The following is a 115,343-nucleotide window of genomic DNA, read 5'->3' as shown; positions in this document are numbered from 1 at the left end:
TCTTTTTCCGCTTAGGAATAATGCCGCTAAACAAATCCTGGAAATTTATCCCCATTTCTTCAATTCCGTAATTCGAAAATACTTCCAACACCGGCATAGAGTTGTCCTCAATTTCTATTTCTATCATTTCATTATCTATTTTCCCTGACTTAATATCTTCAAGCAGTACCTTACGCTTTTCTTTAGCCATCCTAAGCTTTCCTTCGTATTCATCATCGCTTTCTTCAATCCTCGATACATTCCCAAAAATTACTTCAAAAGGATTTTTAAAACCGGCGCTCCTTACTGGATCCGGCTGCAGTATTTCCGCAATCCTAAGCTCTGCCAGTTCCCTCGCCCTGTCTTTTACCTGCTCCATCTTCTCAACCTTGACCATTCTTATAGAAGTTTCCACTAAATCCCTTACCATTGAATCCACGTCTCGCCCGACATAGCCGACCTCAGTAAATTTAGTAGCCTCAACCTTTACGAAAGGAGCGTTTACAAGCTTTGCAAGCCTTCTTGCAATTTCCGTTTTGCCGACTCCAGTAGGTCCAATCATCAATATATTTTTAGGCATTATCTCATCTTGAAGCTCCTTAGGCAGCTTTTGCCTCCTATACCTATTTCGAAGCGCAATGGCCACGCACCGTTTGGCTTCCTGCTGGCCAACTATGTATTTGTCCAGTTCTTCAACGATCTTTCTTGGGGTTAAGTCTTCCAAAATCCTTTCCCTCCTTAGAGAACCTCCACTGATATGTAATCGTTCGTGTAAACGCATATATCCGCTGCTATTTTTAGTGCTTCTTGGACAATTTTTTCAGGAGGTAAATCCGTATATTGCGAAAGCGCTCTAGCAGCGGCAAGGGCATAAGGCCCTCCCGATCCTATTGCTGCTATACCGTCGTCAGGTTCTACCACTTCTCCGCTGCCTGATATGATGAAAATGTGCTCCTTGTCGGCCGCTATTAGTAAAGCCTCCAATTTCCTGAGCATTCTGTCGGTGCGCCATTCTTTCGCTAACTCCACGGCAGCCCTTACGAGATTGCCATGAAATTCCTCAAGTTTTGACTCAAATTTCTCAAAAAGGGTTACCGCATCAGCCACTGAACCAGCAAAGCCCGCAAGCACTTGGCCATTATATATTTTCCTAACTTTTTTAGCATGATGTTTCATTATAGTGTTTTGCCCAAAAGTAACTTGCCCGTCTCCTGCCATTGCAGCACCCTTTTGATTTACTAAGGCTACTATTGTAGTTGCTGAAAACATCAGCTATCCTCCTTTTTTTTTGCGCGGGGAAAAACCTTATCGTATATTTCCTTTAGTCTTTCTTTTGTCAGATGAGTATAAAGCTGTGTTGTGGATAAGCTCACATGCCCCAATAGCTCCTGCACAGTTTTAAGATCTGCTCCATTGTTCAACATGTGAGTAGCAAATGTATGCCTAAAAGTGTGAGGGCTAATATTTTTTTTCATAGACAATTCCTTTACATATTTATCTATAATTCTCCTCACGCTTCTATCCGTTAACTTAGTCCCGTTTTTATTAAGAAAAAGATATTCGCAGCTTAAATTTTTTACAAGGTAAGGCCTGCTTTTTTTTAAATATTCTTCCAGACTTTTCGCTGCCTTCGTCCCGAAAAACACTATTCTCTCACGGGAACCTTTGCCGTATACAATTATGAAATTGGCACCCATATTTACATCTCTCAACTTTATCGATACGAGCTCACTTACCCTCACACCGGTGGCATATAAAAGCTCCATGATAGCTCTATCGCGTATCCCCAGCACATCCTTGTTCGGAGCTGAAAGCAGCGCTTCTATTTCTGCGGGATATAAAAACAGCGGCAATTTCTTGGGGAGCTTCATTCCTTGCACCATTTTGGTAGGATCTTCCGATATTATTCCTTCTTTAGTGAGATATTTAAAAAAGCTTCTTAAAGCTGAAAGTTTTCTGGTTATGCTTTTTTTTGCAACCCCTTTTTCCTTTAAATAGGCCAGAAAACCTCTTATATCCAGGTGAGTTATATTCTTCAAACTCTTTGTTTCGGACATTTTATTCTGTTCCAAATATTCTATAAACTGTCCCAAGTCATTGGCATAGGCTTTCAGGGTATTCTCCGATTGGTTCTTGGCTGCTTTTATGTAATTTAAAAAACTGTCTACCACCTCGTATTCCATGGCCTATCAACCTCGCAGCGAACAACTAATATACTACCACAACCTTTGATTTTATGCAAGATTAAATTCTAAATTATTTTTAAATTATATGTTAAATTTTTTTGAAATTATGACCATAGTTAAATTTTTAATTTATTAGCTTCTATAAACTTCCTTAGCAACTCTATGGAACGCTCCGCTAAAAGCTGATTTCTCTCCTTTTTTGACTTTATTCTCCAGTCAAGCGGAGGGAGCAAACCGAAATTAGCTTTCATCGGCTGAAAATTTCTGGGATCGGCAGTAGCAACATAATTACAAAGCGACCCTATCACAGTCTCCAAAGGAAAAGAAATGGGACCTTCACCTTTAATACGCCGAACCATGTTAATTCCTGCTACTATTCCGGATGCCGCCGATTCTATATACCCTTCCACTCCGGTTATTTGCCCTGCAAAAAATAGCCCCTGAGCCGACTTTACTTCAAGCCAGGGATGTAAGAATTTAGGGCTCATTATAAACGTATTCCTGTGAACAAAACCGTAGCGCACGAACTCGGGGTCTTTTAAGCCCGGAATTTTACTAAAAACCCGTTTTTGTTCCGGCCATTTTAGGCTCGTCTGAAAACCCACCATGTTGAATAGAGTGCCTTCTTTATTTTCCTTTCTGAGTTGAACTACAGCGAAAGGTTGCTTGCCGGTTCTCGGGTCTATTATTCCTACCGGCTTTAACGGTCCGAAAAGAAGCGTCTTGGGGCCTCTTTTTGCCATCACTTCGATGGGCATACATCCTTCGAAAAATACCGGCTTTTCAAATTCTTTAAGGGGATGGACTTCGGCACTTATCAGTTCGTTGTAAAACTCCATATACTCCTCTTCTGTCATCGGCAAATTCACATAATCTTCGTCACCCTTGTTATACCTCGAACCCCAGAAAGCAACATTCCAATCTATGGAATCCCTAGTAATGATAGGAGCAGCAGCATCGTAAAAGTATAGGTATTCTTTCCCCAAAAATTCGCTTATAGCTTTAGATAATGCCTCTGAAGTTAGAGGACCAGTCGCTATAATGGCAGGAGGCTCGGGTATATCAACCACTTCTTCCCTCTTTATCTCAATTAGGGGGTGTTCTTCAATTGCAGCAGTTACAGCCGAGGAAAACTTTTCCCGGTCCACTGCGAGAGCCGCACCGGCCGGAACGCTGTTTTCCTCGGCTTTTTCTATGATCAAAGAGCCCAAAAGCCGCATTTCTTCTTTTAAAAGCCCCGCAGCATTGGTAAGCTCGTTAGATCTAAGAGAATTGCTGCATACAAGCTCGGCCAGTTTGTCGGTATGGTGGGCCGGAGTAGTCTTTAACGGCCTCATCTCGTAAAGTTCTACCTTAAATCCCATATTTGCGATATGCCATGCCGCTTCGCATCCAGCCAACCCGCCACCAATGACCTTTATCTTTTCCATCTTTCATCCCTCCGATTTTTTATAGCCACATTCGGGATTAATACATACTGCGACCTTTTCGTTTCTCACAGTCTTTTCCACCATCAAGCTGCCGCAACGGGGACAAGGGATTTCGCTGGGTGGGTCCCACAATACAAAATCGCAGTCGGGATAGTTACTGCATCCGTAGAATTTCCGTCCTTTTTTTGATTTTCTAACTACTATATCGCCGCCGCACTTGGGACATTTGACGCCAAGTTGCTCTATTAGCGGCTTTGTGTTGCGGCATTCCGGGAAGCCAGAACACGCCATAAATTCGCCGTACTTTCCGCGTTTTATCACCATATTTCTGCCGCATATCTCACACTTTTCATCAGTAACTTCATCTTCAATTTTTACTTCCTCGATTTTTTCTTCGGCTATCCTCAGCTTTTCCTTGAAAGGACGGTAAAATTCCTCTACGATTCGCTGCCAGTTTTCCTCTCCTGATTCTACTTTATCCAACTGACTTTCCATTTCCGCAGTAAAATCAAGATCCACTATATCACTAAAGTATTCCTTTAATATTTCCGTCACTATTTGTCCTAATTCCGTCGGCTTAAACCTTCCCTTTTCCTTTTTTACGTAACCTCTTTTTTGAATGGTATCTATGATAGGCGCGTAGGTGCTCGGACGGCCTATACCCCTTTCCTCCAACGCTTTTACCAGCATGGCTTCAGTATACCTGGGCGGCGGCTGGGTAAAATGCTGTTCGGGTTTGATTTGCAAAAGCACAAGAGTCTGCCCTGCAGTAAGTTCGGGCAGCAAACCTTCTTCCCTTTCCGTTTCTTCGTCGGCTCCTTCTGTATAAACGGCCATGAAACCAGAAAATTTAAGGGTTGAACCTGAAGCCTTAAAAATATACTCCCCCGCTTTTATTTCCGCCGAAACAGTATCGTACACCGCCGGCGCCATCTGGCTTGCTATAAACCTTTCCCATATCAATTTATAGAGTTTGTACTGGTCAGCAGTCAGTGAGTTTTTAATAGATTCGGGATGCCGGAAAACGGAAGTGGGTCTTATTGCTTCATGTGCATCTTGAATATTCTTTTTGCTTTTTTGAGCCAACGAACCGCTTCCTATATATTCTGTTCCATAATTTTTCAATATATACTCTCTAGCCTCTTTTTGAGCTTGTTCCGATATTCTTGTCGAATCGGTCCTTATATACGTTACAAGGCCGACAGTGCCCTCTCCCTCGATATCAAGTCCCTCATAAAGCTGCTGGGCTACCATCATCGTCTTCTTTGCGGTAAAGCCCAGTTTCCTTGCAGCTTCTTGCTGCATGGTGCTCGTCGTAAAAGGCGGTGACGGATTTCGGCGACGCTCGCCTTTTTTGACCTCTACTACCGTAAAGATTTCTTTTTGCAAATCGGCTACGATTTTTTCCACCGCATTACGGTCTTTCAGATTTAGTTTTTCGTCGCCCCTGGAATGAAGCTTGGCAAGGAAAACATTACCACCATTCTGACATGCAAGTTCCGCCTCAATTGTCCAGTATTCTTCAGGGACAAATTCATCTATCTCTTTTTCCCTGTCGCATATCATCCTCACGGCCGCCGATTGGACCCTGCCGGCACTCAATCCCCCCTTGACCTTGCGCCACAAAATCGGGCTAATTTTGTAGCCTACCAGTCGGTCCAAAATTCTTCTCGCCTGCTGGGCATCTACCAGATTCATATCTATCTTTCGAGGGTGGCGCAAGGATTCGGAAACAGCATTTTTTGTTATTTCATGGAATTCCACTCTGCACGGGGATTCAAGGGGAAGCTCCAAAAGATGCGCAAGATGCCACGATATAGCCTCGCCCTCTCTATCAGGATCGGTAGCAAGCAAGACATTTTTTACTTTAGCAGCTTCTTTTTTCAGGTTTTCTATCAAGGGCCCTTTCCCTCGGATGGTTATATATCTTGGCATAAAGCCATTTTCAATATCAATGCCGAGCTGGCTTTTCGGCAGGTCCCTGACATGACCCATAGAGGCTACTACTTTGTATTCCTTTCCCAAAAAACGGCTGATAGTCTTTGCTTTGGCCGGAGATTCAACGATTATTAGCGACTTTGCCATTATGATCACCTCAAATTTTCATTACATATCCTCCAGGCAATAATGTTATCATATTTTTCAGTTGAAGCCGGGTTATTACGGCGTTTATTTCCCCAGGAGGTTTATTCGTCTTTTGCACGATAAATTCTATATTCACGGGAGTATAATCTATCACCTCTAATACTTCCGATTCCTCTAACGTAAGGTCGAGCTCTTTTATTTCCGCGGAATCATTCTTCCTAAAATTCAGTTCTTCCAATATATCGTTTGCACATTCCACTAATTTCGCTCCCTGCTTTATAAGCTTGTGAGTTCCGCGGCTGTAAGGGCTGAATACACTACCGGGCACCGCAAATACGTCCCTGCCCTGCTCTAAAGCAAAATCGGCAGTAATAAGCGAACCGCTTTTTTCAGCCGCTTCTACTACCAACGTCCCCCTCGTCATACCGCTTATAATTCTATTTCTAGCAGGAAAATTGGATGGCAATGGTTTCGAATTGGCAGGAAAGCTGGTAATGACACACCCATATTTAATTATCTTTTTCATAAGTTCGTGGTTTTCCGGGGGATAAACAACGTCTATACCGCATCCCAGAACGGCCGTGGTGGGACCGCCGGCTTTTAGAGCGCCTTTATGTGCAAAAGAATCGATGCCCCGGGCCATCCCGCTTACGACGTTTATATTGAATTCTGCAAGTTCTCCGGCTATTTGCTCCGCTACTTTTTGCCCGTAAGATGTGGGTTTTCGCGTTCCCACTATTGCAATAGATTCCATATTCAACGCAGATGCTTCTCCCAGAACGTAAAGTACCACGGGCGGATCATAAATTTCCGCCAAAAGCCGGGGATACTCTTCGTCTTCGATGGTTATTATTTTAGCTCCAAGTTTTTTTATCCTTTCTATCTCATCAAAAGGATTAACTTTTTTTCTGAATTCTAATATTGTATCGCATATTTGTGGAGTAATGCCAGGAGCATCCATCAATCTTTCTCTCGTCGCGTTCATAAAATCCGAATAGGTGTTAAAGCAATTTAATAATCCCCTTATCCTCACTGGCCCGAGGTAGGGGATCATATTTAGAGCCACCAACAACTCAAGCTCTGCCATTGCCATCCCTCAGTATATTAGTATTCTATACCAGCTTGCGCAGATATACCTTTTTTGTAATGGTGCTTTATTTCTTTTACTTCGCTCACCATATCAGCTTTTTCCATTAATTTTTCCGTAGCATAACGACCCGTCAGTACCAGCGTGGTCCTCTCGGGTTTTAAATCTATTAAATTTAGAACCTCTTCTTCGGGTATCAGGCCGTAATCTACGGCCACGTTTATTTCATCAAGTATGACAAGGTCATACTCTCCGCTGGAAATTATATTCCTGGCCAACTCAATACCTTCTCTTGCAATTTTCAAATCTTCTGGAGCGGGGTTTCCTTTTTTAACGAAGCAATCTCTCCCCTTTTGAACCAGTTGGAGATTGGGTAAATACTTTGCAGCCTGTACTTCACCGTAATCAGGACTCCCTTTCATGAACTGAATCATATATACTTTTTCACCGTGTCCGATTGCCCTCAAAGCCAACCCAAAAGCTGCAGTAGTTTTGCCCTTGCCATTTCCTGTATAAACCAAAACCAGTCCCTTTTTGGAATTCACAAATATCACTCCTTTAACAAAAAATGATAACATATATTCCCTTTTTGGTCAAAGATTGTTGTGGCAAAATATTGCTTGTCACAAAATGGTATTTTTTGCTATGTCCCGGGAAATTTTTTACTCATACCTTTAAATATTGGAAGTATTTATCCAGGTTCCTAAATTGCAGGGCCTCGGCCAGGTGAATTTCTTTGATGTTTTCCGACTGATCTAAATCCGCTATTGTCCTCGCCAACTTCAGAATTTTATTGTAAGCCCTTGCACTTAACTTTAACTTTTCGAAAGCCTCCTTCATTAAAAGTTTTTCACCCTTGCTCAGCTTGCAGTATTTATTTACCATAGCCGGGGTAAGCTGGGAATTATAAAAAATGTTTTGCCCCTTATAACGCATAAGCTGCATGCTTCTTGCCACTTCAACCCTTTTTCTTATTGTGGCCGAATCCGTAGAACTCGTTTTTTCCAAATCGGAAAACGCAACGGGTAAAACACCTACCTGCATATCTATCCTATCAAGTAGCGGCCCTGAGATTTTGCTCAAATAACTATGCACTTTGTGTGGCGGGCAGGAACATTCGTGGAAAGGGTCCTGAAAATATCCGCACGGACATGGATTCATAGCCGCAACAAGCATGAAACTTGCAGGATAGGTAACCGTCGCGTTCATTCTCGAAATGGTTATCTTGCCTTCTTCCAGCGGTTCGCGAAGCAGTTCCAAAATTTCCTTCGAGAATTCCGGCAACTCGTCTAAAAATAAAACACCATGGTGTGCAAGACTTACCTCGCCAGGCCTTGGTATTCGACCACCGCCCACCAACCCCACCGGGGTAATACTGTGGTGGGGTGCCCTGAACGGCCTAGTCTTTATCAAAGAAGATTTGCCCACCAAAAGCCCGGCAATACTGTAAATTTTTGTTAATTCTAAGGATTCTTCAAAAGTCATGGAAGGTAAAATCGTGGGAATACGCTTTGCTATCATCGTCTTGCCCGAACCGGGAGGTCCAACCATTATGAGATTGTGATGGCCGGCTGCCGCTATCTCCAAAGCTCTTTTTATAACCTCCTGCCCCTTTACCTCCGAAAAGTCTCCTTCGAAATCTACGCTAAACGCATCCTGGACTTTAGACGCTATCTCATCCGGTTTAAATCCACCTTTAAAATATTCCACTGCTTCCTTTAAACTTTTTACACCTATTACCTCTATACCTTTAATTACAGCAGCCTCCTCGGCGTTTTCCAATGGAACAACTATCCCTTTTAAAGCTTTCTGCTTTACCTCTATCGCCATAGGTAAAATTCCATTTATCGGCCTTACCCTTCCATCGAGAGATAGTTCCCCAACAATCGCGTACCCTTCTAGCGCACTTGCCGGAACTTGTTCGGTAGCAGCTAAGATACCCAAGGCAATCGGAAGGTCGAAGTGAGGGCCTTCTTTTTTTATGTCAGCCGGTGCAAGATTCAGCGTAATCCTTTTTATGGGAAAATCAAAATCCTGATTTTTTATAGCCGCTCTCACCCGCTCCCGCGACTCCCTGACCGCCGTGTCCGGAAGTCCTACAATATCGAATGCAGGAAGGCCGTTAGAAATATATACCTCCACATCGACTATGAAGCTTTCGATACCGTATATGGCGCAACTTTTTAATGAAGCTAGCATTTTTTCCTCCTGTTTTTCTTCATAAACAATATAAGCAAACTATTTTCTAAAATTCTCCACAATTATGGATTTTCCTCCTTGAAAAAGTAAAAAAGAAAACTATACAAATCCCATCAAAAATGGCATCACAATTATGCTAAAAATCTCTCATTTTGTAACAAGAAAAAAGCGTAAAAAAATTTGTTGTAGAAGGTAAATAAAAAGCGTCGAAACTGCAAGGTCCGCCGATAAAAAATATTGTCCGGCAAAATTTTTGCCGGATACAGTTAAAATAAAGCCAAAATCCTGTACACTCTTAACAGCTTCTTGGGAAATTATCTCTGATATCGCATCGAGTTTCATCCCGCCAGGATCGTAACCACCATTATCGGTTTTTTAAACTGTTCGAGCAGTATTAACTCTAGTTTATACCTTTCCTCCCACCCATTGAGTACTTTTGCCCATATCATTTGTTCAACATTTTCTCCTTAATTTTGTCGGGATCTATTGATAATTGAGCAACACCAGATTCAATAGCAGCTTTTGCCACACAAGACGCAACATGTGCCCCAACCCTATTATCAAAAGCCTTTGGCAAAATGTAGTCATAGTCAAGATTCTCTTCTGCAAGAGCCGCTATTGCTTTAGCCGCTGCTACTTTCATCTCCTCATTTATTTTATTTGCCCGTACTTCTAGTGCTCCTCTAAAAATCCCTGGAAATGCCAGCACATTGTTCACCTGGTTGGGAAAATCGGATCTACCGGTACCTACCACCTTAGCCCCACCAGCTTTTGCCTCTTCAGGCCATATTTCAGGGACAGGATTAGCTAGGGCAAGAACAATAGCATTTTTGCTCATAGAAGCAACCATTTCTTTGTTCAAAACTCCCGGTCCAGAAACACCGATAAATATATCCGCACCTTTAATTGCATCTGCGAGAGTTCCTTTTACTAAATCTTTATTCGTATATTCCGCAATCTCCTCTTTACTCCAATCATTTCCTTCTCTACCTTTATAGATGGTACCCTTTCTATCGCATAAAATTATGTTGCCTATTCCCGCACTCAAGAGAAGCTTTGCAGTGGCAATTCCAGCAGCACCAGCACCATTTATAATGGCAGTTACATTTTCAATTTGCTTGTCCACTAATTTTAGAGCATTCATTATTGCCGCAAGTACTACAACTGCAGTACCATGCTGGTCGTCATGGAACACTGGTATATCAAGCTCTTTTATTAATCTCTTTTCTACTTCAAAACACCTTGGAGCCGCTATATCCTCCAGGTTTATACCACCAAAAATTGGCGATATATTCTTGACGGTTTTAACTATTTCATCAACGTCCTGAGTATTAAGGCAGATCGGAAATGCATCCACACCACCAAAAATCTTAAACAACACACACTTACCTTCCATAACAGGAGCTCCGGCCAAACCACCAATATTCCCAAGACCCAATACGGCAGATCCGTCGGTGACAACAGCCACCATGTGTCCCTTTACTGTATACTCATATGCCAGTTCCGGATTTGCCATTATTTCCTTACATGGTTCTGCAACACCCGGTGTATAACTAAGGCTTAAATCGGTAGAATTATTAACAACTACCTTACTTATTACTTCTAACTTCCCTTTATTTTCTCTATGAAGCTTTAAAGCTTCTTCTCTTATGTCCATATTTTGTACCTCCTTATAATTTTCCAATTACACTTATCATAAATCCTCCAATTATGAGCATTATAGCTCCACCTATTCTTGAAGATATCTGGGCAAAAGGCATGAGTTCCATCCGCTTGCAGGCTGACAAAACTGCTACATCTCCCGTACCACCCATATTTGCCATACAAAGTCCAGCCGTTATCGAGGCCTCGATGGGATAAAATCCTACCCATTTTCCTACAATCCAAGAGCCCAAAATTGCTCCTATTACAGTGGCGCTTACGAGTAATAAATACTGCCAAGATACAGCTTTGACAACATCGGAAAGATTAGTATAGCTTATTCCTATTCCTACAAGTAAGGCTCCTGTCCAATAATTCATCACGAATTGGTACCACTGACTTGCCGCTTGTTCGAATTTGTCCGGTAATATTCCGAGAGCTTTTACCACAGCTACTGAAATAATCATCCACGCAAAAGAATGTACTGATGGAATAAATTTTCCTATTATATTTCCGAGAACGTAGAAGGTACATGCCATAAGCATACCCATACCCATCATCGTAAGATTAAGGTCATATTTTTTACCAGTTGTAAGGTCAATCTCTTGCGAAACAATTATTTTGCCATTTCCAGTAAACTGTGGTTTAACCTTGCCAATCTTGTCAAGTAACCCTGCTGCAATAATGGCCAGAGCATTACCGAGGGCTACAGCAGGAACCATAATAGATAATATAGAAGTAGGGTCTTGTTTTAATACTCCTCCGTAGATCTTTGACATAGGAACAGCACCTGCACCCATTCCACCACCCATCATTGGGATACCAATATAAAGTAGAGCTTGTTTCCATCCATATCCTGTAAGAGCTCCCACTATTGATACAAAGCCAAGCGATACAATTATTGCTCCAAAAAGAGCAGGAAAATATCTTGCTCCAGCATTTACCAATAATTTCCTATCCATTCCCAATATACTACCTGTTATTAATGCTGCGATATAGAAATCTAAGAAGTTACTTACTTTCATAAAGTTGTCAACGGTTTTAATGGTTGATTCTGGTAGCATTTTAAACATCACAAGAGCAGCGGTACCAAAAATAATAACAATTGGTCCTCCTCCTAAAAAATCTTTAACCACTGGGAGACGATTTCCTATCTCTCCTAATATGGCCCCAATTACTATCATAAAAGCAAAGGCACCTATCATATTGGACGGCAATAAATTTAAATAAACACTAGCAAAAATTATGAGTGCAAGGATTGCGAAAAAAGATATCGGGAATCCTGCAATCTTAAAAACATCTTCTTTTGTACCTTTAACCATAAAACTCCTCCCCCTTTTTTTCTTCTAAAAAGAATTTAACACCTTTATTTTAAAGGGGGAAGTTTTTTAAACTATTTAAACCAATTATGAAATTTATTAAAGTTAAAGTATTAGAGTATACGATAATACAAAGTAATGGGTCTTCCTGTTCCTCCGTACTGCACCTCGCTTTTTACCATTCCTTGTTCATCCATGTAGTCGAGATACTTCTTCACCGTTACCCGCGAAATATTTAAATTTTTGGCAATTTCTTCGGAAGAAACAGGTCTATCATAGGCCTTTAAAGCCGCAAGGATCTTTTCCATAGTTCTTCTATCGAAACCCTTTTTTTCGCTATATTGTACACTTTTAGAAATAATAATTGAGTCGATATCTTCTTGAGTAAGAAAACTTTCGTTTTTAACCTTTTTATACCTTTGAAGATAATTCGATAAAGCAATTTTAAGTCTTAAGAATTCAAAAGGCTTTATTAAATAATCTACAATACCGTATCTTAAAGCTTCCTCAATATCTTGGCCTTGATTATCGGCAGTAACCATAATTATATCTGTCTTATATCCAAATTCCCGAATCTGTTTTAACAACTCAATACCATTTTCCCCAGGCATATAAACATCGAGTAGTATTAAGTTTACTTTGGTGTTCTTTAAAAATTTTTTTGCCTCATCGGCATTTTTGGCTATACCAACAACATTAAATCCTTCAACCATATTTACATACTTTTTATTCACAACCGCCACCATTGGATCATCTTCTACAATCAATACGTTAATCACACTATAACCCCCTTTGGAACTTTAACGATAAAAATTGTCCCATTAGAATTCCCGGTTTTTACTTCTACATTTCCTCCTCTTTTTTTAATTGTTTGCTTTACAATAAAAAGCCCTATACCTTTTCCTGATTTTTTTGTAGTAAAACCTTTATCAAATATATGGGGAAGGATTTGTTCCTCTATACCTGGTCCATTGTCGTATACTTTTATAAATACGTAGTCTAATCTTTCTTTAATATATACGCTAATGATTTTGTCTTTCTTAGAAGATACAGATAGGGCTTCTATAGCATTTTCAATAAGATTTCCTAAAATCGTTACCAAATCTCCTGATGATACGGAGCCATGTTCTTCGTACAATTCGCTGTCTTCATCCAAATACAATTTAATACCCATTTCCGCAGCATGACTATATTTACCTAAAAGCAATGCTGCAACTCTCTTATCTTTTATACTTTTCGTAACCAGCCCAGCAAAAGTTTGCTGAGCCCCCAGTTCATTGTAAATAAATTTCAATGCTTCATCGTACTGTTTTAGATTTATTAAACCCGCAATTACGTGCATATGATTCATAAATTCATGAGCCTGGGCTCTAAGAGTATCTACTATCTGCCTGTAGCCTGTAAGTTGTTCCCCGAGGTAAGCAAGATCGGTTTTAAGTCTAAAACTAGCAATTGCCCCTTCTATTTGACCATTTATAACAATAGGCACTCTATTTGTTATAATCGATATTCCATTAATTATCTGCTCATCATCATACTCAGGGACACCTGTATTTAACACAACTTTTAACCTAGAATTAGGTATAATTTTTTCAACTTCTTCCCCAATTACCTTCCTTCCTTCTTCTACTCCGATGATCTTTTTAGCGGTATTATTTATTAACGTTACTGTACCTTTTTTATCCACCGCAATTATACCTTCCACAACTGCATCTAAAATTGAGTTCCGCTCTTGAAGCACTTTTGCAATTTGGTATGGCTCCAATCCAAATATCTCATTTTTTATATTCTTAGAAAGAAAATAAGATCCTATTGCTCCAATGGTCATAGCTATTATCATAACAAGTATTATGCTCCTTATTATTCTCTTTTGAACCTTGTTTATATCACGAGTTAGTATACCTACTGCAACTGCTCCTATCTGTTTGTTGCCATCCATTATCGGAGTAAAAGCCCTCAACGATGGTCCCAAGGTTCCTACGGCTTTTGAGATATAAGTTTCTCCCTTAAGTACCCTTTCTTCATCCCCTCCGACAAATTTCTTCCCAATATTATTAGGATTGGGATGAGAATATCTTTCTCTGTTCATATTGATTATTGTAATGTATTCTATATTATTTGAATTTTTTCTAATCCGTTCAGCATAGGGCTGTAAAACTTCCTCCGGATGAGGAAGGTAAAAAGCAGAAATAACAACTGGATCCGTAGCTACAGCACGTGCAATATTCATTACGTTATTAGCCATTTGGTTTTCTATAGAAACACTTATAATTTTAACGGCAAAAAGTGTTGATATAGTAAGGCACACAATGATAATTAAAAATGTCAATAACATAAGTTTTGTCTGTAAATTAAATCTTTTCATTTAAGTATTTACCTCCTGATTAATAGGTTTAGTTATATCGAAAGTAATGAGCCACTTCCATCCGCAGCTTTTCATAGATGGAAAGATAAACTCATCAGGGATGAAAAATGGCTCAATTTAATATTAGCATCGATTCTAAAAATCAGCTTATTTTTGTAACTAAGATTTCGAAACCTTTCCCAATGAACTTACATATTTTCATATCCCATAAAAGGAATACCTGGTATCACTTGCTTCAAAAAAAGTCAAGGCTTCCAGGAATGACCGCCAGGTTCAAGGCCTATTATTACCTTTGCATCTCAAACATCCTTACGAAGAGTATTAACGAGAAAAAAGTTTTTATGTGAATTTCCTCAATTTATGATAAAATTATTTCGCCGCTTTAATTATTTTATTATATAAAAGGGGTGTACACTCCATGGATATGGAAAGGAAACTTTCTCTTGAATTTGCAAGAGTAACCGAAGCTGCAGCAGTCGCCGCTGCAAGGTGGATGGGCAGGGGAAACAAAAACAAAGCCGACGAAGCGGCCACCGAGGCTATGCGCGCGGTATTCGACACCATAGATATAAGAGGCGAAGTGGTAATCGGCGAGGGCGAGATGGATGAGGCTCCTATGCTCTACATCGGTGAAAAACTGGGAACGGGTTACGGACCGGTATTAGACATAGCAGTAGACCCTTTGGAAGGAACGAATTTGGTAGCCAAAGGATTGAACGGCGCCATTGCTGTGGTAGCCGCAGCACCAAAGGGCTGTCTCTTAAACGCCCCGGACATTTATATGGAAAAAATCGCGGTAGGGCCTGCCGCAGCCGGGAAAATTCACCTAGATGCGCCCGTAAAGGATAATCTAACAATTGTAGCCGAAAGCCTTAAAAAATCTATATCGGACCTGACCGTGGTAATTCTTGACAGACCAAGGCACGAACAACTCATAAAAGAAGTGAGGGAAGCCGGCGCGAGGATCATGCTGATTTCCGACGGAGACGTCTCTCCCGCCATAGCCTGTGCTTTTGAGAGTTCCGGAGTCGACATGATGATAGGAATAGGCGGGGCTCCAGAAGGAGTTTTGGCTGCTGCTGCGTTGAAATGCCTGGGCGGCGAGTTGGTAGGGAGGTTAAAGCCCGAAAACGAAGAACAAATAGAAAGATGTAAAAAAATGGGGCTTTCCGATCCGTTCAAGATTCTAAAAATGGATGATTTAGTAAAGGGTGACGATATATTTTTTGCAGCAACCGGTATTACCAACAGCAATTTGTTAAAAGGGGTGCACTTTACTTCTAAAGGAGCAGCAACTCATACACTAGTAGTGAGAGGTAAGACTGGAACCATTAGATTTATCGAGGCAATTCATCGCTTTGATAAAAAACCAGCGTATAATTTGCAAGGATTGAAAATCTGATGTGTCGCGTCAACAAAAAACCTCCCGAGTAAAAAGGCAGTGTAAATATTTTTGTGTAAAGTGTCTTCCTTCTATGTTAGTGAATAACTATATTTTAAGATTTAAAGCTTACTTTGTCAAATTTTTTAAAATAAAATTCCAAGATAAAATATTACACCAACATGCGTTTGGGTGAGCCTCTCTGCCTCCACTTACCCTTAACCCCTTGATGAATCCCAAAGGCCCTGCAGTCTGGCTGTCAAGGGCGTGCGCAGCACGGGCTTTAGCCTTTACCCTTGACTGCCAGGGCAAAGGGCCTTATCATATCTATTGGGGTTAAGGGAAGTACTATATACGCCCTTCGAACATTATTTGCAATTGTCCTAATATCATGCCCCAATCTCTGTAGCGCATCGTCCACTTGGCGGTAATCTTTAGTGTAGCAAGATATATGCTTTTTAAAAGAGCTTGGTCGCTGGGAAATACTGTCCTTGACTTGTTAAGCCTCCTATCCCGTCTCTTCGTTTGGAGCAGTATATATTCGTTTTAAATCCTTTGCAAATTCCTTACGATCCTTATCTGACACATATTTCAGCTCTGTTTTCAAGGTCATTTAACACGCCCAGCCAAAATTTTGAGCTCAGGCAGTATTTTATCTGTAATCTTGCTTACCATCTCTGCTGATACTTCAAACCCGTAATGATAGACATCCCTCGTGCATACATCGCTATTATTTTATTTTCTATATCAGATATATCTCTTTTATACTTAGGAACTACTTTTGGTTCAAATTCTCCGTTGCGATCCCTTGGAACATCTATTTCTACAGGTCCAACACTTGATTTCAATATTTTGGATGTGTGGCCATTACGGTAATTCGTTTTTGTTTCTTCAGTAGTTTCGTACTTTTCATACCCAAGATGCTCATCCAGCTCTGCTTCCAACATATTTTGTATTGTGTCTCCCAACAGATCTTTCAATACTTCCTGTAAATCCTTGGCTGAAGTAATGTTGTACTCCGAAATGAGTTTATTGATTAGCTCTTTCTTTTCCGGTGTTATTATTCTTTTTCTTGCCATAAAAATTCACTCCTTCTATATTTCTATATTCTAACATAGAAGGAGCTTTTATTTTACACAAAATATTTTACAACCTCGTTATTTATTGTTAATCTGTCAAATAATTTTCTACTTTATATTGTTCGTAAAGCCCTTGCATCCACGCATCGTACTGTTCCTGAACCTTTTGGTTTAAAAGGATCTCCTTTATCTTTTCCCTGCTTTCATCAAAATTGGCTTGTTTCGCTTCTTTTATTTCTTCGACCTTTATGATATGATAACCATACTGCGTCTTCACAGGAGAACTGAATTCACCCTCTTTAAGCGAAAATGCCACATCTTCAAATTCTTTTACCATTTCGCCCCTTTTAAAAAACCCCAGGTCCCCACCTTGATTTTTTGTCGTTTCATCTTCCGAGTATTCACTTGCTAGTTTAGAAAAATCTTCTCCAACTTTCAATCTTTTATAGATTTCATTGGCAGTCTTTTCATCATCTACTAATATATGCCTTGCTCTTATTTCTTTTTCCTGCGAAAAGTAGTCTTTATTTTGTTCAAAATAATCCTTTAACTCTTCTTCTGAAATCTTAATTTTTGGTTCAAGAAGTTTTTTTACTTTTATTTGCATCGCTATATCTTTTTTAAAATCTTGCAGTGAATAACCACTCACTTGTAAATTCTTTATAAATGCTTCCTTACCACCGTAGTATTTATAGACTTTCTCAAGTTCTCTTTCTATCTCTTCGTCTAAGACTTTTATATTCTCCTTCTTTGCTTCTAAATCTATGATTTTTTGTGCTATTAAATATTCAAGCGCTTGCTTTCCTATTGATTTTACCATTACATCATAGAGTTGATCCTTGCTTATCCTTTCATCACCAACTTTCGCCACGATTTCCTTTCCAGAACTGCTATTACTGCATCCTACAGACGAAAATAATAAAAGAATCGCCATAATTATTAAAGTAATCGGCTTTATTTTTATCATGATCAAATCACTCCTTATATTTTTTCTACCAAAATCATTAAAATCGGCATCATCACGATGCTAAACAATGTGGTATAAGATATTACACTCACCGCAAATTCATAATCTGCTCCGTAAACCCTAGCAAGAATAGAAGTATTTACCATTACAGGCATAGCAGACATAATTATAAAGACATTTCTCATCAATTTGGGAATTTTTATTAAAATACTTAACAAAACTACTAAAAAGGGCGCAAAGAAAAATCTGCCTAAAAAAACTAGTAAAGCCTCACTATTAAACTCAAACTTTTCCCTTCCCATAAGATGCATTACTGTGCCAACATAAAATAGAGAAAGCGGAGTAGTTAAGTCTCCTATCATTTTAAAACTTTTAAAGACAAAGTTTGGTGGACTCACCTCAAAGATTACTAAAATCAATCCGAATATAAAACCCAAAATTGGGGGGTTTAATATCCTCTTCAAAGTGGTCAAACTAAAAAAAGATTCTCCTCCTTCCTTAGAAACGTCTTTTGCTATTCCATAAGCTCCAAGAGTCCACCATAAAAAAGTACTTGGAATATAATAAATAAGAGAGTAAGGTATCGCCTCCTCACCAAACAAAGCTTGCGACAAAGGAAGACCGACAAAAATTGAATTAGAAAACGTAAACGTAGCAGCAAATACACCTCTTTTGCTCCTTTCCACTTTAAACAGCACTGCTAATATATAAGCTATAAAATACAACAGAAGAATTGAAAAAAAAGGTATCATTAATCCCCTCGCATAATTTAGAAGCTCTTCTTTTGTTAAAGTAGAAATTATATTTACCACGAGATTTAGCGGAAAGGACACATAAAGCACTATCTTAACAAACAAATCCGCCGCCCTTTCATCAAACCATCTTATTTTTGCAAGATAATATCCCACTGCTATAATCAAAAATACAACTAAAACTCCCTGCAACGAAGAAAAAAAGGTTTGCATCCTGACCTCCTCGATTTGCGTCATGTATTTTAGGTTTTTATTAACTCAATTAAACAATCGCCTTTTTTTATATTAACATGAAACACAAAAAAATGCAGCATTTAATAAAAAAACCGTTTTCAGGGTTTAAAATCCCCAAAACGGCCTAAAATTTATTATTTTTTCTTCTTTGCAACCTGCTCTATCCCCAGTTTTTTTGCAGAGTGGTCGCGGCCTAAATAGTAATTAAGCCAAGATGATGTCTGGAATAGATCCCAGTTGGACGGCGGTATTATGTCTCCATCAAGCTCTTTTTCCTTTCCATAACGCTTCAGACGCGCATAAGCGCGCACATAAGAACATTTTTTCTCGTTTGGATAAACCTCGCACCATCCCATGTAGCTTCCGCCGCACGCACCATTTCTCTGATTTTTCGGGCACTGGGACATGGGGCAAACGTACGCAAGATCCATCAAGGCGCAGTCACCGCAATCGTGGCAATCATACAAGCAAACTTTAGTCAGGTGCTCGAAGGTGTGGTACGGCCTTTCTAAGCTGGTCCCATCGATCCTTTTGGCTATTCCTCTCATCAGCCCCCATAGAGGTGCCCCCGGTTCCAACATTAACTTGTGGGTCAGAACCGATAAGGGATATACAAATTCTACTTTGGCATCCAGCGGCCTATTTTTTCGGCTAACAGGCTCGGGCCTGTTTAGACCGGTTTTTTCGTCCTTTTCGTAATAGTAAAACCCGCCCGGTATCGGGAAGTCAAACTCGTGTATAATGTCCATCCAATTTTTGCTCAATTCTTCTCCTTTTTCGATAATATATTCCACATCTTCGTATTTTACGTTGTGTCCACCAATATGGACGCCGTCGTAACCCATACCTTTCATAAAGGCATACATTTTTGCAGCCCTGTCCAGTCGGGCCTGCCGTCCTTTATCAGAGGACTGAGCTTCTTCTTCGAGTTTGGCCAGCAACTTATCGGTAACCACACAGCCCGGAATCTTATTTTTGTTCATTATTCTGGCCGTAGCAAGGGGTAAAACGTAAATATTTCCTACAACTGGAATATCCCAGCCCTGCTGGCGTATAAACTGAATTACTTCGTGAAATTTTCTTGCATCATACCCTAGCTGGGTAACAATAAACTGCGCTCCGGCCCTCACCTTCTTTTTCAATTTGAAATACTGAACCACTTGCTCCGCTTCGGTGGCCTTGAAGGGAGACACTACCGCTCCCGCAAAGAAATCGCTGGGTTGATGCTTAACTGTTCCTTTAATTCCTTTATATTCAAGTCCCCGGTTCATCTGCGAAATTAGGTCGAGAACGTGAATCGGGTCCAAGTCAAAGACAGGTCTTGGCCTCCCTGCATAACCCGATACCGGATAATCGCCTGTCATGACGAGTAGATTTCTGACGCCCGCCCTGTCCAATGCATAAAGTTGACTTTCTATCTGACTGCGGTTTCGGTCTTTGCACGTAAAATGTACCAGCGGCTCTATACCCTTTTTAAGCACCTCTACTGCCAGATAGTCAGGCAGCATGGCTGGATTGCCGCCCGGATTATCGGTCAACGTTAAGGCATGGACCTTGCCCCCTTTTGCCGCAGCTTCCGCAGCCTCAAGAGCCTCTTCGATGGACTTTTCCCGCGCTCCTCTCCCGGGTACCAATTCCCATGTCACAGAAAATAAGTTCTTGCTAAGAAGCGACTTTTTGAAGCAATTCTCCATTTGATTCACTCCTTCTTAAACCTCATATTACAATAAAAGATGTGAATAATTGTATATAACTGTCTAATTTTATTATATCAATGTTTGTTATATTCTACAATAAGCAATATTTCATAAGTATTCTAATGATTTTAATCAAGAAAGAACTTTTTAAAAGGCATTTATTATATGTGTAAGCTCCTTTAAAGTTCCATTGGCCATTTTAATTTCTATAACATCAAACCTCAAATTATATACAAACTCATCATATTCATTTAAAAAATTTAGTGATACCAATCTTATTTTCCTTTGTTTTCTAATATCAACGGCTTCCATGCCCCTTCCGAAAGCATCGGACGTCCTAGTTTTGACTTCGATAAAAACCAGTGTATTATTTTCTTTTGCTATTATGTCTATTTCCCCGTATCTTGACCGGTAATTGACCTTTACGATTTCGTAGTTATTTGCCTTTAAATAATCAAGTGCATATTTTTCCCCCATATCACCCAGCTTTTTACGTTCCAATGAAATCCCAACCTTTTACGGAAAAACTCCTTCTGTGTACCGGGGATAGCCCGTATTTTTTAATAGATTCGACGTGTTTTTTGGTGCAGTACCCTTTGTTGTTCCAAAAATCATAGTAGGGATATAATTTATGGTAATCCTTCATTATTTTATCCCTTTCCACCTTTGCCACAATTGAAGCTGCAGCTATCGAAGCACACAGCCTATCTCCGTGCACCACTTTTTCTTGCGGTGGCTCTATCTCTGGAATTACAAGCGCATCCACTAGTACAAAATCGGGCCTAACAGGAAGACCCTCCACCGCATTTTTCATAGCAAGCAAAGTCGCGTTTAAAATGTTGTGCCGGTCTATGTATTTTTCGTCCACCACTGAGTAGTTAACCGCCACCGCCTTTTGCTTTATCTCCTCGTAGACTTTTTCCCGCTTGCCTTCTGAAAGGAGCTTCGAATCTTTAAGGTGCATTATAAAAACGTTTAGAGGGAGAATGACGGCGGCAGCCACCACGGGTCCGGCCAAAGGGCCCCTTCCGGCTTCATCAACCCCTGCGATGTAGTTATAGCCTTTTTCAGCAAGCATCCTCTCTCGAGCAAAAAGTTTGTATATTCTCTCTTTTTCTACATTCAAGTTAAATTTCATTTAAATTATATCCCCCTTTTGCATTCTTTCATTTTCAATAATCAGGTCTTCGTCTCCAGCCGGCTTTTCCAGAGAAATCCTTCCCAGTTTCCCATCCTGGAATTCTTTTAAAAGAGTCTTTGCCGCCCTCAGAGTGTCGGGCCTGCCTCCGGAAATTATAAATCCTCTGCTTTTTGCAATTTGCTCTAAAATAGCAACAGGACTTTGCGGCGTTTCTATTTTATAGCGGGCCGCCAGTCTTTCGGGATGCTTTTTTACCAAAAACTCAATTAATTTAAGACTTATTCTTTCCACATCCAACAGTTCTTCCTTAATACACCCTAAAAAAGCAAGTTTCAGTCCTACCGATTCTTGTTCTATCTTAGGCCACAAAATCCCCGGCGTATCTAAAAGCTCGAGTTTATCTGTCGCCTTGAGCCACATTTTCCCCCGGGTTATCCCGGGCTTATTTCCTGTCTTAGCTGCCTTTTTCCCGACTATTTGGTTGATGAACGAAGACTTGCCGACATTCGGCACTCCAACTACCATACCCCGTAAAGGTCTTTTTACCTCTTTTGAAAAATCATGAATCATTTCATCCAAGTCTTTGAAACCCACTTTGTTCCGGGAGTTTACGCTAACCGAAACCAGGCCTTTCTCAGCAAAGTAAATTCCCCACAAATCTGTGATTTTTTCTTCAGCCAAATCTGCCTTGTTCATTATCAAAATCAACTTTTTTGAGCCTATCAGTTCGAAAATATCTGGTATATGGGTGCTTTTAGGTGCCCTTGCATCTACAATCTCCAGCACCACATCTACCAACTTCAAATTTTCCTTAATCATCCGCCGCGTTTTCGCCATGTGACCTGGATACCAATTGATTTGCACCAAATCACCTTCCCCGCAAAATTAATAAAAGGGACTGGTTTCTCAGTCCCTCTCCTTGATTCTTGCCGCTTTTCCTCTCAAATTCCTCAAATAATAAAGTTTTGCCCTTCTTACTTTTCCCCTTTGTACTACCTCAATCTTATCTATCCGTGGCGAATGGAGCGGAAATATTCTCTCTACGCCTACCCCATAGGAAACTTTCCTTACAGTAAAGGTTTCCCTCAATCCTCCGCCTTTCCGTGCAATGACCACGCCTTCAAAAACCTGAATTCTCTCCCTGTTTCCTTCTACTACTTTGGTGTATACCTTCACGGTATCGCCCGGTCTGAATTCAGGTATGTCCTTTCTCATCTGCTCTTCTTCTACTGCCCGAAGCAAGTCCGACATGTTCTCCCTCCTTTCTTACATATTGCCAGACCTAATTATAGCACAACCCATTAATCTTGACAACCAAATCCCATTTCTTCAAGCAAACTCTTATCCTCTTGTGTAAGTTTCAATTTCTTAAATAGGTCTGGTCTTTTTTCCAAAGTTCTCCTCAATGCTTCCTTTCGCCTAAACCTTTCTATCTCTCGGTGGTTCCCCGAAAGTAAAACTTCTGGAACCTTAAGTCCCCTGTAAACCTCAGGCCTGGTGTATTGCGGGTACTCCAGAAGACCGCTGCTGAAAGATTCTTCTTTCAACGATTCATTACTTCCTAGTACCCCCGGGATCAATCTAGACGTCGCATCCACTATTGCAAGCGCCGGAATTTCCCCGCCGGTCAAAACAAAATCCCCCAGCGATATTTCGTCGGTTATTATCGTCTTTACCCTTTCATCTACTCCTTCGTAATGGCCACATATTAGTATTATGTGCTCCTGCTTGGCCAGTTCTCTTGCCATATCCTGGTTGAAAACGGAACCTTGAGGTGAAAGAAGTATAACCTTTCTTTTTTCAGCGTCAACGGTGCAGGATGCATATTCCACTGCTTCAAAGATTGGTTCCGGCTTCATGACCATTCCCGCACCCCCGCCGTAAGGGTAGTCGTCAACTTTCCTGTGCTTATCTTTCGAAAAATCTCTTATATTCAGGAGTTCTATCCGGACGAGTCCCTTTTCCTTGGCTCTTTTCAATATGCTAACGTCCATAGGCCCCGAAAAAAATTCCGGGAATAGGGTCAATATATGAAATACCAGCACTAAAGCATTCCCTCCATGAGTTTGACTGTCATCTGCCCATTTTCAACGTCTATACTTTTTACAACTTCCTTTATGGCGGGTATCAATAATTCTCTGCCGCTTTGTAGTTCCACCACATAAACGTCGTTGGCGCCGGTTTTCATTACATTTTTAATACGCCCAAGCAGAGTTCCGTCTTTCTCATTATATACCTCCATACCTATTATGTCGCAAATAAAATAATGTCCTTTTGGCAACTTTACCGCGTCTTTTCGATGGACCATGATGTATCTATTCTTGAAACTTTCAGCGGAATCCACTGTATCAATTCCATGCAATTTTAAGACTACAAACCTCTTTTTTAAAAAAATCACTGATTCAATGTCGTATGCTTTTAAAGCACCGTCTTCTTCAACGAAAATCGACTTTAACTTTTGATACCGGCTTATATCGTCGGTCAAAGGTTCGACTTTTACTTGGCCTTTAATTCCCCAAGGGCAAAGTACCTTCCCTATAGTTATATATTCTCTCAAGGGGAAAGCCTCCTATCCTCGAATAAAAGGGTTAGGCAAAACCCTAACCCCTATAGAATCTCTACGATTACCCTTTTTCCTTCTTTAGCAGCAGCAGCTTTGACTACGGTTCTGATGGCTTTTGCTATCCTGCCCTGCTTCCCGATGATTTTGCCCATGTCATCGGGGTGCACCTTTAATTCAATTATTACTGACTGTTCACCTTCCACTCTGTTTACAGTCACTTCTTCAGGGTGGTCAACCAATGCCTTTGCGATGTATTCCACTAACTCGGTCAAGGTTTATTCCTCCTTCACTTTAAGAATTTTTTCCGGTATTTGTCTTCTGAGATTTATATTTTTCAAGCAGGCCTGTAGTCTTGAATAATTGCTTTACGCTCTCGGTCGGTTGGGCACCCTTCCTCATCCAATCCAGAGCTTTTTCTTCATTGATTTTTATTTCGGCAGGATCGGTGAGGGGGTTGTAATAACCGATTTCCTCTATAAACCTTCCATCTCGCGGGCTTCTGCTATCCGCCACGACGATCCGGTAAAAGGGCCTTTTCTTTGCCCCCATGCGCTTCAATCTTATTCTTACCGCCATCTGCACATCACCTCCTTCTGTTAGTTAAAAGAAAGGCAATTTAAATCTGCCTTTTTTTCTTCCTTTTTCTAGGTCACTCAGTTGTTTCATGAGTTTTCTAGTCTGCTCGAATTGCTTCAAAAGCCTGTTTACATCTTGAACGGAAGTTCCACTGCCCATGGCAATTCTCCTGCGTCTGCTGCCGTTTATGATGCTGGGATTACGGCGTTCTTCTTTAGTCATGGAGTTGATAATGGCTTCTATGTGCACCAGTTCTTTTTCATTGAATTCTACGCCATGTAATTTTTGAGGAGAAAACCCTGGAATCATGCTAATTATCTGGTCAAGAGAACCCATTTTTCTTACCTGTTTTATCTGTTCAAGAAAATCCTCTAATGTAAATTCTTCCTTCCTAATCTTTTCTTCAAGTTGCCTAGCTTTTTCTTGGTCTATCGCCGCGGTGGCCTTCTCTATCAAACTAAGCACATCGCCCATTCCTAATATCCTAGAAGCCATCCTGTCCGGATAAAATGGCTCCAGGTCGGTAAGTTTTTCACCTACGCCTATAAATTTTATCGGACAACCCGTTACCGCCTTTATCGAGAGCGCCGCCCCTCCCCTCGTATCACCGTCGAGCTTGGTCAAAATCAAGCCTGTCAGATGCAACCTGCTATGAAAGGTCTCGGCCACGTTGACCGCATCCTGCCCAGTCATGCTGTCAACCACCAGCAAAATCTCGTTGGGCGTTACAGCTTCTTTTATCCGCTCCAGCTCCTCCATCAATTCGTCGTCTATGTGGAGACGGCCAGCCGTATCTATTATGACAACGTCGTTGCCTTGGCGATGAGCATGTTCTAAAGCTGCTTTGGAAATAGCCACCGGCTCCTGTTCTCCAGCTGTAAAAACCGGCAACCCAATTTTTTCTCCTACCACTTGAAGCTGTTTTATGGCAGCCGGCCGGTATATATCTGCGGCTACTAAAAGCGGCCTTTTGCCCACTTTGGAAAGATAAAGCCCCAGTTTTCCGCAAGTGGTAGTTTTCCCCGACCCCTGAAGACCTACCATCATAAAAACGCTTACCTTGGACTGCGAAAAATCCAATTTGGTATCTTTAGGCCCCATTAATTTTACAAGTTCGTCGTGGACTATTTTTATTACCTGTTGAGCAGGGGTCAGGCTCTCCATCACTTCCTGGCCTACAGCCCGTTCGGTGACTTTTTGCACAAAGTCCTTTACTACCTTGTAGTTCACATCGGCTTCTAAGAGGGCCAACCTAATTTCTCTCATTGCCTGCTTTACATCGGCTTCCGACAATTTGCCCTTCCCTCTCAGCCTTTTGAAAACCGCTTCTAGTTTCTGAGTTAAGGCCTCAAAAGCCAAATTATTCACACCCTTCTTTAATTAGCGTCGCGAGTTCATTATAAATTTTTTCCAATTTCGCCTTTCCGTCTCCTATAACAAAGGGTCTTAGTTCTTTTAGAGATTTCAGTATTCTCTCTATATCCTTCGTCATGCTTATAAACCTTTCTACCATGCCCAATTTTTTTTCATACTCTTCCAGTAAAGCGGTTGAACGATTCACTACATCGAACACGTTCTGGCGGGTAACACCGTAATTTTCCGCTATCTCGCTCAAAGACCAGTCATTGAAAAAATGAAGTTCAAAAAACTCCCTTTGCTTCTCGGTTAAAAAAGTCCCGTAAAAATCATATAAGAGACTTATTCTTATCAAGTCCGGCATTTTTTCACCTGTAAAGGTATAAAACTTTACATACCTAATTTTATACAATTCGCTAATTCCCGTCAACAGAAATTTTAAAGTATCGCATCCACAAAGGCCTGCGGGTCAAATTCTTCCAAATCATCTATCCCTTCTCCCACACCGACAAAAAGTACTGGCAGATTCAATTCCGAAGCTATGGCAACGGCTACTCCACCCTTTGCAGTTCCGTCTAGTTTTGTTAGCACAATCCCCGATAAATTGACGGCTTCTTTGAAAATCTTAGCTTGAGTAATGGCATTTTGCCCAGTAGTTGCATCTAATACCAGCAGACTAACTATTCTTGCTTCAGGATATTCCTTTTCGCTGACTCTGTAGAGCTTTTTCAACTCCTCCATCAAATTTTTCTTCGTATGGAGCCTGCCAGCCGTATCGCAGATTATTATATCAGCCCGTCTGGCTTTCCCGGCTTTAATGGCATCAAACAGCACAGCCGCCGGGTCGGATCCTTCTCGATGTTTAACAACATCCACGCCAGCTCTCTGTCCCCAAATAGAAAGCTGTTCAGCAGCAGCAGCCCTAAAAGTGTCGGATGCCGCAAGAATTATCTTTTTGCCCTGAACCTTGAATTTATAGGCCAGCTTCCCTATAGTAGTGGTTTTTCCCACCCCATTAACCCCTACCACGAGGATTATTGTCGGAGGAATTATTTCTAATTTTGCCTCCGGAAATACCTTTATTATTTCTTCTTTTAATGCCTTTTTCAATTCCTCCGGCAAACGTATCTTTTCCGTCTTTACTTTCTCCTTAAGATTCGATAAAAGCTTTTCCGAAGCGCTTACGCCGATGTCGGCGCTGATTAATACCTCTTCAAGTTCTTCTAGCGTATCTTCATCAATTTTTGCAGACAATTTTATAATACCTTCTATCCTTTCCGCCAATTGGTTCCTGGTTTTTACAAGGCTTTGCTTCAATCGTTCAAAAAATCCCATTGCCCTACCCCTTTCTATTCTTCTTCCAATTTAACGGCAATCAATTTAGATACCGCCGTTTCTTCCATGGTTATACCGTAAAGAGCATCAGCCACTTCCATCGTGCCTTTCCTGTGGGTGATTATTATCACCTGGGTATGTTCGGATATCTTTTTCAAATAACGGGTAAATCGATCTATGTTGGCATCGTCTAAGGCTGCCTCTATCTCATCCAAAATACAAAAGGGCGTTGATTTGATATTCAATATAGAAAAAAGCAGTGCTATTGCCGCAAGAGCCCTTTCTCCTCCAGAAAGTAGCGACAGATTTTGCAGTTTTTTCCCGGGCGGCTGGACTGCTATTTCAATACCTGCCTCAAGAGGTTTCGATTCATCCGTCAAAATTAATTCCGCCTTGCCACCCCCGAAAAGCTCGGCAAAGACCTTTTGAAATTCCTCCTTTATCTTTTTGAAGGCTTCCAAAAACATCTCTTCCATAGTTTTTGTCAAATCATCGATAAGATCGTCGAGTTTCCTCTTGGCATCCAAAAGATCATCCCTTTGGACTTTCATAAAGTCGTATCTTGATTTCAAATTTTCGTAATCCTCGATAGCACTCATGTTTACCGCGCCGAGCCTTTCAATTTTATTTTTAATTGAAAAAAGCTCCTCCTTTATTCTTTCGCCATCTGAAGTATTTTGTCTTAAATCCATTGCACTTTTTAAAGAAAGAGAATATCTTTCCTCGAGAGTCTTTACTATATGCTCTACCTCAACCTTTAGCGAAGCCTGCTTTACTTTTGCTTCGCTCAAGGAAACCTCCCTTCTTCTTTCCTCCCTCTCAATATCGGCCAGATTTTTCGCCAAAGCATCTATTTCGTCTTCAAGTTTTGTCTTGTCGTACTCGAGGTTTTCAATGACTTTCTTTAAATCGTCCTGTTCTTGCAATAAGCCTTTTAAACAAATTTCTATTTTGTTTATCTTGCTTGAAGTAGAGGCGATTTCTTGCTCTAGCTTGCCCATAATATTTACTAGTTCATTTTGCTGTTTTTCCCATTCGCTTACATTCTGCTCTAAATTTTGAATCTGATACTTTAAACTCAATTCTTCTTGCTTTAATCCATTCAAAAGTATCCTCAAGTCCTTTACTTCCTTTTCGATAGCCTCCATTGACTTTAACCTTTCCTCTATTTCTCGTTTTAAATTCTCGAGTTTGCGCTCCCGTTCCCTGCTTTCTTCCTCGATAGAATTTCTATCCCTTTCCACTTTATCGATTTCTTGTTCTATCTCTCTTAATTCTTCCTCTATTTGTCTTTTTTCGAGATTTAAAATTTTTTCCCTTTCCTGCCGCTCTCGTAAAAGTCCTTTTTTCCCCGCTATTTCCCTTTCTTGCGCTGCTAGATCAGCATTGCAGGAACTTAGGATTTTTCCTAATTCATCGACGGATTTTTGAGTGTCTCGGATTCCTTCTTCTAATCCAGCAATTTTGTTTTTTAACTCATAAATTTTCGCTTCTTCTTTAATAATTTTCTCCTTAATCTCTTCAAATTCCCTTTTTTTGGTCAAGATAAAACTTGCTTTCTTTATGCTTCCCCCCGTTATTGAACCTCCAGGATTTATTATCTCTCCTTCTAAAGTTACTACTTTAAGGCCAAAATCGGTTTTTTTCGCAATCTCAAGAGCTTTATCCACATCCTCAGCTACTATTACCCTGCCCAACAGATGAATTAAGACCGGCTTGAACTTTTCGTCATAATTTATTAATTCACAGGCTACGCCTAAACAGCCGGTATGATCAAGAATCCACTTTTCATGAGGGGCCAAGATCCTCAGGCGCACTGATGAAAGGGGGAGAAATGTGACACGGCCAAGGTTATACTTTTTTAAGTACTCAATAGCCCTTTTTGCGATTTTTTCGTTTTCACATACCACATTTTGTATTGCTCCTCCTAACGCTGATTCGATAGCAGTTTCAAACCTTTCACTCACTTTTATTATTTCTGCCACAGTACCGTAAATGCCCTCTATGTAAGTCCTCCCAGATCTTAGATGGGAGAGAAGATTTTTTACACCTTGTTGGTAACCTTCATAGTTTTGATTTACTTCTTTCAATATTTTATACTGAGATTTTAATTCGTTATAAGATATAATTTTTTGTTGCAACAACCTGCTGTTCTCATGGTATTCGAAGGTATTTTTTTTCAAATTTCTTTTTTCCAATTCGATTTTTTCGTTGATTTTCTCTATTTTTCTCCTGATATCGGACAGCTTTTTTTCCTCATTCTCCAGTTCCCGCAATGTAAGAGAATTGGCCTCTTTTATGCCTTTCAAATCCTGGTCAATCTGAGTCAAACGCTTCTTAAGATTGCTTTTCATCGCACTTAACCTTACAATGGTATTTTTTGTCTTCGAAGCGGAATTCAGAAAGTCTATCATATCACCTTTTATGTTTTCCATTTCCTGCTGCCTTTCTTTTATACCGCTTTTCAACCTTGCCAACTCTTCTTCCTTTTTTCGCAATTGAATATTATTTTTGTTAATCTCTTTTACCTTTTGCTCTAGTTTTTCTAAATTATCACAGAACTGCTTTTTTGCACCATCCAATTTGGTTTTCAATATATCAAGCTTCTGAGCGGTAACGTCCAATTCTTCTTCCAGCTTTAGCAATCTTTCTTCCTGCCACTTTTTTTCTTTTTCCAGTTCTATTTTCTTTGTCCTTTTATCATAAAACTCTGCTTTAAGTTTTTCGTATTCTCCTTTTATTTTTTGAAGTTCTTCCTTGACTCTAACCATCCTATTTTCTATATATGCTCTTTTATTTTTTATTTCTGACAAGGCAGTTTCCTCTTTTGTTAGCGCTTCCTCTATTTTTATCAATTTTTGACTTATTTTTTCATATTCTATAAGGAGCAAATTAACCTCCAATAACTTTTGCCTTTCCGTCAATTTCTTATATTCCAACGCCTTCATCCTCTGAACATACAACGCATCCACCTGTACTTTTATTTCCGACAAAATGTCGTCTACCCTGGCCAAATTCGCCATTGTTTCTTCGAGCTTTTTTTCCGCCTCTTTTTTCCTTACTTTATGTTTCATAATGCCTGCTGTTTCCTCGAAAATCAGCCTTCTTTCTTCAGGTCTTGCCGTCAAAAATTCATCTACTTCTCCCTGGCTTATTATCGAATAACCGTCTTTCCCTATACCGGTATCCATGAAAAGCTCCTGTATGTCCTTTAACCTGCAAGGAACTTTGTTTAAATAAAATTCGCTTTCTCCCGAACGGAACGTCCTTCGGGTTATGCAAACCTCTGAATATTCCAGGGGAAGAAGATAATCCGAGTTGTCCAGGACTACAGAGACCTCTGCCATACCCATGGGTTTTCTTTTCTGGCTGCCTGCAAAAATGACATCTTCCAATTTTGACCCTCTTAAAGTTTTAATGCTTTGTTCACCCAAAACCCATCTTACAGCATCGGTAATGTTGCTTTTTCCACTGCCATTCGGCCCGATTATGGCGTTGATTCCTGGCTCAAATTCTATTTCCGTCCTGTCCGCAAAAGATTTAAAACCGTGAATTTCAATTTTCTTCAGGTACAAAAAAGGCAAACCTCCTTCTTTCTCTTAGGTTGACCTTTTTACCCTTTTGATTTTACCATACAAACAGGCAAATAAAAATACCTGTCTTAGAAAAGACAGGTATTTCATTCCATCATAACTTCACAATCTTAGCGGGGTTCTACTATAAATTTAATTGCTGTTCTTTCTTCACCATCAATTTCAATCTCTGCAAAAGCAGGCACAGTAACCAAGTCGATACCATTGGGAGCCACAAAACCTCTGGTAATTGCAATTGCCTTTACAGCTTGGTTTACGGCTCCAGCTCCCACCGCCTGAAGCTCAGCTACTCCCTTCTCCCTCAGGACAGCTGCCAGAGCACCAGCAACGGCCTTGGGTTTTGATTGAGCTGATACTTTTAGTACTTCCATTCTACATATACCCCCTTAATTTTTTTTATTTAATATATTCTATAAGTTACACAAAATTCCTTCTAAGATTACAATATCATTTTATTATATTTCTGTTTTTTAAGAATCGTATCGCCGCTTTTGCTGCATCCTGTTCTGCTTCCTTCTTGCTTTTGCCGCATCCTTTTCCCAACACGTTATCCTTCCAGGTAACTTCTACAAAGAAGGTCTTGTCGTGATCTGGTCCTTCCTCTTTTACTACATTATAAGTTATTTTGTCGGGCGATATCCTCTGCAGCATCTCCTGGAGAAAGGTCTTATAATCGTTTGACAATTTACCCGCCTCAGCCTTTGCCACGACGCTTTTAAATTTGTCTTTAATGAAGTTCGAAACAACCTCCATGCCCCTATCAAGGTACATAGCACCTACAAGTGCCTCAAAGGCATCGGCGAGGAGCGATTCTTTTTTTCTGCCCCCGGTAACCTCTTCACCTTTCCCTATTATCAGGTAATCCCCCAAATTCAGCTCGCGTGAAAGCGCTGCCAAGCTCTCTTCACAAACGAGGAGCGCTCGAAATTTCGTCAATTCTCCTTCAGTGTAGTTCGGGTATTCCTTATAAATCCATTCGCTTATTATTAATTCTAACACTGCATCTCCTAAAAATTCAAGTCTTTGGTTATGCACATTATGAGGCAAACCCCTCTCGTAAGCATAAGATGGATGAATCAAAGCTTGGTTTAATATATTCACATTCTCAAAATTTACCCCAAGGATTTCCTCTAGTTTTCTTAATTGTTCTTTCCTTTTTTCATCAATAACCATCATAAAACCTCTTTACAAAAGCTAATCCTGCACTTTTCCTATTAGTATAGTGGCGTTGTGGCCTCCAAATCCCATCGAATTTGAAAGGGCGTAATTTACTTTTCTCTTCATCGAAATATTAGGTACATAGTTCAAATCGCAATCCGGATCTGGTATCTCATAATTTATGGTCGGATGGACTTCGTCAGAATAAACTGTCAACACTGTAGCTATCGCTTCTACGGCTCCAGCAGCTCCCAACAAGTGTCCCGTCATGGATTTTGTAGAGCTAATCAAGAGTTTGTATGCATGTTCCCCGAAGACGCTCTTTATAGCCAGAGTTTCGAATTTGTCATTGAGAGGGGTCGAAGTGCCGTGAGCGTTAATATAATCTACTTCTTCAGGTTTAATCCCGGCGTCTTCTATAGCAGCCAGCATTGCCCTCTTCGTTCCTTCTCCTTCTGGTGCCGGCTGTGTAAGGTGATATGCATCGGCGGTAGCTCCATAGCCCAATATTTCCGCGTAAATAAGGGCACCCCGTTTTTTTGCATGTTCCAATGTTTCCAACACCAATACCCCAGCGCCCTCACCCATTACAAATCCATCCCTTTCTCTATCAAAGGGCCTGCTTGCCTTTGCTGGTTCCTCATTTCTGGTAGAAAGTGCTTTCATTGCAGAAAACCCTGCAAGGGCAAGCGGTGTTACGGGCGCTTCGGCTCCCCCTGCTAGTATAACGTCCGCTTCGCCGTTTTGAAGCATCCTGAACGCTTGGCCAATAGCGGTGGTACCTGAGGCGCAGGCAGTAGTCACAGTAAAATTTGGTCCTTTAAGGTTAAAAAACATTGAAATCTGTCCCGATGCCATATTGGAAATTAGCATAGGTATGAAAAAGGGGCTCACGCGCTTGTTGCCTTTATCCAGCAAAACTCTGTGCTGTTCTTCCCAGGTCTCTATGCCCCCTATGCCGCACCCCATTACCACTCCCATCCTCGTGGTATCGAGCGCTTCGATGTCCAGTCTTGCATCATCTATTGCCATTTTTGCAGCCCCTATGGAAAATTGAGTAAACCTATCAAGCCTTTTTAATTCTTTTTTTTCGATAAATTCTTCCGGGTTATAATCTTTTACTTCCCCAGCAATCCTCGTAGGAAAATCATCGCACTCGAAACGCGTAATATAATCAATGCCTGATTTTCCTTCCAAAAGGGAATTCCAAAACTTATCCTTTCCAGTGCCGACAGGAGAAATGACCCCTAAACCTGTAACAACCACTCTTCGTTTTTCCATTATTATTCTCCTCCAAACCTTGCTGTATTCAAAGTAAGTCCCGCGACGGTATCACGGGACTTACGAATAGACTTTATGAGATACGGTTTTTTATGTAATCAACAGCATCTTGAACGGTTTTTATCTTTTCGGCGTCTTCATCGGGAATTTCTAGGTCAAATTCTTCTTCAAACGCCATGATCAATTCCACGATGTCCAAGGAGTCCGCGCCCAGGTCATCGATAAATGAAGCCTCGGGAACCACTTCATCCTCATCGATGCCCAATTGGTCAGCAATAATCTTCTTTATTTTCTCTAGCACTTCCATCGATTCACCCCCTTCCTATGGAGTGAAATTGTCCTTTCCACCTTACATTAGTGTATTCCTTATTCTAAAATATTATAAAGTGAGACCACCGTCAATAGCGATAATCTGACCTGTTATATAATTTGACTCTTCCGAAGCCAAGAAAACCACCAAATTTGCCACGTCATCAGGCTCGCCCAACCTTCTTAGAGGGATTTTCTCGATAATTGAGGTTTCTTGATTTTTCTCTATTATTTCGGCGGTCATGTCGGTCCTTATAAAGCCAGGTGCTATGGCGTTTACTGTAATCCCCCTGTTGCCCAGCTCTTTTGCTAGCGATTTCGTAAATCCTATTACTCCAGCCTTTGCAGCGGCGTAATTAGCCTGCCCCGGGTTGCCGTAAAGGCCAACCACCGAAGAAATGTTGATTATCCTTCCCCAGCGCTGCTTTACCATATACTTAACCGCATTTTTGGTGGTGTTGAACATGCCTTTCAGGTTGGTGTTTATCACATCGTCCCAGTCTTTTTCGCTCATCCGAAGTATAAGTCCATCCCTTGTTATGCCTGCGTTGTTTACCAATATATCTATCCTGCCAAATTTCTCGTAAATTTCCTCTACCATTCTTGAAGCCTCTTCATAATCTGCTACATCAGCCATAAAGGCTAAGGCTTCGCCATTTAGGCTCTCTATCTCCGACACCACTTTTTTTGCAAGCTCTTCATTTGACTTATAATTTATCACCACTTTTGCGCCAAGCCTAGCTAGTTTAATACTTATGCTTCTCCCTATCCCCCTAGAACCTCCGGTTACCAAACAAACCTTGCCTGACAAATCCATTACCTATTCCCCCTAAAATAGTTCATCACGTTGGCTAGGGACTCAGAATCCTCTACATTTAAGGTAGTAAGGCTTCGGTCGATTTTCTTCACCAAGCCAGAAAGCGCTCTCCCCGGCCCTAATTCCACGAAGGTGTCTACTCCCAATTCTTTCATCTTAATGACACTGTCTTCCCACAGCACCGGCGAGCTGACCTGTTTTATCAAAAGCTCCCTGATAGCCGCCGGGTCCTTTACTATCTCTGCCGTCACGTTAGAAATGACCGGAATTTTGGCCGGCTTTATATTTGTTTTCTCCAGCTCTTTTCCCAGTTTCTCTCCGGCAGGTTTAAGCAGGCTGCAGTGAAAAGGCGCACTGACCGGAAGCATAACCGCCTTTTTAGCCCCTTTTTCTCTTGCTATCTTTAATGCTTTTTCCACGGCCTTTACATGACCCGATACTACAGTCTGGTCGGGGCTGTTGAAATTGGCCGCCTCTACCACTCCTTCATCGGAAGCAAGCTTGCAAACTTCCAGAACCACCCGCCTTTCGAGGCCGATTATAGCCGCCATAGTTCCCTCTCCTAACGGCACAGCTTCCTGCATGTAAATCCCGCGTTTTCTCACTACTCTCACGGCATCCTCAAAGTCCAGAGACTCTGCAGCCACCAGTGCGGAATATTCTCCAAGGCTCAAACCCGCCACCACATCAGGCACTATACCTTCTTCTTTTAATAGAAAATAACATGCCAGGCTATGGGTCAATATGGCCGGTTGAGTATTAGCGGTCTCCTTTAACTTTTCCTCGGGTCCGTAAAAGCATATATCGGAAATTCTATAGCCCAAAGCTTCATCTGCCTTTTTGAAGACATTTTTGGCTCTTTCGAAGTTTTTTACAAGATCCATTCCCATACCTACGTACTGAGCGCCCTGTCCCGCAAACAAGAAAGCCACTTTTCCCATAGATCAATACCTCCACTTTGATACCATATCATCCAGCAGCTTTTTAGCGCCTTCTATGATTTCCTCTATTATTTCCTTCACAGGCTTTATATCGTTTATTAAACCGGCGATTTGTCCTGCCATTAAAGAACCGTATTCCGCATCGCCTTCAACAGCAGCTTTCAGCCTTCCAGTTCCCAATGCTTCGTATTCTTCTTTTTCCGCACCTTTCTTTTCAAGGAGTTCGAACTCCCTCGCCAGCTTGTTTTTCAGCACCCTGACAGGGTGTCCCGTGGGTCTTCCTGTAACTACCGTGCTCCTGTCAGTGGCCCTCAAAACTGCGTTTTTGTAATTTTCGTGGATAGTGCATTCTGCCGAACACAGGAATCTTGTTCCCATCTGTACACCCTTTGCCCCCAGGGCCAAAGCAGCCAGGAACCCCCTGGCATCGGCTATACCTCCGGCTGCTATCACCGGTATCTTTACGGCATCAACTACCTGCGGGACCAGCGCCATAGTAGTTATCTCCCCTATATGGCCACCGCACTCCATCCCCTCAGCTATAACCGCGTCTACGCCCGTTTTCTCGAGTCTTTGGGCCAGCGCCACCGATGCCACCACCGGGATTACTTTCACCCCTGCTTCTTTCAAACGGGGTATGTATTTCCCCGGATTCCCTGCTCCTGTGGTAATTACGGGCACCTTTTCTTCGATTATAACCTCCATTACTTCGTCCACGAAAGGAGACATGAAATACACGTTTACTCCAAAGGGTTTGTCGGTGAGGTTTCTCACCTTTTTTATTTCATGCCTTACTATTTCGGGCGAAGCGTTCCCAGCTCCTATAATGCCCAGTCCTCCCGCATTTGAAGTAGCCGCCGCCAATTCTGCAGTTGCAACCCAGGCCATCCCACCTTGGATTATGGGATATTTAATTCCGAGCAAATCGCATATCTCCGTGTGGAACATCTTACTCCCCCTAATCTTCCAATTTAAACTAAGCATTTTACAAACTCCATTCTATTAGGTTCGCTCCCCATGTAAGGCCAGCTCCAAAACCGACCAGCACCACCTTATCTCCTTTTTTAATTTTTCTCGCTTTATAGGCCTCATAAAGGGCTACCGGTATTGATGCTGCAGACATGTTGCCGTACCTGTCGATGTTCACCATTACTTTTTCTTTTGATATATTGAGCCGTCTCGTTGCTGCCTCGATAATCCTCACATTTGCCTGGTGAGGCACCACAAGGTCTACATCTTGAGGAGTCAAGTTTGCTTTTTCCAAAACTTTTCTTGTAGATTCTTCCATTATCTTGACCGCGAATTTAAAAACTTCATTGCCGTTCATTTTTATAAAATGCTTTCTTCCCTTTACAGTTTCAAAGCTGGCCGGCTCCTTTGAACCCCCGGCAGGGATGAATAACAAATCTTTTCCTCCGCCATCTGCACCCAAGATGCTTTCTAAAATTCCTCCACTTTCAACTGCACTCACCACAGCTGCACCCGCCCCATCGCCAAAGAGAACACAAGTATTCCTGTCCTGCCAGTCAACGATTTTTGAAAGAATTTCCGCGCCAAACACCAAGACGTTGCGGTACATACCACTTGCAACAAACTGGGCAGCTACCGTTAAAGCATATATAAAGCCGGTGCAGCCTGCCGAAAGGTCGAAAGCCGCTGCTCTCGTGGCTTTTATCTCATGCTGTACAATACACGCCGTTGATGGAAACATCATATCTGGAGTAACAGTGGCTCCTATTATCAAATCCAGGTCTTCTGGTTTTACGCCTGCCATTTCGATGGCTTCTCGTGCTGCTTTAGCAGCCAGGTCCGATGTGGCCATATCTTCATCTGCAATTCTTCTAAAAGAAATTCCCGTCCTTTCTCTTATCCATTCATCCGATGTTTCCACCATTTTCTCTAAATCTTGATTTGTCAGAACCCTTTCAGGAACATATGAACCAAGTCCTATTATTCCTGGCCTCATAAAAACTTTATCTCTCCTTCTATTTCCTTTATCGCTTCTTTAAGTTCAAAAAGTATATCATTTTCCACAAACTTCTTTGCAACTTTTATCCCATTAAATATGGCCTTCTGGTCCGATGAGCCATGGCACTTCACGAGAATCCCGTCAAGCCCGAGGAACATTGCCCCGCCGTATTCGGAATAATCCATCTTGGCTTTTACCGCATTAAAAACTGGTTTAATCAGTAAAGCTCCTAGTGCATAAGTAATATTTCTCTTAATCTCATCTTTTAACTGGTCAAGTAAAAAAAATCCCAATCCTTCCACAGTTTTTAGGAAAATGTTTCCGGTAAATCCATCGCAAACCACTACATCGAAATTGCCATCGAAAAAGTCCCTTGGCTCCACATTTCCGCAAAAGTTGATATTTTTAAGCTCTTTCAACATCCCGTAGGCTGCCTTCACAAGACTATTTCCCTTTTCCTCCTCAACACCTATGTTGAGAAGTCCAACCTTGGGACTTTCCACTCCCATAATTTCCCGGTAATAGATGCTACCCATTACGGCAAACTGGACTAAGTTTTTTGGCTTACATTCGCTGTTGGCTCCAATATCTAGTACGAGCGCCGGCTTTTTTCTCGTGGGAAACATCGTCGCGATAGCAGGTCTGTCAATGCCTTCAAACCTCCCTAATGTAAATAACCCACCTGCCATAAGCGCACCGGTGCTTCCCGCCGAGACCATCGCTTTTCCATAACCTTCCTTGAGTAACCTCAATCCTTTTGGAATCGATGCATTTTTTTTGATCCTTATAGCCGCAACTGGCGACTCGTCGTTGTCGATGACCTCTTGGGCGTTCACTATCTCAATTTTCGGGTAATCCCCATCTAAATACAGTTTTATTTTTTCTTCATTCCCGACAAGGACGATGTTAATTCCCAGCTCCTTCGCAGCATTTAAAGCACCTAAAACCACCTCGCCCGGAGCGTGGTCTCCACCCATGGCATCAACGATTATTCTCATACACTCACCCCACCGTCTATTGATACCAAGATGAATTTTCCTCTAAATACTTCTTTTTGCCTATCGTATACTCGGACGAAGACAAAATGCTTGTTTTGCCGCACCCTTGTAACTTCCGCCTTTGCAATAAGTTTTTGTCCTGCAAAAACCGGAGATTTGTACTTTATATTGGCCACCCCAGTAAGAGCCACATTAGCATCTATAACCGCTATAGCTAAAGAATTCGCCTGGGCGAATATAAACTCGCCTCTCACTATCTTTGTTTTTTCAAAAGCCATTTCTTCGGTAGTTTCTAGTATGGAAATTCCTCTTTTGCCCAACTCCAAGTCCACCAGTTCCCCGATAATCTCTTTAATCCCTATGGACTTTACCTTTGCATAATTTTCCTGGGCTACCGCTTTTATCCTCTCTCTGAGCTCCGGAATCCTAAGTTCCATCCGGTCCAACCTAATAGTCTGCACGCTGACTCTAAATTTTTCCGCGAGTTCTTCATCGGTCAAAAAAGGGTCATCAGCCAGCAAATTTTGGAGTTCTTTTTGCCTTTCTTTTTTTGACAACCCTTTCTTTGGCAATACTACCACCTTCACTATCAGTTGCTTTTAACACCAGCTATTAAAAGTATATATTATTTTTTTTTTAATATCAACCCTCTTGCATAAAATAAGTAAAAAAATAAGAGAGAGGAAAATTTGTTTATCCTCCCTCTTTTTTTATTTTAAATTTAAAATTACTCGGCCTCAACTTGGACAACTTGACGTCCTTTATAATACCCGCAATTTGGGCAGACCCTGTGAGGCAATTTCACGTGATGGCAATGAGGACATTCGTTCAAAGATGGTAAAGCTAATTTCCATTGGGCCCTGCGCTTTGCAGTTCTTGCCTTTGAAAACCGGCGCTTTGGATTGGCCACATTCCACACCCCCTACTCACGATTGTTAGAATCTAACAATTTTTCAAGCACCCGCAATCTCGGGTCCACATTCGGCTTCCTGCACCCGCACTCACCAAGGTTTAAATCAGCACCGCAATAAGGACATAATCCTCGGCAATCAGGCGAACATAAAATTTTGCTTGGCAAATTTAATATTATCTCGTTGACTACGGGCGTGCTAAGGTCAATGGTATCTTCTTGTATGAGAAAAACCTCATCCTCGTCAGTATATTTTTCTGGATTTTCACTGAACTTAAAGTTGTAACTGAGTTTTACTTCAAAACATGTCTTTGCAAGACAGCGATAGCATCTGTCCTCGATGGCAGTAGAAATTTCCCCCCACGCCCCAATAAGACCTTTCCCCAAGTTTTCAACTCTCCCGCGCACGCTGACAGGCTTTACAAATACTACGTCTTCTCCCTTAAACTCAACCCGTCCTATCTTTTCTTCCAGTTCGAAATCAAATCCATCGCCTACTTTTTGCTTAATATTTTCAACGGAAAGTCTCAATAATTTTTCACCTCATTTAAAAATCAGCTCATTTTATTATATGAATTTCAAAAAACTATGTCAAGGCCTATATAAGGGCAACAGTATCTCTCGCGATCATTAGTTCTTCATTTGTGGGGATTACCAGAACTTTCGTTTTAGAACCTTCGGCAGAAATATCTACTTCCCTTCCTCTTATATTGTTCTTTTCTTTATCTATTTTAATTCCAAAGTAGTCCATGTCCTCGCATATCATCTTTCTCACTAGCGAAGAATTTTCACCTATGCCTCCCGTAAATACCACAGCATCCAAACCGTTCATGGCAGCCGCATACGCACCTATATATTTTTTGGCCTGATAAGCAAAAACCTTAAGAGCCAGCTTAGCCCTGCGATTCCCTTCTTCGGCTGCTTTTTCTATATCCCTGAAATCACTGCTTACTCCTGAAATGCCCAGCACTCCGCACTTTTTGTTCAGATAATCATTTATTTTTTCTATGGAAACTCCTTCTTTTTCCATTATGAATATGGGCAGGTATGGATCTATGCTTCCGCAGCGAGTTCCCATCGTGATTCCTTCTAATGGCGTAAATCCCATGCTGTTTTCTACTGACTTTCCTCCATCTACAGCCGTTATGCTAGACCCGTTGCCAAGGTGCAGCGTCACCATCTTTAAAGTCTCAATAGGCCGGTTTAACAATGCTGCAGCCCTCATCGAAACATACCTGTGCGACGTGCCGTGAAAACCATATCTCCTCACTGAATATTTTTTATAAAGTTCATAAGGTACACCGTAAATATAAGCATGTTCGGGCATGGTCTGGTGAAAAGCAGTATCGAACACACCAACCATCGGCACATCGGGCAGGAGCTCCCTCACCGCTTCTATACCCCAGATATTTGGCGGGTTGTGTAATGGCGCAAGGTTAATGCATTCTTTTAACGTTTCTATGACTTTATCGTCTATCCTCACCGAACCTGAGAATTTCTCACCACCGTGAACAACCCGGTGCCCTACTGCCGTTATCTCCTTAATGTCTTTAATAACTCCGTATTCTTCGTGCAAAAGAGCATCTATCATCAATTTGACGGCTACTTTGTGGTTTGGAACTTCTGCCTTGATTTCTACTTTATCTTTAGAATAAGGCTGATGCTTCAAGACCGAGCCTTCAAGTCCTATTCTTTCTACCAATCCCTTTGCAAGCACCGACTCGTCTTCCATGTTAAAAAGCTGGTATTTTAGCGAAGAACTGCCGCAGTTAATTACCAGTACCTTCATTCCAAGTTCCTCCTTTAAATTTTTACTTAATTTTTATAAATCTGTGCTGTTAGCCTGCAGTGCTGTAATCGCAGCCACATTCACAATGTCATCCACACTGCATCCGCGGGACAGGTCGTTTATCGGCTTTGCAAGCCCCTGGCTTATTGGGCCAACGGCTTCTGCTTTTGCCAATCTCTGAACGAGCTTGTACCCTATGTTTCCTGCGTTCAAGTCCGGGAAGATCAAAATATTTGCTCTTCCAGCCACAATGCTGTCCGGCGCCTTGGTCTTCGCAACCTTTGGAACCAGTGCCGCATCCGCCTGCAACTCGCCATCAACCTTTAACTCAGGAGCCTTTTCTTTTAGTAACCTCGTAGCTTCAACCACCTTTTCTACCATTTCGTGCTGTGCGCTACCTCTTGTTGAAAAAGAAAGCATCGCAATATAAGGCTCTTCGTCCATGAGCGCTTTCCATGTTCTGGAAGATGCTATGGCTATTTCCGCAAGCTGCCTTGCGTCGGGATTGGGGTTGATAGCACAATCTGCAAAAAGCATTACACCGTTTGCTCCGTATTCGCAGTTCGGCACGACCATCATGAAAGCGCTGGATACCACGCTAACTCTGGGCGCGGTCTTTATCACCTGAAAAGCAGGCCTAAAAACATCGGCCGTCGCCGTTATCGCACCGGCTACCATGCCGTCCACATCATTTGCTTTTACCATCATGGTTCCAAACCATATCGGGTCTTTTACGAGCTCCTCGGCCTTTTCTTCTGTCATACCTTTTTCCTTCCGCAAGTCATAAAGGAGTGCCGCATAGTCCTTTGCCTTAGGCGAAGATGAGGGGTCTATGATTTCTATGCCGGAAATATCGGCCCCCTGCGCTTTTTCTTTAATTTTATCCTCTTTTCCCAGCAAAATCACGTCCGCCAGCTTCTCCCGGCGAATTACGATTGCCGCCTGGACCACCCTTTCATCGTGGCCCTCTGCTAAAACCACCGTCCTTTTTGTCCCTTTGGCCCGTTCCCTTATCTTTTGAATGAGATCCATGACATTTTAACTCCTTTCCTTTAAAATTTTTATTTGGTTCATCAAAGTAGTATCTCCAAAAACAGATAACATGAAAAATAATGCCGAATATCCGAAGGTAGAAATTCTACAAAAAGTACTCTTTTCCTCTATTTGAAAAAAATTCAGTTGTTATATAATAGTAGTAAGCTTTCCGGGAGGTATGCTCGATGAAAATAGTCGGTGTCATTGCTGAATACAATCCTTTTCATAAAGGCCATCTGTATCACTTGAACAAAATACGTTCCGATTTTAAACCTGACGGAATCTTGTGTGCCATGAGCGGTAACTTTGTTCAAAGAGGTGAACCTGCAATTTTTGACAAATGGGCTAGAGCCCAAATGGCCCTTGGCGGCGGAGCCGACCTCGTTTTCGAGATACCCACCTGTTTTGCCTCATCAACGGCAGAAGTGTTTGCAGAAGCTTCTGTGAAACTATTAAATTCTACCGGCCTTGTGAATTATTTGAGTTTCGGAATTGAGGAGTATAAAATAGAGGAGCTCAATATTATCTCCGAGATTCTTTACCAGGAACCTACTGCTTTTAAAATTTTAATAAAGAATTATTTAAAAAAAGGGCTTTCATTCCCCTCTGCCAGAGAGAAAGCTCTGATAGAACTTTTTTCCAGTAGAATTCCCAAAAATGAGCTAAAGCACATATCGGACCTACTAAAAAAGCCTAATTTTATCCTTGCAGTCGAATACGTTAAGGCCATTAAAAGATACAATATGAACATAGAAATATTGCCGATTAAAAGAGAAGGTGCTGGTTACCATGAAAAAGATTTTAATAAGAAATACCCAAGCGCCAGCGCCATAAGAGAATTTCTCAAAAGAAGTCAGGATTTAGAAATTTACGATTTTCTTTCTTCAGCAATTCCCACCCACTGCGTAGAAATAATAAAAAACGAGATCGACAAAGGAAAGGGTCCTGTTTTTTTGGAAAACTTCGAACTTTTGCTTTTAGGGATATTGCGAAGGAGCCTTAAAGAAGAGCTATCGTCTTTTTTCGATATAAATGAAGGCTTAGAAAATCGCATAAAAAAGGCTGCCAAAAAAGTCTCTAGCCTTAATGAATTGATAGGAGCAATAAAATCCAAAAGATATCCCGAGACCAGAGTCCAGAGAATTCTGATCCATATCCTACTAAACATAGAAAAAGAATTGGTTTCAAGCAAAACGCCGCTTTACCTACGGGTTTTGGGATTCTCCAAAAGAGGTCTTGAAATTTTACGGGAAATCAAAAAGCAGAGCGAGTTGCCCGTAATAACCCGCGCTGCCGAACACAAAAAATTACCGGGTATTGCCCGGCGAATGTTCGAAATCGACTTATTAGCTTCTGATATGTACTCACTTGCCATGCCATCAAAAAATAACAGACAAGGAGGGCGCGATTTTAAAATGGAAGTAATTCGTCAGTTATAGCTTCTCAAGATAATCCAGAACATCTTCCAAGGTGTTTACAGGAACTAATTTTATGCCAAGATTGCCAGCTACTCGCATTGCTTCTTCGGCATTATTTTCTGGCACAAAAAATATCTCCGCACCATCTCTTTTTGCCGCAGCAACCTTTTGCACCACACCACCGATTTCCCCTACTCTCTCATCAAGGCTTATGGTGCCAGTTCCAGCAATCTTTTTTCCTTTAGTCAAATCTCCAGGCGTTAACTGATTTAAGATCTCCAAAGCAAACATCACACCTGCGGATGGGCCTCCTATATCGCCCGTATTAATCTTTATATCTACAGGGAGGATAGGTTTCCAATCTAAAGTCGTTATAAAAACTCCTATTATGGGCTTCCCTTTTTCGGTCTTGCTTTCGATAGTTGGAACTACTAGTGACAATTTCTTTCCTTTTCTTACGATTTCCAGATGCACCTTTTCGCCTATTTTGCGTTTGGTAACTAAATTAATCACTTCCTCGGCAAGGTTCACCTTAACGCCGTCAACGGCAGTAATTATATCATCCGGCGATATAATACCTTTAGCAGGGCTATCTTCCATTACTTCTACAACTCTTGCTCCTTTTCCCAAAATCTCAGGCTTATATCCTGCTCGTTTTAAAGCTACAATTTCCGCTATTTTTTGGCTTTCTTCCATCCATTGTTTCATATAATCCATGTATTTTTTCATATCCATATCCGGAGGGATAACTTTTTCTCTTTTTTCGATGTTGACATAAGGATGAAGTACCGCATAAAAAGCTAGAGGTATGTTTAAAGGTCTTGTCGACACCGTAGTCAATAGGAAGGCTCCTTTTTCATCTTTATCACCCTGTTCTACCTCTATAATTTCTTTTAAATCAACCGTCACTCCGGGAGCTACAAGGGTATAATTATTCGCTATATAAAAATTTACAGCAATAAGCACTATTGAGATTACAAGGAGCGAAAAACGCCTCTTCAAAAAAAAATCTCGCCTCACCTTTGTTCGTCCCTTCTTCCTAAAATTGTCAAAATTTGCGGCAGGACAGCTTCGGCAGCCCTAATTCCTTCTTTTATGCACTTTTCCGGCTCGCTGAAAGCAAGGGGATTCACGTTCTCCAAATTTGGAGTTATGAGAACGTCGCAGTCATAATTTTTCAGAAATTGAATCTCTCTTCCCATAACTTCGAATGTCTGGAATATAATATCGTATATATTGCTCAGCGAAGTCCCCGCGCTGAAACCCAATTCAACCCCTATTACCACATCAGCCCCCATTTCGCGTGCCGCACTGCCCGGGACTCTTTCAAGAACCCCTCCGTCTACCAGAACCATCCCATCTGCCATCACAGGGCAAAAAATACCAGGGATAGCTATGCTCGCCCTAACGGCCAGAGCTACATTTCCTTCTTTTAGCAAAACCAGCCTTTTGGATTTCAGGTCGGTAGCCACCACACCCAGCGGTATATTTAGTTCGTCGAAATTCCTATTTTTTGTAAGCAGCCTCAACATCTCTTCTATTTTGTTTCCCGCAATTAATCCGAGCCTTGGAAAAGTGATATCTATAAAGTGCCTCCGTTTAATATGATAAGCCAATGATTCTATATAATTCAAGTTAATTCCCGAAGCATAGAGTGCGCCTATTAAACTGCCTATGCTCGAACCTGTAATTATGTCAATGGGAATTCTATACTTTTCCAATACCTTTAACACGCCGATATGGGCATATCCTTTAGCTGCACCGGCCCCCAGCGCGAGGCCTATTTTAGGCCTTTTCTCCAAATCCTTTCTCATCCCTTCCTTATGAAGAATATATGCTTATTTCCGAAAATATATATAAGATAGATTTGAAAAAAGATGGATTGCAAGAAACATATTAGGAGGCCTAAAAATGAGATTAAGAATTCCCCAAAGCAAAGTAGCCAAGTTGAGTCAGATGATCCTTCCTGCCGTTGCAGTCATGATAACAATTGCGATAATTCGCTTCCCTCAAGAGGCTTTTCAAGCGGCTTTCGAAGGATTAGACGTGTGGTTCAACATCGTTCTTCCAGCTCTGCTCCCATTTTTTATAGGCTCCCAGTTGCTCATGGGGCTAGGAGTCGTCCATTTTATGGGAGTTTTCCTTGAACCTCTAATGCGGCCCCTTTTCAATGTCCCCGGCGCAGGTTCTTTCGTTATGGCCATGGGGCTCGCAAGCGGGTATCCTCTAGGAGCGATGCTTACAGCAAAACTGGTAAAAAGGCGGCTTTGCAATTCTCGGGAAGCCGAACGTCTGGTATCATTCAGCAATACCGCCGATCCTCTTTTTATGGTTGGAGCAGTAGCAGTGGGGATGTTTAAGGACGTCCGCGTAGGATCGGTCATAGCTTTATCCCATTACATTTCAGCATTTCTCGTAGGTATCATAATGCGCTTTTATTCCCCGAAATCAGAAAAAACTCCACAGATGGCATCCGAAAGAAAGAGCGAAAGCATAGTGTTGAAGGCCACCCGAGAGCTTTTGAGGGCCCGCAAGGAAGATGCAAGACCGTTAGGCCAACTTTTGGGCGATTGCATTAAGGATTCTATAAATTCCCTATTGCTCATCCTCGGTTTTATCATCCTCTTTTCTGTCGTTATCAGAATAATAACAGTTGCCGGGTTTGTAAACATGCTAATTCCTGCAGTTAATATATTGTTGAAGCTCTTCGGCCTTGATGAAAATTTATCTCCTGCTGTAATCAGCGGTATTTTTGAAATAACTTTGGGGACCAAACTCGCAAGTTCTGCCGATGCACCTTTTATTCAAAGAGTCATTGTCGCCAGCGCCATAATAGCCTGGAGTGGTATATCGGTACATTTCCAAGTAATGAGCATGTTGAGCAACACCGATGTGAAAATCTTTCCTTACATAATGGCAAGAGCCTTACACGCTCTTTTAGCCGGCTTTGTAACTTACATTATTATGACAATTCCCATTGAAGGTTTCGCCTCGTGGTCCATGCCTGTCTTCGCCATAGCTCCTGCAAGAAATTCTGAAAGCTGGCTGAACATTTTCGCCGTTTCAAGTCAGGTATTTATGTTCCTCTTTAGCTTGTTTGTTTTATTCTCAATAATACTTTATCTCATTAAAGGTTTTGAAATAATAACGTTTAAGGTCATAAAAAAATAGACTCAGATCCTTTGGTTTAACTCTTCTCGTCCCTCTCTGACTGAAGTTAAAATTTTCTCGAGGTACTTCTCCAATTGCGCCAGCACTTCGTCGGCATATTTGTTCGCTCCCACCCTTATTTCTCTTGCTGCCTTTTTAGAAGCAGCTAAAATTTCCTCCGACTTTTCGCGAGCTATTTTGACTATCTCGTTTTGATCTACCATTTTTTCGATATGTTCTTTTGCCTCTTTTATTATCATTTCTCCCTCTTTCTGAGCTTCAACCAAAATTCGCTGCCTTTCTTCAACAATTTTTTTTGCCTTTTTTATGTCTTCAGGCAAGGCTTTTACCATCTCATCCAACAAAGTCAAAATTTTTTCCTGGTCTATTATCACCTTGTTTGAAAAGGGAATTCTTGAACCTTCGTTTATCAGATTTTGCAATCTTTCTATGTAATCGTAAAAATCCATCAGCCCAACCCTCCAAAATAAATAATTAACCTTTTCTTGTAAACTTTTCCCTTAATTTTTCCTCTACTGCAGGGGGCACCAGGTCTTTTACACATCCTCCGAAGCTTGCAACTTCCCTCACTATGCTCGAACTCAGAAAGGAATATTTCGTACTGGTCATAATGAAGACAGTTTCTATATCTTTATAAAGTTTCTTGTTCATCAAAGCCATTTGTAGTTCGTACTCAAAATCAGAAACCGCCCTCAATCCCTTTATTATAATTTTAGCATTTCTCTTTCGGGCAAAATCTACGAGCAACCCGCTAAAATGATCCACTTCCACATTGTCCAGGTGACTTACCGCACCTTTTATCATTTCTATTCGTTCTTCTACCGTGAATAGTGATTTTTTGTTCGGGTTTTTTAAAACAGCGACTATGAGCCGGTCAAAAATCTTTGAACCTCTCTCGATAATATCTAGATGGCCGTTAGTGATGGGGTCAAAACTCCCAGGATATATGGCAACGGACATTTTACTTCACTCCTGTAAAAAAAGATAACTTTGTAATGCCATACTTTTTTTCTTTGTAACATATCAATCCAAGCGGTACCTTTATACTCTCCGATACGGAATGCTGAACGACTATAATAAAAGCCGGACTTACAAGTTTTGAGTAGGATAAAATTTCCAGACATTTAGACGCATATCCCTTGTTATATGGAGGGTCTAGAAAGATTATATCATACATCGCATTTATACTTTCGAGTTTTCTCATTCCCTTTAAAAAATCGGATTTTATTATCATGCCTTTTTCAGAAATTCCCAAGTTATTTAGATTTTCTTTTATCACCCTGCATGCAAAACCGCTCTTTTCAATAAAGGCCGCTTTTTCCGCTCCACGGCTTAAAGCCTCTATTCCAACGCTTCCTGTGCCGGCAAAAATATCTAAAAAACTGCAGTTTAATATTCTTTCGCCCAAAATGTTGAAAAGAGATTCCCTCACAATATCGGATGTTGGCCTTGTTTTTTCTCCAGGAAGGGATTTAATTCTCCTTCCCCTAAACATTCCACCTGTTATCCTCATCATTATAATTTTCACCCTTTAATAGGCCTAGTATTATTCTAACATATTCATCGGTTATTTCAACAAAATACGTATAAAACAGTTTAAAAATGATAAAAATATAATTGAAAAATAAAATCCCCATAAGCTCTTCCTCCGGTTTCTCCTCTCCCAGCGCCGGCGCAAAAAGCGCCGGCTTCAAATTTTTTTAAGAACAAAGAAAGAACAGGCTCTAATTTTGTAGAGCCTGCTCTTTAGCTATATCGTTTAGTGAGTGGTCTGGCCACCACTTATTCGCTTTTCATAATCCTCAATCATCTTGCGCACCATATGACCACCGACAGCACCGCAATCCCTTGCAGAGTAGTTTCCCCAGTACCCATCGGGAGGAGCGGTAATTCCTACTTCGCGCGCCACTTCAGCTTTGAATTGTTCCATTGCCTTGTAAGCTTCGGGAACTACAAGTTTATTTCTCTTTTGTCCAAGACCCATTTTGCTCACCTCCTTTGTCTTTCTACTCTTAATATAACCTGAGTTAAAGTCCAAAATACTAGAACTATCTGCCTGAAAAACCAACACATGTATAAATAAATTACTTATTTTTCTAATTATTATTTTTTAAATAATTTTTAACTTTTCTTTTAATTCCTTTCGAATCCCTGCAAAATCTGGAGCCGACAGCAGCCTCTTTTCTATTATTTCGGTCGCTAGAGATTTCGTAGTTTCTAGAATTCGAATGTCTCTTATAAGAGGAACAAACTTAAATTCCGGCATTCCATGTTGTCTTACTCCTAGGAATTCCCCTGGCCCCCTTATTTCCAGGTCTTTCTGAGCTATTTCAAAACCATTATGGCTCTTCATCATGAAATTTAACCTTGCCCTTACGCTTCTGTCTTTAGAACCGGTTATGAAAATGCAGTAAGATTTAAGATTACTCCTCCCTACCCTTCCCCGAAGCTGATGGAGCTGTGCAAGTCCAAAACGTTCCGCATTTTCGACAACCATAACAGTAGCCGAAGGCACATCAACCCCCACTTCAATAACTGTTGTAGCAACTAGAACATCAATCTGCCTTGCGCAGAACTTTTGCATAACGTTTTCTTTTTCTTCAGCCTTCATTTTTCCGTGCAAGATGCCTATGTTAAGATGGGGGAATTTTTCTTTCAATTCCTCGCCAATTTCATCTACGCTAGCAATTCCCAATTCGCTTTCTTCTACTGCTGGACATACTACATAAGCCTGATGGCCTTTTTTAACTTCCGCTTCCACGAACTTGTACACCTTATACCTCATGCTATCATCTACCACAAAAGTTTCCACCTTTTGGCGGCCTTCCGGTATGGTATCTATTATCGAAATATCCAAATCCGAATAAATGGTAAGCGCCAGCGTCCTCGGAATTGGTGTAGCGCTCATTACAATGACATCAGGGTAATACCCCTTCTTGACTAAAGATTCCCTCTGCCTCACACCGAAACGATGCTGTTCATCGGTTATTACCATCCCTAGTCGATAAAATTTTATATCATCCTGGATTATAGCATGAGTTCCTACAATAACCTTTACAGAACCGCTTTCGAGTCCTTCCAAAACTTTCTTTTTTTCAGTCTTGGGCATATCACCTTTTAAAACTTCCACTCTTATTCCCAAGGGTTCTAAATATCTTTTCAACGTGATACAGTGTTGTATTGCAAGGATTTCTGTCGGCACCATGAAAGCACCTTGGTAGCCGTTTTTTGCCGCAAGGTAAAGGGCTACAGTCGCAACTACAGTTTTGCCCGAGCCTACATCCCCCTGGATTAGGCGGTTCATTACGCGTTCGCTTTTCAAATCCGAGATTATATCAGTCACAACTTTTTCCTGGCCTTTGGTCAAGGAAAAAGGCAGGTTTTTCAAAAAAGGCGTTATATCCAGATTCACGTATTTATTTTTTCTTTTCTCGCCCATTATATGCCTTTTTGTCACCATCATTGCGAGTTGAAATATAAGGAGTTCTTCGAAAGCCAATCTTTCTTGAGCTCTCCTTAATTTTTCCCAACTTTCTGGAAAATGGATATTTTTCAGTGCATCCAATTTCGGCATAAGATTGAACTTTTTCAAAACGTCCAAAGGCAAAACTTCATCTATTATTAAATTATGCTGGAAGACATTTTTTACTATTCTCCTTAGAATCTTTTGCGTAAGACCTTTTGTAAGGGGATATACAGGACATATTTTCGTATAGTCCGAACTTTCGATTTCGTCAAACCTCTGCCACTCGGGGTTTGTGATTTCGTACTCCCCAAAATTTTTCTTTATTTTCCCCACCAAAATAAGCTTGTCTCCGGGTTTGAAGGCATCCTTCATGTACGGTTGATTAAAAAAAACGGCAAAGCCTTTTCGCTTGCCATCCGTCACTGGTATTTTCACTATTTTCATTCCCGAGCGGGTAGCCACCTCATGGCCTTTTTCCGTAACTATGCAGGGGAAAGCAGACAAGTTCTCTCTGCCAACCCCTTGATCAAAATTTATCGGCGTAAGGTCAAGATAGCGCCTCGGCAACAAATAAAGAAGGTCGAAAATCGTACTAACGCCAAGAGAGCGAAGCAGTTTTGCTCTAGAAGGTCCAACTCCTTTTATGTATTGGATCTCTTTTGTTAAATCCAACATCCTCACCTCTGACTATTCAAGAGAAATGATATAGTAGTAAAAACACTGGCCGCCCATGTAAATTTCAACCTCAAAATCCGGATAACTTTCTGCAACTTTTCTTGCAATTTCTTCGGCTTCCTTCTGAGTTACTCCTTCTCCGTAATAGAAAGTTAGCATTCCTGATTGCTTTTTTTTTGCCATTTTTTGCACCAATTCTTCGAGAACCTTGCGCCTATTGCTTCCAATTACTACCAGTTCACCGTCCATTATACCGAGTATGTCACCCTCTTTTATTGCAGTGCCGTTCCACTTCGAATCCCTAGCCGCGAAGGTGACCTCACCGGTTATTACATTTTTCAGAGAATCGCTCATCCTTTTTATATTTTCTTCAGGACCAGAGTTCGGGTCGTACGCCAAAAGGGCTGAAATCCCCTGTGGAATTGACTTAGTAGGCACTACGTAAACTTTTTTGCTGGTTAAATTTTTAACTTGCTCTGCAGTTAGAATAATATTCTTGTTGTTGGGAAGGATTATAATGTTGGGAGATTTTTGCTCCTCCACTGCTGCTAAAATTTTCTCGATGCTCGGGTTCATGCTCTGGCCGCCTTCGATAATAACACCGGCCCCAATGCTTTTAAATATCTCTTTCAATCCTTCTCCAGAAACCACTGCTATTATTTCGGTATCCTTAACTCCCACAGCGTCGTCATGATCAGCATTCTGATTTGTGGAAGTTCTCACGAATTCTTCATGCTGCAATTTCATATTTTCTATTTTCACTTTCGTAAGTTCTCCCCACCTGAGAGCCTTTTCTAAAACGTCGCCGGGATGATTTGTATGCACGTGGATTTTTATTACATTGTTCATCCCCGTAATCAAAAGTGAATCTCCAAGGACTGAAATTTGAGATTTTAAGTCTTCCAAATCTACCACGGGTTTTTCTGCTTGCAAAATTAATTCAGTACAGTATATATATTCTAAATCCTCCACATTCAAACGTTCTTGTTCTTTTTCCGTTTCTAATATTAATTCTTCTTCATATTCCTCTAGCGTGTTTGGACTTTTCAAAACTTGCAAAAAACCTTCCATCAAAATTATTAAACCTTTTCCACCGGCGTCTACAACCCCTGCCTCTTTCAAAATCGGCAGCATTTCGGGGGTTTTGTCGAGTACTTTTTTGGCGTGCTCTATTGTCTTTTCCAAATTATTCACTATGTCCATCGATTTTTTCGTCTCAAGCAGCATCTGTTCCGCCGCTTCTCTCGCCACCGTAAGAATAGTCCCTTCCACAGGCCTTAAAACCGCTTTATAGGCTTCCTCAACGCCTTTTTTTAAAGCAGCCGCGAATTCCTTCGAATTTAATGAATTTTTGCCTTCAGCCACACCAGCAGCAAATCCCCTGAGCAATTGGGACAAAATTACCCCCGAATTTCCTCTTGCTCCCATTAATGCACCCCACGCAGCAGCATCTACGATACGTTTTAGATCGTTGCTTTTTATTTTTGCCGCCTCTGCCACCGCTTGTTCCATTGTTAATGACATGTTAGTTCCGGTATCTCCATCCGGCACCGGATAAACATTGAGAGAATTTACTAACTTTTTATTTCGTTCCAACAGTCGCGCAGAGTATGTGAGTGCTTTCCTAAACAATGTACCATCAATATTTTCCAGCGACAATTAGACAACCTCCCCCATGGACTATTTCACTCGCACGCTTTGAACAAAAACGTTAACTTTATCTGGCGCAAAGCCTAGAAATCTCTTTAATGAATAATGAACTTTTTCAATTACGTTATTAGCTACTTCGCTTATCTTTGTTCCGTACTGGACAGCAATGTAAAGGTCGATAATCAATTCGTCTTCCGTTACCTTGACTTCCACGCCTTTCCCCAAATTTTCCTTGCCCAGAAGATCTACAATACCGTCACTAACCTTTCTTGAAACCATACCGACTAAACCGTAGCTTTCTATCGCCGCATTGCCAGCGAGGACGGCTATTACTTCCTTAGAAATGTGTATACTCCCAAGGGAGTTTTTAATAATATTTTTCACCATCCAGCCTCCCTTTATTTAATAAACATTCTATTCACAGATTCATTATAATATATTTTAAGCTCTTATTCCAGGTTTATTGCACAAGACCTGTTCGATGTGATAAAATTAGTTTGTATTTTTTAAATGACAGTTTAAAAGGCAGGAGGTGGAACCATGGCCAAATGCGAGATTTGCGGGAAAGTGCCAAGGACAGGAATGCAGGTGAGCCATTCCAACATCCATACTAAGAGGACCTGGTCGCCTAATATTCAGAGAGTAAGAGCCCTCGTGGACGGAGTGCCAAAGCGAATTAAAGTATGCACACGCTGCTTGCGTTCTGGAAAAGTAAAAAGAGCAGAATAAAAAAGCGTGCCGACAAGCACGCTCTTTTTATTCCTCATTATCCCGGGAAAAAATGCTCAATACTTTTCTTACTATTTTCCCTAAACTTTTAGGTAGTTTAAACACGTAAATTTTAACCATCCGCCCTGCCCCCTTTCACCAGTTTTGTTGGTACATTAAAAGACCAAACCATATTAAAAAAACACCTACAGCCAGCATCCAAATCCAATAAGGTAGGCGGGTGATAAGAATAACAGAACCTGTAAAAGCCGCTATAATGCCGAGTATTTTTTTAACATTTATCCGTTGTCCCACCGGATCACCCCCGCGGCAGAATCCTTCATGAGATATTTATATTCCAATCGGATAGCTTTTGATACAAAAAAACCCCCTATACGTGGGGTAAATTTTTAAGCTGGCGGATGACGCAAGCGGGGTCTTGAGCATTGTAAATAGCAGATCCGGCGACGAGGACGTCCGCTCCGGCTTTGACGATTTCTCGCGCATTTTTTTCATTTATTCCACCATCCACCTGAATTAGCACGTCAAGATTTTTCGCTACTATTTTGTCCTTTAGTTTATTTATTTTGTTCAACATTCCCTTGATAAAAGTTTGACCGCCAAACCCTGGATTCACAGTCATTATCAATACCATATAAATCTCTTCCAGTATATAATCTAATGCGCTCAAAGGGGTTGACGGGTTTAAAGCTACCGCAGGTAAAGCCCCTTTTTCTTTAATAGTTTGAATTAATCGGTGTATATGAATAGTCGATTCTACGTGGACGGTTAAGATATCAGCCCCTGCTTTTATAAAATCGTCTACGTACCTCTCAGGACTAGTTATCATCAAATGGACATCGAAAGGGAGTGAGCTCTTTTTTCGCAAACAACATATCACCGGGGGCCCTATTGTTATATTGGGGACGAAATGACCGTCCATAACGTCTATGTGCAATAAGTCTGCCCCTGCTTCTTCCACTTTTTGCACTTCGTCGTAAAGTCTACTGAAATCAGCAGACAATATAGATGGTGCAACCTTTATCATCGCGACATCAACCTCACAAATTTTCTTCGGAATAAAGCATATCGTCTATCCATATCCTAACCTTGATAGAACCCACACCTTCTATTGGAACTACAAGTGGGCTATCTTCCGGGGTATGTCTTTTGTTATAAACCACCCTGGTTCCCAATTCATCGGTAATCTCGATTTTTACTGTAAACTCCGGCGGCTGTGCTGGAAGCAGAATAGAAATGTTGACTCTTTTCACTTCCGGAGGACCGCTGCTTACAATAAGATTTACCGATGATCCCTCTTCAACTTCTGCTCCGGGCTTCGGATTTTGATCTATAACCGTGTTCTTCTTTGCGTCGGAAGACTTAAAATCAACGCTGCCCAGATTTAATTTGTTTTTTTCAAGCTCCTTCTTTGCCTCCTCCAAATCTTTCCCTATGAGAAGCGGCATGTTTATTTTTTTCTCCCTTGGTCCCAAGCTTACCACGTAGCTGATTTCGGTACCTTCAAGGACTTGTAGCCCTTCTCTCGGATTTTGGTCAATCACTATTCCTTCAGGATACTCGTCCGAATACTCTTCTTTCCTTTCCCCCACTTTGAATTTATTGCTTTCAATGAGATTTATAGCGTCTATTTCAGTAAGTCCGATTAACCTTGGAACTCCCAGCGTTTTTGGTCCTTTGCTGACGACTAGTCCTATTGGAGGATGGTTGATTTTTACAACGGTGCCGCCTTTCGGCTCCTGGTCGATTACCTGCCCCGCAGGCTCATCAGAAAAGACTCTGTCTATCACTTCGGCTTTCAGACCTTTCTCCTGTAGCTTTCTTATTGCCTCCTCCTCACTATGGCCTATTACATTCGGCACCATCACTTCAGGAACGTAGAAATACTTGCGCGCTATCACCATTCCCAAATACGAAAAAGCCGCAAACAGAGTTACGAGCAGCAGAGCAATAGCAAGTCCCCTCAAAAATTTCGGACTTCTTTTTCGTCCTTTTTCTTTGCTTTTTAAAGTGGGTTCCTTGATCGAATCGAGGACCATGGTTTTTTCAAGTTCCGATGGCTTGAAGTTCAACACTTCCAAATTTTTTTCGACTTTCGCAAGTTCTCTTTTTAGTTCCGATGCTTTTTGGAATCTTTCATCCGGCGATTTTGAAATGCATTTCATTACGATCTGTTCCAGAGCCGGAGGAAACCCCGGTATCAATTGAGAAATGGGTTTTGGTTCTTCCTGAATATGCTTTAACGCAACAGCCACGGGGCTGTCGCCGTCAAAAGGCACGCGGCCTGTCAGGGCTTCGTAAAGAAGTACTCCCAGTGAATAAATGTCACTCCTTTCATCGACAAAACCTCCCCTTGCCTGTTCCGGCGAAAGGTAATGTGCCGAACCTATAAGCCCTCCGGTATTGGTTATCGTAGAACCCGTGGAGGCCCTTGCTATGCCGAAATCCGTTACCTTTACCATTCCTTCGGGAGTAATTATTATGTTATGTGGTTTTATATCCCGGTGAACTATTTTATTTTTGTGGGCGCATTCAAGCGCATCACAAATCTGCTTTGCTATTTCTATTACCTTTGAAGGCAGGAGAGGTGCTCCTTCCCTTATCAGCTCCTTTAAGGTCTTACCTTCCACGTATTCCATCACAATAAAATAAATTCCGTCTTCCTGGCCGACATCGTATATATTCACTATATTCGGATGCGAAAGGCTGGCTGCTGCCTGGGCTTCCCTCCGGAACCTCATGACAAAATTTTCGTCGTGGGAGTATTCGGGCCTCAAAACTTTTATAGCAACAATCCTGTTCAGGAGGGTGCACCTGGCCTTATAAACTACAGCCATTCCTCCCCCGCCTATTTCTTCCAAAACGACATACCTGTTTCCTAACGTTTTTCCTATCATAATCTATCACTTCTCCATAATTAGTCAACAAGTATGAGCTCCACGGTAATATTGTCGTGACCGCCCAGGTTGTTTGCGGCCTGTACCAGTCTCTCGGCGGCCGCCTCAATACTATCAGCATTCAAAATTATCTCTCTTATTTTTTCGTCGTCTAACATGTTTGTCAAGCCATCACTACAAAGCAGAAAAATATCTCCACTTTTATACTCGTAATCATATACATCCACGTCTACTTTCTCATCCACTCCCAATGCCCTAGTTATGATATTTCGCATTGGATGGCATTTTATTTCTTGAGCCGTAAGTCGACCTTCTTCCATAAGCTGCCATACTAATGAGTGGTCTTTAGTCAACTGACGCAAATGATCGCCCCGCAACATGTAAGCGCGGCTATCTCCTACATGGCCTATGTAAACCCTGCCTTGATTAAAAAGAGCAAGTGTAGCAGTAGTTCCCATTCCCGCCAATTGCTCCGATTGGAGAGACATTGTATAAATTTTCTCGTTTGCGGCCTTAAACGCCTCTTTAATCAGCAATACCACATCTTCTTGGAAAGATTTAGCATAGTATTTACTTTTGATAAAAGAAGAAATTTCTTCCACCGCCAATCGACTTGCCACTTCTCCGGCATTATGACCTCCCATGCCGTCCGCCACTATGAAAAGCAACAGTTCATTCATATTTTCCGGAATATAAAAGGCATCCTCGTTGTTAGGCCTTACCCTGCCCCTGTCACTTTTAGCGCAATGAATCATTTTTTCACCTCATTGAGAAAGCTTCTCCGCAGTTGACCGCAGGCAGCCTCGATGTCGGCTCCCGTTTCCTTTCTTACAGTAACCGAAATGCCGTAATTCTTCAAAATTTCTTCAAAGAGCTTGATGCGTTCATGCGCACTTCTTTCAAAAACCCTTTCTCTTACAGGGTTCAGCGGTATAAGATTTACATGGCATAGAATACCTTTTAACAAACGCGCGAGTTTCACCGCACACTCCTTGGAATCGTTGATGCCGGATATCATGGTGTATTCGAAGGTTATGCGTCTTTTAGTTTTTATTATATAATATTTGCACGCATCTAACAATTCCATTATCGGGTATCGGCGATTTATCGGAACTAGCCTGTCCCTTAATTCATCAAAAGGAGCGTGGAGCGACACCGAAAGCGTGATAGGCAGCTTTTCTTCCGCAAGACGCTTTATCCCAGGTACTATCCCGCAAGTAGAAACGCTCACCCTCCTGTAGCTTATGTTGAAAGTTAATTCTGAGTTTATTATCCGCAAAAACTTTATTAGCTCATCGTAGTTTAGAAGCGGTTCACCGCTACCCATAACTACTACGTGGCTTATCCTTTTTCTTATGTCTTCCTGAATTACAAGCACCTGGTCAACCATTTCTCCAGCAGTTAAGTTCCTCCTAAAACCTCCTATGGTGGAAGCACAAAAAGCACAACCCATGGGACATCCGACCTGGCTTGAAACGCATACGGTAACACCGTAGTCGTGCTCCATCTTTACACTCTCGATAACTTCGCCGTCTTGGAGCAAAAGGAGGTATTTTACAGTTTCGTCCTTTTGCGACTCGAACTTCCGGTGGATTTTTATCTTGCCCACATAACAAATCTCTTTTAACTTTACAGCAAGGCTTTTTGGTATATCGGTCATTTTGTCGAAATCCTCGACCCCTTTATAAATCCATCGAAAAATCTGACGTGCCCTGTAAGCAGGTTCGCCTAAAGGCCTTAAAAAATCCTGAAGCTCTTCTACGGTCATCCCTTTTAGGTCTGTCCTTTGCATAAAAAACTACCCCTTTATTGTCTTCTTATCAGCCTCGCGATAAAAAACCCGTCCAGTCCATGTACATTCGGATATATTTGTATATATCCATACGGTTCTTTTAACTCGCCGGAAAGGGCCTTCGGTAGAAACGGTCTTATGTCGTCCGGTTCAAAATCCCGGTTTTCCTGCAGGAATTTCTCTATGACCTTTTCGTTTTCCTCCGGCTCTATGCTGCAGGTGCTGTAAACTATAGCGCCGCCCGGCTTTACGTACTTAGAAGAAGCACTTAAAAGTTCGAACTGCTCCCTTTTCAAATTGACAACATCCTCCGGCTTTTTTGTCCATTTTATATCCGGCTTTCTTCTAATTACTCCCAGTCCGCTGCATGGTGCATCCACCAGCACCTTGTCGAACTGCACGAAACTTTTCGTATCAGGGATTTTCGCATCCCGTACTTCAGGATGAACTATCGTGACGCCCAACCTGCGGCAAGTTTCTTTCAAAAGTTCAATTCTGTGGGGATGAAGGTCCCATGCGTGTATTCTTCCCGTATTCTTCATGAGCTGTGCAATGTGGGTCGTCTTCCCTCCGGGAGCTGCCGCCACGTCCAGCACTCTTTCCTCGCCTTTCGCCCCCAAGACCCTTGCCACCAGCATCGAGCTTTCATCTTGGGGCTGAAAATAACCTCTTTTAAAACTTTCAAGGCGGGTCAACGGCGGTCCGTCTTCGATGTAAAGGGCTTCCTCGAGGAAAAGCCCGGAGCTCCATTTTACGCCTTCTTTATTCAAAAGACTTTTTAAATCGTCTTTTTTTATCTTTAATTCGTTGACCCGCACACATAACTTTGGCTTTTCATTGAATGCACTAAGCAAGGACTCGGTAAAATCAAATCCGAAAAGCTCAATCCATCTTCGGACCATCCACTCTGGAAAGGAATAATAGATGGAAAGATATCTTACCGGCTCTTTTGCCGGCTCAGGATAATCTATGACGTCTTTATTTCTTATAACGTTTCTTAAAATGCCGTTGACGAAACCCGCCGCCCTTTTGCCGAAAGATTTTGCCACATTCACCGACTCATTGACAGCGGCGTAATCGGGGATTTTGTCCAGAAACAATATTTGATAAAGACCTACCCTCAAGCTATTCAACACAACGGGATGTATGCTGCTTATCTTTACCTTCGAAAACTTTGAAAGCACGTAGTCAAGCCTCACCCTGTATTTTACTACACCATACACCAGTTCTGTAATGAGAGCTCTGTCCTCCTTTTCGATTTCTGGAGTCAAATGCCGGTTTAAAGCAAGATTTGAGTAGGACCCTTTCTCCACCTCAGTGAGTATTTTCACGGCAATTGCACGAGGACTTTTATTTTTCATCTATTTTACTCCCTTTCCCTTCCAATGAGAAAAAAATCCAGGGCTTCTTCGACCTTTTTAACATCCACCCTTGTATTTACGCATGGTCCTTCCGGCCTTATATTTAATATGCCCAAAACCGGAATCGGATTTGTGTCAAGAATTCCTTCGGAAAGATCCCTCTCGCAGGCGATGGCGACAATTGCTTTCGGCCTGAAATCCATCACTATCTTTCTCGCCAGCGTACCGCCGGTGACCACAGCCAATCTTACCCCTTTTTTTTCGGCAAGGGCAACAAGCTTTTCTATGTCGCACCTTCCGCAACGCCTGCAATTCGACACATCGGCCGTAATTTTATATGGGCAATCCCACCGCTGGAGGCAGTGGGGTGCCAATACCAGGATATCCTCCGGTTTTATTTTGTAATTCTTGGTTTTTACCAGATTATTGTTTACTTCTATATAGGAACTTTTTATTATATCCTTAGGAATGTGAAGCAACTTCCCCAAAGCAATAGTGATAGGAAAAAGCAAGTTCAAGGAAAAATTTATCAGTCTTTCCAGTCCAAAAAAGCCTTTTACGTGCCACAAAGTCAGCACCGTCGCTGCAAGGCCTAGGCTCAGAACAACAATAAGTACAGCCAATCCCAACAAAACCGCAAGTAACATCCACTTGTAAAAGTGGGTAAACTTATTTAGATAAATTGCCACACCTGCCGTCGCCAAAGCAGATAAAATAGCAATACTAACCAGAAGTAGACTTATATATATCCTTTTTTTTGTCTTCCTTATTTCTATCATCAGAAAAAAACTCTCCCTCGGCTATCGAATGTCCCCGCAAATATTCGGCGGCAGACATCCTTTTCTTTCCCGCTTCCTGCAGCTCGGCAATCAACAAAACTCCATCGCCGGTTCCTACTAATATTCCGCGTTCTTTATCGATTCCCAATACCCTCCCCGGCTCCCCGCTTTCTCCCGTAGCGTAAATTTCAGCCCTCCAGATTTTCAGCTCCACACCCCTCATGAATGTAAAAGCTCCGGGCCAAGGCTGCATCCCCCGTATCAGATCGTAAATGGCTTTGGTGGTGTTTTTCCAGTCAATTCTCGCATCCTCCTTCTTTAAAACCGGAGCGTACGTCGCTTCAGCATGGTTCTGCGGCACTCTGATTATATCGTTGGCTTTAATTTTTTCAAGGGTTTCCAGAAGAAGTTCACTGCCAACTTTTGACAGCACTTCGGACAGCTCTACGGCAGACCATTTGTGGTCAATTGCTACCTCTTTTTGGAGAAAGATATCGCCTGTGTCCATGCCTTCGTCCATCCACATAGTGGTAACTCCAGTTTTTTCCTCTCCACTTATAATAGCCCATTGAATCGGGGCCGCTCCCCTGTATTTTGGTAGAAGCGAGGCATGCACATTGATGCAACCTATAGATGGAATGCGAAGCACCGAAGGCGGCAAGATCTGACCATAAGCTACTACCACAAATAGCTCGGGTGCAAGAGATTCTAGCACTTTCACGAATGACTCGTCTCTTATTTTTTCGGGCTGGTACACCCTTATTCCGTACTTTTCTGCTTTCACCTTGACCGGAGGAGGGGTAAGGGTGCGCTTTCTCCCCTTCGGCCTGTCGGGCTGAGTCACCACCGCAAGCACATCGTAGCCATGTTCGATGAGAGCCTCGAGGGAAGGCAGAGCAAAGTCTGGAGTGCCCATAAAGACTATTTTCATAATCATCCCTCTTCGCTATCTTCTTCGATTATCCTTTGTGCCCTGTCTATAAAGAGTATGCCATCCAAGTGGTCTATCTCGTGGCAGAGCGCCCTTGCCAACAAGTCCTCTCCCTCAAGTTCTATGAATTCTCCCTTGGAATTTTGAGCCCTGACCTTTACCTTTTTTGGCCTTGCCACTTCTCCTGTAATTCCGGGGATACTCAGGCATCCCTCGACGCCCACCACCTCTCCCTCCTCGGCTATTATTTCAGGGTTTACAAGCTCTATCAGTCCTTCTCCCACATCTATCACAACAACCCTTTTTAATATACCAACCTGAGGAGCTGCAAGCCCTACGCCGTTGGCCCATTTCATCGTTTCCGCCATGTCTTCAATCAGCTCTTTTAGCTTCTCATCGAATACGGTTACCTTCTTGGATTTTTTCCGCAAAACTTCGTCTCCCAACTGACGTATTTTCCTGATAGCCATCTTCCAACCTCCGTTCACATCAAATCTTGAGGGTCCATATCCCAGCTCAGGTAAACTTTTCTGTCAAAGCCCTTCAAATTTTTCAAGATATCTCCTGCTTTTATTAAGCTTTCCTGCTTACTGCTTTTCAGCAAAATGTTGTACCGGAAGTTGTCTTTCACTTTAAACCGCGGTGCGGGAATGGGCCCTAGTATTTTTGTCTGCGGCACTTTTTCTTCAAGAATTTTTTTGACTTTAAACGCCGCCGCCTCAACTTTAGCAAGATCAGTGCCAGTAAAAGTCAGGTTCATCAAATAATAAAAAGGCGGATATTCAAACTTCTTTCTATTGAAGAGCTCCTCTTTGTAGAAATCTTTGAATTTATATTGGCAGGCAGCTTTTATAGCCAAAGATTCGGGACAATACGTCTGCACTATCACTTTTCCTGGGATATCGCCTCTGCCGGCTCTGCCGGCCACCTGACTTATAAGCTGGAAGGTCCTTTCTCCTGCTCGAAAGTCAGGCAGGTTAAGGGTAACATCGGCTGCAACAATGCCGACCAGCGACACCCGCGGGAAATCAAGGCCTTTTGCTATGGACTGGGTGCCCACCATAACCTGGGCTTTACCCAATTTAAATTCCCAGAGCATTTTTTCAAGCGCACCTTTTCTGGAGGTAGAATCGGCGTCAACCCTAATCACCTTGACCCCGGGGTAACGGCTTTTGATTTCCTGCTCCACCTTTTCAGTCCCTGCTCCGAAGTAACGGATATTGCGGCTGTCGCATTTCGGACAGATATCCGGAGCGTCTACTTGAAATCCACAGTAATGACATTTCCCCTTTTTGTCACTTATATGATACGTGAGGGAAATATCGCAGTGGGGACATTTCAGTACATAACCGCAATCTCTGCAAAGTACAAAGGTGGAATGTCCCCTCCGGTTGAGAAAAAGGATCACCTGTTCACCGCGGGATAGAGCAGAATCCATCTCCGAGCACAGCTTACTGCTGAAAATGTGCTTGTTTCCGGATTTCAGTTCTTCCCTCATGTCTACGATTTCTACGGGGGGAAGCGGTTTTCCCGTCACCCGCCGGGTCAATTTTAAAAGAGCGAACTCTCCTTTTATGGCCTTGTAAAAGGATTCTACCGAAGGCGTTGCGCTGCCATAAACCACGGCCGCCCCCTGAATCTCCGCGCGGAACCGCACAACCTGCCTGGCATCGTAAAAAGGGAATTCCATTTGCTTGTAGGAAGATTCGTGTTCTTCATCGACGATTATCAGCCCTAAATCCCTGATTGGCGCGAAAACCGCCGACCTTGCACCGATGGTAATATCGGCATCTCCTTTATAAACTCTGTACCACTCCCGGAACCTTTCTCCATCGGAAAGCCTGCTGTGGAGAACGGCCACTTTTCCCGGAAACCTTTCGTGAAACCTTTCCGTCATTTGAGGCGTTAGAGATATTTCAGGCACCAGCACCAGCGCCTTTTTGCCTTTTGCAAGCACATTTTCTATAGCCTTAATATATACCTCAGTTTTTCCGCTACCCGTTATCCCAAAAAGAAGCACCGGTTTTTTTTCTTCTTCCATGTTTCGTTTTATTTCATTCAGAGCTTTTGCCTGTTCAAACGTTAACCTTGGAAAAGCAGATTTCGGGCTATCTTCCCGAAATGAGGGATTTTCGATTTTTACCCTGAATTCTCTTTTTACGAACCCTTTTTTCATCAAAGACGAAAGGGCCCCTTTAACCTTCGAATGGGGTAAATCCAGTATTCTCGAAATATCTTCCGAAGTAATCGAACCCGCATCCCTTATAACGCGGAAGACCTCCTTTTGAATTTCTGACCTGAAGCTTTCGACCTTCCAAGCTTCCGCTATAGAATATAAAGACTCCTTTGGCAGACCGACATCCGGAGGCAACATTAGCTTTAAAAAGTCTATAATATTTGCTGCATAATACTTCGCCAGACATCCAGCCAGTTCCAGCATAAATGGCGGCAGAACAAACCGTTCATCCACCGCCGAAATTTCTTTCAAACAAAAATCGCAATTTGCGTCTTCTTTTTTCAAAAAGCGTAAAACCACCCCGTCAATGGTTTTGTTGTTGAAAGGGACCCTTACCCTGCTACCCACCTGTATCTTCTCTTTTAATTGTTCGGGAACTATGTAATAATACTCGCCTTTTATGGCAGGGTGCTTTGCGTCAACAGCAACCTCCGCCAGCTCGTTCAAAAGAATCCCTCCAGCAAAAATCAATTTTTTAGAAGTTTTACCACTCTGTCCAGAATGACATTGGCCAGTTCTTTTTTGGTCATTTTGGGAATTTCTTCAGCAGAACCATCCTTGTAATATATCCTGACGATATTTGTGTCAACTTCAAAACCCGCCCCTTCTGCAGTCACATCATTGACGACGATAAGATCGAGATTTTTCTTGTTGAGTTTTTCCATGGCGTTTTCCTTAATTTCGTCCGTCTCGGCGGCAAAACCCACAAGAAGCTGCTTTTGTTTTTTTTCCCCCAACTCCTTTAAAATATCTGGATTTTTTTCCAGTTGGAGGGTCATTTCAGTCGCACTATCATTCTTTTTTATCTTGTGCTCCGAATAACTTTTCGGCCTGAAGTCCGAAACGGCCGCCGCTTTTATTACCACATCGCTCCAGTAAAAATATTTTAGAATACATTCCCGCATTTCCAGGGCCGTATTGATTCTGATGTACTTATAAAGTCCTGATGGTCGCGGAAGGCAGGTGGGTCCAGAAATAAGTATAACCTCACCACCGCGTTCCACAGCAGCCTCCGCCAGTGCGTAACCCATTTTGCCGGAAGAGCGGTTTGAAATAAACCTCACCGGGTCGATGGGTTCTCTGGTTGGGCCAGCGGTAATGAGGATTTTTTTATTTTGAAGGTCACCGCAAACTCCAGCCAGTCTTTCTATAACATTTAATATTTTTTCAGGCTCAGGGAACCTACCTTTCCCTGAATAACCGCAAGCCAAAAAGCCTTCATCGGGTTCCATCACGTAAAAACCTTTTTCCTTAAGGAAGCTTATGTTTTCCTGGGTGATCGGGTTCATGTACATATTTACGTTCATAGCCGGCACCACCAAAACTTTCGCCCGGGTTGCCAGGACCGAAGCAGTCAACATATCATCGGCGATGCCGACTGCCATTTTTGCAATTACATTGGCTGTGGCCGGAGCGATTACGAAAAGGTCCGCCCTGTCGGCAAGGGAGACGTGCTCCACTTCCCAGCGAACTGGTTTTTCAAACATGTCGGTAACAACGGGATTACCGGAAAGCACCTGAAAAGTCAAAGGTGTGACGAATTCCTTGGCAGAGCTGGTCATTACGACTTGAACCTCGGCTCCCCTTTTTTTTAAAAGCCTCACCAACTCTGCAGCTTTGTAAGCCGCTATACTACCCGTCACACCCAACACGACGAATTTATCCTGTAACATAATCTTTCCACCTACTTATTTCCGGAAAGAGGAGGTTCTATTTTTATCTTCCCCGAGTCTAACTCAAAAAGGGCAATGGAAACCGGCTTTGTGGTCTTTACGTCCACAAGTTTAGGCGAACCTTCAACGAGCTGCCTTGCACGCTTTGCCGCTGCTACAACGAGCACATACTTGCTCTCGTATTTGCTGGTTAACGAATCTATAGACGGATACATCATATTTTGCACCCCTCCTTGCATACCAACTCCAACAGCTCTTTATTTCTTTCGACTTTACACCTTTCAGCTATAATTATCGACTCTAACTTTTTTACAGCTTCCTCAAGAACATCGTTTACAACCGCATAATCGTAGTCGTACATGGCTTTCAGTTCTTCTTCGGCACTTTTTACCCTTAGGTCAAAAGACTCCTTGCTTTCGCTTCCCCGTTTTATTATTCGATTTTTCAATTCTTCAATGTCGGGCGGCAAAATGAATATAAAAATAGCATCGGGGCAATTTTCCTTCACCTTTCTTGCCCCTTGAATGTCTATCTCCAAAATGACATCTTTGCCCTGTTTCAAATGTTCCTCTACGAATTTTTTGGGAGTTCCGTAATAATTATTGTAAACTTTGGCCCACTCCAGGAACTCGCCCTTTTCCACCATTTTTTTGAAATTTTCTTCATCGGTGAAGTAGTAACTGACACCGTTTACTTCGCCGGGCCTTGGTGGCCTAGTCGTCACGGAAACCGAAAGCACAAGTTCAGGCCTTCTCTTCAGTAAATAACTGCACAAAGTCCCCTTACCAGCTCCCGAAGGCCCGGACAGCACTATTAACATCCCTTTCTTTGACATGATGATTTCTCTCCTATATTTCCTCTACTTCTTCTTCAATATCTTTGTTGTTCAGCCGGTTAGCAACAGTTTCCGGCTGTACGGCAGATAGGATCACATGATCACTGTCTGTTATTATGACCGCACGGGTGCGCCTTCCGTAGGTCGCGTCTATCAGCATACCCCTGTCGCGGGCTTCCTGGATTATGCGCTTTATAGGAGCAGATTCTGGACTTACAATTGCAATGATTCTGTTTGCAGAAACTATGTTTCCGAATCCTATGTTTACAAGTTTTATTTCCACAACATTCCCTCCTGATAAAATTATTCAATATTCTGCAGTTGTTCCCTTATTTTCTCAAGTTCGCTTTTTATTTCAATTATTTCTCTCGTTATATTGTAGTCCGCGGATTTAGACGCAATGGTATTGGCTTCCCTGAAAATTTCTTGAGCCAAAAAATCCATTTTTTTGCCTGAGGCTCCCTCTGCATCCCCCATATTTTTAAATTGGGCAATGTGACTTTCTATCCTCACTAGTTCCTCGCTAATATCGGACCTCTCTGCGAAAATCACAACTTCAGCTTCCAATCTCTCTTCGTTCAGCTCCAAGCCTTCTTTTATCTTTTTCACTTTTTGCTGGAGCTTCTTGCGATATTCTTCGATCATTACATCAGACCTTATCTTTATGTTTCTGACCCTCTCCATGATGACATCGAGTCTGGACGAAATATCCCGCCATAGATTATTCCCTTCCTTAGTCCTCATCTCAATAAGGTTATCCACCGCTTCTTCGAGCGCCTTTTTAAGTTCTGGCCACAGTTCTTCTTCCTCAGGAAACTGCTGTTCGACTACGAATAAATCCGGCATCACGGAAAGCAAAGAAAGGGTTACCGGTCCCTCGAAGCCCACCTCTTCCTTCAATTCCACCAACTTTTTATAATAGCTCGCCACTGCCTGTTTGTCAATTTTTATGTCTACAGGCAACGTTTCTGAAGAACAGTTTACGAAAACATCGATTCGCCCCCGACTTATGCGCTCCCTAATATAGTTCCTTATCTTCTCTTCCAGAAAAAACCACTGGCGGGGCAATTTCACGTATATTTCCAAAAAGCGGTGATTTATCGATTTCAGTTCGACTTCCCAGGTAATTTTGCCGCAGCTTTTTCCGCGCCCATAGCCGGTCATGCTTCTTATCATAATAACCAACCCTTCAAAAAACCTTCAAAATCAAAAGCTCAAGCTTTCTTTAATCCGCCTCATGGCCTCCTCCAGCCTTTCATCTGGCGTCGTAAGCGAAATTCTCACGTAGCCCTCACCGTAATCTCCGTAACCGACTCCCGGCGTTACGACCACCGCCGCCTTTTCAATGAGCATCTCCGCAAAGGATTGAGATGTATAACCCTCAGGAACCGGCACCCAAACGTAAAACGTTCCCTTCGGAGGTTCTACCTCAAGGCCTATCCCCTTTAGAGTTTCGACTACCAGGTTACGCCTTTTTTCAAACACAGACAGCATTTCATTTACGCTGTCCTGCGGCCCTAAAAGCGCTTCAATGCCGGCTTTTTGAATTGCGGTAAATTGCCCCGAGTCTATATTTGTCTTAATAATTCCCAATGCGGATATTATATCTTTGTTGCCGACCGCATATCCAATTCTCCAGCCGGTCATGCGGTAAGGTTTTGAAAGAGAACCGAATTCTACACCAATATCCATTGCGCCTTTTACGGAAAGCAAGCTAGGGGCCTTGTAGCCGTCGAAAGTAATATCAACATAAGCGCTGTCGTGGCAAATTATTATATCGTAAGTTTTTGCAAATTCCACGGCTTCTTCGAAGAATTTCTCATCCGCCACGGCAGCAGTAGGATTGTTCGGATAGCAAAGAAACATCAGCTTCGCCTTCTTTGCCACTTCCGTATCTATCTTTGAAAAATCGGGAAGGAAATTGTTTTCTTTCAGCAAAGGCATCGGATAAGGTATGCCACCCGCGAATAAAGTAGCGGTTTTATAGACGGGGTATCCTGGATCTGGGATTAGAGCGTAATCTCCGGGATCGATAAAAGCGAAAAATATATGAGCAATACCTTCTTTTGAACCTATAAGGGCCATTACTTCGGATTGAGGGTCTAGTTCCACGCTGAATCTCCTTTTATAATATGTAGCTACTGCTTCTCTGAACTCCAGCGATCCTTCGTAAGCCGGATATTTATGACATTCAGGATCATTTGCCGCTCTTTCAAGGGCCTTTACGATATGGGGCGGTGTGGGCAAATCGGGATCACCCACTCCCAAACTTATTACGTCTACTCCTTTCTTCTTGAGTTCGGCTATTTTTTTGTCTATCTGAGCAAAAAGATAAGGCGGTATTTTTTTTATGCGCTCTGCAATTCTCAAATTCATCTCCCCCGTTCGTCGAAATTTTAAAGTATATTGAGGTCTATCTCGCCGGTATATACTTCTGCGGCAGGTCCCGTCATATAAACCCGTCCGCTTTCTTCCACCTCTATGAAAAGGTCTCCCCCCGGCAGGTTCACCGTTACTTTAGGGCCAGTTAGTCCTTTTTTGTAGGCCGCAACCGCCGAAGCACATGCCCCTGTGCCGCAGGCCATGGTGAGCCCGGCTCCCCTTTCCCATACTCTCATTTTCAAAAAATCACGCCCTTTGACTTGTACAAATTCCACATTGGTCTTTTTCGGGAAAAACGGGTGCTTTTCTATTTTAGGCCCCAACTGTTCAACCGGAAAACTTTCCACATCGTCCACGAAAATCACGCAGTGTGGATTTCCCATTGAAACTCCAGTAAACTTAAACCCTTGGCCGTCCACTTCGATATCGAGGTCTACAGCTTCCTCTTTCACATCTTCTTTCAACGGTACATCTTTGCACTTCAGACTGTAGCATCCCATGTCAACCCTAACACCTTCTATCAAATCGTCTTTAACGATGACTTCCGGTTTTATGATGCCCGCTAAGGTTTCCACCGTCATATTCGCCTTTTTTACAAGTCTCCTTGAAAAAGCGTACCGGGCAAAACAGCGTATTCCGTTTCCGCACATGTCCGCTTCGCTGCCGTCGCTATTTATGATCCTCATCTTGAGGTCCGCTTTTTCGGAAGGGAGCACCAGCAGTATGCCGTCAGCTCCTATTCCTCGGTGTCTGTCACATATTTTTGCCGCCTTATCAAATATTATTCTCACATCTTCTATAAAACCATTTACGACAATAAAATCGTTTCCCAGACCGTGCATCTTAGTAAACTTCATATTACGCTATCACCCTCAATCTTATTTGAAAAATCATTACTAATTATTATACCACCTAATTCCTATTAAAACAATATATTCATTTATGGTATACTAAAAGCAGCCTAATATAAAAGGGGGGGGACGACCATGCCATTCGATGGAATAGTATTAAACGCAGTTATAAACGAACTGAAAAAATGTTTAATCGGAGGAAAAATCGATAAAGTATACCAGCCGGACAAAAGCGAAATCCTGCTTTACATAAGGCGGCACAAGGAAGAAAAAAAACTCCTTATCTGTGCCCATCCTCAGAATTGCCGGCTGCATTTAACCGATGTCGAAAAAGAAAATCCCAGCTCACCGCCAATGTTTTGTATGCTGCTCAGGAAGAGTCTTTCAGGCGGGAAAATCATCGAAATAAGGCAAAAGGACCTGGAAAGGCTTGTCGAAATAGTAGTTGAAAACGAAGATGAATTTGGAAGAACTATATATCGGACTCTTATAGTGGAGATAATGGGGAAGCACAGCAATATAATACTCGTTGACGATATTAACAAAATCATAATCGACTCCATAAAGCGAATACCTTCCGATATAAACCGGGTAAGGGAAATTCTGCCCGGAAAAAAATACGTCCTTCCACCATTTGGTCAAAGATTAAACATCCTCGATTGCGAAATTCAAACGGGCAAAAAATTGCGCGACATTATTTTGCAAGCTTCAGAACCAATCAAGGTCGAACGCTGGATAACGGAAAAATTTATGGGAATAAGCAAAACCGTCTCGAAAGAGATTTTATTCAAGAGTGGAGTTCACGAAGAAAAGCCTGCAAACGAATTGAATTTGGAGGAAAAGCAAAAAATAGCCGAGGCTCTAGTAGAACTCTCCTTAGATATAAAAAACTCGCGGTATTCGCCAAAAATTTACTTTGACGAGGGCACCGATGAACCCGTGGAATTTTGGATTTTTCCTCTATCGCACCTTGATAAATTCAAAGTCATTTCCCTGAAAAGCGCAAACGAAGCGGTCGACCTATTCTATTCTCTTAGGGAAAAGTACGAAAAACTCACAAGCATAAAGAAAAATTTGCGCCATCAATTAGAAAAGCACATAAAAAAACTTCGCCAGATTCTCTTCTTTCAACAGGAAAAAATTGATGAAGCTAGCGACATAGAAAAATTTAAATTGTTCGGTGAGCTTCTTTCAGCCTATCTTTATAAAGTTGCGCCGGGGACGAAGGAAATCAACCTCCCAAATTTTTACGACGAAGGCAAAACCGTTTCGATACCGCTGGACGAAAAACTTTCGCCGTCCCAAAACGCCCAATATTACTTTGAAAAGTACAAAAAACTTCGCGCTACCAAGGAAAAAGTTGAAACCCAAATGGAAAAGACTTTGAGCGAAATCAAATACTTAGAAAGCGTACTTTACAACATAGAGCAGGCGGAGAACGTGGAAGATATTGAAGAAATCCAAAAAGAACTTTCAAAATACGGTTACATAAAAGAATCAGGAAAAAAATCGAAGGGCGAAGCTCACCCTTCTTCACCTATCAAATACACGTCTTCCACGGGCTTTACCATCCTAGTCGGAAAGAATAACATACAAAATGACATGATTACCCGAAAGGCAAAACCCGAAGATATTTGGATTCACGTAAAAGACCTGCCCGGTTCCCACGTAATCATACAGACGGGCGGAAGACCGGTCGATGACGAAACTCTTTTGGAAGGATGCTTGCTCGCCGCATATCACAGCAAAGCCCGTAATGGGAGCAACGTCGCCGTCGACTACACTTTGAGAAGGCACGTGAGGAAACCTCCGGGAGCCAAACCGGGTTTTGTAATTTATGACCATCACAAGACCATTTACGTGACACCGGACGCGGGGATTGTTGAGAAGCTGAAAAAAAATTAGACTATTTTTTTAGGATTACAACGCTGTTTTCCCCATCGACTTCCTCCAGTTTAACCTTTATTATCTCATCCCTGGACGTGGGCACGTTTTTCCCAACGTAATCCGGCCTTATGGGGAGTTCTCTATGCCCTCTGTCGATGAGCACTGCTAGTTGTATCAGCCTTGCACGCCCCAGATCCGACAGGGCATCCAGGGCCGCCCTCGCGGTCCTTCCAGTATATATAACGTCGTCCACCAGCACTACTTTTTTACCTGTAATCTCGAAATCTATTTCCGTCTTGTTTACCACGGGCTGCTCCGATAAAGTCGAAAGGTCGTCCCGGTAAAGCGTTATATCCAAAATCCCCACGGGGATATCTACTCCTTCTATTTTTTTAATTTTCGACGCCATTCTTTTTGCCAGCGGAACCCCTCTGGTCCTTATGCCCACCAGCACAAGGTCTTCTACTCCTTTGTTACGCTCGATAATTTCGTGACTTATCCTGGTCAGCGCCCTGTCAATGGCTTTATCGTCCATTATGCAGGCTTTTTCTTCCATTCATATCACCCTCTTTTTCAAAGTATTTAAGATTTCATTAAAATCATCGGGAAGCGGGGCCTCAAAGGTCATGAACTCACCTTTCCTCGGATGATAAAGCCCCAATCGAAAAGCGTGAAGAGCTTGCCCCTTAATTTTAAAAGGATTTTTCTTCCTTGAATAAACAGGGTCTCCTACAATCGGATGGCCTATATAGCTCATATGAACCCTAATTTGGTGAGTCCTTCCAGTCTCTATGCTGACTTCGACGAAAGTAAAATCTCCGAATCTTTCTAATACTTTAAAATGGGTTATGGCCTCTTTGCCATGTTTTGCATTCACGGCCATCTCTACCCGCTTTATCGGATGCCGGCCTATTGGAGCCTCAATCGTCGCCTTATCCTCAAGGATATTTCCCCAAACTATGGCAAGATACGTCTTTTTCACCTTTTTGTTTTTAAATTGATTTACTAGCTCTCGGTGGGCCTGGTCGTTTTTTGCCACAACGATAACGCCGGAAGTATCTTTGTCTAATCGGTGAACTATCCCGGGGCGCAGAACACCATTTATTCCGGACAAATCTTTCGTGTGGTACAAAAGTGCATTTACAAGAGTTCCGCTGTAATTTCCAGGGGCTGGATATACTACCATACCGCGGGGCTTGCTGACAACGATTATGTCCTGGTCCTCGTAGATAATATCGAGAGGAATATTTTCAGGTTCGACCGAAAGGGGTTTGGGAGCGGGTATCTTTGCTTCAACTATATCGCCTTTTTTCAACTTGTAATTGGGTTTTACAGATTTTCCGTTTACCTTTACCCACCCTTCTTCGATCCCTTTTTGTATGTAACTCCTCGAAAAATCGTTCATTAATCCAGCCAAAAAAACATCTATGCGCTTTTTTACATCTTCTTCCGCCACGTTGATTTTGAAGGTCCTCTCCAAAAATTGCCCCTCCCGTTTCAATCCAAACTTTTTAGAATCTCACTGTCGCACATTACTAGGTACAAAAGCAGAAGCACACCTATTACCACTGCAGAATCAGCCACATTAAAAACAGGCCAGATTCTGAAATCTATAAAATCCACCACGTAGCCAAAGCGCAAACGGTCTACCAGGTTTCCAAAAGCTCCGCCCAGAACAAGGGCGAGTGTAAATTTGAAAAGTTTCTTTTCTTCAGGCAATCTTGTCAGATAATAAACAATAACTGCAATAACCGCAAAAGATACCACAACGAAAAAAAATACCCTGCCTTTTAGAAGGCTGAAGGCTGCCCCGGTATTTTGCACGTACGTCAGATGCAAAATATTATCTATGACCGGAATTGACTGGTTGGGAGCCATGTGCATTTTAACCAGGGCTTTTGTCAACTGGTCCACCGCAAAAATAAGTGCTGCAAAAATCCATACAGCCAAATCGCTATAACCTCCAAACTTTTATTGCTACATAAAAATTATATACCACTGCCCTCCTGACATCAACGAAATCTTTACTACCTAGCAAATCGCGCTGGATAAAAAAATAAATACCCATTGCGGGTATTTATCTTCCCAATTTGCCCGGTTCATCTTCATAAATTACTTTATCCAATTTATCAGTTATCCCTCTTTCCTCGCTTCCATCGGTATAAGCTTCTTTGTAATCAACCGAACCCGGTTCATCCTGGGGAGTGTTGGCTGTGCCGTACCTAGCCACATCCTGCCACGCATCCTCCCCATCGTATCCAACATTTTCCGAATCGTCGCGAAAACTTTTCCCGAATGGATACTTCAAGACTTCTTCCTCTACCGGTCTTGCCCCCTTCGCGAAAATTTTTTCTTCTTCTTTGCTGCATTTTGCACATAAGGTGGTGTACGGGACTAAATTTAAACGCTCTTTTTCTATCGAGCTGCCGCATTTCTCACAAAACCCATAACTCCCGTCCTCAATTTTACCAAGGGCCCTTTCCACTTTCACCAGCATCCTTTTCGTATTATCCCGCAGGCCCAGGTCCTTTTCCCTTTCGAAAGTTTCAGCCGCCAGGTCCGCCGTGTGGTTATCGTACGATGAAAGTTCCCCAACCGATTCTTTTAAAGGTTCCGAACCTCTCCTGGTTATTGTAGACATTTGGCTCTCCAATTCCCGTTTCAAGTCCTCCAACTTCCGACGGTAGTACTCTTTGTTTTCCAAGATTATCCTCCTCATCACCATTATTTTACGGAAAGTTCATCCTGCACTATCCTGACTAATTCAGCTATGAAATCGCCTATGAGGGGGAGATTTAGTATGACTACGCGTTGGAGGATGTAAAGTGCCAAAGCCCCCAGCAAAGTGAACCCCACCGCCATTCCAAAACCCCTTGCAACTCCGGCCAAAAAATTTAGATAAAGCAGCCTCTTGGGGTTCCTAAACAGTTCCAAGTATTCCGAGAGGTTTAGCTTCTCTATCTTGACCGAAAGCTCGTCGATTTTTAAGCTCAACTCGCGGATGAGGTTTTCCCTTTCCCTTTCCATCAACATTAAGGTACCCCTTATTCTAATTTAACCAACTCTACCTTTTTTATGCCTACTTCAAATTATCCAAGATCCCTATAATTATATTCGAAGAATTTTTGGCCGCTGCTTCTGAGAATTCTTCGTACACCACAACAGCCTTATCGTCAGCTCTGTCCGATATGGATCTTATCACGACAAAAGGTACATCATTTACGTAGCATACATGTCCGATGGCTCCTCCCTCCATCTCCACACAGGAGCCGTCGAAGACATCTCTCAAATATTTTACTCTCTCAGCGCTGCATATAAACTGATCACCGCTCAATATTCTCCCCTTAACTGCTTTTTTCCCTTTTAAGGTTTGGCGGGCTACTTCCCAGGCAATTTCCACCAGGTTCTCGTCAGCCTTGAAAAATTTGACCCCTAGATTCGGGATTTCACCGAGTTCGTGACCGAAAACCGTACCATCCACATCATGTTGAGCTACCTCGGTAGATATTACTACATCTCCAATATCCAGTTCTTCCCTCAAAGCCCCTGCCACACCGGTACATAAAATTACATTCGGCCGAAAATAGTCTATTAAAAGCTGGGTGCACAAAGCCGCATTGACTTTCCCAACACCGCTTTTTACTACGACGACTTCTTTCCCTTGCAGGATGCCTTGATGAAAAGTTAAAGCTGCCCTCTGTACGGTCCTTGTTTTTTCCAGCTTTTCACATAAAAGGACTACTTCTTTATCTAAAGCGCCTATTATCCCTATTATATGAACCATCCCTTTCAGTCAATTTAAATCCACAATCTTCAAGCCGTCACCGCGGATTTTACCTTTACTCCCGGAACCTGACCCAACTTTCCAGTGAGTGCGCCAAGCTCATCGGTGGTCGCATCGACAATAAGCGCGATGACTGAAATTCCCCTTTCCTTGTATGGTATGCCCATTCGGCCTACTATCATGTCGCCGAATTTCGACAATATCTCGTTCACCTTCGCGGCGGATTTTTCCCTCTCATAAACTATTATCCCCACCACCGACAGCCTCTTTTCCTCCGCCATCGCCGTTTTCCCCTCCTTCTTCTCCTTCAAAATCATGCCCGGCTGCTGCTTCTTTTACATAATCTTCGCCATCCAACCCCGCAGAATTGATGAGGTCTATTTGCGACTGTAAAAAATTTAAAAACCTCGTCTTGAAGAGTTGAAATTGAGCCTTTATTTCTTCGTACCGTTCACTTAACACATCGCATCGCATTTTAGCTTTCGCAAGCATTTCCTCAGCCTTAACTCGGGCGTCCTTTATAATCAGTTCCTTTTCCCGTTCCGCGTTCCTTTTTAAGTCTTCGGCAGCTTTTTCTGCAAGGATAATAGCTTTTTTAAGCGTGGTTTCCAGCTCTTGATATTCTTTGAGTTTTTCCCTCAAAAACTTTATTTCTTCTTTTAACTCTTGATTTTCCCTATATAATTTCTCATAACTTTGAGTTACTTTTTCTAAAAAATCCTTAACCTCTTCCTCGCTGTACCCCCTGAAAGATTTTCTGAATTCCTTTTTTTGAATGTCCAGTGGAGTCAAGGTCATTTTTATCACCCCTATCCTGTGATTTAATATATCACCTTCAACAAAAGCGCCACTGCCACATTTTTTACAATATTCATGGTAATAAGCGCAAAAACGGGTGAAAAATCAATATAAAAACCTCCTCTCGGGGGTAAAAATCTAAAAAATAAATGCCTGAAAGGAGCAAGGAGAGGTTCAGTAACTTGATAGACGAATCTATAAATTGGCCAATACTCCGCTCTAGGTAGCCAACTCATGAATACTCTTACGATGATTAAAAATTCCATAAATCTGAAAAACAAGTCTATCGTTCTGATTATCAACAAAGGCTTTAACCTCCTCAGCATCAAACTTTAAAAATAGGCTTTTCTTTTCCGGATTCCATCTCGTCGATGTTAAAACCTGTTATATCCACGTTGTTCGGCGCAAAGACAAAAGTGCCGCTTCCGACTTTCTTCACTGTTCCGTCTAATACAAAGACGCTGCCGCTTAAAAAATCCAGTATGCGCCGTCCCGTCTCCTTATCCAGTCCCTCCAGGTTAACTATGACCGCCCTGCGGTTTTTCAACTCCTCCGAAATCTCCCTTACTTCATCGAAACAGGTGGGTTTGAAAACCGTCACCCTGTTCTTCGGTATCTGATGAATATTTATAATCCTCCCTCTTTCGGGTCTTGCAGGCATGCCAAGGGGGTCTTCATACTGGTGCACAGGCGGCTCCTCGTCTTCTATTCCCAGGAAATAAAGTATCTTATTCCACAATTTGTTGCTGGCCATTTTTATACCTCCTCACCCTAGATTCTCGGTCCGAAAATACCGCTCCCTATTCTTATCATGTTTGCCCCCTCTTCTATGGCCACATGAAAATCATGGGTCATACCCATTGATAAAAATTCCATTTCTACATTTTTTAAGCGTAAATCCTTCAATTTCAAAAATAATTCCCTCATTTTTTTGAAAAACGGCCTTACGTCTTCAGGGTCCTCTTTAAAAGGTGCTATGGCCATCAAACCTTTTACCCTGATGTTCTCTAGTTCTGATATCTTCTTTATTAACTCTGGGGTTTCCTCGTATTCCGCTCCAAATTTGGTTTCCTCTTTGCCGATGTTTACCTGAACCAGCACATCCATGACCTTCCCGAGCTTACCCGCCCTTTTATCGATCTCAACTGCAAGTTCGTAGCTGTCCACCGACTGAATCATGGAGAAAAGTCTTACCGCATACTTAGCTTTATTTTTTTGCAAATGTCCTATCATGTGCCAACTGACGTCGCCTTTTACCAATCCTATTTTCCTCTGAGCTTCCTGAACTCGGTTTTCCCCTAAAATTGTAAGTCCATAATCGACGGCCACCTGGATTGTTTCAGGCATAACCGTCTTAGTTACCGCAACTATCTTTATATCTTCCTCCCGGCGGCCCGATTTTTCAGCCGCCTCCTTAACCCTCAACCTCAACGTTTCTATATTCTTCTTAATAAACTCCATATCAATCCCCTCTTTACTACAACTCTGTCTCCGAGTTTTACGCCTTCCACAATAGCGTTTTTATCGTCCTTCGCTATTACCTTTACTGGTTTGAAAATCAGCTTTCCATCAAAAAATAAAAGTACACCTTCTTGCCCTTTATCGTCTACTAAAGCTGAAACCGGAACGCCTATACCATTATGTGTCCGTACCACAATTTCGACACGAGATTTTCTTTTATCTAGCAGCTCGAAAGGCACTTCTTGAACAGAAAATACAGCCGTCTTTTTAGTCTCGCTAAGCTCTCTCAGTCTAGTTTTTATTTCCAGGTCATGCTCTGGAAACCTAATAGTGTATTTTTCACCTATCTTTAAATTTGGACCATCCCACTTAGCCACAACTTCCAGGGTTAAGCTATCGACAATCTTCATTACAGCTTGGTTTGTTTTTACTATTTCTTGAAACGTCTGCTCACTCCCAGTAGCTTTTATATTTTCTATATCTTCATAGTCCAAACTGCTTACTTTTTCGGGCACCAAAAGGTATTCATATCCGTCTACATTAAAGCTGATAACTCCTGCCATTGGCGAAAAGATCGTAGATTCCACCTCTTGCAACTTCTTTTCCTGCAGTTTGATACTTTTTTCTATCATCTCTATAGCCGCTTCGTTTTGCAGCTTTAAATCGTTTCCGGCCTTTTTTATATTTTCCAATTTCCTTTTAAGTTCATCCATCTCTCTTTCGAGCAACTGCTTTTTGTCTACATCGGCGACCACTTTAAAAAGAGGGGCATTCACCCTCACCCTTTCTCCCGCTTTGACCATTAGCTCTATCTTGCCTTCGGCCGGTGCGTTTATCACCCTTTCGTTTTTAACAATAACGGCTTCACTTGAAATAATTTCTTTCACCGTGCTTTCCTTGGCTATATATATGTCATCACGGGCACACTCTAAAATACATAAAACTGCAAGGCACAAGAACAACACCGTCAGCGGTAAAAGAATCCGGCGCTTTTTTCGAATTTTCCTCGACCTCAATTCCACGACTTTCGAATAGGTCTTCCTCTTCATCCCCTTCACCATATTTTTTATCTTCTCCAAAAAATAGAAGAATCCTTCCATTTTGTAAGAAAATTGGAAGGAGAAATCCCTAAACTTTTATACTTTTCCACTGTCCTCCTTTAAATCTGATTGTGTACATCACCTAAATAAGCCATATAGCTTCTGCTAAGCGCGAAATGAACGACGAAATCCCGGCTCCCACCACTTTCAACCTGGGAAAGCCTAGTCCACCGAAAATAAAACCGATTGACCCATAACCCGCCTTGCTTTTCCCCTGTCTCCTTTGTTTTAATAAATATCTGTTCATATTTTTAGTATCCGTCCTCGATAGACAATAATTGGTATTTCATACAAAAAAATAACGCAGAGCTTATGTCGCTCCACGTTTGCTTTCTTAATGGTCTGAGTGGGGGGACTTGAACCCCCGACCTCTAGAACCCCATTCTAGCGCGCTACCAAGCTGCGCCACACCCAGACACTGTCCGATTTCACTTTATATTATAAAGCATGAGGTAGATATTTTCAACCCCCGACAGAAAATTTTTTAAAGGATTATGCATATAAGGCTTCCGCTCCCTTCGTTTACGATGCGCTGCAATGTTTCCTGCAATTTAGCCTGGGCCGATTCGGGCATATGAATGAGTTTATTTTGTATGCCTTCCCGCACTAAATCTCGCAATGATTTCCCAAAAATATTTGTCTGCCAAATTTTTGCTGGATCATTCTCGAATTCGCTCATTAAATAATTAATAAGTTCTTCACTTTGCTTTTCAGTTCCAATAATAGGTGAGAGTTCTGTTTGAATATCCGCTCTTATCATGTGGATTGAAGGGGCAATGGCCCTTATTCTTACTCCGAATTTAGAACCTTGCCTTATAACTTCAGGCTCTTCTAACGTCAGTTCATCTAATTGAGGTGGAACTATTCCGTATCCTATCCTTTTTACGTCATCCAATGCTTTTGCTACTTTGTCGTATTCTCTTTTTGCATCCACTAAATCTTTTATCAGCGGTATAAGATGGTGCTCTCCTTCTATGGTTAGCCCTGAAATTTCACTTAATACTTTGTAAAATAGTTCTCTTTTCGCTTCCAATAATACTTCAGCTATTCCAATTCCCAAATTCATCTCTTTTATTTTTACTTGCTCAACAAAATCACTTTCTTTTAAGGACAAAGCCACTTTATTTATATCCCTGACTCTATTTACATCTTTTATTTTTTCTTTTACTGTTTCTTCAAATTTCTTTCTCAAATAGTGTTCCTTTCCCAAAGCATCTATCCATTTCGGGATATGTATGTTAATTTCTACCAATGGGAACTCTAACAGGATTTCCTCAAGAAGAGCAAAAACATCCTCCTGAGTCATTTCTTGGCAGTTAAGGGGAATTACCGGAACATCGTATTTTACTTCTAGCGCTTCTTTGAGATCGCGAGTTTTTTTATCAGTTGGTTCAGCAGAGTTCAGCACAATTACAAATGGTTTACCGATTTCTTTCAGTTCGCTTACCACTCTTTCTTCAGCCTGAACGTAATTTTCCCTGGAGATTTCTGTTATTGTTCCGTCTGTAGTCACCACTATACCTATTGTGGAGTGTTCCTCAATAACTTTTCGGGTACCGATTTCCGCAGCTTCCTGAAAAGGTATTTCTTCAGCGAACCACGGCGTAGATACCATCCTCGGACCGTTTTCATCTTCGTAGCCAATAGCGCCCCTTACGGAATATCCGACATTGTCCACCAATCGCACCCGAAACTTGATATTATCTTTAAAAGTTATCTCCACCGCCTGGCTTGGAATGAATTTAGGCTCTGCTGTGGTTATCATCCTTCCAGCTCCACTTTGGGGTAGCTCATCTTTCGTCCTGCTTTTTGCATTAGGATCCTGGATGTTGGGAATTACGAGCAACTCCATGAACCTCTTTACGAAAGTAGACTTACCCGCCCTTACAGGCCCTACCACACCTATATAGATATCGCCGCCAGTTCTTTCCGCAATGTCTTTAAATAAGTCAAATCTTTCCACGGTTTCCCCTCCTTAGTAAACTTATCTACCCCCTTCCTATCCATAGTTTTACGTCCGGGTTTCCCTTAGGAAGGGTAGTTTTTTCGCTTTTTTTCAATATATATATATGACGCCGTGTCCCGAATATTACTTCAAAATAAAAAAACGTGGACTTGCCACGTTTTTAAATCCATTCTTTATTTATCAATTCTTCCATTTCGTGTTTGCCCCTTCTGCCCATGAGTTCCTTGACAGCATCCACCGGGTCTTTGCCCTCATAAAGCACCTCATAGGCTTTTTCAGTTATTGGCATCTCTATTTTGTGCTTTCGAGCCAGGTCATAAGCAGCCTTGGTGGTATATATGCCTTCTATAACCATATTAGTCGAACCCACAACCTCTTTTACGGTTTTTCCCCGGCCTATTTCTATACCTGCCCTTCGATTACGGCTGAACATGCTATTGCACGTAACTATAACATCGCCGACGCCAGAGAGCCCAAAAAAAGTGGACACTTGCCCTCCCATTTTTACACCCAGCCTGATAATCTCCATTATTCCCCTAGTTATCAAAGCCGCCCTAGTATTGTCTCCGAAACCTAATCCTTCTGCTATCCCCGCACAAATCGCTATTATATTTTTTAAAGCACCTCCCATTTCCACTCCAATAACATCCAAATTGGTATAAACCCTGAAGTAAGAATTCATGAAAAGGTCCTGCACTTTTTCTGCCACATCCTTTTTTTCAGCCGCAGCCACCACTGCAGTTGGAAGTCGCCTTGCTACTTCTTCCGCATGACTGGGACCTGAAATTACGGCAATTTCTACCTCCAAATCTTTGGGCATTTGTTCTCTTATGATCTGCGACATCCTACGGAGAGTCCTTATTTCTATGCCTTTTGCAGCACTTATGACGATACTTTTGTTTTCCATGTATTTTCCTGCTGCTCCTGCTATTTCTCGCATAGCCTGGGAGGGAACAGCCATCACCACAAATTCGGCCCCTTCAAGGGCTTCTTCTAACTCGTTTGTGATTATAATTTCATCCGGAATTCTAATACCAGGCAAATATTCGCTATTTTCGCGAGTAATTTTTATTCTTTCGGCGAGCTTTTTCCTTCTTACCCATAATCTCACTTCGGTTCCGTTGTCGGCAAGTATTTGAGAAATTGCAGTACCCCAACTCCCCGCGCCGATAACCGCCGCTTTCACCACATAATGACCCCCTATTATTTCCTTAAATTTTATTTATTTCTACTTTTTAATACTACCGGAGTTCCTTCAAAACCGTATCTTTCCCTCAATTTATTTTCGATATACCTAACATAAGAGAAATGTAAAAGCTCCCTATCGTTTACTGTAAGAACAAACGTTGGCGGTTTGATACCGGTTTGCTCTATTGAATATATCCTTAACCTTCGTCCTTTTATGGTTGGCGGAGCAACCATTGATGTAGCATCTTCCAGCAGTTCATTTAATGCAATTTTATCTATTCTAAAGGTATATTGGTCCATGACAAATCGTATCAATTCCAAAATTTTGTTAACCCTTTTTTTCGTCTTAGCAGAAACAAAAATAACAGGTGCATACTGGATAAACGCTAATTCCTCACGAATATTCTCGGTATACCTGTAGATGGTTTTATCGTCCTTTTCCACCAAATCCCATTTATTCACCACTATTATAATGCCTCTTCCACTTTCATGAGCTATTCCGGCGATTTTTTTGTCCTGTTCGGTTATTTCCTCTGTAGCATCCAGAACCACTAAGGCTATATCAGCTCTTTCTACCGCTTGAAGTGCCCTCAAATGACTGTAAAATTCGATGTCTTCTTTTATCCTGCTTTTTCGTCTTAGGCCTGCCGTATCTATCAGTACCATCTGTTGCCCTTCGTACTTAAAGGGTGTATCGATGGCGTCCCTGGTTGTACCCGGAACGTCGCTAACTATCACCCTTTCCTCTCCTAGCAGAGCGTTTACTAAAGAGGATTTCCCTACGTTAGGTCTTCCGATTACAGCCACTTTTATTACGCTTTCATCGTATTCAGGCTCTTCACTTTCCCTCATAAACTCCACTACCTTATCTAACAAATCCCCTACATTAGAACCGTGAAGGGCGGAAATAAAAACGGGCTCACCTAACCCTAACCGGTAAAATTCGTAAAGCCCGGTTTTCATGGAGTAATCATCTACTTTATTTACAACGGCAATTATAGGCTTCTTACTTTTTCTGAGAATATTCGCTACTTCTTCGTCTGCAGGCAAAAGTCCTTCCCTTGAGTCCATCAAAAAAATTATGAGATTTGCGCTCTCTATAGCAAATTCTACCTGCCGCCTCACCTGGGCAGTCATCAAATCCGTTGCCCCCGGTTCTATCCCGCCTGTGTCTACGATGGTAAATTTCTTCCCCTTCCACTCGACCACCGCGTAAATTCTATCCCGAGTCACCCCGGGTTTGTCATCGATAATAGAAATTCTTTTCCCTACTATTCTATTGAATAACGTGGATTTCCCCACATTCGGCCTTCCCACAATTGCCACAGTAAAATTCATAACTCTACCCCCAAATCCTTTCCCAAAATTTTTTCGAGAAAATCCCTTCCATCTATTTTCACCACGGCTACCTTAACATGAAGTTTTTGTTCCACATCCTGCACAGAAAGTCCGTCCAAGAAAACCTTACCATCTTTTAACATGACTTCAGGCACGAGCAGATTATACAGATGTGCTTCATCAACCAACCTCTTTTTTAATTGAGCAACCAAATCCCTTCCTGTAACCAATCCAGCTACAGTAACTGACTCTCCGAAAAAGTCATTCCTTATTGGACAAATTTCAAATTCAAGATTCTCAACGCGTCTTAGAGGCGATAGGACCTTCTCCAGAAATCGGAAAGCCGAAATGCCGGTGGCTATCTTAACTCGCCTTTTTACGGGAAGGGAAAGGGGCACCTCATTCATCAGCTCAGTTAACTGGTCTCTTAGCAGCGACACCATTCCAACACCGTTTTCCCATTGAGGAAAATCTTCATAAGTTTCGGCAGGAGGAAATTCTTTTTTTGCTATTTCGTAAAATTCATCGGCTACAAAAACGAGTCTTGTACCGAAGCGCTTAAGATTTTCTCTCTGCAATTCTTCTACCCTCTCAGTAATTTCTTGTGCCTCCTTTTGAGTAAAACGCCTAAGAGGATAAAGTCCCTTGCGGTATTTGGTTATACCCACCGGCACTACTGCAATTGATTGCATCGACGGATAAAGAGAAAAAAGGTCTTCTAAAGTCCTTTCAAGCACATCTTTGTCGTTTACTCCAGGGCAAAGTACGATCTGAGTATGAAAAAAAATACCGTTTTCCTTTAAAAATTTCAAACGATCCATTATCTTCTCAGCAGCTTTATTTCTCAGCATTGTCTTCCTTACATTGCCGTCGGTGGCATGGACCGAAATGTAAAGGGGAGACAACCTCATCGAAATAATTCTATCTAAATCTTTATCCTGCAGATTCGTAAGTGTTATATAAGTTCCTTCTAGAATCGAAAGCCGGTAATCATCATCTTTAATATATAACGAAGGCCTCAAACCTTTCGGCATCTGGTCAACAAAACAGAAAATGCATTTATTTTTGCAGCGCATAATTTCATCTATGAGGGGATTTTCAAACTCGATTCCCAGATCTTCATCAAAATTCTTTTCTATGGTCAATACCCGCTCCTGTCCTTCTTTTGTTTTGATCCGGATATTTAATATTTCATCGGTTATAAGAAATTTATAATCGATTATGTCTTTTATATTCTGATCATTTATCTTTAAAATTTCGTCGCCCTTTTTAAGACCCGCCTTTTGTGCTAAACTTCCCTTTTTTACTTCTCTTATTACTATCTTCTTCAACTTTGCCTGCCCCTCTTTTCAAAATGTTATCTGCTTTTATTACCTGCTGTCAATTATATTATCGCGGAATCAGGAGGGCAAGTCAAGGTATTATAATAGACCCAATGATTTTTTCACCCCGTTTACTAATTTTACAAACTCAAAATACTTTTCCTGAATTCCTTTTACAGTGAGGGGCCTTCCGATTGTTACAAGGCCTATTCTCCGAGAAAGAATTCCTCCTATTTTTGTTTTTAAATTCACCAAAGGAATTGTGTCGATAAAGAAAATATCCTTTGTTTCAATTTCGTTGTGTCTTAGAAAACTCAATATTGCATTTTTAACAAGCTGCCTCTGGCCAGTCATTCCGATTATATAGACATCTACTCCTTTTTTGTCTTTTCCCATAAAAAAAGGAGTTCCAATTTCGAACGAATCAGTCTTATCGTAATGCGGCAGGTTTTCAATCTCTTGGACTTGAGGAACTCTGTCCTCAGGAAGCCAGCCGAGATGTATGGCTGCTGCAACCACCGACGAGTGTGCGCTTCCGTAACAACAGTAAAATATTTTCATTCCATCACCTTTTTAAGCCGACTTTTTAATACTTTCCACTAAATCCCTCAGTTTTCTAAAACTTTTTCTGATTCCCGTCATCAGGAAGAAATTACCCGCGCGTTTAAGGTTAAACCTCCGCAAAATAAAACATCCCGTGGCAAAAAAGACGTTTCCGAAGGGCAGCAAATCTACAAACACCACTGACGTTTCTCCCATATTGTAAATTCGCGCAATGCCTTTTAGCGCCTTTTCTACAATTCTACCCGCTTTTTTCGAGCCCATTATGTAAATTTTACGCCCCGATTCATCCTCACCAACAAAATAAAGCTTCCCCCATTGGTCTTTCCCTAAATTTCCGAAATAAGGCAGATTTGTAATTTTTCCTGAATCGAATTCCTTCATGAGACCAAGATGCAAGGCGGCAGCCACCGCTGCAAGGTAGCTGCCGTAATAACAAGAGTATATCACATTATTCAAAGGCTATTCCTCCATTAGTGTCTCACTATCACGTAAGTACCTTTTCCAGGTCATGGACCATGCCTGAAAGTATGCGGGCAATATTAACCACCTCTAATCAGCCGCTCAGCTTTCGTCCCTCTTACTACCATTGCCGTCATCTTTTTTTCCGAGCCTTATGTTTCCCAAGAAGTTAGCAAATTCGGAACTTAAAAACCGTCCTATTTTGCTGGAAAGCTCCTTCCATCCACCGGTGCTGATGAGCATATAACCTATAAAACCTAACGCTCCAATGGCTACGATGCCAAGAAGACTTCTCAAAACACTTCCTCTTTCTCCGGGAATCTGGGTGGTACTTCCACCTCCCGGTGCGGCTTTCTTCTGATAATCCGTCCCGTAAAGAGTTGTGGCTATAACATCGGCAAGTATTTGCACTCCATCCTGGGCTTTTTCCCTGTAATTCGTGTAGGTACCTGCTTCGATAAGGATGGTTCGCGGAAAGAGGTCCTGATTGTAGTTCCCTTTTCCGTAAAAAATACCTTTTATCAAACCTGGATATTTTTTATCGGCCACAGCTTTTATCTGCCAAGCAAAATTGTTTATGGTCTTCATCTGAGGATTCTGTCTGCCCACCACCAGTTGGACTTTGGCCACTGGCTGGCCGTTTACATGTCCTGTATATTCCTCGGCAGGCACGGCATCCCTGTGTATATCTAAAATAGCGTCAGGGTTTTGCTTTAAAAGTTCCATTGCGGTTCGGCGAGACCTCTCATAAGCGGCAGCATCGTGGGGATCGTGCGGACGTTCTGAATGCAATACGGTAATTCCTCTCTCTTCTAGGGCCTCCTTTAACGCCTTGCCCACCTTAAATATTCCACCATTGTAAGGTATACTGGCCTTTCCATCAGTAGGCACGTAGGATTCGTCACTGTGGGTATGGTAAATAGCCACCTTTTTTTGTTGTTCGGCATAATAGGATGTAGACATAGCACTTTTTTGGTGGTTTGACAGTTGTAATTCTTTCAAAACTTTTTCAAGATCAATTTTTTCCTTAAGTACAGCATATCCCTTGTCCCCTTCAATCCTTATAATTTCGTAAAGATTGTTTTTTTCATCCAAATATTGGTCCCCGACGTGGATCATTCTTGCTGTAGCAAAAATCTTCTTGTTGGTTTTTTCATCGTATATTGTAAAGTAGCCATCCGTCCTTTCGTCATTTGCAAGACAAAACTGCGGAAATACTACAGACAACAGCAAAACCAAAAGAAAAGCACAAAGTCTGCGAAATTTCATTTTTCATCACCTTCCTTTTCTTTGTCGGCTTTTGATGTCCCTCCCTGGAGTCTTTCTCTTGTTTCTCCAACTAGTTCACACAGTGCAACTCCTATAACTCCTGCAATAACTGCTGCATCGAATACTCCTGCTCCTCCTATAGAGGTCTTTACGGGCTGTCCGGTAAGGCCAAGAGCGTAAATAACATCGGAAATCAATATACCCATTACTCCTGCAACGAAAGCTCCCCGCCTGGACCTGCCGAAAATATACGCTATCAATCCCGCAAGAATTGAAAAAACAATCAAAGGGTCCATTAACATGGTTTCCGGCTCAGCAGGTAATAGCCGCCCTCCTATATATACCGCAAGCCCTGTCAATAAGGCTGCTATTATTGCTCTCACTTTTTCCTCATTTTCATCGCAAGTAGCTATAAGGTAGACACAAAGGCCGATCGGCACAAGACCGCCCCCTATGTTTATTGAAAGCCCCATGCCGAGTGGTATATCAGGCAAAAAAGTACCTACGGCCATGGCTCCTATGAAAAAGAGGGCCATCTTATCGGATATACGCATTCTGTCCAGAATTCTTTGCAAAAGCCCGAAATATATCAGCACTGCCAGTACCAGCAGTAAAGTAACTCCTAACGGCATCCATTTCACCTCTTTCAAAATTTTTCTTTTTTATCTTACCCAAGCTTTCTTCATTTATTCTGAAGCAAATGAAAAAGCAGCCTGCCTGGCTGCTCAAATTTAATCGTTTAATTCTTTTTTTTCACCTGTAACAACATATATTATCCATTCTCCCAAATTTGTAGCGTGGTCTGCAATTCGCTCCAAATACCTTCCTACAAACAAAAGTTGGGTCGCCTGCAAAATCGTATTCGGGTCCTCCATCATAATAACTAAAAGTTCTCTGAAAATTCTAGAATAGAGTTCATCTATTTCGTCGTCGGCATCGCACACTTTCTGGGCTGCCGCTATGTCTTGATTAATATAGGCATCCAGCGCGTTTTTTACCATCTCGCATGTAAGCTGAGCCATCTTGGGTATATCTATCAATGGTTTGATGTACTGCTGGTTTAAAAGCCTTATCGTAGTTCTGGCAATATCAACGGCATTGTCCGACATTCTTTCCAAATCTGTAGCTATTTTTACTCCAGTAAAGACAAATCTGAGGTCCTTTGCGAGTGGATGTTGCCTTGCAATGAGTTTGACACACTTGTCTTCAATCATATACTCCATGTTATCTACTATATCGTCATCTTCAATAACTTTCTGAGCCAATTTCTCATCTTTCTTTACAAGTGACTCTACAGCATTGTAAATCTGCTGCTCCACTATACCCCCCATTTTCAGTATATCTTGCTGGAGTTCTTCTAACTCCCGGTCAAAGCAGGGCCTCATCGTCGCCATTCGTCCTTCCCCCTCATCCTTAGTTAAGCTTTTTTCAAAGTAAAGATGAATTTGCTCCCTTGATTTACCTTGCTTTCGACTCTTATATCCCCACCAAAGGCTTTCACAAGATGTTTTACGATAGCAAGCCCTAAACCACTTCCTCCATTTCCGGCCGCGCGATGTTTATCTACTCTGTAAAACCTTTCAAATATTCGCGGGATGTCTTTCTCAGGTATACCCCTACCATTGTCGCAAACCCTGAACTCTACCATATCCCCTTTCGATTCTGCTTCAATCCAAACATTTCCACCATTTGGCGTGTATTTTACTGCGTTATCCATAAGATTGACAAAAATTTGTCTTAGCCAATCCGGGTCTGCTTTAACCTTCGGAAGTTTTTCCTGGAATTTTTCGTAATAGGCCAAATCCTTTTCCCTCAACCTGTTTTCAAAAATCACTCCGACTTCCTTTATAATTTCCTGCGCACAAACATCTTTAATATTAAGCCTTATTTGATTCATTTCTATCATAGAAAGGTCTAACATGTTATCTATCAACCTGCAAAGTCTTCCCACCTCTTTCTCTATTATTTTCAAAAACCTCTTGGCCAAAGCCGGATTCTGATAAGCACCGTCATTTAGTGTTTCTACAAACCCTCTTATCGATGTGAGTGGTGTTTTGAGTTCATGAGAGATATTACATATAAAATCAGTGCGCATCTTCTCAATACGTTTTATTTCTGTCAAATCCTTCACTACAACTATACAGCCTGCAGTTTTCTCTCTTTTATCTTTAAAAGGTATTATACTTGCTTTCAGGATCTTATCGCTGGGAAGTAAAGTTATCTCTTTATAAACAGGTATCCCCAGGTTTATGGCCTTATTTACCGCTTCATTGAGCTCGTAGTGTCGGACTACACTGATAAGTTTTTTACCAACCGCTTTTTTTGCATCCAAATTTACGATTTTGTTGGCTGAGGCATTAACAAATATTATCTTGTTTTCATCATCAACCAATAAAACCCCATCTTCCAAGCTTTCTAACAATTCATTCATCAGGATTTTGTTTTCTTCGTTCTCTTCCATGGTCACTCTGAGTTTTTTAGCAAGCAGATTTAGCTCCTTGCTCAACTTACCTATTTCGCTTTGTGAATTAACATGCACCGTCCGCGAAAAATTTCCATTGGTGAAATTCCTAGCTACATCAACCATAGTTTCAAGGGGTTTTATCAAGGAGGAGACCCTCTTCCATATGAGGGTAGAAAGTAACGCTCCTAAAAAAATAAAAACAAAAAATAGCAGATTTACTTTTACTATATTAGCAATGTCTTTGGGCAACAGACCAACTATTACAGCCCAAGCCGTTTTGCTTTCAGATGCTACAGGCACTGCCGCGCGAAATTGTCGTAATACTACTATCCGAACTACACCTTTATCCACATATTTTTTGCCATTTAAAACAGCTTCTAAAGGTAAATCCTCAAGTTTGATTTTTCCTGATGAAGCCATTACGTTTCCTCGACCATCTACAATTACCAGAGCTTTCGAAAACCGGGAGCTAAACATCGCCGTCATTTCTTGCACTTCCTGATATCTAGCAGAATTCAGAGATCCCTCTATGGATGAAGAGATAAAATCTGCCTCAACAATTAGATTGCGCCCTATATTTTCAATGTATAAGCTGTTTAAAACCCCAAAGACTAAAGACAACAAAGCTAAAACCATCATAGTTAAAAGCCAGTTCCAAGTGAAGTGACTTTTTAACAAAAAAATCACTCCAATTCATCAAACTTATAACCTACACCCCTTACTGTTTTGATGTATTTTGGATCTTCAGAATTTTTCTCTATTTTCTGCCTAAGATGTCTTATGTGCACATCAACGGTCCTCGTATCTCCTAAATAGTCGTAGCCCCATACGTTTTCAAGGAGATATTCTCTAGTAAAGACTTTACCCGGGTTGGAGGCTAAAAGCTTTAATAGCTCAAATTCCTTAGGTGTAAAATCTTTTTTCTCCCCGTCTATAAACACTTCGTGTCTATCGACATCTATTACCACAGGGCCTGCTTTTATTAATTCTCTAGCTCCATCTCTCTTATCGGTTCTTCTGAGTACTGCTTTCACTCTTGCCACCAGTTCTCGCGGGCTGAAAGGTTTGGTTATATAATCGTCAGCCCCCATTTCAAGACCTAAAACCTTGTCGATTTCGCCTGTCTTAGCTGTAAGCAGTATTACAGGTATATCTTTGGTTTGCATCTTAAATCTTAAAGCGCGGCAGATTTCCATTCCATCTATACCCGGCAGCATTATATCCAAAATTATAAGGTCCGGATGCTCTTTTTCGATAAGTTTCAATGCTTCATGGCCATCCGATGCAGTAATTACTTCATATCCCGCACTTTCGAGGTTGAACTTCACAAGTTCTACTATAAACGGTTCATCGTCGACGACCAGTATCTTTGCTCCTCCCATTATGAACACCCCTCATTTTAATTCGATAACTGCCGCCAGACTCCCTGTCACACCCTTATCTCGCCGGTACGAATAAAAAAGGTCTGAACAACAATGGGTACAAAGTCCGCTCACCGTAATGTTTTCGGGGTTCACTCCCATATCTTCAAGCTGCATTTTATTGGCTTTTACCAGGTCCAGCAGCCAGCGGCCGTTTCCTTTATATTTAACCAAGGTTTTCCAATATTCAAAAGCATCTTTAAATTTTTCCACTACGTTGTCATCTACTTCATAACAACTGCCGGCAATACACGGGCCTATACCGCAAAGCAATTTTCCCACAGGGGTATTAAAAACTTCTATCATCTTCTTAACAGTCTTCATACCTATCTTTTTGACCGTTCCGCGCCATCCCGCGTGAACAAGTCCCACAGCAGGAGTTATCGGATCTAGTAAGAAAAGCGGAACACAATCCGCATAGTAAGTCACAAGAGCAACTTCTTTTTCTCTTGTTATAAGTGCATCTTTACCGGTAATATCAGATTTAATCAGAATTCCCTTACCTCTGTCCTCTTTTCCTGCAACATAAATCTCGCTCTCGTGGACCTGATTGGATGCCACCAGATTTTCCATTTTAATACCTACCGCATCACAGAAAACTTCATAGTTTTTAAGGACAATTTGCCTGTCATCTCCTTTGTTAAATCCCAAATTTAGACTCTCACAATGGTTTACGCTAAATCCACCCCTTCGAGTAGAGAAAGCGTGCCTTACAAGACCTGTTTCTTCAAATGAAGGAATTATTAAAAATTCCACGTCACCTTTCTTCCTCAATTCAAAACCCATTTCAACCACCTTACTTTGCACATATCCTGCATACACTGCATACATCCTCGGTACACCTTCGCGTAGTTCTCCCTTCTTTCGCTTTTTGGTACTCTTTTATAAAATACTCCTTTGAAAGTCCTACATCTATATGATCCCACGGGAGCACCGCATCGAGGGGAAATTCCCTGTGAGCGTAATATTCTACGGTTTTACCATCGACTTCGAAACGTTTCAATGCTGTTAAGTTCCCTCCTAATCGGTGAACCCGATAGAGCAACTTAGCAATGTCACGATCCCCCCGTGATAGTGCTGCCTGTACCTGGGAAATTCGCGGACTTTCGTATAATATCCTTATTCCCTTGGGTTTCAGGTTGCTCTGTAGCTTTTTTATTTTACCTTCCAATGAAGTAGGGTCTTCCATCCCTATCCATTGAAAAGGGGTGAATGGCTTTGGAATAAAAGGATTAACACTTACAGTAAGAATGCCATCTTTATTCTTCCCTTCTGCCATTATTTCTCTGACCTTTATCAAAAACTCAATCATTTCTTTAATATCTTCCTCGGTCTCTGTGGGCAATCCTATTATATAGTAAAGCTTTATATTTTTTATTCCATAAATTTCAGCCAATTTTACAGCATCAAGTACATTCTCTTCAGTTATGCCTTTGTTGATAACATTTCGCAGCCTCTGAGAACCAGCTTCTGGTGCAATTGTAAGAGTTTTATGGCCGCTTGAAGAAAGCCCTTCTATGAGCGTTTTGCTCAAAGAATCGGCGCGCAATGATGAAACGGAAAATTTAATGTTATTTTTAGCAAACTCTTTTACTAATTCATCTATTCGGGGATAATCAGATACGGCAGCACCTACCAATCCTACTTTTTTGCCAAGTTGTGCCGCAAATTTTGCTCTCTCTATTATCCTTTCCAACTTCCTTGCCCTGGGGATACGGTAACAATATCCCGCCATACAAAATCTGCAATTTCGACCACATCCTCTTGAAAGTTCAATGAGAAACATATCCTTAAACTCGGTATTAGGAGTAATTACAACCGTCTCGGTAGTAAAAGCATCAAGGTCTTTTACCCATCTTCTTTTAATTTTTAGTGGTGCAGGAGGAGTAGCCTTAAATTCTTTAACTTCCCCTTTATCTCCATATCTCACCTCGTAAAAAGCCGGAACGTAAACCCCTTTAATTTGAACTATCTTTTCTAAAATATAACTTTTTGATCGCCCAGCATTTTCTCGAAATGTATCCAATATCTCGTGTATAACTTCTTCTCCCTCTCCTATCACGAAAAAATCTACAAAAGGCGAAAGGGGTTCGGGATTGAATGTAATCGCAGGACCTCCAGCCATGACTATCGGATTTTCCCTTTCGGATGCAAATAAAGGAATGCCTGCATCATCCAATATTTTTAACATGTTGAGGTAATCCATTTCAAAGGACACCGAAAATCCTATTATATCGTATTCAGATAGCGGCTTTAAAGCTTCTATGGTATATGGCGGAAAACCTTTAAATAAAAACGCCCTGTGACCCAGCGAATCCATCCTGGAATTGATCTCGCGGTAAATGGCCTGAAATCCAAGATTGGTCATCCCAAGTTCGTAGGCATTGGGAAAAACCAATGCCACGTTTATCGGCACCGAACCAAAGCTTTTTTCCGGAACGAGGTTGATTTCCTGTTCTTTCAACTTTTCCATCTTGAAGCGCAATTTCCAGTTCATATCGTCTTTTGTTTCCTCCCTCTACCTAAAATTATAATGTTTTTTTAAAAAAATAAAAAGGCTCGACAAAGCCTCACTTAAAAATTCTTTTCAGTTTCCCTTTTTCGGTTCGGTGAAATCCGAAAGTTCTATGAGTATTACATCGCTTCCTATTTTTTTTATTTTTTCCCACGGAATTATGTAATCTCCGCCCTTGCCGAAAACGCTGAAGATTTTAGCCGGAGCTGGCACTATGATCGCCCGTATGCGCCCCTCTTCTACGTCTATGTCAAGATCACTAATGAATCCCAGTCTCTTCCCATCAGTTATGTTTATTATCTCCCTCTGCCTTAAATCTGAAGCTTTTATCACAGCCATCACTCCTTTTTCACTATTATTTATATTCACTAGAAAGAAAAAATGTAAAAAAAAAAAGGCTCAAAAAAGCCATATTAATTTACTTCCATCACCATTTTCTTGATTCGTTCTTTTTCCATTACGAATTTAAGCGGTTCAACATTATTAATGTAGACAAGGTTTTTCATATTGTAAGCAACAATTGCTCTACTGCCCAAGAAATAGTAAGAACAAAAAAGGAATACTACTGTCAATATAACTATAAAAACCTTCTTTGTCGTTTCCATAATAGCTCACCCCAGACTAAATGTACTTTCTCAGATGCTTTAAGGCTGCCTTCTCAAGCCTGGATACCTGTGCCTGAGAAATTCCTATTTCTTGTGCTACTTCCATTTGAGTCTTTCCTTCAAAAAATCTAAGCGTTAATATCATCTTTTCCTTTTCATTTAATTTTTGCATTGCTTCTTTAATAGCAATGCTGCTTATCCAATTTTCATCATTATTCTTGTCGTCACTTATCTGATCCATGACAAATATAGGATCTCCGCCATCATGATAAATTGGTTCAAACAAAGATATGGGCTCCTGAATCGCATCCAATGCCATCACTATTTCCTCAGCAGGCACGTTCATCTCTTTTGCTATTTCATCAATTGAAGGCTCTCTAGAATTTTTGTTTACCAGTGAATCCCTGACTTGTAGCGCTTTATATGCTACATCCCTTAGAGATCTGCTGACCCTTATTGGATTGTTATCTCTAAGATACCGCCGTATTTCTCCTATAATCATTGGAACGGCGTAAGTTGAAAACTTTACGTTTTGACTTAAGTCAAAATTGTCTATGGCTTTCATCAAACCGATGCATCCGACCTGAAAAAGGTCGTCGACGTATTCACCTCTATTGTTGAATCTCTGAATAACGCTCAGCACCAATCTCAAGTTTCCGTGTATGAGCTTTTCCCTAGCTTCCTTATCTCCCTGCTTGACTTTTATAAAAAGTTCTTTCATCTTGCTGTTGGATAGAACAGGTAGTTTGGAGGTATTAACACCACATATCTCTACTTTGTTCAAATTCATAAAATATCCCCCTGTCTTTCCAATACCTCATTTAAATTTTTGCCACAGGGGGACGTTTTTATTCGCTTTTTTTAATTACATCATTCTAATTATTTCCTTTTTTAATCTTTTAATTATTCTTTTTTCTAGTCTGGAAATATACGACTGTGAAATTCCCAAAAGCTCGGCCACTTCCTTTTGGGTTTTTTCTTTTCCATCGTTCAACCCGAACCTGAGTTCCATTATACACCTTTCTCTCTTAGATAGACGCTTTATGGCTGCATCCAAAAGCTCCTTTTCGACCTCCTCTTCTATACACCTGTAAATCATATCGCTATCGGTTCCTAAAATATCCGAAAGCAGGAGCTCATTCCCATCCCAATCAACATTTAGAGGTTCATCAAAAGATACCTCGCTGCGGTTTTTATTATTCCTTCTTAAATACATTAATATCTCATTTTCTATGCACCTGGAGGCATAAGTCGCAAGTTTAATCTTTTTTCGAGGATCAAAGGTATTAATTGCTTTTATTAGTCCGATTGTTCCAATCGATATAAGGTCTTCTATACCTGCACCGGTGTTCTCAAACTTGCGGGCAATGTAAACCACCAGCCTTAAGTTCCTCTCTATTAATACATTTTTTACCGACTCCTCCCCCATTTCCAGTCTATTTAACAAAATTGCTTCTTCCTCGCTGGAAAGAGGAGGTGGGAGTGTTTCACTTCCACCTATATAATAAATGACTCCTTTCTCAAGCATACCTAATTTTAGTAATATTTTTATAATCATTACCTTAAAATTGAATCCTCCCCACATTGACTCTCCCTCCATTTAAATTTCTATGCAATTAAAGATTCGGGACTCAATAAGGCTTCATAATTACCTCCGGGAGAAAGTGTAAAGTTACATACTCCTAGCACTACATTGTCAGCTTCGTAAAACCTCTCATCCAACAAAACACAAATTCTATCCACTTTTAATCCCATCATTATACCTTTATTTTTTCCGATAGAAGTGAAAGGAATGATTTTAATGCGCTTCGCCCACGAAGAATGCAAAATTAATTGCTCCAACTCTTGAACGCTCTCTAGAATATCGCCTTTCAGACACCTTCTTATTTCTTCGGGCAAAAATCGTTCCACTGCTGGATACTCCACTATCATCACTGGATTACCGGAAAGTGGATCTTTTAGATCATTGCCCGTATCCAGTAAGGCTCTTATTTTTAACTGTTCCCCGGCAATATAAATTGTTACTGGCACAACCAATGAACTAATCAATAGCCTTTTATAAATCACCGACCATGCCAATCTAAAGAATATAAATAAAAAGGCAAAAGAAACAAGTAATATCCACCATGGCACGTAAATATTATTTACTAGGAGGTCTTGCGAAAATGCATCGCTATTTTTTATTAGGTAAAATAAAGCAAAAGCGCCACCTCCTACCATGAACGAAACAAAATAAAGAAGGCTTAATGCTCTTAAAAACTCTGGTAAGGTTAAAGGATAAAATGCAGTCAAAACCATCAAAATAGATAAAAATATTTTACCGGGCATGGTGTTCGAAAATTTACCGTTTATAAAAAACATATCTAAAAGGAAAAGGTTTCCCAAAAGAGCTGCTATAACCAACCTAAACCTTTTGGCCCTAAATTTTAGTATTAATTTTACCAGATAAAGTATTGCAAGATTCATTATAAAATTTATTGCGAATATTACATCCAAATATATTACCATTATGGATTCCTCCAGCCATATTCAGCCTAAATAAATTTATATTCAGATTATCCTCTTTTTATGATTTAATGATAACACAGGCCATTACAAAAAATTGTCACTTTCTGATCTGCCCATAAAAAAAGAGCGCCATTTTGCGCTCTCATTTTTTCCTGCTTTTTCGAAGAAATGCAGGTATGTCAAAATCTTCTTCGTCAAAAGGTTCAATTCCAAATTCATCTTCCTGCTTTGCCGGTTTTTCCTTTTGTTCAAATCCTGTAGCTATAACAGTTATCCTTATCTCATCCTGTAGCTTTTCGTCGATAACCGCACCAAATATTATGTTGGCATCTGGGTCAGCCGCCGACGCTATGTACTCGGCAGCTTCGTTTACTTCCAAAAGTCCTAAGTTGGAGCTGCCTGTTATATTCAATAGGACGCCTTTCGCTCCTTCTATAGACGTTTCTAAAAGCGGACTTGAAACTGCCTGTTTTGCAGCCTCAATAGCCCTGTTTTCGCCACTCCCTCTACCAATCCCCATATGAGCCAAGCCGGTATCCATCATTATTGTCCTCACATCGGCAAAGTCCAAGTTTATAAGGCCAGGAACAGCTATTAGATCTGAGATACCCTGTACACCCTGCCTCAGGACGTCATCGGCAATGCGAAAAGCTTCTATAATCGAAGTTTTCTTTTCTGCGATGGTAAGCAACCTGTCGTTAGGAATTGTTATAAGAGTATCAACACAATTTTTGAGATTGGCTATACCCATTTCCGCGTGAGCCATTCGCTTTTTGCCTTCGAAGCTAAAGGGCTTTGTCACGACGCCAACAGTTAATATCCCAAGGTTTTTGGAAATTTCTGCCACCACTGGGGCCGCTCCCGTTCCTGTACCGCCTCCCATACCGGCGGTTATGAATATCATATCAGCTCCTTTTAGAGCTTCTTCTATCTCGGTTCGGCTTTCTTCTGCCGCTTTTTTCCCGATCTCAGGGTTAGCACCTGCACCAAGCCCCTTTGTCAATTTTTCGCCTATTTGAATCTTTTTATCGGCCTTTGACAAGAAAAGGGCTTGAGCATCGGTATTCACAGCTATAAACTCTACTCCCCTTAATCCTGCTTCTATCATGCGATTTACGGCATTGTTACCTCCACCACCTATTCCGATCACTTTTATGTTGGCGAATTGTTCCATTGCCACATCAATATCTAGCACCTTATGACCCCCTTCCATTATCCTAAAAAGTATTCGCGCAATATACGCTTCGCCCTTTCAAAAAAACTTAAAGCGCTTTTATCCCTAACTTCATCCCTATCCCCGAAAGACCTGTTTTTTGAGCCGTAGTAAAGCAGTCCCAGCGCTACCGTAAACGTATGGTCAAAGCCGTACATGTCAGTCCTTGCAACCCTTACAGGAATCCCCAACATCTTCTGCGCTATTTCAAGAGCCCCCCTCAAGTGCAAAAGACCGCCGCCACATAGGACTACTCCGGCAGCCAGCATTTCCTTGTAATTTACTGTTTTCAATTCTTTGTGAATTAGCGATATGATCTCCTGAACCCTGGGCTCAATAATCAAAGCTAAGTCTCTCTGAGAAATTCTTCTTGGAGAAGCTTCCCCGATGCTGTGTATCTCTATTTCTGGTTTGTCGGACGCAAGGCTTGCTGCAGCGCAGGCGTATTTTCTCTTTATTGCTTCTGCTTGAGAGTAAGGCAAGCGAAGGCCAATGGCAATATCATTGGTGACATAATCACCTCCAAGCGGGATGAGATTGTAAAGTTCAATATTTTCTCCTCTAAAAACCGTAATTTCAGTTGTTCCTGCGCCTATATCGACTAAAGCTACTCCCATATCAACTTCGTCCTCGCTTAGAAGAATCTCCTTCGCAGCCAATGATTTTAATATCAAACCTTCTACTTCTAATCCCGATTTTTGCACACATCTTATTACGTTTTGAATGGTCGTGAGCTGCCCTGTTATTATACTAACTTCAACTTCAAGGCGGGTTCCAATCATGCCGACAGGATCCCTTATCCCATCGCAACCATCTACTATAAACTGCTTCGGTATTACTTCTATAATTTCCCTATCAGGAGGTATAGCAATAATCCTTGAAGCCTGAATTACCCGTTCCACATCGTGAGGTTTGATTTCTCTGTCGCTTCGCGGTATAGCAACAATGCCTCTGTTATTCACTATGGTCACATTTGAACCCGAGATCCCAACTAAAACGCTATCGATTTTAGTGTTGGACATCTGCTGCGCTTGCAGGACAGCTTCACTTATACTTCGAACCATTGCTTCAATATTTACTATATTTCCCTTCTTTATCCCCGTGCTGGGCGTCACTCCATAACCTATAATATCTATTTCACCATTTCGGGAAATTTCACCAATCATACAGCATACTTTGGAACTGCCCAAGTCAAGACTGGCCACTACACTGCTCCTTGCCAAAGCTCCACCTCCCTCCCACGGGCAGGTTCCAATAATAAATTCCACATTAAATCGTAGGTTTCCTTTTTTTTCTACAAATTTTTATTCATTTTTTCTAAAAAACCTATCAATCATGTGACGCCTGATAATAGCCAAGTTCTGGAATATCCTTACGCCGAATGCGAATATAGCCGCCATGTATATAGGAATACCCAATTTATCTCCAAGAAAGGCTAGGAATCCTGCAAGAAGGGCATTAATAAAAAATCCAGTTATAAAAATATTTACGTCAAAGTGTCCTTCACTTAAAGCCCTCAAGCCTCCAAATACAGAGTCTAACGCTGCAAGGATGGCAATTGAAGCATAAGGAGCATAACTCATTGGTATATCTATGGGAACAAATAATCCCACCAAAATACCTAATATGAGTCCTATAATTGGTACGAGCAATTCATTCACCTGCCTTTACAGGCTTAAAGTACTCAAATTTGATCGGCCCAGCATAGGCCGGCATTATAATCTTATCCTGTTTCTTTATACTCACTTGAATGCCGAAGACTTGTAAAGACTCTATTATTCCACCTCTCATTCTCAGCGAACTTTCTAAGTTCTCAGGATTTCCTATTGCCTGTATCACAAAAGGTGGAGCCATCCTGACTGAGTTTATCATTATAGTCGGTCCTACACATCTTATCTCCGAGGTTGCAATAATCCTTTGATTGTTAACAGATACAGCTTCAGCACCAGCCGCAAAAAGCTCATTTACAACCTTTAAAATATCCTCATCATGGATTAAAAACAAATTAGGGTCCTCACCTGCCTGCTTTGGCAGATTGCTGTCGTTAAGCGTTATAACTATTCCAGGCCCTGTTCCTTCCACAAGTCCAGCAGCTATGCGGGCTTTTTCCAGCTCCCTTTTCATCGCTTCGGTAACCTGACTAACATTTGCAGCCGAATCTTCATATTCTTCTAGTCTTTTCCTCATTTCCGCAAGCTCTTCCCTCAATTTTTCCCTCTCATCCATTACAGTTTTCAGCTCTGTCGTAAGTTCTTGTATTCTTTGTAAAGATGTCATCGCACTTCCGCTTTTTTGAGTGCTTCTAAACTGAGCCACCAGCATTAGTCCTAGTAAAAAACATACAAGTGCGATAAGAATATGGCCTTTTAACTTATAGCTCATGAGATTTCCCCCTTTAACATCAAAAGGCTTTAAACACAGGTGCCCCCTTGCTTAAATCTATTTGTCCTTTATCTATACCCCTTTCCCTCAAATCTTTCAGCACAGATTCCATAAGCAAGAACTTTTCTTCCTCTAAGTCTTTTTCTTTTAAGTATATTTGAAATCCATCAAGAGTATAAATAAAAAAAGTTATTTCCCCTTCCTTGTTATCCAGATGGATTTCGGAGAGCTCTGCTCTCATAGGTAGCAGGTATTTTAAGGCTTTTTTTAGGCCTTCCACTACATCTTGTCTTTTATTAACTATAATGGGTTTTGCCTTTTCAGGCTTGGTTATCTCTATACCCGTTACAATCGGAATTCTAAGGCCATCTAAATCAGCCTGCATTTTTACTACATAACATGCCGGGTCAATTAAGACAAATCCTCCAAGATAGGGTATGGCAGCCATAACTTCCCTTTCCTTGACTCTCACGATAATCGTCCCCGGCAGCCTTAGTTTCACTTTAGCTTCCTCGACAGGGAGCACTTGTTTTATTTCCTCGCTTATTAATGCCGGTTTAACCATAAAAGTATTTTTATCCATATAGCGACTTAGCAGCTTCAGGACCTCTCCATCCGGTATGCTGCTGTTGCCTTCTACCGCAACCTCTTTTATTTTAAAAAAAGAACTTGTTGTGGCCAGCATTATTGTAATTATACATAAAAATATAGCCAACCTCAATAGTGCTTTATTATCAATTTTCCTTTTTCTTCCATAGTCAATTCGCATTCTTTCTTTCCGCCCATAAACTGACATGTCCAATCTTCTCCGACAAAAAAAGGATTTTAATTTAACCGTTCTATATTTGCGCCCAATGTCAAGAGATATTCAGAAAATTTTTCGTACCCTCTATCGATAAAGGATATCCCTTCAACTACGGTCTTGCCAACAGCCGCAAGACCTGCTATTACAAGTGCTGCACCCGCTCTTAAATCTTTTGCCTCCACCACAGCCCCAGTCAATTTTTTTACGCCTCTTATTATCGCCGTATTGCCGTTTAATTTGATGTCTGCTCCCATACGCCTGAGCTCTTCTGCATGTTTAAAACGATTTTCAAAAACAGTTTCCGTTATTATTGATGTCCCTTCTACCGTAGAAAGCAAAGCCATCATGGGAGCTTGCATATCGGTTGGAAAACCCGGATATGGGAGTGTCCTAAGGCTATCAAGCGCCTTTAAAGGTTTATCTACCCAAAGTTGAACTCTGTCCTCCAAAGTCCTAATATTACATCCCATCTCTCTGAGTTTTGCAAGAACAGGTTCAATGTGTTCAACTATGACGTTTTCCAGAACTATATTTCCCCGGGTGGCAGCAGTAGCAACAAGGTACGTCCCTGCTGCTATTCTGTCTGGAATTACCGAATAATCATCTACTTCATTTAAATCTTCTATCGCACAACCTTCTATCTTTATGGTATCAGTCCCCGCACCTTTTACATTGCATCCCATTTTATTCAAATAATTTTGAAGGTCCACTATTTCGGGCTCTTTTGCTGCATTCCTTATTGTAGTCCGGCCTTCCGCCAAAACTGCCGCCAGCATCAGGTTTTCCGTTGCGCCCACACTCGGAAAATCCAGATGTATGTTTGTACCTTTTAATTTATCAGCTTCTGCGTAAATAAAACCGTGGCTTTCGCTTATATTCGCTCCCAATGCCGCAAACCCTTTTAAATGAAGGTCGATAGGCCTAGGACCTATCTCGCAACCTCCCGGGTATGACACTTTAACCTTTTTGTATCTCCCAAGAAGCGGACCCATTAAAATGATAGAAGATCTCATTTTTCTCATTAAATTTTCGGGCACTTCCCATATATTTACATTACTGGTATCTACAGTTAGCTCGTTTCCGGTAAGCGAAACTTTCGCCCCTAAGACCTTCAATATTTCTATCATGACGTGGACATCTTTTATATCCGGTACATTTCTGATGCGATTTTTGCTTCGATTTAGTATTGTAGCTGCCATGATTGGGAGACTCGCATTTTTAGAGCCCTGAACTTTAAGGCGGCCAGAAAGCTTTGACCCCCCTACAATTACACAAGCCCCCACAAAAAATTCACCTCCGGTAGTTTAACCGGCTTTGTTGTCCTTGGTTTTTAACTTTCCTTAGTCTTTAGCTTTTTTACTATCTCGTACGCCACCTGGTATATATCACCTGCCCCAATAGTTAAAACGTAGTCTCCTGGTGATACTTTTGGGATAATAAAGTCTGGTATTTCATCCTTATCGTGGATGTAAGTGACTTTTTTGCCCCTATCCTTCAAAGTGTTGACTATAAGCAAAGATGATACCCCTTCTATAGGCCTTTCTCCCGCACTGTATATATTTGTTACTATTACTTCATCCGCATCGTCAAATGCAAGACCAAATTCTCCCGCAAGAATTTTAGTCCTGGTATAACGGTGAGGTTGAAATATGGCGTAAATCTTCTTGGGGTTTTGCAATTTTGCAGCCTTGAGGGTGGCTTTAATCTCCGTAGGGTGGTGGGCGTAGTCATCAATAACCTTTATACTATCCACCTCTCCAATAATCTGAAACCGGCGCTTTGCCCCGCGAAAGACTTTCAATGCTTTTGCTACACCTTCCATCTCCAACCCGAGCCTGTGAGCTATAGCAACGGCTGCTGTCGCATTAAATATATTATGCATTCCGGGAACATTGAGTTCCAGCTCAATCAACGGGTCATTATTGTAGTAAACCTCAAATGAGGAAGTTAACCCATTTATTCGTATATTCTTAGGCATGTAATCTGCAGGATAGTCTATCCCATAAGTGAAGTAAGTAACCCTTAAATCATCCAATATATCTCTTACGTTTTCATTGTCGGTCCCCAACAAAGCAAAACCGTCTTTTCTAATGCCGTTTACAAAGGTTTTGTAAGCTTCTTTCATAGTATTCATATCCTTGTAGTAATCTAAATGGTCATTTTCTATATTTGTTACCACTGCTATATAAGGCTGGAGCTTCAAGAAAGAACCATCACTTTCATCAGCTTCAGCTACTAGATATTCCCCTCTTCCGAGGGTAGCGTTACCTCCTATGTCATTTAACTCTCCGCCTATTACCACTGTAGGCTCAAGACCGCTCTTTTCTAAAACCAGCGAAATCATCGAAGTAGTTGTAGTCTTCCCGTGGGCACCTGTCACCGCTATTCCTTTCTTCCCAGCCATCAACAAGCTCAAAACATCGGCCCTGTGGATAACGGGTATCTTTTCTTTTAAGGCCTGCAAGTATTCAGGATTGTCCTGTGGAATAGCAGATGACACAACTACAAGATCCGCACCCTTTACATTTTCTGCACTGTGGCCCAGGAAGACCATGGCGCCAATCTTCTTCAACCTATTTATGGTTTCTGAAGGCTTCAAATCCGAACCGCTCACATCATATCCCAATTCTCTTGCTATCCTTGCTATCCCGCTCATTCCGGTGCCGCCAATGCCTATAAAATGAATGCGTTTATAATCGCCTAGCAAGTTCGGTCTCTCCTTCCGATATTCCTAAATCGCTCTTTATCAGGAATACTATATATTATGCGCAGAAATTACAAAGTGCTACTTCAATATCTATATTACCATAGCCCCCATGTCAGAAAAAAAGATTTATAAAAGGTTAATTTTAGTCTATTAGAGAAATAATTTCTTTTAATATTCTCTCCAAGGCATCAGGCCTCCCTAACTTTTTGCTGGCTTTGGACATCTCGACAAGGGTATTTCTGTCGGATAGCAAATTTCTTATCGTATCATACAACTTTTTTCCCGATAGTTCTCTATCTTTAATGATTACGGCTGCACCATTTTTTCTCATAAAACCAGCGTTATAGTCCTGATGTTGACCCGCTGCGGTAGGCAGCGGTATCAGAATTGCCGGTTTACCAGCGGCTGTAAGTTCTGCTATTGTAATGGCGCCAGCCCTGGAGACAACAAGGTCTGCAGCGGCTATAGCATAGTGCATTTCGTAAACATAAGGCCTTACTTTAATATGTCCTAGACCCGATGGATTTATTCCTTTATATTCCAGCTTGCTTATGAAATCATCGTAATTCTTTTTGCCCGTAATGTGAAGGAGTTGAAAAGTACTATCTTCCTTTATCAAATCGATTAGCTCCAATGCTGCTTCGTTCAGCTTTAAAGCACCCTGACTTCCACCAAAGGATAAGACCAACGGTTTTTCCTTGTCCACACCAAGCTCCTTCAGCGCTCTGGATTTTTCTGTTAATACAATCTCTGGCCTTATCGGATTGCCGGTCACTACAACCTTGTCTTTCGGAAAGTACTTTACAGAATCAGGAAAACTCACCGCCACTTTATCCACAAAACGCGATAGGATTCTATTAGTAATACCGGGTTTAACGTTTTGTTCGTGAATTAAAGTTGGAATTTTCAGCATAGATGCAAAAAAAACTACGGGACCTGCTACATAACCGCCAGTTCCGACAACCAAATCCGGCTTTTCTTTTTTTAACAAAGCCAGGGATTGGAGTCCACCCAGGGCTACCTCTTTCAGAGTTGAAATGTTTTCCAGAGATAACTTCCTTTTAAAGCCTCTTACCCTGATTTTTTTGAGTTCAAAACCTGCCTTAGGTACAAGGTCGTTTTCCAGTCCTTTTTCTGTTCCTACGAAAAGCACATCTACTTCCGCAAATTTTGCCTTCAACCCAGTAGCTATTGCGATTGCAGGGTATACGTGTCCACCTGTTCCGCCCCCAGCAATTATAACCTTTTTGGGCATATCATTTTGCCTCCAAGTATCTGGTTATATTTAACAAAATACCAACTTCAGCCAGCGTTATAGTAAGTGAAGAACCTCCGTAGCTTATGAAAGGCAGCGGCATCCCCGTAACTGGCATAGATGCAGTTACCACGGCTACGTGAATTAGAAATTGAAAGGCGATAAGGCTCGTTATGCCTGTAGCCATGAATTTCCCGAATAAATCAGGAGCATGCAAAGCCGCCCTGTACCCTCGCCAGATAAAAACGGTGAACATAAAAATGACAAAGACCGCCCCTAAAAAACCTAATTCTTCTCCTATTATAGCAAAAATAAAATCCGTCTGAGGTTCAGGGAGGTAGAAAAATTTTTGCCGGCTCTGTCCTAAGCCTACTCCCAAAAGTCCTCCAGCTCCCAAGGCATAAAGCGACTGAACTATATTGTAACCGCTTCCTCGGATATCTTCCCAGGGATTCATAAAAGACAACAACCTTACCATCCTATACGGTTCCACAATTATAAGCACTACCACTAAAAAAAGCCCTGCCCCTCCCAACGATAGCATCTGTGAAATACTTGCTCCTGCTACGAATAGCATTACCATCGAGAGCATTCCTATAAGAACAGCCGCGCTGAGGTGCGGTTCTATAACGATTAGCCCGCATGTTACAGCGGTCACCAGCAATACGGGAAGCAGTCCTTTGAAAAAACTTTTTATATCCTCCTGCTTTCGTTCAAGAGTACAAGAAAGGTATACAACCATTCCAAGCTTTGCAATTTCTGAAGGCTGTACTGTAAAAGAACCTACTCCAATCCATCGCCTTGCCTCATTTATCTTTAATCCAATCCCAGGAATTAATACCGCAACAAGAAGGACATACATTAAAATTAAGATGGTTTTTTCGTACTTTTTTACCTGCCAATATTCATAATTCATGAAATATACCATTGCTGCAAGTCCCAAAAAAGCCGCTACCAGTTGCCTTTTTAAAAAGTAAAGGCTATCCTTATGAACGTAATACGCCCATACGCTGCTGGAACTGAAGACCATTATTATTCCAAAGCACAAAAGCACCAGAACTACAAACATGATGACAAAGTCTGGGGGATTTCTGTATCTCATGATTAACGCCCCCCTCTAAATTTTAAGCAAACGCACTGCTTCTTTGAATACCCTTCCACGTTCTTCGAAATTTGAAAACATATCCCAACTTGCACATGCTGGTGAAAGAAGTACTGTATCTCCCGGCTCCGCAGATTCTTTTGCAATCTTAACTGCTTCGTGCATTGACGAGGCCTTTTCTACTTCGTAAAACCCCTCTTCCCTTGCGGCCTTTTCAATCTGTTCGGCTGCAGCCCCAATCAACACAGCTTTTTTAACTTTACCAAAAAACGCTCTGACAAAAGGTCGAAAGTCCACCTTTTTGTCGTAACCCCCGGCTATCAAAATTATCGGACCTTCCACCGCCTCTAAAGCCTTCAGAGCAGCATCGGGATTCGTTCCTTTCGAGTCGTTGATAAACTTCACGCCATCGATAGTATCTACGTATTCCAGCCTGTGCTCGACTCCTTTGAAATCTTTCAGGGTTTCGGCCAGGTTATTCAAATTCGTCTTGGTGATCCATGCCACTGCTACCGCGGCAAGGGCGTTTTCAAGATTATGGGCACCTTTTATACCCAGATCCTTTGCCTCCAAAATCGGATAAATAAATCCATTTTCCTTTATCAATATAACGCCATTTTTGACGAAAACGCCTTTGGAAAGCTCCTGTTTTCTGCTGAAAAATACCACCCTGCTCCTTGCTCTTTTTGCCAGACCCGCTACAACAGGATCGTCATAATTTAGAACAGAAAAATCGTTTTCATCTTGATTTTCCAAAATCCTCGCTTTAGCTTCAATGTAATTTTCGAAAGTCTTGTGCCGGTTAAGGTGATCTTCGGTTATGTTCAGTATTACGCTCACTTTCGGTTTGAAGTAGAGTATATTTTCTAGTTGGAAACTACTCACTTCCACGACGACGTAGTCTTTTTGGCCCTTTTTGTCAGCCTCTTGAATCAAGGGCGTTCCTATGTTTCCTGCAACGGATATATTTTTCCCGTCATTTTTGAGTATCTCGCCTATAAGAGTGGTGGTGGTGGTCTTTCCGTTTGTCCCCGTAACCGCAATTATTGGAGCTTTGGTGTACCAGTATCCGAGTTCCAGCTCGCTTACTACAGGGATACCTCTTTTCCTAGCTTCTTCGATGAGAGGAATATCGCTTGGAACCCCCGGACTTATTACAATTAGATCCGTACCTTCCAAAAGCGTCAGCGGATGGCCGCCGAAAAATAATTCGATTCCTCTATTGCTTAATTTGTCCACAACTTCTTTCATCTCTTCCTTTTTCCTTATGTCGTTGGCTATTACCTTAGCCCCCATTCCCGAAAGCTCAATGGAAGCTGCTACCCCACTTCTTGCAAGCCCCACTACTAAAACCTTTTTGCCCCTTAATTCCATTGCTTGCCCTCCTTTTTTTCAAAAAAAGATCTCTGTTGACAAAAATACCATAACTCCGCTTAAAGCCGATACGGTCGCAATCAACCAAAAGACTACGACCACTTTTAATTCGCTCCAACCGCCCAGCTCGAAGTGATGGTGCAAAGGACTCATCCTGAAAATTCTCCTGCCCGTTAGCCTGAAATAAATCACCTGCAAAATTACTGAAAAAGTTTCTATTACGAAAATAAAGCCGATTAGGGCTAGATAAAATTGAGTTCCCCCGAGCACGGCCAGGGCGGATATAGCCCCTCCAAGTCCCAAGGACCCCGTGTCGCCCATGAACACTTTAGCCGGGTGGCGATTATAAAGCAGAAAACCAAGGCAAGCGCCGCTGATGGCTGAACTAAACAAGGCCAGGTCCTGCAGGCCAAGAAAAAAATAAATTACCGTATATGCAAACCCTACTATTACTGAAATTCCCGAAACCAACCCGTCCAATCCATCGGTAAGATTCACGCTGTTTACCGTTCCGAGTATGACAAATATTGTAAACGGGATGTATATAAGTCCAAGGTCAATGCCGTTTTTTATGAATGGAAAAAAAACTATCGTTGAACCTGGATGGACACTTAAGCCAAAAAAAGTAATTAAAATAGAAAGAAGAATTTGGAAAAGTAACTTTTGACTAGCTCTCAATCCTAACGGCCTTTTTTTGACTACCTTTATGTAATCGTCCACAAAACCTATGAGGCCAAATCCGACAGTGGATAAAACGGCTGCCAGCGCATAAGGACTTCCTTTGTAAAAAAACAGTGTGGAAAATACTATGGCCGGTATTAACATAATTCCACCCATCGTGGGTGTTCCCATTTTTTTTAGGTGCCTCTTTGGGCCGTCGTCCCTCACCGTTTGACCAAACTTCAATATTTGTAAAATAGGTATCACCACGATTCCGGATAATGCTGCTAATGCAAATGCAGTCGCTGCTACAAGAAATGCGGTTTTCATTGTTACGACCTCCCAACTAAAAAATCAACTATCTCCTCCATCTTCATACCTCTTGATGCCTTAACCAAAATTATATCACAATCTCCCACGAGCTTTTCCATGCAAGCTATAGCTTCATCCTTCTTTGAGAAAGTATAAATAAAGCGGCTGCTCAATCCCCCTTCTAAGGCTCCTCTTGCCAGATCTACAGCGTGCTTTCCTATACAAACGAGAATATCGGTCACCGCCGCCGCGCACTTCCCTACCTCCCGGTGGGCGTCGGCAGCATAATCCCCCAATTCCAGCATGTCGCCGAGGACAGCTGCTTTTTTCTTACCTTTTCCGAGCTCGCTCAAGACCCTCAAGGCCGCTTTCATGGAGTCAGGGCTTGCATTATATGAATCGTCGATAACGGTAGCACCGGTGCGTGATTTTTTAAATTCCAATCTCATTTTGCATGGTTTTGCATCAATCAACCCTCTTTGTATCTCTTCGACGCTTAATCCAAATTCCAGCCCCACCGCTACGGCAGCTAGGGCGTTATATACCTGATGGATGCCGACGAAGGGAATTTTTACCGAAAAATCAATTCCATTGCCGATAACCCTGAACTTCATTCCGTCCTGTCCTAGAGATACTATATCCTCCGCCTTAAGGTCACCTTTTTCGATACCGAAAAACAAGGTCCGGGGGAGCAGCTTTCCTTTTTTCGCATAAAGTTCGGGGCTATCGGCGTTCAACACCATCAGATCCTTTTCGGATAATACCTCGGCAATCTCCAGTTTTGCCTTGGCTATATTCTCCTTACTCCCCAATTTCTCGATATGAGAGACGCCAATATTGGTTATCACTCCCACCTTCGGCCTTACCAAAATGGAAAGGCGCCGTATCTCACCGAAGCCGCTCATGCCCATCTCCACGACCCCTATTTCGTGGTCGTCCAGCCGAAAGATGGTAAGGGGCAACCCGATTTCGTTGTTAAAATTTCCCTCATTCTTCAGCACCTTATACCTTTTTCCAAGAACTGCTGCTACCATTTCTTTAGTTGAAGTCTTTCCCACGCTACCTGTAATCGCAACAAAGGGTATATCAAAAAGCGAGCGGTAATATTTGGCAAGTTTAAGAAAGGCTTCTTTTGTATCTTTTACCAGAATCAAAGGTTTTTCAAAGTCCAAATCCGAAATTTTGTATTTTCTATCTTCCGAACAGAGAGACGCCCCAGCTCCTCTTTCGAAAGCCGTTTTTATAAAATCGTGGCCGTCGAATTTCTCTCCTATCAACGGGACAAAAAGTTCTCCAGGTTTTATCGTCCTCGAATCGGTAGAAACGCCGGAAATCTCGCCCTCAATATTTTTTTCCATCTGGCCTCCAGTAGCTTTGACAATTTCTTCGTAAGAGATAGGTTTCACCGCATTCTCCCCTTCTCTTTCAAGAATTCGCGAGCCACTTCTCTGTCATCGAATGGGATAACTTCGTCCTTTATTATCTGATAATTTTCATGCCCTTTTCCTGCAATCAAAACTACATCTCCTCTTGACGCCATCTCGATAGCCCTCTTTATTGCCGCTCTTCTGTCGACTATTTTTTCGTATTTGCTGTTTTTGTCTAAGCCTTTTTCTATGTCGTTTATAATCGCTTCCGGGTCTTCGCTCCTGGGATTATCGGAAGTTATTATGAAATAATCCGAGTACTCGGAAACGACTCTTCCCATAAGTGGCCTTTTCGACCGGTCTCTGTCCCCACCCGCGCCAAACACAGTTATAATTTTACCTTTTACAAAAGATTTTATAGTCATTAACACGTTCTCAAGACCATCCGGCGTATGGGCGTAATCAACTATAACCGTGAAATCCTGCCCTTCATCCACCGGTTCAAACCTTCCCGGCACACCCCTTACCTTTTCTAGCGCCTTCGCCATGGTATCAAGGTCTATTCCAAGAAAAAGGCATGCAGAGATGGCAGCAAGTGAGTTATATACGCTAAATTTCCCAGGCACTTTATAGACTATATTTTTTTGTTTTCCATAAAAATTTAATTTAAAGGTTACTCCATTTGAATCAATTCTAACATCTTCAGCTTTTAAATCAGCCTTTCCTTCAATAGCGTAAGTTAAAGTAGGTATGTCCAATTCTCCGCACATACGCCTCCCGTTTGGATCGTCGATATTTATGGCTGCCCTTTTGGAGAGGTAAAACAATTTTTTCTTGGAAGAATAGTAGTCATCAAAACTTTCGTGGAAATCCAGGTGATCCTGCGTTAAATTTGTGAAAACTCCCACCTCAAATCTTATGTCATCTACCCTGTGAAGTTTAAGGGAGTGTGAAGAAACTTCCATAGAAACGTATTCTACCCCTTCATCCAGCATTTCCACAAAGATACGGTTTAAATCCAGCGATTCGGGAGTAGTTCGTTCAGAAGGCAATACTTTATCTTTAATACACAAACCTACAGTTCCTATTACCCCACTAGGGAGGCCTGCCTCGTCTAATATGGCTTTTATGAGATAAGTGGTTGTCGTCTTTCCGTTGGTCCCAGTTACGCCTACAATTTTCAATTTTTCAGCCGGTTTCCCGAAAAATATTGAAGACGCTTGCGACAGTGCCTTTCTGCTGTTTTTTACCCTCACGTAGAGAACTCCATCAGGCAAATTCATTTCCTTTTCTCCTATTACCCCAACTGCTCCATTTTTTATGGCGTCTTCTATGAAATCGTGCCCATCCAATTTAAACCCACGAATTGCCACAAAGAGGCTTCCCTTTTCTACCTTTCTTGAATCATACGTAATACTTGCTATGTTTATGTCTTTCGGTCCTTTTACACTTAAAATTTCGCTTAAATTTTCCAATACATTCATTGCTTTCATTTCTTAATTTCCCTTCCTTACAGCCTTGAAATCCCTTAGACATCAGCTTTTTATTCATTGTCATCTATAGAATTAGGCGGTTCAAAAAATACTTGCACAACTGTACCAATCTCCACTTCCGCTCCCGGCGGAGGATTCTGACGAACAGCAAAGCCGCTGCCCTTGATATCTATTTTCAATCCTACCGCGTCTAAAATTTCGCTAGCTTCTCGCATTGTCCTACCCGTCAGATCCGGTACAGTAGCAGGATTCTTGTCGGTTTTTGCCTCGGAAACCTTTAAAATGACAGTAGAACCAGCCGGAATCTCTGAATCTGGCGCTGGAACCTGCTCATAAACAACAAGTCCTTGTCCCTCTATCCGCACCGACAGCTTATGCTTTATTAGAATTTGTTTTGCATCCTCCACGTATAAATTCCTTACATCTGGTACTTTTACAACTTCTTTCTGCTTGTTTTCTGAAAGCTGGGGTTTTACTCCCTTATACTTCAAAATATCAGCCATCACCTTTTGAAATATGGGAGCGGCTATTTGACCGCCGTAGTATATTCCGGTGGACGGTTCATCTATGATAACCAAAACGACAAACTGCGGGTCGTCGGCCGGTGCAAACCCCACAAACGATGCCACATATTTACCGTCCGCGTATTTTTCTGCAGTACCCGTTTTTCCGGCCACTTTATAACCTTCGATTTTTGCTCTCCCACCTGTTCCGTTTTCCACTACACTTTCCAAAAGATTCCTAAGTTCTTTAGCAGTATCTTCAGATATTACCTGCCTTGTGACTCTAGGTTTGAACTCTTGAAGTATTTTGCCTTCCTTGTCCACCAAAGCCTTTGCTATATGGGGTGCTGTCATCTTTCCGTCATTGGCCACCGCAGCTACAGCCGTGATTAATTGGATTGGGGTGACCGAAATTCCCTGGCCAAAAGAAATAGTGGCAAGCTCTACAGGTCCTACTTTGTTGGGATTAAAAATACCTTTAGCTTCTCCTGGAAGATCAATGCCGGTGGGGTCTCCGAAACCGAAACCTTTTATGTATTTGATAAATTTTTCTTTACCCAATCTTGATGCAACTTCCACAAAACCAGGGTTACAGGAATTCTGTATAACCTGGGCGAAAGTCTGGCTGCCATGGCCTCCAGCTCTCCAGCATTTTATCCTGACACCTGACACAACCACGTAGCCGGGGTCATAAAATTTATCATCAGGACCGACAACACCCTCTTCAAGAGCGGCTGCTGCTGTCACTATCTTGAAAGTCGACCCAGGTTCGTATACATCAGATATTGCGCTATTTCTCCATACCGAAGAAGAATAGTTTTTATAATTGTTAGGGTCGTAATCCGGTTTGTTTGCCAGAGCTAGAATTTCTCCAGTTTTGGGATCCATTACTATTATTGTACCCTTCTTAGCGTCATTTTCTGCAATGGCTTTTTCCAGTTCTCTTTCGGCTATGTATTGTATCACTTTGTCAATAGTAAGCACTAAACCCAATCCTTCTTCGGGTGGGATATATTTCTCCAAGCCAAAGGGGAGCTCCCGGCTAAGAGCATCCTTTTCAGATATAATTCTTCCAGGAACGCCTCTCAAATATTTGTCGTAAATCAACTCCACCCCGTCTAGTCCCTGACTGTCAATTCCGGTAAACCCTAACACGTGAGACGCCAAATTTTTTTCAGGATAGAACCTTTTGCTTTCTTCGGTAAAATAAATCCCCTTTAGTTTAAGTGTTCTAACGGCTTCTGCCTCCTCATCAGTAATTTTTCTCTTTATGAATATAGAGCCTCTCTTCTTTTTTTTCGCCTCTTCAAGGGTTTTAATCAGCACTTCTTTGTCTATATTCAAAACCGGAGATAGCAAAGAGGCAGTTTTTTCCACATCCTCGATATCGGGGGGACTTGCCATAACCGACTTTACGCTGGCACTAATGGCAAGCGGATTCATGTTTCTGTCGTATATGGTTCCTCTTTTCGGTTCCACCGGCGAATCCCTTGTCCACTGTTTTTTTGCTTTAGACCTTAACTCGTCACCTCGGACAAATTGAATATAAAAAACTCTTCCTACGATAGCAATGTTCAGTGCAAAGCATATCAAAAGCAAAAAGACAAGTCGTTTCTTAACAATTTTGCTACCGTGGGCCATGGAAAATCCCCCTGCAAATGGCTTACCTCTCAAGGTATCTTATCTGTTCGTCGTCAGGTTCGTGCATCTTCAAATTGGCTTTTGCAATCTTTTCTATCCTCTCAGTAGATTTTAAGTCAGCTATTTTTACTTTTAAGCTTTCGTTTTCACTAGCTAACTTGGCAACTTCAGCTTTTAATTTTTCAACTTTATATTGAGTTTCGATTATAAACGAGTACCTTGTAAGAAGCAGCAAAGTTGCTAAGGTTACCACAATAACACTTAAGATGTAACGAACTTTTTCTTTCGCTTTAGTTTTCGTCCTAGCTTTTGTCTGTTCAAACTGGCGGGGTATATATTGCTGCATTCGCCGATATGAGGTTTTTGGAGCTACTACCACTTTATTCACTCCCCCTGTTATTTAGAACTTAGCTTCTCGCCGGCTCTTAATCTAGCACTTCTCGCTCTTGGATTATTCTCTAACTCATCTTGAGACGGCAATATTGGCTTTGGAGTAAGTATTTTCAGATTTTCTTGTCTATCGCACCTGCACAAAGGACTATCTTTTGGACAAGTACAACTCTTCGCAAGTTCTTTAAAAGTATGCTTTACTATTCTATCTTCCAGCGAGTGAAAAGAAATAACACATATTCTGCCCCCCGGTTTTAAGAGCTCCACCGCATCCTTTAAACTTTGGGATAAAATCTCAAGTTCGTCGTTTACGAAAATCCTCAGGGCCTGAAAAGTTCTCTTCGCTGGATGAGGGCCTTGTCTTCTTGCCCTTGCAGGAATAGCCGCTTTAATAATATCCACCAACTCTCCAGTACTTTCTATGGGCTTTATTTTTCTTTTTTCACTTATGAACTCGGCTATTCTATCAGCCCATTTCTCTTCTCCATATTCCTTTATTATTCTTGCCAACTCCCTTTTCTCCAGGTTATTCACCACATCCCTTGCGGTGAGCTTCTGACTCCTGTCCATCCTCATATCTAGGGGCGCATCCTGCATGTAGGAAAAGCCCCGACTTTTTTCCTCCAATTGAAATGAAGAAACCCCCAGGTCGAATATAACGCCGTCCACAGTCTTAAAACCAAGGCTTTCAACTATACACTTTATATTCTTGAAATTACCGTGGATTATAAAAACATTTTGGAAAGCCGAAAACTTATCCTTCGCATTTTTAATCGCATCTTCGTCCCGGTCTATTCCTATTGCCTTTCCGTCAGGCCCTATTCTCTTTAGTATCTCCGAAAAATGACCGCCTCCCCCAAGGGTAGCGTCTACATAGACTCCGCCCCATTTGGGGTTGAGCAATTCTATGGCCTCCTTTAACAAAACCGGTTGATGAAGAAAATCCATTTTGCATCACCTATATTCCCAACTCTACCATGTTTTCGGCTATCTCTTCATAAGAATCCTCAGCTTCTTTGCTGTAAGCTTCCCATTCCTTGGCGCTCCATATTTCCGCTCTGTTGGAAACTCCTATTATCACCACTTCCTTTTCTATCCGCGCATATTCTCTCAGCACAGGAGGAATTAATACTCTGCCCTGCTTGTCCAATTCCGCTTCCACAGCTCCTGAAAAGAAAAGCCTGATAAATGCCCTCGCTTCCTTTTTTGTCAGGGGAAGCGCTTTTAATTTTTGTTCCAGCATTACCCACTCACTTTTAGGGTACACGAACAAGCAGCGGTCTAAACCCTTCGTGAGGATAAAACTTTCCCCCAGTTGTTCGCGGAACTTAGATGGAATTATTAACCTTCCCTTCGGGTCCAGCGAATGCTGGAACTGTCCCATCAGCATTTTCCTGCGCTCCCCTTTAGAGACTTTTCCTCCACTTTCCACCACTTTATACCACTTTAACTATTCTACGGCTCGTTTTTAAATTCCTCCCTTGCGACAAAAAAAAACAATAAAAATAAGTGAGGCTTTTGCCCCACATTTCTCGTCAAAAAGTGCTATTTTTTGCGCATTATTTTGGATACACCATAGAAACCGCCATTCGTTCAAAATCAAAAAATTCATTCATTCTCTTTTTTACTTCTTCAAAGGTTATCTGTTTTAATACATCGGGATAGTCAAAAATATTTATGTTTCGATGGTAATACGATACAAATGAATTGGCTATAAACTCAAGGGAATTAAATCCCTGAATATAGTCGCCCAAATATTTCCTCCTTACTCTTTCAAAATCTTTCTCTTTCAGACCTCCTTCTTTCGCCTCACTTATACTTACAACCAACATTTCCTTTAATTTCTCCGGATCTTTTGTCTCTCCACCGATGGTGCAAAATCCGTAGCCTTTTTGGCCTTCGTATCCGAAACTAAACCGGTCATCTATAAGTCCTTCTTCATAAAGCTTTTCATAAGTGAGGGAGCTCTTCCCGAAAATAATTTCCAGCAATATGCTCGTTATAATTTCTTTTTGCAGGAGCTCTATCCCGTCATAACCCACATCGTTATCTTTAAATCCCATCAGAAAAAGCGGACGGCTTACCGACAGTTTTACATCTATGCGGGGCTTATTTACCGTATCGGGTTCTTCAGGATAAATTCTTTTTATTTCACTTTGAGAAAGTTTGCCTCTTTTATTTTCCCGTTCCTCGATAATCTCAAAAACTTTATCTGCATCTACCGCACCGGTCACGAAAATCACCATGTTGCTCGGATGATAGAAGGTCTCATAACACTTGTACAGAGTATCAACATCTATATTCTGAATCGACTCCACGGTACCTCCTATATCATCTCTTACCGGATGCCGGTGGTACAGAGCTTTAAGCAGATTGAGCATAACCTGCCATTCCGGGTCATCTTCATACATCCTGAGTTCCTGCGTTATGATACCCTTTTCCTTTTCCACACTTTCTTTCGTAAAGTAAGGG

At 41.7% G+C, this 115,343-nt stretch carries 122 protein-coding genes, 1 tRNA gene and 2 pseudogenes (2 of these 125 cut by a window edge); 5 read left to right on the top strand and 120 right to left on the bottom strand.

The features are described from left to right. The 12 genes from hslU to BUB66_RS01170 all read right to left on the bottom strand — a co-directional run. Positions 1 to 703, bottom strand: the 5' portion of a protein-coding gene (gene hslU, locus BUB66_RS01230) for an ATP-dependent protease ATPase subunit HslU (protein ID WP_073253419.1). The gene continues 701 nt to the left of window position 1, outside the view; 703 of the gene's 1,404 nt are visible here — the first part of the coding sequence; the start codon lies at positions 701 to 703; its stop codon lies beyond the left edge, outside the window. A 14-nt stretch (positions 704 to 717) separates the two neighbouring features. Further along, the gene (gene hslV / locus BUB66_RS01225) at positions 718 to 1,248 is read right to left on the bottom strand and encodes an ATP-dependent protease subunit HslV (protein WP_073253417.1); all 531 of its coding nucleotides are present in this window, start codon (positions 1,246 to 1,248) and stop codon (positions 718 to 720) included. Beyond that, positions 1,248 to 2,162: a tyrosine recombinase XerC gene (xerC, locus tag BUB66_RS01220; RefSeq protein ID WP_073253414.1), complete on the bottom strand. Its 915-nt coding sequence runs from the start codon at positions 2,160 to 2,162 to the stop codon at positions 1,248 to 1,250. Before xerC ends, hslV begins: the two co-directional genes overlap by 1 nt. A 119-nt stretch (positions 2,163 to 2,281) precedes the next feature. Then, positions 2,282 to 3,595, bottom strand: a complete 1,314-nt coding sequence (gene trmFO / locus BUB66_RS01215; protein ID WP_073253412.1) for an FADH(2)-oxidizing methylenetetrahydrofolate--tRNA-(uracil(54)-C(5))-methyltransferase TrmFO — start codon at positions 3,593 to 3,595, stop codon at positions 2,282 to 2,284. A 3-nt stretch (positions 3,596 to 3,598) separates the two neighbouring features. Continuing rightward, entirely contained in the window at positions 3,599 to 5,680 is a 2,082-nt protein-coding gene (gene topA, locus BUB66_RS01210) for a type I DNA topoisomerase (RefSeq protein ID WP_073253647.1), read from the bottom strand. 10 nt (positions 5,681 to 5,690) lie between these two features. Continuing rightward, on the bottom strand, positions 5,691 to 6,773 hold the full coding sequence (gene dprA / locus BUB66_RS01205; protein ID WP_244269700.1) for a DNA-processing protein DprA: 1,083 nt from the start codon (positions 6,771 to 6,773) through the stop codon (positions 5,691 to 5,693). Between the two features lie 11 nt (positions 6,774 to 6,784). After that, entirely contained in the window at positions 6,785 to 7,312 is a 528-nt protein-coding gene (gene cobO / locus BUB66_RS01200) for a cob(I)yrinic acid a,c-diamide adenosyltransferase (protein WP_084098546.1), read from the bottom strand. Between the two features lie 121 nt (positions 7,313 to 7,433). Further along, on the bottom strand, positions 7,434 to 8,966 hold the full coding sequence (locus tag BUB66_RS01195; RefSeq protein ID WP_073253403.1) for a YifB family Mg chelatase-like AAA ATPase: 1,533 nt from the start codon (positions 8,964 to 8,966) through the stop codon (positions 7,434 to 7,436). A gap of 445 nt (positions 8,967 to 9,411) precedes the next feature. Continuing rightward, positions 9,412 to 10,623 carry an NAD(P)-dependent malic enzyme gene (locus BUB66_RS01185; RefSeq protein ID WP_073253397.1) on the bottom strand — a complete coding sequence of 404 codons (1,212 nt, stop codon included), beginning with the start codon at positions 10,621 to 10,623 and terminating at the stop codon, positions 9,412 to 9,414. Positions 10,624 to 10,636: 13 nt separating this feature from the next. After that, a complete protein-coding gene (locus tag BUB66_RS01180) occupies positions 10,637 to 11,929 on the bottom strand; it encodes a 2-hydroxycarboxylate transporter family protein (RefSeq protein WP_073253394.1) in 1,293 nt (430 codons plus the stop codon). 110 nt (positions 11,930 to 12,039) lie between these two features. Beyond that, positions 12,040 to 12,705 (bottom strand): response regulator, encoded by a 666-nt coding sequence (locus BUB66_RS01175; protein WP_073253390.1) that lies wholly within the window; start codon positions 12,703 to 12,705, stop codon positions 12,040 to 12,042. Then, the gene (locus tag BUB66_RS01170; RefSeq protein WP_073253387.1) at positions 12,702 to 14,291 is read right to left on the bottom strand and encodes an ATP-binding protein; all 1,590 of its coding nucleotides are present in this window, start codon (positions 14,289 to 14,291) and stop codon (positions 12,702 to 12,704) included. Before BUB66_RS01170 ends, BUB66_RS01175 begins: the two co-directional genes overlap by 4 nt. Before the next feature lie 424 nt (positions 14,292 to 14,715). Between BUB66_RS01170 and glpX the strand changes: the two genes are divergently transcribed. Further along, a complete protein-coding gene (gene glpX, locus BUB66_RS01160; protein ID WP_073253644.1) occupies positions 14,716 to 15,693 on the top strand; it encodes a class II fructose-bisphosphatase in 978 nt (325 codons plus the stop codon). Between the two features lie 327 nt (positions 15,694 to 16,020). Here glpX and BUB66_RS01155 read toward each other — a convergent pair. The 30 genes and pseudogenes from BUB66_RS01155 to pta all read right to left on the bottom strand — a co-directional run bounded on the left by BUB66_RS01155 (position 16,021) and on the right by pta (position 42,169). Beyond that, positions 16,021 to 16,751 (bottom strand): annotated as a pseudogene (locus BUB66_RS01155) (transposase). Positions 16,752 to 16,839: 88 nt separating this feature from the next. Further along, positions 16,840 to 17,718, bottom strand: coding sequence for a peptidylprolyl isomerase (locus BUB66_RS01150; RefSeq protein ID WP_073253381.1), 879 nt, complete (start codon positions 17,716 to 17,718; stop codon positions 16,840 to 16,842). A 14-nt stretch (positions 17,719 to 17,732) separates the two neighbouring features. Beyond that, positions 17,733 to 18,683, bottom strand: coding sequence for an AEC family transporter (locus BUB66_RS01145; protein ID WP_073253379.1), 951 nt, complete (start codon positions 18,681 to 18,683; stop codon positions 17,733 to 17,735). Positions 18,684 to 18,838: 155 nt separating this feature from the next. After that, positions 18,839 to 20,398 carry a methylenetetrahydrofolate reductase C-terminal domain-containing protein gene (locus BUB66_RS01140; RefSeq protein ID WP_073253376.1) on the bottom strand — a complete coding sequence of 520 codons (1,560 nt, stop codon included), beginning with the start codon at positions 20,396 to 20,398 and terminating at the stop codon, positions 18,839 to 18,841. A gap of 150 nt (positions 20,399 to 20,548) precedes the next feature. Next, positions 20,549 to 20,902, bottom strand: a complete 354-nt coding sequence (locus tag BUB66_RS01135) for a YraN family protein (protein WP_073253373.1) — start codon at positions 20,900 to 20,902, stop codon at positions 20,549 to 20,551. Further along, the gene (locus tag BUB66_RS01130; RefSeq protein WP_073253370.1) at positions 20,892 to 21,539 is read right to left on the bottom strand and encodes a ribonuclease HII; all 648 of its coding nucleotides are present in this window, start codon (positions 21,537 to 21,539) and stop codon (positions 20,892 to 20,894) included. Before BUB66_RS01130 ends, BUB66_RS01135 begins: the two co-directional genes overlap by 11 nt. Then, positions 21,540 to 22,406, bottom strand: a complete 867-nt coding sequence (gene ylqF / locus BUB66_RS01125; protein ID WP_084098523.1) for a ribosome biogenesis GTPase YlqF — start codon at positions 22,404 to 22,406, stop codon at positions 21,540 to 21,542. Between the two features lie 42 nt (positions 22,407 to 22,448). Next, positions 22,449 to 22,793, bottom strand: a complete 345-nt coding sequence (gene rplS, locus BUB66_RS01120; protein WP_073253367.1) for a 50S ribosomal protein L19 — start codon at positions 22,791 to 22,793, stop codon at positions 22,449 to 22,451. A gap of 50 nt (positions 22,794 to 22,843) precedes the next feature. Further along, positions 22,844 to 23,587, bottom strand: coding sequence for a tRNA (guanosine(37)-N1)-methyltransferase TrmD (trmD, locus tag BUB66_RS01115; RefSeq protein WP_073253365.1), 744 nt, complete (start codon positions 23,585 to 23,587; stop codon positions 22,844 to 22,846). Then, on the bottom strand, positions 23,587 to 24,099 hold the full coding sequence (rimM, locus tag BUB66_RS01110) for a ribosome maturation factor RimM (RefSeq protein ID WP_073253362.1): 513 nt from the start codon (positions 24,097 to 24,099) through the stop codon (positions 23,587 to 23,589). Before rimM ends, trmD begins: the two co-directional genes overlap by 1 nt. 50 nt (positions 24,100 to 24,149) lie before the next feature. Continuing rightward, the gene (locus BUB66_RS01105; protein ID WP_066353249.1) at positions 24,150 to 24,377 is read right to left on the bottom strand and encodes a KH domain-containing protein; all 228 of its coding nucleotides are present in this window, start codon (positions 24,375 to 24,377) and stop codon (positions 24,150 to 24,152) included. Positions 24,378 to 24,396: 19 nt separating this feature from the next. Beyond that, positions 24,397 to 24,681: a 30S ribosomal protein S16 gene (rpsP, locus tag BUB66_RS01100; protein ID WP_073253359.1), complete on the bottom strand. Its 285-nt coding sequence runs from the start codon at positions 24,679 to 24,681 to the stop codon at positions 24,397 to 24,399. 24 nt (positions 24,682 to 24,705) lie between these two features. Continuing rightward, the gene (gene ffh, locus BUB66_RS01095) at positions 24,706 to 26,040 is read right to left on the bottom strand and encodes a signal recognition particle protein (protein ID WP_073253356.1); all 1,335 of its coding nucleotides are present in this window, start codon (positions 26,038 to 26,040) and stop codon (positions 24,706 to 24,708) included. Position 26,041: 1 nt separating this feature from the next. Further along, the gene (gene ylxM / locus BUB66_RS01090; protein WP_084098519.1) at positions 26,042 to 26,467 is read right to left on the bottom strand and encodes a YlxM family DNA-binding protein; all 426 of its coding nucleotides are present in this window, start codon (positions 26,465 to 26,467) and stop codon (positions 26,042 to 26,044) included. A gap of 8 nt (positions 26,468 to 26,475) precedes the next feature. After that, complete coding sequence (gene ftsY / locus BUB66_RS01085) at positions 26,476 to 27,372, bottom strand: signal recognition particle-docking protein FtsY (protein WP_073253353.1); 897 nt, start codon at positions 27,370 to 27,372, stop codon at positions 26,476 to 26,478. A gap of 14 nt (positions 27,373 to 27,386) precedes the next feature. Next, positions 27,387 to 30,947 (bottom strand): chromosome segregation protein SMC, encoded by a 3,561-nt coding sequence (gene smc / locus BUB66_RS01080; RefSeq protein ID WP_073253350.1) that lies wholly within the window; start codon positions 30,945 to 30,947, stop codon positions 27,387 to 27,389. Positions 30,948 to 31,075: 128 nt separating this feature from the next. After that, complete coding sequence (locus BUB66_RS01075) at positions 31,076 to 31,336, bottom strand: stage V sporulation protein S (protein WP_013275863.1); 261 nt, start codon at positions 31,334 to 31,336, stop codon at positions 31,076 to 31,078. A gap of 76 nt (positions 31,337 to 31,412) precedes the next feature. Further along, positions 31,413 to 32,138: a ribonuclease III gene (gene rnc, locus BUB66_RS01070; protein ID WP_073253347.1), complete on the bottom strand. Its 726-nt coding sequence runs from the start codon at positions 32,136 to 32,138 to the stop codon at positions 31,413 to 31,415. A gap of 21 nt (positions 32,139 to 32,159) precedes the next feature. Further along, positions 32,160 to 33,404, bottom strand: coding sequence for a beta-ketoacyl-ACP synthase II (gene fabF / locus BUB66_RS01065; RefSeq protein WP_073253344.1), 1,245 nt, complete (start codon positions 33,402 to 33,404; stop codon positions 32,160 to 32,162). 73 nt (positions 33,405 to 33,477) lie between these two features. Continuing rightward, positions 33,478 to 33,711 carry an acyl carrier protein gene (acpP, locus tag BUB66_RS01060; RefSeq protein WP_073253342.1) on the bottom strand — a complete coding sequence of 78 codons (234 nt, stop codon included), beginning with the start codon at positions 33,709 to 33,711 and terminating at the stop codon, positions 33,478 to 33,480. 72 nt (positions 33,712 to 33,783) lie between these two features. Next, positions 33,784 to 34,530 (bottom strand): 3-oxoacyl-[acyl-carrier-protein] reductase, encoded by a 747-nt coding sequence (gene fabG, locus BUB66_RS01055; RefSeq protein ID WP_073253339.1) that lies wholly within the window; start codon positions 34,528 to 34,530, stop codon positions 33,784 to 33,786. Continuing rightward, positions 34,530 to 35,471, bottom strand: coding sequence for an ACP S-malonyltransferase (gene fabD, locus BUB66_RS01050; RefSeq protein ID WP_073253337.1), 942 nt, complete (start codon positions 35,469 to 35,471; stop codon positions 34,530 to 34,532). The genes fabG and fabD overlap by 1 nt, the downstream gene beginning before the upstream one ends. Before the next feature lie 3 nt (positions 35,472 to 35,474). After that, positions 35,475 to 36,419: an enoyl-[acyl-carrier-protein] reductase FabK gene (gene fabK, locus BUB66_RS01045; protein ID WP_073253334.1), complete on the bottom strand. Its 945-nt coding sequence runs from the start codon at positions 36,417 to 36,419 to the stop codon at positions 35,475 to 35,477. A 37-nt stretch (positions 36,420 to 36,456) separates the two neighbouring features. Beyond that, positions 36,457 to 37,437, bottom strand: a complete 981-nt coding sequence (locus BUB66_RS01040) for a beta-ketoacyl-ACP synthase III (RefSeq protein ID WP_073253330.1) — start codon at positions 37,435 to 37,437, stop codon at positions 36,457 to 36,459. Then, positions 37,434 to 38,438 carry a phosphate acyltransferase PlsX gene (plsX, locus tag BUB66_RS01035; protein WP_073253327.1) on the bottom strand — a complete coding sequence of 335 codons (1,005 nt, stop codon included), beginning with the start codon at positions 38,436 to 38,438 and terminating at the stop codon, positions 37,434 to 37,436. The genes BUB66_RS01040 and plsX overlap by 4 nt, the downstream gene beginning before the upstream one ends. After that, positions 38,435 to 39,010, bottom strand: a complete 576-nt coding sequence (fapR, locus tag BUB66_RS01030) for a transcription factor FapR (RefSeq protein WP_073253324.1) — start codon at positions 39,008 to 39,010, stop codon at positions 38,435 to 38,437. Before fapR ends, plsX begins: the two co-directional genes overlap by 4 nt. Positions 39,011 to 39,165: 155 nt before the next feature. After that, positions 39,166 to 39,348, bottom strand: a complete 183-nt coding sequence (rpmF, locus tag BUB66_RS01025; RefSeq protein ID WP_073253321.1) for a 50S ribosomal protein L32 — start codon at positions 39,346 to 39,348, stop codon at positions 39,166 to 39,168. Positions 39,349 to 39,360: 12 nt separating this feature from the next. Continuing rightward, positions 39,361 to 39,879, bottom strand: coding sequence for a YceD family protein (locus tag BUB66_RS01020; RefSeq protein ID WP_073253318.1), 519 nt, complete (start codon positions 39,877 to 39,879; stop codon positions 39,361 to 39,363). Between the two features lie 67 nt (positions 39,880 to 39,946). Then, a complete protein-coding gene (locus tag BUB66_RS01015; protein ID WP_073253315.1) occupies positions 39,947 to 41,137 on the bottom strand; it encodes an acetate/propionate family kinase in 1,191 nt (396 codons plus the stop codon). A 33-nt stretch (positions 41,138 to 41,170) separates the two neighbouring features. Beyond that, positions 41,171 to 42,169 carry a phosphate acetyltransferase gene (gene pta, locus BUB66_RS01010; RefSeq protein WP_073253312.1) on the bottom strand — a complete coding sequence of 333 codons (999 nt, stop codon included), beginning with the start codon at positions 42,167 to 42,169 and terminating at the stop codon, positions 41,171 to 41,173. A 188-nt stretch (positions 42,170 to 42,357) separates the two neighbouring features. Here pta and BUB66_RS01005 point away from each other — a divergent pair, with 188 nt between their 5' ends. Next, positions 42,358 to 43,611, top strand: coding sequence for a nucleotidyltransferase (locus BUB66_RS01005; protein WP_073253310.1), 1,254 nt, complete (start codon positions 42,358 to 42,360; stop codon positions 43,609 to 43,611). Here BUB66_RS01005 and BUB66_RS01000 read toward each other — a convergent pair. Together BUB66_RS01000 and BUB66_RS00995 are read right to left on the bottom strand one after the other, a co-directional pair. Continuing rightward, a complete protein-coding gene (locus BUB66_RS01000; protein WP_244269698.1) occupies positions 43,606 to 44,556 on the bottom strand; it encodes a YlbL family protein in 951 nt (316 codons plus the stop codon). The genes BUB66_RS01005 and BUB66_RS01000 overlap by 6 nt on opposite strands. 50 nt (positions 44,557 to 44,606) lie before the next feature. Then, on the bottom strand, positions 44,607 to 45,392 hold the full coding sequence (locus BUB66_RS00995; RefSeq protein ID WP_159431490.1) for a patatin-like phospholipase family protein: 786 nt from the start codon (positions 45,390 to 45,392) through the stop codon (positions 44,607 to 44,609). Between the two features lie 109 nt (positions 45,393 to 45,501). Here BUB66_RS00995 and ylbJ point away from each other — a divergent pair, with 109 nt between their 5' ends. Continuing rightward, positions 45,502 to 46,761 carry a sporulation integral membrane protein YlbJ gene (ylbJ, locus tag BUB66_RS00990; RefSeq protein WP_073253300.1) on the top strand — a complete coding sequence of 420 codons (1,260 nt, stop codon included), beginning with the start codon at positions 45,502 to 45,504 and terminating at the stop codon, positions 46,759 to 46,761. Between the two features lie 2 nt (positions 46,762 to 46,763). Here the strand turns inward: ylbJ and BUB66_RS00985 are convergent, their stop codons facing one another. The 7 genes from BUB66_RS00985 to BUB66_RS00950 all read right to left on the bottom strand — a co-directional run bounded on the left by BUB66_RS00985 (position 46,764) and on the right by BUB66_RS00950 (position 52,939). Continuing rightward, a complete protein-coding gene (locus BUB66_RS00985; RefSeq protein WP_073253298.1) occupies positions 46,764 to 47,210 on the bottom strand; it encodes an ATP synthase subunit B family protein in 447 nt (148 codons plus the stop codon). A gap of 25 nt (positions 47,211 to 47,235) precedes the next feature. Further along, positions 47,236 to 47,721 (bottom strand): pantetheine-phosphate adenylyltransferase, encoded by a 486-nt coding sequence (gene coaD / locus BUB66_RS00980; RefSeq protein ID WP_073253296.1) that lies wholly within the window; start codon positions 47,719 to 47,721, stop codon positions 47,236 to 47,238. Between the two features lies 1 nt (position 47,722). Then, the gene (gene rsmD / locus BUB66_RS00975; protein ID WP_244269697.1) at positions 47,723 to 48,277 is read right to left on the bottom strand and encodes a 16S rRNA (guanine(966)-N(2))-methyltransferase RsmD; all 555 of its coding nucleotides are present in this window, start codon (positions 48,275 to 48,277) and stop codon (positions 47,723 to 47,725) included. A 243-nt stretch (positions 48,278 to 48,520) separates the two neighbouring features. Next, on the bottom strand, positions 48,521 to 48,745 hold the full coding sequence (locus BUB66_RS00965; RefSeq protein WP_073253290.1) for an alpha/beta-type small acid-soluble spore protein: 225 nt from the start codon (positions 48,743 to 48,745) through the stop codon (positions 48,521 to 48,523). 126 nt (positions 48,746 to 48,871) lie between these two features. Continuing rightward, positions 48,872 to 50,902, bottom strand: coding sequence for an ATP-dependent DNA helicase RecG (gene recG / locus BUB66_RS00960; protein ID WP_244269696.1), 2,031 nt, complete (start codon positions 50,900 to 50,902; stop codon positions 48,872 to 48,874). 12 nt (positions 50,903 to 50,914) lie between these two features. Beyond that, entirely contained in the window at positions 50,915 to 52,561 is a 1,647-nt protein-coding gene (locus BUB66_RS00955; protein ID WP_073253288.1) for a DAK2 domain-containing protein, read from the bottom strand. A gap of 21 nt (positions 52,562 to 52,582) precedes the next feature. Continuing rightward, positions 52,583 to 52,939 (bottom strand): Asp23/Gls24 family envelope stress response protein, encoded by a 357-nt coding sequence (locus BUB66_RS00950; protein WP_066354183.1) that lies wholly within the window; start codon positions 52,937 to 52,939, stop codon positions 52,583 to 52,585. A gap of 153 nt (positions 52,940 to 53,092) precedes the next feature. Between BUB66_RS00950 and rpmB the strand changes: the two genes are divergently transcribed. Beyond that, positions 53,093 to 53,281, top strand: coding sequence for a 50S ribosomal protein L28 (rpmB, locus tag BUB66_RS00945; protein ID WP_066354179.1), 189 nt, complete (start codon positions 53,093 to 53,095; stop codon positions 53,279 to 53,281). A 27-nt stretch (positions 53,282 to 53,308) separates the two neighbouring features. On the opposite strand, the gene spoVM is transcribed toward rpmB, so the two are convergent. The 18 genes from spoVM to dapF all read right to left on the bottom strand — a co-directional run bounded on the left by spoVM (position 53,309) and on the right by dapF (position 69,024). Beyond that, positions 53,309 to 53,401, bottom strand: a complete 93-nt coding sequence (spoVM, locus tag BUB66_RS11970) for a stage V sporulation protein SpoVM (RefSeq protein ID WP_143156169.1) — start codon at positions 53,399 to 53,401, stop codon at positions 53,309 to 53,311. Positions 53,402 to 53,416: 15 nt separating this feature from the next. Next, positions 53,417 to 53,575: a hypothetical protein gene (locus BUB66_RS12200; protein ID WP_188092860.1), complete on the bottom strand. Its 159-nt coding sequence runs from the start codon at positions 53,573 to 53,575 to the stop codon at positions 53,417 to 53,419. 76 nt (positions 53,576 to 53,651) lie between these two features. Continuing rightward, on the bottom strand, positions 53,652 to 54,308 hold the full coding sequence (rpe, locus tag BUB66_RS00940) for a ribulose-phosphate 3-epimerase (RefSeq protein ID WP_073253286.1): 657 nt from the start codon (positions 54,306 to 54,308) through the stop codon (positions 53,652 to 53,654). A 13-nt stretch (positions 54,309 to 54,321) separates the two neighbouring features. Beyond that, positions 54,322 to 56,178 carry a Stk1 family PASTA domain-containing Ser/Thr kinase gene (pknB, locus tag BUB66_RS00935; RefSeq protein ID WP_073253284.1) on the bottom strand — a complete coding sequence of 619 codons (1,857 nt, stop codon included), beginning with the start codon at positions 56,176 to 56,178 and terminating at the stop codon, positions 54,322 to 54,324. Between the two features lie 20 nt (positions 56,179 to 56,198). Next, positions 56,199 to 56,933 carry a Stp1/IreP family PP2C-type Ser/Thr phosphatase gene (locus BUB66_RS00930; RefSeq protein ID WP_073253283.1) on the bottom strand — a complete coding sequence of 245 codons (735 nt, stop codon included), beginning with the start codon at positions 56,931 to 56,933 and terminating at the stop codon, positions 56,199 to 56,201. After that, positions 56,930 to 57,970: a dual-specificity RNA methyltransferase RlmN gene (gene rlmN / locus BUB66_RS00925; protein ID WP_073253280.1), complete on the bottom strand. Its 1,041-nt coding sequence runs from the start codon at positions 57,968 to 57,970 to the stop codon at positions 56,930 to 56,932. Before rlmN ends, BUB66_RS00930 begins: the two co-directional genes overlap by 4 nt. Before the next feature lie 14 nt (positions 57,971 to 57,984). Beyond that, positions 57,985 to 59,331 carry a 16S rRNA (cytosine(967)-C(5))-methyltransferase RsmB gene (rsmB, locus tag BUB66_RS00920; protein ID WP_073253278.1) on the bottom strand — a complete coding sequence of 449 codons (1,347 nt, stop codon included), beginning with the start codon at positions 59,329 to 59,331 and terminating at the stop codon, positions 57,985 to 57,987. A 5-nt stretch (positions 59,332 to 59,336) separates the two neighbouring features. Then, positions 59,337 to 60,110: a DUF116 domain-containing protein gene (locus tag BUB66_RS00915; RefSeq protein ID WP_073253275.1), complete on the bottom strand. Its 774-nt coding sequence runs from the start codon at positions 60,108 to 60,110 to the stop codon at positions 59,337 to 59,339. Further along, positions 60,055 to 61,041, bottom strand: a complete 987-nt coding sequence (gene fmt / locus BUB66_RS00910; RefSeq protein ID WP_073253272.1) for a methionyl-tRNA formyltransferase — start codon at positions 61,039 to 61,041, stop codon at positions 60,055 to 60,057. The genes BUB66_RS00915 and fmt overlap by 56 nt, the downstream gene beginning before the upstream one ends. 2 nt (positions 61,042 to 61,043) lie before the next feature. Continuing rightward, positions 61,044 to 61,511, bottom strand: a complete 468-nt coding sequence (gene def, locus BUB66_RS00905; protein ID WP_066354159.1) for a peptide deformylase — start codon at positions 61,509 to 61,511, stop codon at positions 61,044 to 61,046. Between the two features lie 14 nt (positions 61,512 to 61,525). After that, positions 61,526 to 63,724, bottom strand: coding sequence for a replication restart helicase PriA (gene priA, locus BUB66_RS00900; protein WP_084098513.1), 2,199 nt, complete (start codon positions 63,722 to 63,724; stop codon positions 61,526 to 61,528). Between the two features lie 20 nt (positions 63,725 to 63,744). Next, positions 63,745 to 64,950: a bifunctional phosphopantothenoylcysteine decarboxylase/phosphopantothenate--cysteine ligase CoaBC gene (gene coaBC, locus BUB66_RS00895; RefSeq protein WP_073253269.1), complete on the bottom strand. Its 1,206-nt coding sequence runs from the start codon at positions 64,948 to 64,950 to the stop codon at positions 63,745 to 63,747. Positions 64,951 to 64,961: 11 nt separating this feature from the next. Beyond that, the gene (rpoZ, locus tag BUB66_RS00890; protein WP_073253266.1) at positions 64,962 to 65,168 is read right to left on the bottom strand and encodes a DNA-directed RNA polymerase subunit omega; all 207 of its coding nucleotides are present in this window, start codon (positions 65,166 to 65,168) and stop codon (positions 64,962 to 64,964) included. Beyond that, complete coding sequence (gmk, locus tag BUB66_RS00885) at positions 65,165 to 65,785, bottom strand: guanylate kinase (RefSeq protein ID WP_073253263.1); 621 nt, start codon at positions 65,783 to 65,785, stop codon at positions 65,165 to 65,167. Before gmk ends, rpoZ begins: the two co-directional genes overlap by 4 nt. A gap of 13 nt (positions 65,786 to 65,798) precedes the next feature. Continuing rightward, complete coding sequence (remA, locus tag BUB66_RS00880) at positions 65,799 to 66,068, bottom strand: extracellular matrix/biofilm regulator RemA (RefSeq protein WP_066354141.1); 270 nt, start codon at positions 66,066 to 66,068, stop codon at positions 65,799 to 65,801. A 20-nt stretch (positions 66,069 to 66,088) separates the two neighbouring features. Further along, positions 66,089 to 66,961: a YicC/YloC family endoribonuclease gene (locus BUB66_RS00875; protein WP_073253260.1), complete on the bottom strand. Its 873-nt coding sequence runs from the start codon at positions 66,959 to 66,961 to the stop codon at positions 66,089 to 66,091. Positions 66,962 to 66,991: 30 nt separating this feature from the next. Continuing rightward, the gene (locus BUB66_RS00870) at positions 66,992 to 68,155 is read right to left on the bottom strand and encodes an LL-diaminopimelate aminotransferase (protein WP_084098510.1); all 1,164 of its coding nucleotides are present in this window, start codon (positions 68,153 to 68,155) and stop codon (positions 66,992 to 66,994) included. Positions 68,156 to 68,181: 26 nt separating this feature from the next. Then, complete coding sequence (gene dapF, locus BUB66_RS00865) at positions 68,182 to 69,024, bottom strand: diaminopimelate epimerase (RefSeq protein ID WP_073253255.1); 843 nt, start codon at positions 69,022 to 69,024, stop codon at positions 68,182 to 68,184. Between the two features lie 129 nt (positions 69,025 to 69,153). On the opposite strand from dapF, the gene BUB66_RS00860 reads away from it, so the two are divergent. After that, positions 69,154 to 70,923 (top strand): Rqc2 family fibronectin-binding protein, encoded by a 1,770-nt coding sequence (locus BUB66_RS00860; protein ID WP_073253252.1) that lies wholly within the window; start codon positions 69,154 to 69,156, stop codon positions 70,921 to 70,923. A 1-nt stretch (position 70,924) separates the two neighbouring features. Here the strand turns inward: BUB66_RS00860 and pyrR are convergent, their stop codons facing one another. The 51 genes and pseudogenes from pyrR to yfmH form a co-directional block, all read right to left on the bottom strand. Beyond that, entirely contained in the window at positions 70,925 to 71,461 is a 537-nt protein-coding gene (pyrR, locus tag BUB66_RS00855; RefSeq protein WP_073253250.1) for a bifunctional pyr operon transcriptional regulator/uracil phosphoribosyltransferase PyrR, read from the bottom strand. After that, entirely contained in the window at positions 71,462 to 72,385 is a 924-nt protein-coding gene (locus BUB66_RS00850) for an RluA family pseudouridine synthase (protein ID WP_073253246.1), read from the bottom strand. A gap of 17 nt (positions 72,386 to 72,402) precedes the next feature. Next, positions 72,403 to 72,855, bottom strand: a complete 453-nt coding sequence (gene lspA, locus BUB66_RS00845; protein WP_073253243.1) for a signal peptidase II — start codon at positions 72,853 to 72,855, stop codon at positions 72,403 to 72,405. A 127-nt stretch (positions 72,856 to 72,982) separates the two neighbouring features. After that, complete coding sequence (locus tag BUB66_RS00840; RefSeq protein WP_073253240.1) at positions 72,983 to 73,609, bottom strand: TraR/DksA C4-type zinc finger protein; 627 nt, start codon at positions 73,607 to 73,609, stop codon at positions 72,983 to 72,985. 20 nt (positions 73,610 to 73,629) lie between these two features. After that, positions 73,630 to 73,932, bottom strand: coding sequence for a DUF5665 domain-containing protein (locus BUB66_RS00835; RefSeq protein WP_073253627.1), 303 nt, complete (start codon positions 73,930 to 73,932; stop codon positions 73,630 to 73,632). Positions 73,933 to 73,984: 52 nt separating this feature from the next. Beyond that, positions 73,985 to 74,689, bottom strand: coding sequence for a 5'-methylthioadenosine/adenosylhomocysteine nucleosidase (locus tag BUB66_RS00830; RefSeq protein WP_073253237.1), 705 nt, complete (start codon positions 74,687 to 74,689; stop codon positions 73,985 to 73,987). Between the two features lie 29 nt (positions 74,690 to 74,718). Beyond that, positions 74,719 to 74,970, bottom strand: a complete 252-nt coding sequence (locus BUB66_RS00825) for a TM1266 family iron-only hydrogenase system putative regulator (protein WP_073253234.1) — start codon at positions 74,968 to 74,970, stop codon at positions 74,719 to 74,721. Further along, complete coding sequence (locus BUB66_RS00820) at positions 74,924 to 75,487, bottom strand: DivIVA domain-containing protein (protein WP_073253231.1); 564 nt, start codon at positions 75,485 to 75,487, stop codon at positions 74,924 to 74,926. The genes BUB66_RS00825 and BUB66_RS00820 overlap by 47 nt, the downstream gene beginning before the upstream one ends. A 23-nt stretch (positions 75,488 to 75,510) precedes the next feature. Then, complete coding sequence (locus BUB66_RS00815; RefSeq protein WP_198409322.1) at positions 75,511 to 75,792, bottom strand: YggT family protein; 282 nt, start codon at positions 75,790 to 75,792, stop codon at positions 75,511 to 75,513. 20 nt (positions 75,793 to 75,812) lie between these two features. Further along, complete coding sequence (locus BUB66_RS00810; RefSeq protein WP_073253228.1) at positions 75,813 to 76,241, bottom strand: cell division protein SepF; 429 nt, start codon at positions 76,239 to 76,241, stop codon at positions 75,813 to 75,815. Positions 76,242 to 76,258: 17 nt separating this feature from the next. Next, positions 76,259 to 76,948: a YggS family pyridoxal phosphate-dependent enzyme gene (locus BUB66_RS00805; protein WP_073253225.1), complete on the bottom strand. Its 690-nt coding sequence runs from the start codon at positions 76,946 to 76,948 to the stop codon at positions 76,259 to 76,261. Further along, positions 76,924 to 78,027, bottom strand: coding sequence for an HlyD family efflux transporter periplasmic adaptor subunit (locus tag BUB66_RS00800; protein WP_073253222.1), 1,104 nt, complete (start codon positions 78,025 to 78,027; stop codon positions 76,924 to 76,926). The genes BUB66_RS00805 and BUB66_RS00800 overlap by 25 nt, the downstream gene beginning before the upstream one ends. A gap of 103 nt (positions 78,028 to 78,130) precedes the next feature. Beyond that, a complete protein-coding gene (locus tag BUB66_RS12110) occupies positions 78,131 to 78,295 on the bottom strand; it encodes a hypothetical protein (RefSeq protein WP_159431488.1) in 165 nt (54 codons plus the stop codon). 91 nt (positions 78,296 to 78,386) lie between these two features. Continuing rightward, a tRNA-Pro gene (locus BUB66_RS00795) sits at positions 78,387 to 78,463 on the bottom strand. A gap of 69 nt (positions 78,464 to 78,532) precedes the next feature. Beyond that, a complete protein-coding gene (gene spoIVA / locus BUB66_RS00790) occupies positions 78,533 to 80,011 on the bottom strand; it encodes a stage IV sporulation protein A (RefSeq protein ID WP_073253219.1) in 1,479 nt (492 codons plus the stop codon). A 163-nt stretch (positions 80,012 to 80,174) separates the two neighbouring features. After that, positions 80,175 to 81,203, bottom strand: a complete 1,029-nt coding sequence (locus BUB66_RS00785) for an NAD(P)H-dependent glycerol-3-phosphate dehydrogenase (RefSeq protein WP_073253216.1) — start codon at positions 81,201 to 81,203, stop codon at positions 80,175 to 80,177. Between the two features lie 29 nt (positions 81,204 to 81,232). After that, positions 81,233 to 82,540: a ribosome biogenesis GTPase Der gene (gene der / locus BUB66_RS00780; RefSeq protein WP_073253214.1), complete on the bottom strand. Its 1,308-nt coding sequence runs from the start codon at positions 82,538 to 82,540 to the stop codon at positions 81,233 to 81,235. Beyond that, the gene (locus BUB66_RS00775; RefSeq protein ID WP_342039301.1) at positions 82,537 to 83,685 is read right to left on the bottom strand and encodes a DUF512 domain-containing protein; all 1,149 of its coding nucleotides are present in this window, start codon (positions 83,683 to 83,685) and stop codon (positions 82,537 to 82,539) included. Before BUB66_RS00775 ends, der begins: the two co-directional genes overlap by 4 nt. Positions 83,686 to 83,724: 39 nt before the next feature. Continuing rightward, positions 83,725 to 83,874, bottom strand: a pseudogene (locus BUB66_RS12685) (PDZ domain-containing protein); the annotation flags it as partial. 87 nt (positions 83,875 to 83,961) lie between these two features. Then, positions 83,962 to 84,423, bottom strand: a complete 462-nt coding sequence (locus tag BUB66_RS00770; protein ID WP_073253208.1) for a DUF3189 family protein — start codon at positions 84,421 to 84,423, stop codon at positions 83,962 to 83,964. A 12-nt stretch (positions 84,424 to 84,435) separates the two neighbouring features. After that, positions 84,436 to 84,873, bottom strand: a complete 438-nt coding sequence (locus tag BUB66_RS00765; protein ID WP_244269706.1) for a DUF3189 family protein — start codon at positions 84,871 to 84,873, stop codon at positions 84,436 to 84,438. Between the two features lie 114 nt (positions 84,874 to 84,987). Next, positions 84,988 to 86,154 carry a stage II sporulation protein P gene (gene spoIIP / locus BUB66_RS00760; protein WP_073253203.1) on the bottom strand — a complete coding sequence of 389 codons (1,167 nt, stop codon included), beginning with the start codon at positions 86,152 to 86,154 and terminating at the stop codon, positions 84,988 to 84,990. Further along, positions 86,151 to 86,786, bottom strand: a complete 636-nt coding sequence (locus BUB66_RS00755; RefSeq protein ID WP_073253200.1) for a DUF1614 domain-containing protein — start codon at positions 86,784 to 86,786, stop codon at positions 86,151 to 86,153. Before BUB66_RS00755 ends, spoIIP begins: the two co-directional genes overlap by 4 nt. A gap of 99 nt (positions 86,787 to 86,885) precedes the next feature. Next, positions 86,886 to 87,548 carry a phosphate signaling complex protein PhoU gene (gene phoU, locus BUB66_RS00750; protein ID WP_073253197.1) on the bottom strand — a complete coding sequence of 221 codons (663 nt, stop codon included), beginning with the start codon at positions 87,546 to 87,548 and terminating at the stop codon, positions 86,886 to 86,888. Positions 87,549 to 87,571: 23 nt separating this feature from the next. After that, positions 87,572 to 89,239, bottom strand: coding sequence for a two-component system histidine kinase PnpS (gene pnpS / locus BUB66_RS00745; protein ID WP_159431487.1), 1,668 nt, complete (start codon positions 89,237 to 89,239; stop codon positions 87,572 to 87,574). 62 nt (positions 89,240 to 89,301) lie between these two features. After that, positions 89,302 to 90,000, bottom strand: a complete 699-nt coding sequence (locus BUB66_RS00740) for a response regulator transcription factor (RefSeq protein WP_073253192.1) — start codon at positions 89,998 to 90,000, stop codon at positions 89,302 to 89,304. A gap of 12 nt (positions 90,001 to 90,012) precedes the next feature. Continuing rightward, positions 90,013 to 90,825: a peptidoglycan editing factor PgeF gene (pgeF, locus tag BUB66_RS00735; RefSeq protein ID WP_159431486.1), complete on the bottom strand. Its 813-nt coding sequence runs from the start codon at positions 90,823 to 90,825 to the stop codon at positions 90,013 to 90,015. Positions 90,826 to 90,835: 10 nt separating this feature from the next. After that, the gene (locus BUB66_RS00730) at positions 90,836 to 92,536 is read right to left on the bottom strand and encodes a radical SAM protein (RefSeq protein ID WP_073253186.1); all 1,701 of its coding nucleotides are present in this window, start codon (positions 92,534 to 92,536) and stop codon (positions 90,836 to 90,838) included. Between the two features lie 90 nt (positions 92,537 to 92,626). Then, positions 92,627 to 92,887 (bottom strand): YlmC/YmxH family sporulation protein, encoded by a 261-nt coding sequence (locus tag BUB66_RS00725; protein ID WP_073253184.1) that lies wholly within the window; start codon positions 92,885 to 92,887, stop codon positions 92,627 to 92,629. A gap of 80 nt (positions 92,888 to 92,967) precedes the next feature. Continuing rightward, positions 92,968 to 93,159, bottom strand: a complete 192-nt coding sequence (locus BUB66_RS00720) for a hypothetical protein (protein ID WP_073253181.1) — start codon at positions 93,157 to 93,159, stop codon at positions 92,968 to 92,970. Positions 93,160 to 93,175: 16 nt separating this feature from the next. Further along, positions 93,176 to 93,949, bottom strand: a complete 774-nt coding sequence (sigG, locus tag BUB66_RS00715) for an RNA polymerase sporulation sigma factor SigG (protein ID WP_073253177.1) — start codon at positions 93,947 to 93,949, stop codon at positions 93,176 to 93,178. Positions 93,950 to 94,024: 75 nt separating this feature from the next. Continuing rightward, positions 94,025 to 94,717: an RNA polymerase sporulation sigma factor SigE gene (sigE, locus tag BUB66_RS00710; RefSeq protein WP_198409327.1), complete on the bottom strand. Its 693-nt coding sequence runs from the start codon at positions 94,715 to 94,717 to the stop codon at positions 94,025 to 94,027. 50 nt (positions 94,718 to 94,767) lie between these two features. Further along, positions 94,768 to 95,667 (bottom strand): sigma-E processing peptidase SpoIIGA, encoded by a 900-nt coding sequence (spoIIGA, locus tag BUB66_RS00705; protein WP_073253172.1) that lies wholly within the window; start codon positions 95,665 to 95,667, stop codon positions 94,768 to 94,770. A gap of 142 nt (positions 95,668 to 95,809) precedes the next feature. Next, the gene (gene ftsZ, locus BUB66_RS00700; RefSeq protein WP_342039300.1) at positions 95,810 to 96,880 is read right to left on the bottom strand and encodes a cell division protein FtsZ; all 1,071 of its coding nucleotides are present in this window, start codon (positions 96,878 to 96,880) and stop codon (positions 95,810 to 95,812) included. After that, positions 96,880 to 98,103, bottom strand: coding sequence for a cell division protein FtsA (gene ftsA, locus BUB66_RS00695; protein WP_073253168.1), 1,224 nt, complete (start codon positions 98,101 to 98,103; stop codon positions 96,880 to 96,882). The genes ftsZ and ftsA overlap by 1 nt, the downstream gene beginning before the upstream one ends. Positions 98,104 to 98,184: 81 nt before the next feature. Further along, positions 98,185 to 98,532 carry a small basic family protein gene (locus BUB66_RS00690; RefSeq protein ID WP_073253166.1) on the bottom strand — a complete coding sequence of 116 codons (348 nt, stop codon included), beginning with the start codon at positions 98,530 to 98,532 and terminating at the stop codon, positions 98,185 to 98,187. Position 98,533: 1 nt separating this feature from the next. Continuing rightward, positions 98,534 to 99,262, bottom strand: coding sequence for a DUF881 domain-containing protein (locus BUB66_RS00685; RefSeq protein ID WP_073253165.1), 729 nt, complete (start codon positions 99,260 to 99,262; stop codon positions 98,534 to 98,536). 19 nt (positions 99,263 to 99,281) lie between these two features. Next, positions 99,282 to 99,947 carry a cell division protein FtsQ/DivIB gene (locus BUB66_RS00680; RefSeq protein ID WP_159431485.1) on the bottom strand — a complete coding sequence of 222 codons (666 nt, stop codon included), beginning with the start codon at positions 99,945 to 99,947 and terminating at the stop codon, positions 99,282 to 99,284. Positions 99,948 to 100,087: 140 nt separating this feature from the next. Continuing rightward, a complete protein-coding gene (gene murA / locus BUB66_RS00675) occupies positions 100,088 to 101,350 on the bottom strand; it encodes a UDP-N-acetylglucosamine 1-carboxyvinyltransferase (RefSeq protein WP_073253161.1) in 1,263 nt (420 codons plus the stop codon). Positions 101,351 to 101,397: 47 nt separating this feature from the next. Beyond that, a complete protein-coding gene (murC, locus tag BUB66_RS00670; protein ID WP_073253160.1) occupies positions 101,398 to 102,774 on the bottom strand; it encodes a UDP-N-acetylmuramate--L-alanine ligase in 1,377 nt (458 codons plus the stop codon). 142 nt (positions 102,775 to 102,916) lie between these two features. Beyond that, a complete protein-coding gene (gene murG / locus BUB66_RS00665) occupies positions 102,917 to 104,029 on the bottom strand; it encodes an undecaprenyldiphospho-muramoylpentapeptide beta-N-acetylglucosaminyltransferase (protein ID WP_073253158.1) in 1,113 nt (370 codons plus the stop codon). Between the two features lies 1 nt (position 104,030). Next, a complete protein-coding gene (spoVE, locus tag BUB66_RS00660) occupies positions 104,031 to 105,131 on the bottom strand; it encodes a stage V sporulation protein E (protein ID WP_073253156.1) in 1,101 nt (366 codons plus the stop codon). Between the two features lie 15 nt (positions 105,132 to 105,146). Continuing rightward, complete coding sequence (gene murD, locus BUB66_RS00655; protein ID WP_073253154.1) at positions 105,147 to 106,505, bottom strand: UDP-N-acetylmuramoyl-L-alanine--D-glutamate ligase; 1,359 nt, start codon at positions 106,503 to 106,505, stop codon at positions 105,147 to 105,149. An 18-nt stretch (positions 106,506 to 106,523) separates the two neighbouring features. Further along, a complete protein-coding gene (gene mraY, locus BUB66_RS00650; RefSeq protein ID WP_073253152.1) occupies positions 106,524 to 107,495 on the bottom strand; it encodes a phospho-N-acetylmuramoyl-pentapeptide-transferase in 972 nt (323 codons plus the stop codon). Positions 107,496 to 107,497: 2 nt separating this feature from the next. After that, complete coding sequence (locus BUB66_RS00645; protein ID WP_084098504.1) at positions 107,498 to 108,883, bottom strand: UDP-N-acetylmuramoyl-tripeptide--D-alanyl-D-alanine ligase; 1,386 nt, start codon at positions 108,881 to 108,883, stop codon at positions 107,498 to 107,500. Next, positions 108,880 to 110,337, bottom strand: a complete 1,458-nt coding sequence (locus BUB66_RS00640) for a UDP-N-acetylmuramoyl-L-alanyl-D-glutamate--2,6-diaminopimelate ligase (RefSeq protein ID WP_073253150.1) — start codon at positions 110,335 to 110,337, stop codon at positions 108,880 to 108,882. The genes BUB66_RS00645 and BUB66_RS00640 overlap by 4 nt, the downstream gene beginning before the upstream one ends. A gap of 50 nt (positions 110,338 to 110,387) precedes the next feature. Continuing rightward, on the bottom strand, positions 110,388 to 112,481 hold the full coding sequence (locus tag BUB66_RS00635) for a stage V sporulation protein D (RefSeq protein WP_073253148.1): 2,094 nt from the start codon (positions 112,479 to 112,481) through the stop codon (positions 110,388 to 110,390). A gap of 22 nt (positions 112,482 to 112,503) precedes the next feature. Next, the gene (gene ftsL / locus BUB66_RS00630) at positions 112,504 to 112,860 is read right to left on the bottom strand and encodes a cell division protein FtsL (protein WP_073253146.1); all 357 of its coding nucleotides are present in this window, start codon (positions 112,858 to 112,860) and stop codon (positions 112,504 to 112,506) included. A gap of 17 nt (positions 112,861 to 112,877) precedes the next feature. After that, a complete protein-coding gene (rsmH, locus tag BUB66_RS00625) occupies positions 112,878 to 113,819 on the bottom strand; it encodes a 16S rRNA (cytosine(1402)-N(4))-methyltransferase RsmH (RefSeq protein WP_073253144.1) in 942 nt (313 codons plus the stop codon). A gap of 10 nt (positions 113,820 to 113,829) precedes the next feature. Further along, positions 113,830 to 114,261 (bottom strand): division/cell wall cluster transcriptional repressor MraZ, encoded by a 432-nt coding sequence (gene mraZ, locus BUB66_RS00620; protein ID WP_073253619.1) that lies wholly within the window; start codon positions 114,259 to 114,261, stop codon positions 113,830 to 113,832. A 169-nt stretch (positions 114,262 to 114,430) separates the two neighbouring features. After that, on the bottom strand, positions 114,431 to 115,343 hold the 3' portion of the coding sequence (gene yfmH, locus BUB66_RS00615; protein WP_073253143.1) for an EF-P 5-aminopentanol modification-associated protein YfmH. Its footprint extends 356 nt past the window's final position; only the last 913 of its 1,269 coding nucleotides appear in the window; its start codon lies off the right edge, out of view — the gene reads right to left on this strand; it ends in the stop codon at positions 114,431 to 114,433.

The organism is Caldanaerovirga acetigignens, from assembly GCF_900142995.1.
Taxonomy (GTDB): Bacteria; Bacillota; Thermosediminibacteria; order Thermosediminibacterales; family Thermosediminibacteraceae; genus Fervidicola; species Fervidicola acetigignens.
This window is presented reverse-complemented; position numbering and strand designations above follow the sequence as displayed.

Bases quoted from the DNA above. Each gene is read 5' to 3' on its own strand.
- BUB66_RS01150 (WP_073253381.1), bottom strand. From the start codon at position 17,718: ATGATAAAAATAAAGCCGATTACTTTAATAATTATGGCGATTCTTTTA.
- BUB66_RS00835 (WP_073253627.1), bottom strand. From the start codon at position 73,932: ATGGAAAGGGAAAGGGAAAACCTCATCCGCGAGTTGAGCTTAAAAATC.
- BUB66_RS00985 (WP_073253298.1), bottom strand. From the start codon at position 47,210: ATGGATTTTTACGATTACATAGAAAGATTGCAAAATCTGATAAACGAA.
- BUB66_RS00825 (WP_073253234.1), bottom strand. From the start codon at position 74,970: ATGGCGGAGGAAAAGAGGCTGTCGGTGGTGGGGATAATAGTTTATGAG.
- rpmB (WP_066354179.1), top strand. From the start codon at position 53,093: ATGGCCAAATGCGAGATTTGCGGGAAAGTGCCAAGGACAGGAATGCAG.
- pta (WP_073253312.1), bottom strand. From the start codon at position 42,169: ATGGATCTCATTCAAAAGATAAGGGAACGGGCCAAAGGGACAAAAAGG.
- BUB66_RS01180 (WP_073253394.1), bottom strand. From the start codon at position 11,929: ATGGTTAAAGGTACAAAAGAAGATGTTTTTAAGATTGCAGGATTCCCG.
- mraZ (WP_073253619.1), bottom strand. From the start codon at position 114,261: ATGCTGATGGGACAGTTCCAGCATTCGCTGGACCCGAAGGGAAGGTTA.
- sigG (WP_073253177.1), bottom strand. From the start codon at position 93,949: ATGAATTTGAACAAAGTAGAGATATGTGGTGTTAATACCTCCAAACTA.
- rplS (WP_073253367.1), bottom strand. From the start codon at position 22,793: ATGTCGGACTTGCTTCGGGCAGTAGAAGAAGAGCAGATGAGAAAGGAC.
- BUB66_RS00810 (WP_073253228.1), bottom strand. From the start codon at position 76,241: ATGGCCAGCAACAAATTGTGGAATAAGATACTTTATTTCCTGGGAATA.
- spoVE (WP_073253156.1), bottom strand. From the start codon at position 105,131: ATGAGATACAGAAATCCCCCAGACTTTGTCATCATGTTTGTAGTTCTG.
- rsmD (WP_244269697.1), bottom strand. From the start codon at position 48,277: ATGATGAGGATAACAGGTGGAATGTTTAGGGGAAGGAGAATTAAATCC.
- fabK (WP_073253334.1), bottom strand. From the start codon at position 36,419: ATGTTCCACACGGAGATATGCGATTTGCTCGGAATTAAATATCCCATA.
- ftsY (WP_073253353.1), bottom strand. From the start codon at position 27,372: ATGGGATTTTTTGAACGATTGAAGCAAAGCCTTGTAAAAACCAGGAAC.
- pgeF (WP_159431486.1), bottom strand. From the start codon at position 90,825: ATGGGTTTTGAATTGAGGAAGAAAGGTGACGTGGAATTTTTAATAATT.
- BUB66_RS01140 (WP_073253376.1), bottom strand. From the start codon at position 20,398: ATGGAGAATTGCTTCAAAAAGTCGCTTCTTAGCAAGAACTTATTTTCT.
- ftsZ (WP_342039300.1), bottom strand. From the start codon at position 96,880: ATGGAAGGGGGTCATAAGGTGCTAGATATTGATGTGGCAATGGAACAA.
- BUB66_RS01185 (WP_073253397.1), bottom strand. From the start codon at position 10,623: ATGGACATAAGAGAAGAAGCTTTAAAGCTTCATAGAGAAAATAAAGGG.
- BUB66_RS00685 (WP_073253165.1), bottom strand. From the start codon at position 99,262: ATGAGCTATAAGTTAAAAGGCCATATTCTTATCGCACTTGTATGTTTT.
- BUB66_RS00915 (WP_073253275.1), bottom strand. From the start codon at position 60,110: ATGATAGAAATAAGGAAGACAAAAAAAAGGATATATATAAGTCTACTT.
- BUB66_RS01130 (WP_073253370.1), bottom strand. From the start codon at position 21,539: ATGAAATTTAACTTGAATGTAGAAAAAGAGAGAATATACAAACTTTTT.
- rnc (WP_073253347.1), bottom strand. From the start codon at position 32,138: ATGGTTATTGATGAAAAAAGGAAAGAACAATTAAGAAAACTAGAGGAA.
- BUB66_RS00820 (WP_073253231.1), bottom strand. From the start codon at position 75,487: ATGACCTTGACTCCACTGGACATTCAAAAAAAGGAATTCAGAAAATCT.
- BUB66_RS01075 (WP_013275863.1), bottom strand. From the start codon at position 31,336: ATGGAAGTACTAAAAGTATCAGCTCAATCAAAACCCAAGGCCGTTGCT.
- fabG (WP_073253339.1), bottom strand. From the start codon at position 34,530: ATGGATTTGTCAGGCAAGGTTTGTTTGGTAACCGGAGGTTCTAGGGGG.
- BUB66_RS00740 (WP_073253192.1), bottom strand. From the start codon at position 90,000: ATGGGAGGAGCAAAGATACTGGTCGTCGACGATGAACCGTTTATAGTA.
- ylbJ (WP_073253300.1), top strand. From the start codon at position 45,502: ATGAGATTAAGAATTCCCCAAAGCAAAGTAGCCAAGTTGAGTCAGATG.
- def (WP_066354159.1), bottom strand. From the start codon at position 61,511: ATGGCTATCAGGAAAATACGTCAGTTGGGAGACGAAGTTTTGCGGAAA.
- spoVM (WP_143156169.1), bottom strand. From the start codon at position 53,401: ATGGTTAAAATTTACGTGTTTAAACTACCTAAAAGTTTAGGGAAAATA.
- fabD (WP_073253337.1), bottom strand. From the start codon at position 35,471: ATGGGAAAAGTGGCTTTCTTGTTTGCGGGACAGGGCGCTCAGTACGTA.
- coaD (WP_073253296.1), bottom strand. From the start codon at position 47,721: ATGTCCGTTGCCATATATCCTGGGAGTTTTGACCCCATCACTAACGGC.
- BUB66_RS01040 (WP_073253330.1), bottom strand. From the start codon at position 37,437: ATGAGGCCAGGAATAATAGGACTTGGTTCATATGTTCCTGAAAGGGTT.
- BUB66_RS00860 (WP_073253252.1), top strand. From the start codon at position 69,154: ATGCCATTCGATGGAATAGTATTAAACGCAGTTATAAACGAACTGAAA.
- BUB66_RS12110 (WP_159431488.1), bottom strand. From the start codon at position 78,295: ATGAACAGATATTTATTAAAACAAAGGAGACAGGGGAAAAGCAAGGCG.
- rsmB (WP_073253278.1), bottom strand. From the start codon at position 59,331: ATGAAAAATAAAAGTCCTCGTGCAATTGCCGTGAAAATACTCACTGAG.
- BUB66_RS01005 (WP_073253310.1), top strand. From the start codon at position 42,358: ATGAAAATAGTCGGTGTCATTGCTGAATACAATCCTTTTCATAAAGGC.
- phoU (WP_073253197.1), bottom strand. From the start codon at position 87,548: ATGGCGACGATGAGGCCCTGCTTTGACCGGGAGTTAGAAGAACTCCAG.
- rsmH (WP_073253144.1), bottom strand. From the start codon at position 113,819: ATGGATTTTCTTCATCAACCGGTTTTGTTAAAGGAGGCCATAGAATTG.
- BUB66_RS00730 (WP_073253186.1), bottom strand. From the start codon at position 92,536: ATGAACTGGAAATTGCGCTTCAAGATGGAAAAGTTGAAAGAACAGGAA.
- gmk (WP_073253263.1), bottom strand. From the start codon at position 65,785: ATGTCAAAGAAAGGGATGTTAATAGTGCTGTCCGGGCCTTCGGGAGCT.
- glpX (WP_073253644.1), top strand. From the start codon at position 14,716: ATGGAAAGGAAACTTTCTCTTGAATTTGCAAGAGTAACCGAAGCTGCA.
- BUB66_RS01145 (WP_073253379.1), bottom strand. From the start codon at position 18,683: ATGCAAACCTTTTTTTCTTCGTTGCAGGGAGTTTTAGTTGTATTTTTG.
- BUB66_RS01170 (WP_073253387.1), bottom strand. From the start codon at position 14,291: ATGAAAAGATTTAATTTACAGACAAAACTTATGTTATTGACATTTTTA.
- trmFO (WP_073253412.1), bottom strand. From the start codon at position 3,595: ATGGAAAAGATAAAGGTCATTGGTGGCGGGTTGGCTGGATGCGAAGCG.
- recG (WP_244269696.1), bottom strand. From the start codon at position 50,902: ATGTTGGATTTAACAAAAGAGATCCAATACATAAAAGGAGTTGGACCT.
- dprA (WP_244269700.1), bottom strand. From the start codon at position 6,773: ATGGCAATGGCAGAGCTTGAGTTGTTGGTGGCTCTAAATATGATCCCC.
- BUB66_RS00805 (WP_073253225.1), bottom strand. From the start codon at position 76,948: ATGGAGTTTATTAAGAAGAATATAGAAACGTTGAGGTTGAGGGTTAAG.
- rlmN (WP_073253280.1), bottom strand. From the start codon at position 57,970: ATGCAAAGGACAGACCTAAAAGGGATGACCGTAGAAGAGCTTCAGGAT.
- BUB66_RS01015 (WP_073253315.1), bottom strand. From the start codon at position 41,137: ATGAAGGTACTGGTAATTAACTGCGGCAGTTCTTCGCTAAAATACCAG.
- BUB66_RS00930 (WP_073253283.1), bottom strand. From the start codon at position 56,933: ATGATTCATTGCGCTAAAAGTGACAGGGGCAGGGTAAGGCCTAACAAC.
- acpP (WP_073253342.1), bottom strand. From the start codon at position 33,711: ATGGAAGTGCTAGAGAAAATAAAGAAGATTATTGCTGACCAATTGGGC.
- BUB66_RS00640 (WP_073253150.1), bottom strand. From the start codon at position 110,337: ATGAAAGCAATGAATGTATTGGAAAATTTAAGCGAAATTTTAAGTGTA.
- murD (WP_073253154.1), bottom strand. From the start codon at position 106,505: ATGGAATTAAGGGGCAAAAAGGTTTTAGTAGTGGGGCTTGCAAGAAGT.
- der (WP_073253214.1), bottom strand. From the start codon at position 82,540: ATGAATTTTACTGTGGCAATTGTGGGAAGGCCGAATGTGGGGAAATCC.
- murG (WP_073253158.1), bottom strand. From the start codon at position 104,029: ATGCCCAAAAAGGTTATAATTGCTGGGGGCGGAACAGGTGGACACGTA.
- rpoZ (WP_073253266.1), bottom strand. From the start codon at position 65,168: ATGATGTATCCGTCTATAGATTCGTTAACCAGCAAATACGAGAGCAAG.
- pknB (WP_073253284.1), bottom strand. From the start codon at position 56,178: ATGATAGGAAAAACGTTAGGAAACAGGTATGTCGTTTTGGAAGAAATA.
- coaBC (WP_073253269.1), bottom strand. From the start codon at position 64,950: ATGTTACAGGATAAATTCGTCGTGTTGGGTGTGACGGGTAGTATAGCG.
- plsX (WP_073253327.1), bottom strand. From the start codon at position 38,438: ATGAGAATAATCGTTGATGCCATGGGTGGAGACCACGCTCCGGGCGAG.
- BUB66_RS00965 (WP_073253290.1), bottom strand. From the start codon at position 48,745: ATGGGTCTTGGACAAAAGAGAAATAAACTTGTAGTTCCCGAAGCTTAC.
- BUB66_RS00770 (WP_073253208.1), bottom strand. From the start codon at position 84,423: ATGAAAATATTTTACTGTTGTTACGGAAGCGCACACTCGTCGGTGGTT.
- xerC (WP_073253414.1), bottom strand. From the start codon at position 2,162: ATGGAATACGAGGTGGTAGACAGTTTTTTAAATTACATAAAAGCAGCC.
- BUB66_RS00755 (WP_073253200.1), bottom strand. From the start codon at position 86,786: ATGCCGTTAGGAGTTACTTTACTGCTGGTACTGGCAGTGCTGATATAT.
- rpsP (WP_073253359.1), bottom strand. From the start codon at position 24,681: ATGGCGGTAAGAATAAGATTGAAGCGCATGGGGGCAAAGAAAAGGCCC.
- pyrR (WP_073253250.1), bottom strand. From the start codon at position 71,461: ATGGAAGAAAAAGCCTGCATAATGGACGATAAAGCCATTGACAGGGCG.
- spoIIGA (WP_073253172.1), bottom strand. From the start codon at position 95,667: ATGGTAATATATTTGGATGTAATATTCGCAATAAATTTTATAATGAAT.
- dapF (WP_073253255.1), bottom strand. From the start codon at position 69,024: ATGAAGTTTACTAAGATGCACGGTCTGGGAAACGATTTTATTGTCGTA.
- topA (WP_073253647.1), bottom strand. From the start codon at position 5,680: ATGGCAAAGTCGCTAATAATCGTTGAATCTCCGGCCAAAGCAAAGACT.
- BUB66_RS00875 (WP_073253260.1), bottom strand. From the start codon at position 66,961: ATGATAAGAAGCATGACCGGCTATGGGCGCGGAAAAAGCTGCGGCAAA.
- BUB66_RS00830 (WP_073253237.1), bottom strand. From the start codon at position 74,689: ATGGTTCATATAATAGGGATAATAGGCGCTTTAGATAAAGAAGTAGTC.
- BUB66_RS01195 (WP_073253403.1), bottom strand. From the start codon at position 8,966: ATGCTAGCTTCATTAAAAAGTTGCGCCATATACGGTATCGAAAGCTTC.
- fabF (WP_073253344.1), bottom strand. From the start codon at position 33,404: ATGGAAAAACGAAGAGTGGTTGTTACAGGTTTAGGGGTCATTTCTCCT.
- BUB66_RS00950 (WP_066354183.1), bottom strand. From the start codon at position 52,939: ATGGTGAAAAATATTATTAAAAACTCCCTTGGGAGTATACACATTTCT.
- mraY (WP_073253152.1), bottom strand. From the start codon at position 107,495: ATGAAAACCGCATTTCTTGTAGCAGCGACTGCATTTGCATTAGCAGCA.
- rpe (WP_073253286.1), bottom strand. From the start codon at position 54,308: ATGATAAAGGTTGCACCATCTATATTGTCTGCTGATTTCAGTAGACTT.
- BUB66_RS00680 (WP_159431485.1), bottom strand. From the start codon at position 99,947: ATGCTGGCCACAACAAGTTCTTTTTTTAAAATAAAAGAGGTTGCGGTA.
- hslV (WP_073253417.1), bottom strand. From the start codon at position 1,248: ATGTTTTCAGCAACTACAATAGTAGCCTTAGTAAATCAAAAGGGTGCT.
- sigE (WP_198409327.1), bottom strand. From the start codon at position 94,717: ATGATTATAAAAATATTACTAAAATTAGGTATGCTTGAGAAAGGAGTC.
- BUB66_RS00635 (WP_073253148.1), bottom strand. From the start codon at position 112,481: ATGGCCCACGGTAGCAAAATTGTTAAGAAACGACTTGTCTTTTTGCTT.
- fmt (WP_073253272.1), bottom strand. From the start codon at position 61,041: ATGAAAATAGTCTTTATGGGCACTCCAGACTTTGCTCTGCCTTCCCTC.
- spoIIP (WP_073253203.1), bottom strand. From the start codon at position 86,154: ATGAAATTTCGCAGACTTTGTGCTTTTCTTTTGGTTTTGCTGTTGTCT.
- BUB66_RS00720 (WP_073253181.1), bottom strand. From the start codon at position 93,159: ATGGAAACGACAAAGAAGGTTTTTATAGTTATATTGACAGTAGTATTC.